The following is a 110,966-nucleotide window of genomic DNA, read 5'->3' on the forward strand; positions in this document are numbered from 1 at the left end:
AACTTGATTACCTCTTGACCTTGTCTGCAGTTTTCATCGGTTTGGCCTGTATCAGTGGGGTCACGCTCTTGGCATTGCCGGGAAGCAAGAAAGGAACCGGTCACGATTGAGTGCCTGACTCGCGTTGGCACATCAGGGTGGCACAACGCTGACGGTGATGCTCTCCAGACGGCTGACTTCCTGAAGGGCGTGGGCGATCCGAGCGAACGGATGCCAGCAGCAGAAGACATCACCCTGTGTTTGGGCAAGTTGAGTCGAGTCTCTGGCCTGGCTGGTCGAATGTGATGGCCAGGTCATCGCCAGGTAGAAAGCGGCCTTTACGGCTGCGCGGCTCGGAAGCCGGTTTCCGCTCGGGAAACTCAATAAGGAAGAATGGTGAGGCCCTCCAACATCGTGTCGAATGATTTACGCAGTTTCTTGCGGCCCGCATGCGGCCAGATGGCAGGCCTTCGCCGGCCAGGCGCCACACTGCTGGCTGCATTGATCGGGTCATGCTGGTTCGCAGACGTCCAGGCGGTAGGTGACGTCGAATTCAATGACCCACTGATATCGTCAGGGCTGGTGCTCTACTCCCCGATTCTGACCACCATGGCGACGACAGCGCCGTTCATGTGGACATCAGCGGCAATCGAAGGGCGTGATGAAAAGGTCCTCATGCAGGCGCGGGACGATGCCGCGCTGTACGTTGCCAGCGGAGGCCGAGAGCAGGGGGCCTATCTGACTGCCGCGCTGGCCTTGCTTCGAGAGCGAGGCGCGACGCAGGGCGATCAGGTGCTGGCGGAGTGGATTCTCATGGTGCCTGCACTGAATCCAGCGCCTGCTTCAACGTCGTCGCGTCCTTGAACACCTTCTGCTCCAGCAGTTGCCCATCCTCCAGCTGCAGCCATAGCACCTCGCCCTCGCCGGCCGGGTAGCGCGGCGCGATGCGGGCGTTGCGGTCGAGAAGGATGCGGTAGTTGTAGTCGCGCATCTTCGGCAGGGCGAAAAGGGTGGCGATCACGCTGGGCATGCGGCTGATGTCGGCGAGGAAGACCGCCTGGCGCTGTTGCAGGTAGCCCTTGGGCTGGCCTTCGAGCGCGGCGTTGACCAGCTTGGCGCCGTCCATGTCGCGGGCGACCAGGAGGATGTGAGTCTCGTCGTTCAGGGTGTAGGGCGCGTCGAACTGATCCAGCAGCGTCCACGGCGCCAGGCGCTCGCCAGGTTCCATGGCCAGGGCAACGCTGGACAGCAGGCACAGCAACAGCAGGGTGGCGGCTTTCATGCTTGGGCTCCGGGCCGAGGTTGGTCGTCTGTCAGAGGTCTTCGTCGGTCACCAGGCGCACCTCGCCGGCATCCATGGCGTAGGCGGCGTCGGCCAGTTCATTGCTGATCGTCTCTACCTTGAGTTCGCCGCTGACCCACAAGGGCGCGTAGATGTTCTCGAGCTGAATGCCCTTGGGATAGCGCACCAGCACCAGCTGGTTGGGCGGTGGCGGTGGTACGTGGATGCAGGCGCCGGGGTAGGGAACTAGGAAGAACAGGGTGCTGTTGCCTTTCTCGTCGCTTTCCAGCGGTACCGGATAGCCGCCCAGGCGGATGGCCTTGCCGTCGAGTGCGGCGACGGTCTTGGCCGAATACATCACGGCAGGCAGGTCCTTGTCCTGCTGGCGCAGGCCGTCCGTACCGTAGAAGGCGCTGTCGCCTTCAGGGCTGTCATGGCTGATCTCGGGCATGTCTTCGAGGGCCTGGCGGTCTTCGGCGGGCATCAGGTCGAGCCAGTCGGTTTCCGGCAGTTCGGCATGAGCCAGGCCGGACAGGAGCAGCAGGGAGAGGAGCAGGTGGCGCATGGCTGGGGTATCTCGTGGCGGCGAAGGCGGTGGAGCCGGCAGGGACCGAGTGAGTCCCCCTGGCTCCGCCAGGCGGCTACTCAGCCCTTCTTGATAGCGCCGTAGATTACCAGCAGAACGATGGCGCCGATCACCGCACCGATGAAACCGGCCGCCTGGCCGGCCTGGTAGATGCCCAGTGCCTGGCCGCCGTAGGTGGCGGCGATGGAGCCGCCGATGCCCAGCAGGATGGTCATGATCCAGCCCATGCTGTCATCGCCGGGTTTGAGAAAGCGTGCAACCAGCCCGACGATCAGGCCGATGAAGATGGTGCCGATAATGCCCATTGGCGGGTCTCCTTGAGTCAGTGTCTGTATCGGACAGCCCGGCGGGGCAATCAGTTCGCCTCATTGGGTGGCGCAACGCCATGGCGGCGGTAGATCAGTGCAATTTCGCCGTCCGCGCGCATGCGCTCCAGTTCGGCGGCAAGGCGGTCGTAGAGTGCGTGTCGGTCGCCCTGGTAGCGTGCCAGCGATGCGCCGAAGTGGTTGTCCAGCGTCTGCTGATGGGCGTAGTGCGCGTAGCTGTAGTCGCGAAAGTTCATGGCCTGGAGCTGCGTTTCCATCGGAATCGCGTCGAGCACGGCGATGGCGTCGAGGCGGTCGGCGCGGAACATGGCGACCAGTTGTGCATCGTCGCTGGCGTAGACGCGATCGAGCTGACCGTCGCTGTCGAAGGGCTCGAAGTAGGCGGTGCCGCGCTTGACCCCCACGGACAGTCGATGGAGGTCTTCGTAGCGGTTCAGCTCGCCTTCCCTGCCGGGACGCACGATGAAGCGCACGTTGAGCTGCTGGCTGCCGATGCTCGGAAGGAAATGGATGTACTCGCTGCGTGGTTCGGTCATCAGCACGCGTGGTACCAGGTCGATACGCCCCGAGCGCAGATCGTCGAGGCTGCGCAGGAAGGGCGCCAGGCGCCAGTGCACGTCCACGCCGATGCGCCCGGCCGCGGTCTCCAGCACGCTGATCAGCGGGCCGCTGGGCATGCCATCGACTGCGCGCATCTCCGGTGGGCGTTCGCGGAAGTCGACGCGCAATGCGTCCTCAGCCCCGGCACAGGTCAGGGCGAACAGCAGAGGCAGCAGGGAAAAGAGGTACTTCATGGGAGGCTCTTGAACGACCACCGTCGTTCAAGAGCTTAGCTGCGAAATGCTCGCTCAGCGCTTGGCGATCAGCGCTTCAACGTCCGCGATGCGCGCCTCCAGCGTGGCGCGATCGGCGCTGCGCAGGGTTGCGTGGCCGACCTTGCGCCCGGCCTTGAAGGCCTTGCCATAGTGGTGCAGGTGACAGTCGGCGATGGCGATGGTCTTGTCCACCGGCGGTACTTCGCCAATGAAGTTGAGCATGGCACTCTCGCCCAGCTTGGCAGTGGAGCCCAGCGGCAGGCCGGCGACGGCGCGCAGGTGGTTCTCGAACTGACTGCACTCGGCACCCTCGATGGTCCAGTGCCCGGAGTTGTGCACGCGCGGGGCAATCTCGTTGGCCTTGAGGCCGCCGTCCACCTCGAAGAATTCGAAGGCCAGCACGCCGACGTAGTCGAGCTTGTCCAGCACGCGGCCGACGTAGTCCTCGGCCAGCTTCTGCAGCGGGTGGTCGGTGCTGGCGATGGACAGGGCGAGAATGCCGCTGTCGTGGGTGTTGTGCACCAGCGGGTAGAAACGGGTCTCGCCATCACGGGCACGCACGGCGATCAGCGAAACCTCGCCGGTGAAGGGCACGAAGCCTTCGAGGATGCACGGCACACTGCCCAGTTCGGCGAAGGCGCCAGTCACGTCCTCGGGCTGGCGCAGGACTTTCTGGCCCTTGCCGTCGTAGCCCAGGGTGCGGGTCTTCATCACGGCCGGCAGGCCGATGCTGGCCACGGCGGCGTCCAGGTCGGCCTGCGACTGGATGTCGGCGAACTCCGGCGTGGGAATGCCGAGGTCCTTGAACATCGACTTTTCGAACCAGCGGTCACGGGCTACGCGCAGGGCTTCTGCGCTCGGATAGACCGGCACGAACTGCGAGAGGAAGGCCACGGTCTCGGCAGGCACACTCTCGAACTCGAAGGTGACCAGGTCGACTTCGTCGGCCAGCTGGCGCAGGTGGTCCTGGTCGCCGTAGTCGGCGCGGATGTGCTCGCCGAGTGCCTGGGCGCAGGCGTCCGGCGCCGGGTCGAGGAAGGCGAAGTTCATGCCCAGCGGAGTCCCCGCCAGCGCCATCATGCGGCCCAGCTGGCCGCCACCGATCACACCGATTTTCATAACAAAACCCCTTTTTAGCAGGTGGCGAGACCAAGCAGTTGAACGCTGCCCGCAATGCAGGAAGCGGAGTTTACGCCGGTAAATGAGCATTCCGGGCAGCGGACGGCGTGCAAAGGCGCCGTGTCACAGCCCCTGATGGAATGGGCATCAGGCCTCGCGCGGGTCCGGGTTGCTCAACACGGTCTCGGTCTGCTCCTCGCGGAACTGCTTGAGCGCCGCGTGGAACTGCGGGTGCTGGTGACCGAGGATGCTGGCTGCGAGCAACGCCGCGTTGACTGCCCCCGCCTTGCCGATGGCCAGGGTGGCGACAGGAATACCGGCCGGCATCTGCACGATCGACAGCAGCGAGTCGACGCCCGAGAGCATGGACGACTGCACCGGTACGCCGAGCACCGGCAGGTGGGTCTTGGCCGCGCACATGCCCGGCAGGTGCGCGGCGCCGCCGGCACCCGCGATGATCACCTGGATACCGCGTGCTTCGGCTTCCTCGGCGTACTGGAACAGCAGGTCCGGGGTGCGGTGGGCAGAGACCACCTTGACCTCGTGGGGAATGCCCAGCTTGTCCAGCATCTCGGCGGTGTGGCTAAGGGTGGACCAATCGGACTTGGAGCCCATGATCACGCCAACCAGTGCGCTCATCGTCGTGCCTCTTCATCTCGGGCGCCTCGCGGCGCGTCAAAGGTGTGCCCCGCAGGGCGCGTCAAAAACCAACAAGCCACGCGGGCAGGCCAGCGTGGCTTGTGAATGTTCGGTTGGCCGGGTGCTGCCGGCCGAAGGCCGCGCAGTATACCGTAAAGCCACGGCGGGCGGGCAGTTGCCATGACCGTTTGTCATGCCAGCCGTGGCGCCCCGGGGAAACCGCCTAAACCTTGCTCTGGAGCAATGCCCGTGGGCGTCAGGCGCGCACACTGGCGAGACACTCGCATGGAAGAGGAACAGCGCATGAACCAGACCATGAAAGCCGCAGTCGTCCACGCCTTCGGCGAACCGCTGCGTATCGAGGAGGTGAAGATCCCGCTGCCCGGCCCCGGGCAGATTCTGGTGAAGATCGAGGCCTCGGGTGTGTGCCACACCGACCTGCACGCCGCCGAAGGCGACTGGCCGGTAAAACCCAGCCTGCCATTCATTCCCGGCCACGAGGGGGTCGGTTACGTGGCGGCGGTGGGTAGCGGGGTGACGCGGGTCAGGGAGGGCGACCGCGTCGGGGTGCCCTGGCTGTACACCGCCTGTGGCTGCTGCGAACACTGCCTGACCGGCTGGGAAACCCTCTGCGAGAGCCAGCAGAACACCGGTTATTCGATCAACGGTGGCTATGCCGAATACGTGCTGGCCGACCCCAACTACGTCGGCATCCTGCCGAAGAATGTCGATTTCCTCGAGATCGCCCCGATCCTCTGCGCCGGTGTGACGGTGTACAAGGGCCTCAAGGAGACCAAGGCACGCCCCGGCCAGTGGGTGGCGATCTCCGGCATCGGTGGCCTCGGCCACGTCGCCGTGCAGTACGCCCGTGCCATGGGCCTGCACGTGATCGCGGTGGATGTCGACGACGCCAAGCTGGAGCTGGCGCGCAAGCTGGGCGCCAGCCTGACCATCAACGCCCGCAAGGAGAACCCGGCCGAGGTGGTGCAGCGCGACATCGGCGGCGCCCATGGCGTGCTGGTCACCGCCGTGTCCAACGCGGCGTTCGGCCAGGCCATCGGCATGGCCCGCCGGCACGGCACGGTAGCGCTGGTCGGCTTGCCACCAGGCGATTTCCCGACGCCGATCTTCGATGTGGTGCTCAAGGCCATCAGCATCACCGGTTCCATCGTCGGCACCCGAGCGGATCTGCAGGAGGCGCTGGACTTCGCGGGCGAGGGCCTGGTCAAGGCCACGGTGCACAGCGACAAGCTCGACAACATCAACGGCATCTTCGAACAGATGCGCGGTGGGCAGATCGAAGGGCGGATCGTGTTGCAGTTCTGATTGAGAACCGCTTCGGATAGGCAGATTTCCTACAGGCCGAGCGCGGACGGGCGCACAGATCATCGCCAGTGGCGTGGCTATACTGTGCGCCTGTCATTCCTACAAGGACGTATCGCCATGAAACAGTACGTTTCACTGTTTGCCCTTTCCGTGCTTTCCCTACACGTCTCGGCCGTCGAGCTGGCCAAGCACCCGCAGGTATTCGATGCCGGCCAGGGCGTAAGCCTGGCGCTGGCGCCGTCGGCTGACGGCAAGCAGGCGCTGGTTCAGGTGCGCGGCATCAACCATCCGCTCGATGAAGTGGTGTTCCTCACCGACATCCGTGAACTGGGCAACGAACAGCGCGACTACGGCATCCGCCTCGATGGCCGTGACTACAACCTGCTGAACAAGCGCCGTGCCTGGGGCGGCGAGAGCTACCAGCTCAACCTGCCGAACACCCAGGGCTTCGAACTCAGTTATGACGAGAGCAAGACCAAGTCGCTCAAGACCGGCGACCTGCTCGCGCTCTATCAGAAACAGGAGAAAGACGGCTTGCAGGCGCGCCTCGCGGCGTTCGACCGCAAGCAGCGTGTGGCCGACTACAGCGCGCGCCTGGAGGAGATGGACGGCGAAGCGAGCAAGGCCTGCGCGACCCCGCTGGGCACCAAGGTCAACTGGAGTGCGCTCTCCGACGAGCAACTGATGAGCCTCAGCGTGCCGAGCTTCTGCGGCGAGGTGGTCAGCCAGATGGCCTACCTGTGCGGCAAGGATGATCGCTACAAGGCCGAAGCCAAGACCCTCAAGGGTGTCGACTGCCGTTTCGGCGAGGGGCTGAAACTGCACGAGAAGGACGGACAGCTGCTGTTCACCACCCATCCGCAAGAAGCGAATCAGGGCGACTTCATCAACGCCATCCTGCGTAACCGCTGATCCCGATCCCTGCCTCCGGGCAGGGCATCAGCCTTCGTTGTCGAGCAGTTCGAACGCCGTCAGTCGATCGACTCCCTGGCCCATGAACAGGTTGAAGGGGCGCCCGGTTTTCACGGCCATGTGGGCGCAATCCTCTTCATAACCGTCGCCCAGCAGCGTGCGCTGCCCGAGCAGAACATGTTTGCCCATGCTGCCGATCTCGAACACCAGTTCCTTGATGGGGCTTGTCAGGTGGTCATTGTTGTCGATGATCACCTCTACCAGTCGTTCGTCCACGGCCTTTTGCAACTCCGGATCGCTGAAGTGAAGCCTGGCCGGCGTACTTACGTTTTCCGAGTCCACAGAGAGCACGCCAATGCTGCCCGGCTGGTCTTCGTCGCCCCAGTTTCGGGCGCGCTGAAAGCTCAGCGGAGGCAGTGCCTCATTCAACTTCACCTCGATGCGGCAGAACACTTCCTCCAGTGAGGAGGGGCGGTCGAGTGTTCTGAGGTTCGCTTGCTTGACCATGAACGGTCGGCCGTGGGCGGTGAACGACGTGCGCAGCGGCATCGGCAGCGCATCCTCAATGGCAGTGATCTCAAGGGTGGCCGGCCAGTGTTCTCTGGCCTGCACGATCGGAGTGAAACGCGCTGTCAGGGCTTCACGCTGCACAGCTTCCAGCGGCCCGGACTGTAGTCTGACCATGAGCGCCTGGTCATCGCCATCGACCAGGGTGTAACGCAGATGACCGGGGCGATAACCCAACTCCTGAAAGAGCCGTTGCAGACTATCGAGATAGGTGCCTTTTATGCCGGCACCTTCACGAATGGCTTCGTCGAATCGCAGTTTGACCTGGGGCTCCTGCCCGCAGGCTGCGAGGAGCAGGCAAACGGGCAGGAGTGCGGTACGGAGTGAGGTTCGCATAAGAATCATCCTTGAAAAACGGCGCGGACTGTAGCACGGCCAACCGTTGGCGGACTTTGCACGAGTTCATGACGCAGGCCTGAATCCATCCCGGTCGCAAGAAGTGCAAGGCATGTTTCTTGCGTTCCTTTGCCCGTCTGCGCACACGGAACGCATCATGCTGCACGCTCCTCTGACCACCCTGCACGTCGTTTCCCTGGTTCTGCAACGCTTCGCCGACCAGCCACAATTGCACCCGCGCTTGCTGGCCGGAAGCGGCATTGGTGCGGCCGATCTGGACAGCCCGGACGCACGCATCAAACGGGTGCAGGAACTGCAGGTGTGCGCCAATGCCCTGACCCTGCGAGCCGACATGGGCCTGGAGTTGGGGCGCAGCCTGCATGTTTCCTCCTATGGGCTGCTCGGTTACGCCGCATTGTCGGCTGCCACCTTTGGTGACGCCTGGCGCCTGCTGTTGCAGTACCCGGCGCTGCTCGGCACCTACTTCCGCCTGGAGTTGCAGGTCGAGGGTGAACTGGCCTGGGTCTGCGCCAGCGGTTATCGCGATGCCGAGGCGCTGGAAGTATTCAACGTGGAGATGTGCCTGGCTTCGCTGAAGCTGATCGGTGACGAGCTGCTCGGTCAGCCGCTCGCGCTCGAGGGTGCCGAGTTCACCCATGCACAGCCGGATTACGTGGCGCGCTATGCACTCAGTTTTCCCTGCCCGTTGCGGTTCGATGCGCAACGCAACGCCTTCGCCTTTCCCGCTGCCTTGCTGGAGCGCCGCTTGCCGCTGGCTGACAGCGTCACCCACGGTGACATGGTCGAGCGCTGCCGCCGCCTGAATGCCGAGTTCAGCAGCCGCCAGGCGTGGCTGGAGCGGGTGCGCCAGCTGCTTGCCGCGCAACTGGCCGAGCCACCGGGGCTGGAGAGCCTGGCGCAGCAGATGCACTGTTCGCCGCGCACCCTGCGTCGTCACCTCCAGGAGCTGGGTACCAGCTACCAGGGGTTGCTCGACGAGCTGCGCTTCGAACGGGCCAAGGCCCTGCTCGGCGAAGAACAGTGGCCGGTGTACCGGATAGCCGAGGTGCTCGGCTTCAGCGAGACCGCCAGCTTTCGTCATGCCTTCCAGCGCTGGAGCGGCGTGCCGCCGAGCCGTTTCCGCGCATAGCGCGCCGGGCCACAGGTTGGCTCGATTCCGTAGGAGCGGCTTCAGCCGCGAAAAGCCTCGGCACCGACGCACCCACCAAGGTGTAATTGGCCGCCGTCAGCGTCGATCGTCATGCGGGCTGTGCGCAGCGCGAGGAACGACCAGTCTCCCGGTGACAGCGAGATTTGGCCATTTCGATCCCCTTTTGGCCATTGTCAGCGTTCTCGATGCGGCGCGAGTGAGCGAACAATGCAGGCACAACAACAGGCCTGGAGCGCTTTGCATGCTCACGTACTACAGTGACGACCACCACCTGCACCACGGCAAGTGCGAGCTGATCGACGGGCAGCTGATGCCCTGCTTCGAGAAGCCGCAGCGTGCCGATCATGTCCTCGCGCGTGTCAGGGACCGCCAGCTCGGTGATGTCCATGCGCCCAGGGATTTCGGCCTGGCGCCGATCGAGCGCATCCACAGCAAGCCCTACCTCGACTTCTTCCAGGGTGCCTGGACGCGCTGGCAGGCACAGGGCGGCAAGGGTGATCTGCTGCCGTTCACCTGGCCGGCCCGCACCCTGCGCGCGATGATGCCCAGTGACCTGCATGGCCAGCTCGGCTACTACAGCTTCGACGGTGGCGCACCGATCACCGCCGGCACCTGGCAGGCCGCCTACAGCGCCGCCCAGGTGGCCCTCAGCGCCCAGGCCGAGATCGCCGCTGGCGCCCGCGCTGCATTCGCCCTGTGCCGTCCGCCAGGCCATCATGCCGCCGCCGACGTGATGGGGGGCTACTGCTACCTGAACAATGCCGCCATCGCCGCCCAGGCCTTCATCGATCAGGGGCGCAGGAAGGTGGCGATCCTCGATGTCGACTATCACCACGGCAACGGCACGCAGGACATCTTCTATCGCCGCAGCGACGTGCTGTTCACCTCGATCCATGGCGACCCCGCCGAGGAGTTCCCCTTCTTCCTCGGTTACGCCGACGAGCTGGGCGAGGGTGAGGGCGAAGGCTGCAACTTCAACTACCCGCTGGCGATGGGCAGCTCCTGGGAGGCCTGGGGCGCGGCGCTGGAGCAGGCGTGCCAGCGCATCGCCGAATACGGCGCCGAGGTGCTGGTGGTATCGCTCGGCGTGGACACCTACATGGAAGACCCGATCTCGCAGTTCAAGCTCGACAGCCCGGACTACCTGAGCATGGGCCGGCGCATCGCCGCGCTCGGCCTGCCGACGCTGTTCATCATGGAAGGCGGCTACGCGGTCGAGGCCATCGGCGTCAACGCGGTCAACGTGCTGGAAGGTTTCGAACGCGCGTAGGGTGGGCGAGGCTTTTTCGTCCACCGCCATACGCTCGGTGCACGGATAGAGCGTTGTCCGCCTTACCCAAAGACCAATAACGACACTTCAGGGGTGAGAAACGATGAAAGCCATCAAACAGATGCTCGGCGCCGCCCTGTGCGGCGCCACCTTGCTCAGCGGTGCGGTACAGGCCAAGGAGCTGCGCGTGTACAACTGGGCGGACTACATCCTGCCGTCCGTGCCCAAGGACTTCCAGGCGCAGTCGGGTATCCAGCTGACCTGGGACACCTTCGAGACCAACGAGGCGCTGGAAGCCAAGCTGCTCACCGGCAACTCCGGCTATGACCTGGTGATCCCGTCCAACCAGTTCCTCGAAACCCAGATCAAGGCCGGCGTGTTCGCCCCGCTGGACAAGTCCAAGCTGCCCAACTGGAAGAACCTCGACCCGGTGCTGCTCAAGCTGCTGGAGAAGAACGATCCGGGCAACCAGTTCGGCGTGCCCTACATGTACGGCACCGTGCTGATCGGCTACAACCCGGACAAGGTCAAGGCCGCCCTCGGTGAGGATGCACCGGTGAACAGCTGGGATCTGGTGTTCAAGCCCGAGTACATGGAGAAGCTCAAGTCCTGTGGCGTCGCCATGCTCGACTCGCCCAGCGAGATCATCCCCATCGCCCTGCACTACCTGGGCCTGGACCCGAACAGCACCAACCCGGCCGACTATGACAAGGTCACCGAGCTGCTGCTGAAGGTGCGTCCGTACGTGGCCTACTTCCATTCCGCCAAGTACATGACCGACATCGCCAACGGCGACATCTGCGTGGCCATCGGCTACTCCGGCAGCTTCTACCAGTTCGCCAACCGCGCCAAGGAGGCGGGTAACGGCGTGGTCATCAACTGGCGTCTGCCGAAGGAAGGCGCGCCGATCTGGTTCGACACCTGGGCCATTCCCAAGAGCGCGCAGAACAAGGATGAGGCGCTTGCCTTCATCAATCACCTGCTCGATCCACAGGTCATCGCCCCGATCAGCGACTTCCTCGGCTACCCCAACCCCAACGTGCCAGGCATGAAGCTGGTGAGCGAGGAAATCGCCGCCGACCAGGACCTGACACCAACCGCCGAGATGCAGAAGTCGCTGTACGTGGTGCAGCCGCTGCCGCAGAAGATCGAGCGTGTGCGCACCCGCGCCTGGACGTCGATCAAGTCGGGCAAGTGACTCGCTGAAGGCTCGCGGCTGACGCCACCCCCTGCAGAGCGCACACATTCCGTGCGCTCTGTCGTGCCGGGCGTCAGCGTGGGTGGCTGGCCTGCCCTCGCTGCACCAGCAGCACGCGCGCCATGTAGCCGACCACGAGGAGGTTGAGCACGAACACGGCGGCGCTCAGGGCGCTGCTGTGGGTCAGCATCTCGTAGACCTCGAACGGCAGGTAGATCGCCCCGCTGGCCAAGGCGAACCACTCCGTCCAGAGCAGCCCTTTCCACAGGCCATAGGCTTCGATCAGGCGGATGACGGCGTAGGCCAGTGCGCCGATGGCCAGCAGTGACAGGTCGATGTCGGGCAGCGACTTCACCGCGTGCAGGAAAATACCAGGCAGGTGACTGGCAGGATTCAGATGCGCATGGCTGACCAGCGCCTCGGCCATCTGCTGCAGGTTGCGCCCGGCCAGCTCATGCAGGCCAAGCGCGACCACGAGCGAGATGAGGCCTTTGCAGGCTTCCATCGCCGCGATGAGCCGCAGGCCGGGTCTTGTGGGTGCCATCGTCGTCTCTCGCGTGTCAGCTGTGGATAAGGGGGCGCTGCAGCAGTCTGCCAGCTTCTGCTTCAGCTATCTTTCCCTGCGCGCCAGGCCGATGTCGCCGTGGCGTTCTGCAGGCACTCAGGAGAGCCAGATGATCAAGGTCAGTGTGATGTATCCCTACAAGCCCGGCGCGCGTTTCGACCACGCCTACTACCGCGACACGCACATGCCGCTGGTGAAAGCCAGGATGGGCGATGCCTGCCTGTTCTACACCGTCGACAAGGGGGTGGCCGGTGGCTCGCCCGATGATCCGCCCGCCTACGTCGGCATGTGTCATGTCTATGCGGACTCCGTCGAAGCCTTTCAAGCCGGATTCGCGCCGCATGCGCAGGAGATTCTCGCGGACATCGCCAACTACACCGACCTGGTGCCGATCATGCAGATCAGCGAGGTCGTGGTCGGTCAGTCCTGACGTCGGCCAGGGCGCGTTGTTCGGCGTCCTCATGCACGCGCCGGCTCCCCCGTCTCCAGCTTGCGCCAGAGCAAGCGTACCGCCGCCTTGCGCACCAGGGCGCAGCGGTACAGGCGGATTTCCAGGGGGATCTGCCAGTGTTCGCCACCGCAGATGGCCAGCTCGCCACGCGCCAGCTCGGCGGTCACCGACAGGCGTGGCACCCAGGCCACGCCCATGCCCTGCAGGGCCATGCTCTTCAGGCTGTCGGCCATGGCGGTCTCGTACACGGTGGTCGAGCGCAGGGCGCGCTGGCGCAGCAGCAGGTTGACCGAGCGGCCGAGGAAGGCGCCGGCGCTGTAGGCCAGCAGCGGTACGCTCTGTCCGGCGTCGAGGTCGAACAGCGGCGCGCCGGCCTCGTTCACCGCACAGACCGGCAGCATCGAGGTAGCACCCAGGTGCAGCGAGGGAAAGATCTCCGGGTCCATCTGCAGGGCCGCGTCAGGGTCGTAGTAGGCGAGGATCAGGTCGCAGGCCCCCTCGCGCAGCGAGTGCACTGCTTCACCGACGTTGGTGGCCACCAGCCGGGTGGTCAGCGGCAGCCCTTCGCGGCGCAGGCGGGCGATCCATTCGGGGAAGAAGCCCAGGGTCAGCGAGTGCGCCGCGGCGATCGACAGCACCTCGCCGCGCTGCCCCTCCAGATTGTGCAGATGGCGCACCACCTCGCCGAGCTGTTCCACCAGGCTGCGCGCGGTGACCAGGAACAGACGGCCCGACTCGGTCAGTTCGATGGGGGTGCAGGAGCGGTCGACCAGGGTCAGTCCGAGCATGGCCTCCAGGCTGCGGATACGCCGGCTGAAGGCCGGCTGCGTGACGAAGCGCTTGGCGGCGGCCTGGGAGAAGCTGCGGGTGGCGGCCAGGACGATGAAGTCCTCCAGCCATTTGGTTTCCAGATTCATCGCGTCTCCGTTGCCGGGCGAGGTTGTGCAGGCGAAGCGTCGTCCACCCTGGGCTCATACGTTGCGAATGCAGCGAATGTCACGTCGACATTATGCCGATTGTGCATAGGGCAGCAAGCAACGGCATTGGTCGCAAGACGGCATGAGGCCATATTCTATGGGCATCGCGGCACTCGCCGTATTTACCAAGAGTCATCGCTATCATGTCCTCTGCTGCATCTGTTCGCGTCGAAAAAGACCTGCTCGGCACCCTCGAAGTCCCCGCTGATGCCTATTACGGCGTCCAGACCCTGCGTGCCGTGCAGAACTTCCGCCTGTCCGGGGTGACGCTGTCGCACTACCCGAAACTGGTGATCGGCCTGGCCATGGTCAAGCAGGCGTCGGCCGATGCCAACCGCGAGCTGGGCCACCTCAGCGCGGCCAAGCATACGGCGATCAGCACCGCCTGTGCCCGCATCATCCAGGGCGAGTTCCACGACCAGTTCGTGGTCGACATGATCCAGGGCGGTGCCGGTACCTCGACCAACATGAACGCCAACGAGGTCATCGCCAACATCGCCCTGGAAGCCATGGGCCATGAGAAGGGCCAGTACCAGCACCTGCACCCGAACAACGACGTGAACATGGCGCAGTCGACCAACGACGCCTACCCCACTGCCATCCGTCTGGGCCTGCTGCTGGGTCACGAGAGCCTGCTCAACGCCCTGGACAAGCTGATCCAGTCGCTGGCGGCCAAGGGCCTGGAGTTCGGCCATGTGCTGAAGATGGGTCGCACCCAGTTGCAGGACGCCGTGCCGATGACCCTCGGCCAGGAGTTCCATGCCTTCGCCACCACCCTGGGCGAAGACCTGCAGCACCTGAAGATGCTCGCGCCGACCCTGCTGCACGAGGTCAACCTGGGCGGCACCGCGATCGGCACCGGCATCAATGCCGACCCGAAATACCAGGCCCTGGCGGTCAAGCGCCTCGGCGTGATCAGCGGTCATCCGGTCAAGCCGGCCGCCGACCTGATCGAGGCCACCAGCGACATGGGCGCCTTCGTGCTGTTCTCCGGCATGCTCAAGCGCACTGCGGTGAAGCTGTCGAAGATCTGCAACGACCTGCGCCTGCTCTCCAGCGGCCCGCGCACCGGCATCAACGAGATCAACCTGCCGGCCCGCCAGCCGGGCAGCTCGATCATGCCGGGCAAGGTCAACCCGGTGATCCCGGAGGCGGTCAACCAGGTGGCCTTCGAAGTGATCGGCAACGACCTGGCACTGACCATGGCGGCCGAGGGTGGCCAGCTGCAGCTGAACGTCATGGAGCCGCTGATCGCCTACAAGATCTTCGACTCGATCCGCCTGCTGACCCGCGCCATGGATATGCTGCGCGAGCTGTGCATCGACGGCATCACCGCCAACGAGGCGCATTGCCGTGCACTGATGGAGAACTCCATCGGCCTGATCACGGCACTCAATCCCTACATCGGCTACGAGAACGCCACCCGCATCGCCAAGGTCGCTCTGGAGAGCGGTCGCGGTGTGCTGGAGCTGGTGCGCGAAGAGCAGTTGCTCGACGAGGCCACCCTGGCCGACATCCTGCGCCCGGAGAACATGATCGCTCCGCGCCTGGTACCGCTGCAGAGCTGATTCGACCGGCAACATCGGCGCCGCACTCATTCGAGTGCGGCGCGTTTCTTTCTGCCCCGCAGCCTGCCGGCAGGCGGTGCCGAGGTCGGGCAGACGACCCCACAACAATGACAATCCGGGTGACAACCACATGAGTCAAAGCAACACCGCTTCCCCTTCTCTCCTTGCGCGCGTGCCGCTGTGGCAGCAGATTCTCGTCGGCCTGGTACTCGGCGTCGTCGTCGGCATGCTGTACAAGCCGGGTGCACTGGCGCTGGCCCCGGTCGGCGCACTGTTCCTCAACGCGATCAAGATGCTCATCGTGCCGCTGGTGTTCATCTCGCTGGTGGCGGGCATCACCGCCATGAGCGACAGCGCCAAGCTCGGCCGCATCAGCGTCAAGACCATCGCCATCTACCTGATCACCACCGCCTTCGCGGTGAGCATCGGCCTGGCGTTCGGCACCCTGTTCAGCCCCGGCGAGGGCATGCACATGGTCGCCAGCGGCAGCGCAGAGGCCAAGCAGGCGCCGTCGCTGGTGCAGATCTTGGTGGGCCTGGTGCCGACCAACCCGGTGACCGCCTTCGCCGAAGGCAACATCCTGCAGATCATCGTTTTCGCCATCGCCCTGGGCGTGAGCATGAACCTGGTCGGCGAGAAGGCCGCACCGGCGATTCGCCTGTTCGACAGCCTGGCCGAGGTGCTCTACAAGCTCACCGATCTGGTGATGCGCTTCGCGCCCATCGGCGTGTTCGCGCTGATCGCCGGGGTGGTGGCTTCCCACGGTATCGAGGTGCTGCTGCCCCTGGCCGGTGTGATCGGTGTGATCTACCTGGCCAGCATCGCCCACATGCTGCTGGTCTACGGCAGCCTGATCGGTGTCCTGGCGCGCCTCAGCCCGTTGCGTTTCTTCCGTGGCATCGCGCCGGCGCTGGCGGTGGCCTTCAGCACCTCGAGCAGTTCCGGCACGCTGCCGGTGTCCATCGAGTGCGCGCGCAAGAACCTCGGTGTATCCCAGGGCGTGGCCGGTTTCGTGCTGCCGGTGGGCGCCACTATCAACATGGACGGCACCGCGATCTACCAGGGTGTGCTGGCGCTGTTCATCGCCCAGGCCTTCGGCATCGACCTGAGCGCCGGCCAGTACCTGATGATCATCCTCACCGCGACCCTGGCCTCGGTGGGCACCGCCGGCATCCCCGGCGCGGGCCTGATCATGCTCGGCCTGGTGCTGAGTTCCGTGGGCCTGCCGCTGGAAGGCGTGGCGCTGATCGCGGGGATCGACCGCATCCTCGACATGGCCCGCACCACGGTGAACGTCACGGGCGACCTGATGACCACCGCCCTGGTCGCGCGCAGCGAGAACGAACTGGATCGCGACGTCTACAACAGCGACAACGAGGCTTGATGTTCTTCGGCGTCAGGTTATCCACAACCTGGCGCATACGATTTCATAGGAGGCCTCACCAGCCTCACCCTTCAGGGATGGCCCAGGCCATCCCTTTTTTTGCCTGCGAACTCTGTGCGAGGCGCTCCAGCCGCGACCCAGCGCCTGAACTGCAGTTGCAGCGCAAGGCCCCAGGTCTGGGGGAGCGACCTGATTCGCGGGGCTGTGAGGATGGCCCACGCCGCCGATCGCGGATACATCCGCTGCTGCGAAACAGCGCAGCCGTGGAACGCAGCGTGCTGGCCTGGTGCTCTACACGCGCCAGGCCTGCCTGAGGCGCGCCACGGCGTCGACGATCTGCGTCTCGGGCACGGCGGCAAAGCCCAGCACCAGGCCGGCGCGCTCATCGTCGGGTTCCCGGCTGTCCTCCAGCCAATAGCCGCTCAGCCCGTTCATCTCCACCCCGGCGGCGTGCGCCGTATCCAGCAACTCGCGCTCGCGCATCAGGCTGTCTACCCGTACGCACAGGTGCAGCCCGGCGTTCACCTGCGGCAGCGGCGCACAGCCGGGCAGCCTGTGCGGCCAGGCCTGCAGCAGCGCATCGCGACGCGCCCGGGCGGCCTGGCGCATGCGCCGCACGTGCCGCTGGAAGTGCCCGGCGGCGATGAACTCGGCCATCACCGCCTGGGTGCCGACTTCGGAGTGGCGCATGTCCAGTGCCCGGCAACGGGCGAAGGGTTCCGCCAGTGCCGCAGGCAGCACCATGTAGCCCAGGCGCAGCGCGGGGAAGGCCAGCTTGCCGAAGGTGCCGATGTAGATCACCCGTTGCTGACGATCCAGGGCTGCCAGCGGCGCCAGGGGCGTGCCGCGGTAGCGGTACTCGCCGTCGTAGTCGTCCTCGATGATCCAGGCGTCCTCGCGCTTGGCCCACTCCAGCAGCTCCAGGCGCCGGGCAAGCGACAGGGTCACGCCTGTCGGGTACTGGTGCGAAGGGGTCAGGTAGACCAGGCGGCAGTCGTCGATGCGTTGCAGGGCCGCGACCTGCAGGCCGTCGTCGTCCACCGCCACGCCCTGCAGTTGCGCGCCGGCCAGGGCGAAGGCATGGCCGGCAGCGCGGTAGCCGGGGTTCTCCAGCGCGACCCGGTCACCCGCCTGTACCAGCAACTGGGCGCAGAGGCTGATGGCCTGCTGGGCGCCGCAGGTGATGACGATCTGCTGCGGGTCGCAGTCCAGGCCGCGCCCGGTGCGCAGGTAGGCGGCGATCAGCTGGCGCAGTTCCAGGTCGCCGGCCGGGTCGCCGTAGCCCAGTCGCGCCAGCGCGGGCTTGCGCCAGAAGCGTGCGTGCAGGCGTGCCCAGATGTCGAAGGGGAACAGGTCGAACGCCGGGACGCCGATGCGAAAGGCGCGTGGCGCACCGCTGGGCGGCACTGCCAGATGATGGCTCTGCAAGCGCTGCAGGACCGGGTTGCAAGGCAGCGCGCTGGCGCTCGGTGGCGGTGCCGGGCGGCGCGCCTCGAGTTCGGCGACGTAGGTGCCGTCGCCCACGCGCCCGGCCACGTAGCCTTCGGCATACAGCTGATCGAGCGCACGCGTCACGGTGTTGCGGGAAATGCCCAGCAACGTCGCCAGCTCGCGGCTGGCCGGCAGGCGCGTGCCGCCCGCCAGACGACCGTCGAGGATGCGTTCGCGCAGCGCCTGGTAGAGCTGGCGCGCCAGGCCACGGCCAGCCTGCAGCTGGATGCCGGAGAGGTCGAACGACAGCGGTGCGGAAGGCTTCATGGCGACTGATTGGCTCCATGGAAATGATCGGTAATGGATCTTACAGCAGACCAATATCCCGCCTAGCATGGCGCTATCGCATCGGAGATAGCTGCTCATGTACTGCCCCAGCGCTTTTCGCCAGGACGACCTGGCCACCCTGCACCAGCAGATTCAGGCCAGCGGCCTCGCCCTGCTCAGCAGTGCCGGCGAACAGGGGCTGCAGGCCAGCCACCTGCCGTTGCTGCTGGAGCCGCACGAAGGCGAGTTCGGCACGCTCTACGGCCACTTCGCCCGGGCCAATCCGCACTGGCGAGACCTCGCCACTGGCACCGAGGCCCTGGTGGTGTTCAGCGGCGCGGATGGCTATGTGCATCCCGGCTGGTACCCGGCCAAGGGCGAGCACGGCAAGGTGGTACCGACCTGGAACTACATCGCCGTGCATGCCTGGGGGCAGGCCGAGGTGTTCGACGACCCCGAGCGCCTGCTGCGCCTGGTCAGCCGCCTCAGCGACCGTCATGAACAGGGGCGTGCCCGGCCCTGGGCGGTGAGCGACGCGCCGCGCGCCTACATCGACGCCATGTTGCGCGCCATCGTCGGCTTCGCCCTGCCGATCCGTCGCATCGAGGGCAAGTGGAAGCTCAGCCAGAACCGTTCGGCCGGCGACCAGGCCGGCGTGCGTGCGGGCCTGGCGGAGTCGGCCCGTGCCAGTGACCGCGAGCTGGCCCAGCAGATGAATCCAACCGACTGAGACACAAGGAGTGCCCAATGCTCGACATTCGCCCTGTAACCGCCGACGACCATGCGGCCTGGCTGCCGCTCTGGCAGGCTTACCAGCGTTTCTATCAGGCTGACATAGCGGCCGAAACCAGCGCCGTGACCTGGCAGCGCTTTCTCGACCCGGCCGAACCGATGCACGCTGCGCTGGCCTGGCAGGAGGGCCAGGCGATCGGCCTGGTGCATTTCATCTACCACCGCAGTTGCTGGACCAGCGGCGACTACTGCTACTTGCAGGACCTCTATGTCGCCGAGCACATTCGCGGTGCCGGGATCGGGCGTGCGCTGATCGAGCACGTCTACCGCGAGGCACGGGCAGCCGGTGCCAGTCGCGTGCACTGGCTGACCCAGGAAACCAACTACCGGGGCCGCATGCTCTACGACCGCATTGGCGACCGCTCCGGCTTCATCCAGTACAGGAAGCTCTTCTGATGACCACCGATCTCACCCACTGGCAACCCCGTCCGCAGCCGGACCAGCGCGTGCTGCAGGGCCGCTTCGTGCGCATCGAGGCGCTGGATGTGGCGCGTCATGGCGAGGACCTCTGGTGCGCCCTGCAGGGGCCGGATCCCGCGCTGTGGGATTACCTGCCCTACGGTCCGTTCACCGAGCGCGCCAGTTTCGACGCCTGGTTGACGGGCAATGCCGAGAGTCGCGATCCGCTGTTCTATGCCGTGATCGACCAGGCCACGGGCCGCGCCCTGGGCCTGTTCAGCTACCTGCGCATCATGGCGCTCGATGGCAGCATCGAGATTGGCCACGTCGCCTTCGGCGCGCCCATGCAGCGCACGGCCGGTGCCACCGAAGCCATCTACCTGCTGGCGCGGCATGCCTTCGACGACCTGGGCTACCGCCGCCTGGAATGGAAGTGCGATGCGGCCAATGCCCGCTCGGAGCGGGCCGCCGAGCGCTTTGGCTTCACCCGCGAGGGCCTGTTCCGTCAGCACATGGTGCGCAAGGGGCGCAACCGCGACACCGCCTGGTTCTCCATCATCGACGGCGAGTGGCCGGGCTGCCGGACTGCGTTCCAGCTGTGGCTGGCGGCGGAGAACTTCGACGAGCGGGGCCAGCAGCGGCAGCGCCTGGAGGCGCTGCGTCGATAAGGCCTCATTCCATCTCGAACAGGCCGTCACGCAGTTGCGCGCCGCTCAGGCGCTGGCGCACGTCGTCGTCGATGCGTGGGTCATCCGGTGCGTAGAGCATCAACTGGCGATAGGCGTTGACCCGGTTGATCTCGTGCCCCAGATACTGCCAGACCACGCGGGTGCAGGCCGGCGTGCGCCGGTCACCGCTGGAGACGCCGGTCTTGATGCCGTTGAGGCGGATGATGCGGCTCTTGAAGCTGGGGATCAGGATGGTCTGGCTCATCTCGTTACCGGTGAGCGACTCGTAGTCCACCAGGAACAGGCGGTCCTGCAGGAACAGCGCCGTGCCCAGGTAGCGGCAGCGCACCCAGTCCTCGCTGCCGCCGCGGGTCTGCTCCTGGCGCTCCTGGCGTTCCTGGCGCTCGAACAGGTAGTTGCCGCGCTCCTCGCGCAGGTGCACCAGTGACAGCAGCACGTGGCCGGGCACCGACATGCAGTTGGAATACTCGAAGTAGTAGCCGCAGTAGCGGTCCATCGGGCTGGCCTGACGCCGCAGGGGGGCGAACAGCTCCAGCAGGGGGTCGCTGGCGCCATGGCTGGGCGCATCACCGCTGCGTGCGCCGATCAGGCGGGCGAACTGCTCGCTCGGCATGGCCAGTTCGAACGGCTCGACGCCGAAGAAATCGCAGATGCGCTTGAGGTTGTGCGCGGTGGGCCTGCTCTGGCCCGCCAGGTAGCGATTGAACTGGGCGCGGTTGATCGCCAGCTTGCGGCACACCTCGGCGATCGAGCGGTAGTGGCTGCAGAGCAGTTTCAGGTTGCTGCCGAGGGAATCGGACATATGACCGCTCCAGCTGATGCGAAAGATGCGATTCTAGCATCAACTCGCGTCAGTTCGCCGCGACCTGCGAAATTGTCCCCTGCGGCGCCTTCACCAACCATTGCGCCTCCCGCCCGGCGGGCGCATTCCCTATTCAGAACAACAAGAGAGAAAGCCTCCCATGCTCGATCTTCTCAATGACCTCATCTGGAGCAAGCTGCTGATCGTGATGCTGATCGGTCTCGGCCTGTACTTCACCGTCGCCTCACGCTTCGTTCAGTTCCGCTACTTCGGCAGCATGTTCCGCATCTTCAGCGAAGCGCTGCAGCGCCAGCCTGGCCAGCTCAGCTCGTTCCAGGCCCTGATGCTGTCGGTGGCCGGCCGCGTGGGTGCGGGCAACATCGCCGGCGTCTCGGTGGCGATCATGCTCGGTGGCCCGGGCGCCATCTTCTGGATGTGGGTCGTTGCCCTGGTCGGCATGGCCACCAGCTTCTTCGAGTGCTCCCTGGCGCAGCTGTACAAGCGCCGCGAAGCCGACGGTACCTACCGTGGCGGCCCGGCGTTCTACATCCAGCATGGCCTCGGCCAGCGCTGGCTGGGCATCGTCGTGTCGATCCTGCTGCTGGCGACCTTCGGTTTTGGTTTCAACGCGGTGCAGTCGTTCACCGTGGCCAGCTCGCTGCATGACACCTTCGGCGTACCGACGCTGGTCAGCGGCATCGCCCTGACCGTGGTGATCGGCCTGATCATCTTCGGCGGCATCAAGCGTATCGCCCAGTTCGCCGACGTGCTGGTACCGGTCATGGCGTTCTCCTACATCGCCATGGCGCTGCTGGTGATCGGCCTGAACATCTCCGAAGTGCCGGCCACCTTCGCGCTGATCTTCAAGAGCGCGTTCGGCCTGGAGCCGGCGTTTGCCGGTGGCATCGGCGCCGCCATCATCATGGGCGTCAAGCGCGGCCTGTTCTCCAACGAGGCCGGCCTGGGCAGCGCGCCCAACGTGGCCGCCGTCGCCGAGGTCAAGCACCCGGCCGCGCAGGGCATCGTGCAGTCGCTCAGCGTGTTCATCGACACCCTGATCCTGTGCAGCTGCACCGCGCTGATCATCCTGCTCTCCGGTGTCTATCAGCCGGGCATGGAAGAGGCCGGTGTGGTCCTGACCCAGACTGCCGTCGCCGCCGTGGTCGGCGAGTGGGGCCGCGTGTTCATCAGCATCGCCCTGCTGCTGTTCGTCTTCACCACCCTGATCTACAACTACTACCTCGGCGAGAACGCCCTGGGCTTCTTCAGCCAGAAGCGCGCCCCGGTAATGGTCTACCGTGTGCTGGTGGTGGTTCTGGTGCTGTGGGGTTCGGTGCAGGACCTGGGCACCGTGTTCGCCTTCGCCGACGTGACCATGGGCCTGCTGGCCATCGCCAACCTCATCGCCCTGGCGCTGCTGTTCAAGGTAGGCGTGCGCCTGATGCGCGACTACGATAGCCAGATCAAGGCTGGCGTCGAGTCCCCGGTGTTCGATGCCAAGCAGTTCGCCGATCTGGACCTCGACCCCGCTGTGTGGAGCAGCCAGCCGAGCAACGCCGCAGACCCTGCGGAAGTCGGTGACCGCGTTTTCCAGCGTTGAGTTGATCCGGAAAAAAGGGGGCGAGGCCCCCTTTTTTTGGCCTGTCATATTAGGTGGCTGCCTGTTGAGGCCGCCACCAGGACGCCTGAAGCCCCTGCGAGGGGGTTCATGCCCGTGATTTGCGAGGAGAGCCCATGGCTACCCCAGAAAGACTCCTGGTGCTGTACACCGGCGGCACCATCGGCATGCAGATGAGCGCCGACGGCCTGGCGCCGGCCTCCGGTTTCGAGGCGCGCATGCGTGACCAGCAGGCGCGCGAGGATGGCAGCGAGCTGCCGCACTGGCAGTTTCGCGAGCTGCTGCCGCTGATCGACAGCGCCAACATGAACCCTGGCCACTGGCTGGCCCTGCGCGACCTGATCGTCGAGGCCGTCGAGGCGGGTGAGCATGACGCGGTGCTGGTGCTGCATGGCACCGATACCCTGGCCTACAGCGCGGCGGCGCTGAGCTTCCTGTTGCTGGGCTTCAACGTGCCGGTGGTGCTGACCGGCGCCATGCAGCCGGCGGGTGTCGAAGGCGGCGACGCCTGGCCCAATCTGTTCGGTGCGATGCGCGCGTTGCATCGTGGGGTGAAGCCGGGGGTGCATCTGTTCTTCGACGGCCACCTGCTGCACGGTGCACGTTGCTCGAAGCTGCGCAGCGACGCCTTCGACGCCTTCCAGGTGCTGCCCCGCGAGCGTCAGGCCGAGCGGGCGGTCATCACCGCGCGCATCGACTATCGCCAGGCTCGTCGTGCGGTGAACGTCGCCGTGTTGCCGTTGCACCCCGCCGTGCAGGCCGGGCACCTGCGAGCCCTGCTGGCGAGCGGTGTCCAGGGCCTGTTGCTGGAGTGCTACGGCAGCGGCACCGGCCCTGCCGGCGATGCCGAGCTGATGGAAGTGCTGCGCGAGGCGCACGGGCGTGGCGTGGTGCTGGCGGCGATCAGCCAGTGCGCGCAGGGCCATGTGCAGTTCGGCGTGTACGCCGCCGGCAGTCGCCTGGCCGAGGTCGGCCTGGTGTCCTGTGGCGGCATGACGCGCGAGGCTGCGCTGGGCAAGCTGTTCGCCCTGCTCGGGGCCGGCCTGCTGCAGAACGAGGTCGAGCACTGGCTGGCGCGCGATCTCTGTGGTGAGATGAACGACTGATCCACCTGCCCACAGAGGAAGGACGATGAGCGTCGAGATTCGCCCCGTAGTTGCTGCCGACCACGAAGCCTGGCTGCCCCTGTGGCAGGGCTACCAGCGCTTCTACATGACCGACATACCAGCGGAAGCCAGCGCCGCCACCTGGCAGCGCTTTCTCGACCCCGCCGAGCCGATGGGCGCGGCCCTGGCCTGGCAGGGCGAGCAGGCCATCGGGCTGGTGCACTGGGTCATGCACCGCTCGACCTGGACGCTGGGCGACTACTGCTACCTGCAGGATCTGTTCGTCGCGCGTGGCCAGCGCAGCAGCGGTGTCGGCCGCCGGCTGATCCAGCATGTCTACGAGCAGGCGCGTGAAGCGGGCTGCTCGCGGGTGCACTGGCTGACGCACGAGAGCAACAGCCAGGCCAAGCTGCTCTACGAGCGCATCGGCGAACGCTCGGGCTTCGTCCAGTACCGCAAGTTGCTGTAGGTGGCCGTCATGGCCGCCTGGCGATGAAGTCGATCTCCACCCGCGCATGGCGGGCCAGGCCGGTGGTGCCGATGCAGGTACGGGCCGGGCGCCTGCCTTCGGGGAAGTAGCTGGCATACACCGCATTGAAACGCTGGTAGTCCGCGTGGAAATCGGTGAGGAAGGCGCGTGCCGAAACCACGTTCTCCAGGCCCAGGCCAAGGCCGTTCAGCACCACCAGCAGGTTGTCGAAGGTCTTGTGGGTCTGCGCCTCGATGCCCTCGGGCAGGGACGCGGACTCATCGCCCGGCTCGATGGGCAGCTGGCCGGTGACGAACACCCAGCCATCGGCTTCGCAGGCGTGGGAGAACGGCGCGACCGGTGCGGGGGCAGCGGTGAACATGTGGTACTCGGGCATCGACATGGGCACTCCTGGTCTTCTCGATGGCCGCACGACGGTGCGGCCTGTAGCGACCATAGCCCATCGGCTCAGAACACCGACCAGCCAATGCGCTGACTGAGCAGCTCCAGGGCCTTCATGCCGGCCAGCGAGTTGCCGGCGGCGTTCAACTCCGGTGACCACACGCAGACGCTGAACTGCCCCGGCACCACCGCGACTATCCCGCCACCCACGCCACTCTTGCCCGGCAGGCCGACGCGATAGGCGAAGTTGCCGGCTTCGTCGTACAGCCCGCTGGTGGCCATGATGGCGTTGATCTGCTTGCTCTGGCGCGGCGACAGCACCTGCTCGCCGCTGTGCTGGCAGAACCCCTGGTTGGCCAGGAAGCCGAAGGCCCGCGCCAGGTCGACGCAGCTCATGCGCAAGGCGCAGCAACTGAAGTAGCTGCGCAGCACCGCCTCCACCTCGTTGTGGAAATTGCCGAACGACTGCATCAGGTAGGCCGCCGCCGCGTTGCGTGCGCGGTGCTGGTACTCCGACTCGGCGACATGGTTGTCCACCGTCACCTCCGGGTTGTCCGACAGGCGCCGGACGAAGTCGCGCATCGACAGCGCCGGTGCTGCGTAGCGCGACTGGTTGATGTCGCAGATCACCAGGGCGCCGGCGTTGATGAAGGGGTTGCGCGGCCTGCCGCGTTCGAACTCGAGCTGTACCAGCGAGTTGAATGGCTGCCCCGAGGGTTCGTGGCCGAGGCGCTGCCAGATGTCTTCGCCGCTGTGGCCGATGGCCTGCACCAGGCTGAAGACCTTGGAGATGCTCTGGATGGAAAACGGCGTGCGCGCATCGCCGGCGACATGCAGCTGGCCATCGTTGCCGTACACGGCGATGCCCAGTTGATCGGGGACGATACTGGCCAGGGCGGGGATGTAGTCGGCGACCTTGCCCTGGCCGATCAGCGGGCGGACTTCATCGAGAATTTCGTTCAACAGCGCTTGCATGGGTAGAGCCTGTTCAAAGTCTCGCGAGCTGGAGTCATGCAAGGTGCAACGACCAGCGGGATGCACAGCCCAGGGCTGGCCCGAAGGGTGAGCGCCAGCGAATCAAGCAGGCGAGGACCGGTAGGAGTCGCGCTCGACTTTTCGAGCGGTGAATGAGCATTCCGAGCTTGTCCTTCGAGCAGCATGGCCGACGCGCAGCTGACTTTGGGCTGGCTCGCGGCGGCGCCGGGTTGCCCCGGCATGTCAATCCTAGACGCCGGCGGACGAGGTGGAATCACAGACGACGGCTTGCTCTGGCAGGCGCGGGCCCCTAGTCTCGGTCTCCCCTTTCGCTGGCGCAGTACGATGTCCACCGTTCTCAATGTCCTGTTGCCGATCTTCGGCCTGATCCTGATCGGCTACATCTGCCGACGTACCAACCGCCTGGGACCGACCGCCGCCTCTGAGATGAACCGCTTCGTGGTCTGGCTCGGCCTGCCGGCATTGCTGTTCAGCCTCACGGCCAAGGCCGACTGGGCGCATATCTGGCAGCCGGGTTTCCTGCTCGCGTTCACCGGCGGCATGCTGGCGGTGTTCCTGATCACCCTGGCGTATCGCTGGAAAGCCACGGGCAGCCTGGTCGACGCCAGTATCGATGGCCTCAGCGCCGGCTACGCCAACACCGGCTACATCGGCATTCCGCTGTGCGTGCTGGTGCTCGGCGACGACGGCATGGCGCCGGCGTTGATCGCCTCGCTGATGGTGGTCTGCGTGCTGTTCGGCCTGGCGGTGGTGTGCATCGAGGTGGGGTTGCAGAGCAAGAAGGGGCTGGCCGGGGCGATCCTCCAGGTGTTCGCCGCGCTGCTGAAGAACCCGCTGGTGGTGGCGCCGCTGCTCGGCGCCGCCTGGGCCCTGGGCGGCGCTCAGCTGCCCGCGGCGCTGGACGAATTCCTGCGCCTGCTGGGGGCCGCCACCGTGCCTTGCGCCCTGGTCTCGCTGGGCCTGTTCCTGGCGCAGCGGCAAAGCGGCTCGGGCGCCGGGGCCTGGCCTCTGGTAGGCCTCAAGCTGGTGTTGCAGCCGCTGGTGACCTGGTTCATCGCCTTCGTCCTGCTCGACCTGCCACCCTTCTGGGCACACGCTGCGCTGCTGCTCAGCGCGCTGCCAACCGGCACCGGCCCCTTCATGCTGGCCGAGTACTACGACCGCGAGGCCGGGCTGGTGTCGCGGGCGATCCTGTTCTCGACCCTGGGCTCGCTGCTCACCCTGTCGCTGATCCTGCTGCTGATCACGCCGTGAGCTGCAGCTCCACCCCCAGCTGTTGCGACAGGCAGGGCCAGCGCTGCCAGGCCGACGCGGTATTCGGCGCCGCCAGGCGCTCGCGGTAGGCCTGCACGGACGGCTGGTCGAAGCTGCTGTCGTCGAGCATGCCGGCCAGGGCATGGTGCACCGCTTCGTCCAGCTGGTTGGCGAACGGCTCGCCGATCAACTGGTGGGCGATCAGGTTGGCGCGGGTGGTATCCAGCGGGATCAACGGCTGCCCGAGGTGGGCGATGTAGCGGTCGTTGACCTCTTCCACCAGGCGATGCGCCAGGTAGGCCTCGTCGAGCAGGCCTTCGAGCCCTTCGTGCCCCGCCACCAGCGTCGGCGGCTGCAGGAAGAACTGCTCGGCGATCTTCAGCACCGGTTTCACCGCCGCCTCGATCCCGGCTTCGCGGGCCACGTCGGCGGCCGCGTCGAGGACGTCCGGCACCTCTTCGATATAGGCGATGACGAAAGCGCTCAGCGCCCCCGATGCATTGTCTTCGGGCAGGCGGATGGAGGGATGCAGGCGTTCCAGCTGCGTCTGGAGGAAGCGGGCGAGGGTCTGCTCGCCGGCTTCCTGCTGGCGGGCCTGTGCGATCAGTTGGCGAAGGGAGGCGGTGTTCATGACTGCTCCTACGAATTCAGGACATGGACGTGAACCTTAGCCGGCGTAATTCGCGGGCTAAGACGCGATTGTCATAACTTTTTCATACTTATGCGAGTCCGCTATATCTACCTGTATCAGAAACGCTACAACCCGCGCCGGGCGCGCTCTTCAGCATCGGCGTCGGGAGGGCATGGAGGGCCTTTCCGGCACATTGCGGGCTGAAAGTCGCCGTCTATACTCGATTTCGAAAGGCAGTACCTGATGGAACCGGACGGGCTCAGGCACGGAAAGGTTTTGACAGCAGTTGCCAGCAGTCAGGCGGGGCAGCCCAGGCAGTGAGCCAGGCGCGATCTCGTCGATGGCAGTCGATCCCTTAGCCGCAGGCTCAGCCGGCGGGATAACAAGAACAATCAAGGGGAACCCGCAATGATGCGACATCCACGAGTCTGGATGGGCCTCCTGCTGTGGCTGGCATTGGGCTCGGCGCACGCCCAGTGGACGGTCAACATGGCGCCCGGTGTCACCGAGGTCAGCCGTTCCGTCTTCGACCTGCACATGACCATCTTCTGGATCTGTGTGGTGATCGGCATCCTGGTGTTCGGTGCCATGTTCTGGTCGATGATCCTGCACCGCCGCTCCACCGGCCAGGAGCCCGCGCACTTCCATGAAAGTACCACCGTCGAGATTCTCTGGACCGTGGTGCCACTGTTCATCCTGGTGGCGATGGCGATTCCCGCGACCAAGACGCTGATCGACATCTACGACTCGTCCGAGTCCGAGCTGGACATCCAGATCACCGGCTACCAGTGGAAGTGGCACTACAAGTACCTGGGCCAGGATGTCGAGTTCTTCAGCAACCTGGCCACGCCGCGCACGCAGATCACCAACCGCGAAGACAAGGGCGAACACTACCTGCTGGAGGTGGACGAGCCGCTGGTGGTGCCGGTGGGCACCAAGGTGCGCTTCCTCATCACCGCGGCCGACGTGATCCATTCCTGGTGGGTGCCGGCACTGGCGGTGAAGAAGGATGCCATTCCCGGCTTCATCAACGAATCCTGGACCCGCATCGAGGAGCCCGGCATCTACCGTGGCCAGTGCACCGAGCTGTGCGGCAAGGATCACGGCTTCATGCCCGTGGTGGTCGAGGCCAAGTCCAAGGAGGACTTCGCCGCCTGGCTGGCCGAGCGCAAGCAGGCGGCCGCTGCCGAGCGCGAGCTGACCAGCAAGGAGTGGACCATGGAAGAGCTGATGGCGCGTGGCGAGAAGGCCTACAACACCACCTGCGCCGCCTGCCACCAGCCCACCGGTGAAGGCCTGCCGCCGATGTTCCCGGCACTCAAGGGTTCGCCCGTCGCCACCGGGCCGGCCGAAGGCCATATCGACATCGTCTTCCATGGCAGACCTGGGACTTCCATGGCGGCGTTCGGCAAGCAGCTGTCGCCGGTCGACCTGGCCGCCATCATCACCTACGAGCGCAATGCCTGGGGCAACAATGTCGGTGACATGGTCACGCCCAAGGACATCCTCGATTTCTCCAAGGCGCAGGAGTAAGGACATGAGTGCAGTGATCGACCACGGTCATACTGACCACCACCATGGCCCGGCCAAGGGCCTGATGCGCTGGGTGCTGACCACCAACCACAAGGACATCGGCACGATGTACCTGTGGTTCAGCTTCTGCGCCTTCCTGCTCGGCGGCTCGATGGCCATGGTCATCCGTGCCGAGCTGTTCCAGCCGGGCCTGCAGATCGTGCAGCCGGAGTTCTTCAACCAGATGACCACCATGCACGGCCTGATCATGGTCTTCGGCGCGGTGATGCCGGCCTTCGTCGGCCTGGCCAACTGGATGATCCCGCTGATGATCGGCGCGCCGGACATGGCCCTGCCGCGCATGAACAACTTCAGCTTCTGGTTGCTGCCGGCGGCCTTCGGTCTGCTGGTCAGCACCCTGTTCATGGAGGGCGGCGGGCCCAACTTCGGCTGGACCTTCTACGCGCCGCTGTCGACCACCTATGCGCCGGAGAGCACCACCTTCTTCATCTTCGCCATCCACCTGATGGGCATCAGCTCGATCATGGGCGCGATCAACGTGATCGCCACCATCCTCAACCTGCGTGCGCCCGGCATGACGCTGATGAAGATGCCGCTGTTCGTCTGGACCTGGCTGATCACCGCCTTCCTGCTCATCGCGGTGATGCCGGTGCTGGCCGGCGTGGTGACCATGATGCTGATGGACATCCACTTCGGCACCAGCTTCTTCAACGCCGCCGGCGGTGGTGACCCGGTGCTGTTCCAGCATGTGTTCTGGTTCTTCGGCCACCCCGAGGTGTACATCATGATCCTGCCCGCGTTCGGTGCGGTCAGCTCGATCATCCCGGCGTTCGCGCGCAAGCCGCTGTTCGGCTACACCTCGATGGTCTACGCCACGGCGGCCATCGCCTTCCTCTCGTTCATCGTCTGGGCGCACCACATGTTCACCGTCGGCATCCCGCTGACCGGCGAGCTGTTCTTCATGTACGCCACCATGCTGATCGCCGTGCCCACCGGGGTGAAGGTGTTCAACTGGGCCAGCACCATGTGGCAGGGCTCGATGACCTTCGAGACGCCGATGCTGTTCTCGGTGGCCTTCGTCATCCTGTTCACCATCGGCGGTTTCTCCGGGCTGATGCTGGCCATCGCCCCGTCGGACTTCCAGTACCACGACACCTACTTCGTGGTGGCCCACTTCCACTACGTGCTGGTGCCCGGTGCGATCTTCGGCATCTTCGCCTCGGCCTACTTCTGGCTGCCGAAATGGACCGGCCACATGTACGACGAGACCCTGGGCAAGCTGCACTTCTGGATGAGCTTCGTCGGCATGAACCTGGCCTTCTTCCCGATGCATTTCGTCGGCCTGGCCGGCATGCCGCGGCGCATCCCCGACTACAACCTGATGTTCGCCAACTTCAACATGGTCTCCAGCATCGGCGCCTTCCTGTTCGGGGCGACCCAGCTGCTGTTCCTGTTCATCGTCATCAAGTGCATCCGCGGCGGCAAGCCGGCTCCGGCCAAGCCCTGGGATGGCGCTGAAGGGCTGGAGTGGACGGTGCCCTCGCCGGCGCCTTACCACACCTTCAGCACGCCGCCGGAAGTGAAGTAGGAGGTCCGCCGTGAGCGAGGTCATCGCGACGCGTCGCCTGGTCGCCCGCCTGCTGGTCGTGGTGGTGGTGATGTTCTGTTTCGGCGTCTTCGTCCTGCCGCCGTTCTACGACGCCATGTGCCGTGTGTTCGGGATCAACGGCAAGACCGCCGGCCCCTATCAGGGCGAGCAGGTGATCGATGAGGTGCGTCAGGTGCGCGTGCAGTTCCTCGCCACCAACTCGGCCGAGATGGTCTGGGAGTTCGCGCCCAAGGCCGACGAGCTGCTGGTTCATCCGGGGGAAACCCGCGACATGCTGTTCGTCGCCTACAACCCCAGCGACCACCCGATGACCGCGCAAGCGATTCCCAGCATCTCGCCTTCGAAGGCGGCGGCCTTCTTCCACAAGACCGAGTGTTTCTGCTTCAGCCAGCAGGTGTTGCAGCCCGGCGAACGCATCGAGATGCCGGTGCGCTTCATCGTCGACCGCGACCTGCCACAGGACGTGAAACACCTGACCCTGAGCTACACCCTGTTCGATATCACCGAACGCAAACCGCCAGTGGTACAGGCGACCCTTGCTCGGGCGACTCCATAAGGAGAACAACAATGTCGAGTCACGAAAACTATTACGTACCGGCGCAAAGCAAGTGGCCCATCGTCGCCAGTATCGGGTTGCTGGTGAGTTTCTTCGGCGTGGGGACCTGGTTCAACGACCTGTCGGCGGGGCGGGAGAGTTCCAACGGCCCGCTGATCTTCTTCGTCGGCGGGCTGATCCTGGCCTGGATGCTGTTCGGCTGGTTCGGCAACGTCATCAAGGAAAGTCGCAGTGGCCTGTACAGCGCGCAGATGGACCGCTCGTTCCGCTGGGGCATGAGCTGGTTCATCTTCTCCGAGGTGATGTTCTTCGCCGCCTTCTTCGGCGCGCTGTTCTACATCCGCACCTTTGCCGTGCCCTGGCTGGGCGGTGAAGGCGACAAGGGTGTGTCGAACATGCTCTGGGAGGGCTTCGAGTACAACTGGCCCCTGCTGCAGAACCCCGACTCCAAGCTGTTCCCGCCGCCCACCGGGGTCATCGATCCGTGGCACCTGCCGCTGGTCAACACCATCCTGCTGGTGTCTTCCAGCTTCACCGTCACCTTCGCCCACCATGCCCTGAAGAAGAATCACCGGGGGGCGCTCAAGGCCTGGCTGGCGGCCACCATCGTGCTGGGCCTGAGCTTTCTGTTCTTCCAGGTCGAGGAGTACATCGAAGCCTACACCGAGCTGGGCCTGACGCTGGGCTCGGGCATCTACGGGGCGACCTTCTTCATGCTCACGGGTTTCCACGGCGCCCACGTGACGCTCGGCACCCTGATCCTGACCGTCATGCTGGTGCGCATCCTGCGCGGGCATTTCGATGCCGACAAGCACTTCGGTTTCGAGGCCGCCGCCTGGTACTGGCACTTCGTCGACGTGGTCTGGCTGGGCCTGTTCATCTTCGTCTACGTGCTGTGAGGCAGCGGCGAGCCACACGCTTCACGCTGCAAGAAACGCGCTGCGGATCGTCGCAGGCGTTGCGCTACCAGCTGACGTGGGACACCAGTTGCCCTGAATAGAAGCCCCAGGCGATCAGGGCGACGGTGATGGCGGTCAGGCCGACGCGCAGGGCCAGGGCGCCGAGGACACGGGAACCATGGCCTTCGTCCTTGACCAGGAAGAACAGGCCGCTGAACAGGCTGGTGAGCGTGGCCAGCAGCAAGAGGATGATCGCGGCCTTGAGCATGCGGGACTCCGGGGGAATCGACTGATGCAGTGCAGTATAGCCAGCCACTCCAAGCCCAACGGCAGGTTGCGATGAGCGCCTTCCGTCCCGGCTGGCTGCCCAGCCTGCTGGTCGCCCTGCTCCTGCCGGGGTTGTTGTGGCTGGGCTTCTGGCAGCTGCAGCGCGGTGACGAGAAGCGCCAGCTGCTGGCCAGTTTCGAGGCACGGCGCCAGGCCGAGCCGATCAGCCTCGACCAGCTCGAGCCACTGCGCGACCCCGCCTATCGGCGCGTGCAGCTGCATGGCTACTTCGACAGCGAGCACAGCCTGCTGCTGGACAACCGGATTCGTGACGGCCATGCCGGCGTGGAACTGCTGCAACCCTTCTACGACCAGCCCAGCGGGCTCTGGGTGTTGCTCAACCGTGGCTGGCTGCCCTGGCCGGACCGGCGCACGCCGCCCCGGTTCGCCAGCCCCGATGGCGTCATGCAGCTCACGGCCTGGGTCTACGTGGCACCTGCGGGCGGCTTGCACCTGCAGTCCGGCGCCACGGAGGGCTGGCCCCGGCTGATCACCCAGGTCGAGGCCTCCGACCTGTGGCAGCGCCTGGGGCGCGGTGGCCTGCCATTCGAGGTGCGCCTGGAACCCGGGCCCGCCAGCTATCGCGTCGACTGGCCGATCGTCTCCATGAGCCCCAGCAAGCATGTGGGCTATGCCGTGCAGTGGTTCGCCCTGGCTGCGGCACTGCTCGGCCTGTTCATCTATCTCGGAATACACAACGCACGGGAGATTCGCCATGAACCCAGCCATCGCCATGCCTGAGGCTCCGCGCAAGGGGCGTGGCCGCCTGCAGCTGTTGCTGATTCTGGCCATCGTCATCGGCCCGATGCTGCTCGCCAGCGCCATGTACAAATGGCGCTTCTGGGTGCCGGAGACACGCAGCTACCACGGCGTGCTGATCGGCGATGGCCGCACCCTGGCCGATCTCGGCGTGCAGGGCGAGGTGCAGCCGGTGTGGCAGATCCTGGTCACGGCGCCTGGGGCGTGCGACGCCGACTGCCAGCAGCTGGTCTACCTGGCGCGGCAGATCCAGATCGGCCTCAACCGCGAGACGGGCCGGGCCAGTCATGCGCTGGCCCTGGCCGAGGCGCTGCCCGCCGACTACCAGGCCAAGCTCGAGCGCGAGTACCCGCGCCTGGGGCGCTACCCGCTGGATCCGCAGGCCTACGACAAGGCCAGCGGGACGGCATCCGGCGCCCAGCTGTGGCTGGTCGACCCGCACGGCAACCTGGTGCTGCGCTACCCCGCCGGTAGCGACGGCAAGGCCATCCTCGATGACCTGCGCTACCTGCTGAAGATTTCCCTGATCGGTTGAGGCTCCGCCCGGCCTTCGCCGGCAGAGCGTCAAGTCCAGTGCCCAAGGAGTAGACATGCACAAGCCAGGTTATCGTCTAGCGCTGTTCGCGACCCTCCTGACCGTGGTGGTGGTCCTGCTCGGGGCCTACACCCGGCTCACCCACGCCGGCCTGGGCTGCCCGGACTGGCCGGGCTGCTACGGGTTTCTCGGCGTGCCGATGAGCGAGCACAAGCAGGCCATCGCCGAGGCGCGCTTCCCGGCGGCGCCGGTGGAAGTGGCCAAGGGCTGGTACGAGATGATCCATCGCTACTTCGCCGGTTCCCTGGGCCTGGTGATACTGGCCATCGCCACCCAGGCTATCCGCCGCCGCGCCGATGCCACGCAACCGCTCAAGCTGCCACTGGCCATCCTGGCCCTGGTGATCCTGCAGGGGGCGTTCGGCATGTGGACGGTCACCCTGCAACTCTGGCCGCAGGTGGTCACGGCGCATCTGCTGGGCGGCTTCGCCACCCTGAGTCTGCTGAGCCTGCTGACGTTGCGCCTGTCCGGGCGTTTCGCACCGCTGCAGTTGCCGGCTGGCCTGCGCGCGCTGGCTGCGGCCTGCCTGCTGCTGGTGATCGGGCAGATCGTCCTCGGCGGCTGGGTCAGTTCCAACTACGCGGCGGTCGCCTGCGTCGACCTGCCCACCTGCCACGGCGAGTGGTGGCCGGCGATGGACTTCGGCAAGGGTTTTCACCTCACCCAGCACATCGGCCCCAACTACCTGGGTGGCCAGCTCGACAGTGACGCGCGCACCGCCATTCACATGAGCCATCGCATCGGCGCCCTGCTGGTCACGCTGGCGCTGCTGTTGCTGGCCTGGCGCCTGCGGGCGGCCGGTTTGCCGCGCCTGGCCGGGCTGCTGCTGGTCGCGCTGGCGCTGCAGATCAGCCTGGGGTTGAGCAACGTGATCTTCCACCTGCCGCTGCTGGTGGCGGTGGCGCACAACGCCGGCGGCGCGGCCCTGCTGCTGACGATGGTGCTGATCAACTATCGCCTGCGTGGCAGCGCTGTCGAGCGTGCCAGGGCGGGCGAACCTGCCGTGCAGCGGGTGATGGCCAGCAAGCTGGCGCCGGCACTCGGCAAATGACAAGAAGAGGAGAATGACCATGGCTACCGTGCTCACTGCTCACGCCGCCTCCGCAAGCTGGCGTGACTACCTCGAGCTGACCAAGCCTCGGGTGGTGCTGCTGATGCTGATCACTTCCCTGGTCGGCATGTTCCTCGCCACCCGCGCCGGAGTGCCGTGGACCGTGCTGCTGTTCGGCAACCTGGGCATCGGCCTGTGCGCCGGGGCGGCGGCGGCGGTCAACCATGTGGTGGATCGGCGCATCGACTCGATCATGGCGCGCACGCACAAGCGACCGGTGACCTCGGGGCGCGTCTCGCCCGTGGCCGCGCTGGCATTCGCCCTGGCGCTGGCCATCGCCGGCATGAGCCTGCTGCTGCTGTTCACCAACGAGCTGGCCGCCTGGCTGACCCTGGCCTCCCTGCTTGGCTACGCGGTGATCTATACCGGGTTCCTCAAGCGCGCCACGCCGCAGAACATCGTCATCGGCGGCCTGGCGGGCGCCGCGCCGCCGCTGCTCGGCTGGGTGGCGGTGACCGGGCACCTGAGCGCCGAACCACTGCTGCTGGTGCTGATCATCTTCGCCTGGACGCCGCCGCACTTCTGGGCCCTGGCCATCCATCGCAAGGCCGAGTACGCCAAGGCCGACATTCCCATGCTGCCGGTGACCCACGGCGAGCATTACACCAAGGTGCACATCCTCCTCTACACCCTGGCGATGTTCGCCGTGACCCTGCTGCCCTATGCCATCCACATGAGCGGGGTGCTCTATCTCGGTTGTGCGCTGTTGCTCGGCGGGCGCTTCCTGCACTGGGCCTGGGTGCTGTACCGTGACAGCAAACCGCACGCGGCGATCAACACCTTCAAGTACAGTATCTGGTACCTGTTCCTGTTGTTCATCGCCTTGCTGGCGGATCACTACCTGCTGCTGAACGTCTAGCGAGCCGTGGCGGCGCAGCTGGCTTTCACGACGTGCTAAGGGCTTTCATGACTCGTACTCACATAACCGTCTTCGTTCTTGTCGCCATCGTGGCCCTGGTGCTGGGCCTGACCGTCAACAAGGTGCTCAGCAGCAAGGGCCAGGGTGATCCGGCGGCGCTGCTCGATGCCGGCATCGTCCTGTTGCCACAGCCTCGCAGCCTGCCGGCGCTGACCCTGACCAACCAGGACGGCAAGGCCGTGGCGGTCGATCAGCTCAAGGGCGACTGGACCCTGCTGTTCTTCGGCTACACCTTCTGCCCGGATATCTGCCCGGCCACCCTCGCCCAGCTGCGCCAGCTGCAGGGCCAGCTGCCGGAAGAAACCCGTGCGCGGCTGAACGTGGTGATGGTCAGCGTCGACCCGCACCGTGATACGCCGGAGCAACTGAGCAAGTACCTGGGTTACTTCGATGCAGGTTTCAAAGGGCTGACCGGTGAGGAGGCGACGCTGCAGAAGTTCGCCAATTCGGTGAGCATCCCCTACATCCCGGCCGACACCAGCAAGGAAAACTACACCGTCGATCACAGCGGTAACCTGGTGATCGTCGGCCCGGATGGCACCCAGCGCGGCTTCATCCGCGCGCCGATCAACAACGCCAAGCTGGCCGAGCAACTGCCGGGACTGGTTTCCGGCAGCTGACGGCAAACCCCTGCGTAGGGTGGATGACGCTCTTCTCATCCACCGCAGCGCCTGCCCTGGTGGACCGGTGAAGCTTGGTCCACCCTACGGTGTTGGCGGTCCCCCGCTCTGCAAGTCGGTCGCTGGCGGCAAGTTTCTGCGTAGGGTGGATGACGCTCTTCTCATCCACCGCAGCGCCCGCCACGGTGGACCGGTGAAGCGTGGTCCACCCTACGGGTGTTGGCGGCTCACCCGCTCTGCAAACCGGTCGCTGGCGGCAAGTTCCTGCGTAGGGTGGATGACGCTCTTCTCATCCACCGCAGCGCCTGCGACGGTGGACCGGTGAAGCGTGGTCCACCCTACGGTGTTGGCGGCTCACCCGCTCTGCAAACCGGTCGCTGGCGGCAAGTTCCTGCGTAGGGTGGATGACGCTCTTCTCATCCACCGCAGCGCCTGTCACGGTGGATCAGTAAAGCGTGGTCCACCCTACGGTGTTGGCGGCTCACCCGCTCTGCAAACCGGTCGCTGGCGGCAAGTTCCTGCGTAGGGTGGATGACGCTCTTCTCATCCACCGCAGCGCCTGTCACGGTGGATCAGTAAAGCGTGGTCCACCCTACGGTGTTGGCGGCTCACCCGCTCTGCAAACCGGTCGCTGGCGGCAAGTTCCTGCGTAGGGTGGATGACGCTCTTCTCATCCACCGCAGCGCCTGTCACGGTGGATCAGTAAAGCGTGGTCCACCCTACGGTGTTGGCGGCTCGCCCGCTCTGCAAACCGGTCGCTGGCGGCAAGTTTCTGCGTAGGGTGGATGACGCTCTTTCCATCCACCGCAGCGTACGCCACGGTGGACCGGTAAAGCGTGGCCCACCCTACAGTGCGAACGGCAGAGGCAGGTCTACCTGTTGGCGTTGCGCCAGGCGACGCTGGAACTCGCCGGGGTCATGAATCAGCACTTCCTGCCCGGCGAACGACTCGGCGGCGATCAGGCGTGACAGCCAGAAGCGCACGCAGGCCACGCGCAGCATGGCGGGCCACAGCTCGGCCTCTGCCGCCGTGAACGGCCGCAGCGCGGCATAGGCGCCGAGCAGTGCGCGGGCACGGGCGCCGTCGAGGCTGCCATCTTCGTGCGAGCACCAATCGTTCAGGGTGATGGCCAGGTCGTAGAGCATCGGCCCCGAGCAGGCGTTGTAGAAGTCGATCACGCCCGCCAGGTGATTGCCGTCGAACAGCACGTTGTCGCGGAACAGATCGGCATGCAGGTTGGCGCGTGGCAGGGCGAGGATGCGCGGCTTCAGCTCGGCGATCTCCTGCAGCGCATCACGCAGCAGAGGCAGCGCCTGCTCGTCGAGCTTCAGGGCCTGGCTCGGGCCTTCGGCGAGCATCCAGTCCAGCCCGCGATCACTGCGTCGTTCGACGGGAGTGGCCCGCGTCGCCAGGTGAATGTTCGCCAGCAGGCGGCCGACTTCCTGGCAGTGGTGGGCATTGGCCTCGCGCACGTGCTTGCCGGACAGCCTCGGCTGCAGCAGTGCCGGCTTTTCGGCCAGGCTGCGCAGGGCCAGGCCATCCTGGGTACGCAGGGCGTAGGGCACCGGCAGGCCGGCATCGTGCAGGACGTCGAGCAGTTCGATGAAGAACGGCAGGTCGGCCACCGGGCCGCGCTCGACCAGGGTCAGAACGTATTCGCCCTGCTCCAGGCTGACGAAGAAGTTGCTGTTTTCGCTGCCCGCCGCAATACCCTGGAAATCACGCAAGCGCCCGAGCCCGTAGGGCGCCAGGAAGACTTCGAGCTCATGACGCTCCAGGGGGGTGAATACCGACATATCAGACCTTTATTGCCTTACCAGCTGAAGATTTCCCATGACGGGATGAGCATGTCCGGATCGTCCGAACGAATGAAATTGCCGTCGCTGCCATCGGCGCGCACGAGAAAATAGGGTTTGCCATTCTTCGGAATGACCTTGATGGCATAGAGGAAGCCATTGACCCGGTATTCCTGGATGGTGCGGTCGCCGTCCTGGCGGATGGTTACGTCGGGGTCAGCGGAAACCGGGTCCTCGGCGTGAGCGGCGAGCGGAAGACAGGCCAGCAGGCTGACCAGCAACAGGCGATTCAATGTACCCATGATAACCTTGCTCCTTGATATTCACCGATGCAGCCATTCTACCGCTGCACCCGCCGAAAAGGTTGATCCCGCGCATGAGCCAAGCTCCCCTCGTTCTGGTCGACGGTTCCTCGTACCTGTACCGCGCTTTCCACGCCCTGCCCCCGCTGACCACGTCCAAGGGCATGCCCACCGGGGCGGTCAAGGGCGTGTTGAACATGCTCAAGAGCCTGCGCAAGCAATACCCGAACAGTCCGTTCGCCGTGGTCTTCGACGCCAAGGGCGGCACCTTCCGCGATGAGCTGTTCGCCGAGTACAAGGCCAACCGCCCGTCGATGCCGGACGAGCTGCGTGTCCAGGTCGAGCCGCTGCATGCCAGCGTGCGTGCCCTGGGCCTGCCGCTGCTGTGCGTCGAAGGCGTGGAAGCCGACGACGTGATCGGCACCCTGGCCCGGCAGGCAGCCGGTGAACAGCGCGACGTGGTGATCTCTACCGGCGACAAGGACATGGCGCAACTGGTCTGCCCGCACGTTACGCTGGTCAACACCATGACCGGAAGCGTCTATGACGAAGGTGGCGTAAAGGAGAAATTCGGTGTCGGTCCCGAGCTGATCATCGATTACCTGGCCCTGATGGGCGACAAGGTGGACAACATTCCCGGCGTACCCGGGGTCGGCGAGAAAACCGCGCTCGGCCTGCTGGTCGGCATCGGTGGTGGTCTCGACGTGCTCTACGCCAATCTCGACAAGGTGCCGGCGCTGCCGATTCGCGGCGCCAAGGGTCTGCCGGCCAAGCTCGAGGAACACCGCGAGATGGCCTACCTCTCCTATCAGCTGGCGACCATCAAGACCGACGTACCGCTGAACATCGCCATCGATGACCTGCATCCGGGCGAGCCGGATCAGGCGGCGCTGGTCGAGCTGTATGGCGAACTGGAATTCAAGAACTGGCTGGACGACCTGCTGCGCCAGAACAAGGGCCTGGCGGCGAAGGCCGCTGCGCCTGCCGGTGATCTGTTCGCCGAGCCGGTCGCTGGCGCTGCCGAGGCGCTTGCCGAGCCCGCGCCGGCGAGCAGCGGGGATTACCAGCTGGTGCTGGAGCAGGCGCAGTTCGATGCCTGGCTGAAGAAGCTGGAGCAGGCCGAGCTGATCGCCTTCGACAGCGAGACCACCAGCGTCGATGCCCAGCAGGCGCAACTGGTCGGCCTGTCCTTCGCGGTCAAGGCCGGCGAGGCCGCCTACGTGCCGCTGGCCCACAGCTACATGGGCGTGCCGCAGCAGCTCGACCGCGATGCCGTGCTCAAGGCGCTGCAGCCGATCCTCGAAGACCCGGCCAAGGCCAAGGTCGGCCAGCATGCCAAGTACGACATCAATGTGCTGGCCAATGCCAGTACGCCGATCGCGGTGCAGGGCGTGGCGTTCGACACCATGCTCGAATCCTACGTGCTGGATTCCACCGCCACCCGTCACGACATGGACAGCCTGGCGCTGAAGTACCTGAACCACAGCACCATCCGCTTCGAGGACATCGCCGGCAAGGGGGCCAAGCAACTGACCTTCGACCAGATTCCGCTGGAGCAGGCCGGGCCCTACGCCGCCGAGGACGCCGATGTGACCCTGCGTCTGCACCAGGAACTCTGGGGCCGCCTCGAGGCCGTGCCGTCACTGGCCAGGGTACTGCGCGAGATCGAGATCCCGCTGGTGCCGGTGCTGGCGCGTATCGAGCGCAACGGTGCGCTGGTCGATGCCCGGCTGCTCGGTCAGCAGAGCGTCGAACTGGGCGAGAAGCTGGTGGAACTGGAGCGCAAGGCCTTCGAGATCGCCGGCGAGGAGTTCAACCTGGCTTCGCCCAAGCAGCTTGGTGTGATCCTCTACGAGAAGCTCGGTTACCCGGTGATCAGCAAGACCGCCAAGGGCCAGCCGTCCACCGCCGAGGCGGTGCTCGCCGAGCTGGCCGAGCAGGACTTCGAACTGCCCAAGGTGCTGATGCAGTACCGCTCCCTGAGCAAGCTCAAGAGCACCTACACCGACCGGTTGCCGGAGCAGATCAACCCGCGTACCGGGCGCATCCATACCAGCTACCACCAGGCGGTGGCGGCGACCGGGCGCCTGTCCTCGAGTGACCCGAACCTGCAGAACATCCCGATCCGTACCGCCGAAGGGCGGCGGATCCGCCAGGCGTTCGTCGCCCCCAAGGGCTACCGCACGATGGCGGCGGACTACTCGCAGATCGAGTTGCGCATCATGGCCCACCTGGCCAAGGACGAAGGCCTGCTGGAGGCCTTCCGCAATGACCTGGACGTGCACAAGGCCACCGCGGCCGAGGTGTTCGGCGTGGCGCTGGACGAGGTCAGCAGCGATCAGCGGCGCAAGGCCAAGGCCATCAACTTCGGTCTTATCTATGGCATGAGTGCCTTCGGCCTGGCCAAGCAGATCGACGTCGAGCGCAAGGAGGCCCAGGCCTACATCGACCGTTACTTCGCCCGTTATCCCGGCGTGCTCAGCTACATGGAGCGCACCCGTGCGCAGGCGGCCGAGCAGGGCTACGTGGAGACCGTGTTCGGCCGGCGTCTGTACCTGCCGGAGATCCACGCGCAGAACCAGGCCATGCGCAAGGGGGCCGAGCGGGCGGCGATCAACGCGCCCATGCAGGGCACGGCGGCGGACATCATCAAGCGCGCGATGATCAAGGTGGACGGCTGGTTGCAGGACAGCGGCGTGGATGCGCGGATCATCATGCAGGTCCACGACGAACTGGTGCTGGAGGTGCGCGAGGACCTGGTCGACGAGGTCGGTGCCAAGCTTCAGAGCCTGATGGGGGACGCCGCCGACCTGGATGTGCCGTTGCTGGTCGAAGTGGGTGTCGGTGCCAACTGGGATGAAGCGCATTGATACCCGGTGCCGCGGCGCAAAGCCGCGGCCGCTCTAGCTTATGGGTTTCAGGGCATCAAACGACGCTTTCTTATTGCAAATGGTTTTTAAAAAAGCGATGAACTTTCCGCCAGACAGCCAGGTCAGAGTTCGTGAATGGCCGTTAAGCCCTTCAATGCTCCTTTGTTGTGTTAAGTGTTGGCAGACATCTGGACCCCGCCCTAGCGGTTCAGACCTTGAACCCCGAACTTCTCCCTCCCCATACGAAGCTCGGGGTTTTTTTTGTCTGAAAAAAAGCGGCCGCCAGCGGCATTCTGCTGAGCCTCTCCCATCTATGGGAGACGACTGCGTGGATGCAGGAGGATGCCAAAGCCGGGGTTCCCGAAGGGCGGGAGAGGCTTCTTTGAGGCATCCCAACTCAAAACGGGCGTTGAGCGATCTTCTTCAGGTGCCCCTAGCCACAGGCTGACTCAGGCCTCAGTGCCTTCCTCATCTTCCTCCGGCAGCAGGTCCAGCCAGGCGGCCAGCACCATCTGCGCCTCCTCCACCCCCATGCGCTTGGGCGCCGAGAACAGCTGGATGCTGATGCCTTCGCCCCACTCCTTGCGGATCTCCTGACGAACCTTTAGCAGTGCGTTCTTCGCCGCACCGAAGGCCAGCTTGTCGGCCTTGGTCAGCAGGATGTGCAGCGGCATGCCGCTGGCCACCGACCAGTCCAGCATCATGCGGTCGAACTCGGTCAGCGGGTGGCGGATATCCATCATCAGGACCAGGCCGCACAGGCTCTCGCGGCTGCCCAGATAGGCTTCGAGGTGTTTCTGCCAATGCTGCTTGAGCGGGATCGGCACCTTGGCGTAGCCGTATCCGGGCAGGTCCACCAGGCGACGCTCCTCGTCCAGGCTGAAGAAGTTGAGCAGCTGGGTGCGCCCGGGGGTCTTCGAGGTGCGCGCCAGGCTGGCATGCGTGAGGGTGTTCAAGGCGCTCGACTTGCCCGCATTGGAGCGGCCGGCGAAGGCGACTTCCAGACCGCTGTCCTCGGGGCACTGATCGACCTTGGCGGCACTGATGAGGAAGCTGGCCTGCTGGCACAGACCGATGATGGGATTCTTCGGGAGCATGGGGGTATCCGGTGGTTGCCGCGAGGCGATTGAGGCGCTCGAGGGCTTGCGACATTTCCGCGCACCTACCGCACGCCAGGTGGCGCGGCAAGCGGCGTCGTTTCCGTTTCAGCGTTGCCAGTATATAATGCCGCAGATTTTGTGTGCGCTTTGTCCCACCCGCAGGAACCCGATTGCTGGGAGCGATTACATCTCTGCTCGATAGAAAGCAGAACGCTCTCTACCCTGATGAGGTTGATCTGATGAAGAAAATGCTGCTTGCAGCTGCCGTGTTGATGCTGTCTTTCAACGGCTATGCTGCTCAGGATCCGCAAGCTGTGTATGACCGTGCCTGTGGTGTTTGCCACAACGGCCAGATTCCCACGGCGCCCAAGAAGGGCGACAAGGCCGCATGGGAGCCGCGTCTGGCCAAGGGGACGGATGCACTGGTGCAGAGCGTCACCAATGGTTTGAATGCCATGCCGCCGCGCGGCCTGTGCATGGACTGCACGGCCGAGGATTACCAGGCGGTCATCAAATTGATGAGCGAATGAGTAAACCCGACCGATAACCCTTTTCTCTCTTAGCCGTAGTTGGATTAGCTGATGAACAAAGTACTCGTGAGTCTGCTGTTGACCCTGGGCCTCACTGGCGTGGCGCAGGCTGCTGGCGATGCCGAAGCCGGTCAGGGCAAAGTCGCTGTCTGTGGCGCCTGCCATGGCGCTGATGGCAACAGCCCTGCTCCAAACTTCCCCAAGCTGGCTGGTCAGGGCGAGCGTTACTTGCTCAAGCAGCTGCACGACATCAAGTCCGGCAACCGCCAGGTGGTCGAGATGACCGGCATGCTGGACAACCTCAGCGACCAGGATCTGGAAGATATCGCTGCCTACTTCTCCAGCCAGAAGATGAGCGTCGGTGCTGCCGATCCCAAGCTGGTCCAGCGTGGTGAAGCGCTGTTCCGTGGCGGCAAGCTGGAAGAAGGCATGCCGGCCTGCACCGGTTGCCACTCGCCGAACGGCGCTGGCCTGGCCGCTGCTGCCTTCCCGCACCTGGGTGGCCAGCACGCGCAGTACGTTGCCAAGCAGCTGACCGACTTCCGCGAAGGCAACCGCACCAACGACGGCGACTCGATGATCATGCGTTCCATCGCCGCCAAGCTGAGCAACAAGGACATCGAAGCGGTTTCCAGCTTCATCCAGGGTCTGCACTGACAGACCGCCGTTGCACTTGGTAAGACAAAGGGTGGCTGCGGCCGCCCTTTTTATTGGGCGCGGTGGCTACAATGGGCGGAACCGGCCCGGTGCCAGCGAGTCATAGTCTCGAATCGCCACCAGGGCGACGCTTTCCAGCCAAGGAGTACCCCCATGCGTAACCTGATTTTCGGCGCCGCTCTGGCGATCAGCAGTCTTTTCGGCCTCAGCGCCCACGCCGAGCCGGTTGCCGGCCAGCAATACGTCGAGCTGAAAAGCCCGGTGCCGATCTCCAAACCGGGCAAGGTCGAGGTCGTCGAGCTGTTCTGGTATGGCTGCCCGCACTGCTATCAGTTCGAGTCGACCCTCAATCCCTGGGTCGAGGAGCTGCCGGAAGATGTCAACTTCGTCCGCGTCCCGGCGCTGTTCGGTGGCATCTGGAACGTGCACGGCCAGGCCTTCCTCACTCTGGAAAGCATGAAGGTCGAGGGCAAGGTGCATGACGCGGTGTTCAACGCCATCCACCAGGAGAAGAAGAAGCTGGCTTCCGCCGAAGAGTTCGCCGACTTCGTCGCCACTCAGGGCGTGGACCGCGACACCTTCCTCAGCACCTTCAACTCCTTCGCCGTCAAAGGTCAGATGGAAAAGGCCAAGAAGCTGGCCATGGCTTACCAGGTCACTGGCGTACCGGTGATGATCGTCGGCGGCAAGTACCGCTTCGACCTCGGCTCCTCCGGCGGCCCGCGTGAGGCCCTCGGTGTAGCCGACTACCTGATCGCCAAGGAACGCGCCGCGCTGTAAGCGGCCGCAGGCGCAAGACATGCTGCGCCGCTGGCGACAGACACGTACGGTTGGCCTGTGCGATCCACAGGTCAACCCGCAGTGTTCGCCACAGGGCGACTGGCCAGCCGACGGCCTGTTGCGCCTGCTCAGTTTCAACGTCCAGGTCGGCATCAATACCCAGCGTTACCATCATTACCTCACCCGTGGCTGGCAGCACCTGTTGCCTCACGCGGGGCGCGCCGGCAACCTGCAGCGCATCGGTGATCTGCTCGCCGATTTCGATCTGGTGGCCTTGCAGGAAGTCGACGGCGGCAGCCTGCGTTCCGGCTACGTCAATCAGGTCGAGTACCTGGCCCAGCAAGGCGCCTTCCCCTATTGGTACCAACAGCTCAATCGCAATCTCGGCCGCCTCGCCCAGCACAGCAACGGGGTGCTCAGTCGTCTGCGGCCGACGCTGCTGGAGGATCATCCGCTGCCGGGGCCGCCGGGTAGGGGCGCCATCTTCCTGCGCCTGGGCGAGGGTGAGCAGGCGCTCGGCGTGGTCATGATGCACCTGGCGCTGGGCGCGCGAACCCGCGTCCGGCAGCTGGCCTATATCCGCGAACGGGTCAGCGAGTTCCGCCACCTGGTGCTGATGGGGGACATGAACACCCATGCCGTCGACCTGCTGGAAAACTCCCCCTTGCGCGACCTCGGGCTGGTCGCGCCGCAGGCGCAGGCGACCTTCCCCAGCTGGCGCCCGCAGCGTTGCCTCGACCATATCCTGCTCAGCCCCGAACTGGAGCTGGGTCGCGTCGATGTCCTCAGCCAGCCGATTTCCGATCACCTGCCCGTGGCCGTGGAAATCCGCCTGCCGCAGGCCCAGAATACGGGGCAACTGCCTATGCTGAAGACGCCATCTGCCGAGTGAGCCGTATGAGCGAAGACGCGCAACGCTGGAAAGACAAATACCTGAGTAGCCTGGAGCGCCACGAAAAGCTCGAGCGCCGCTGGGAGTTGCGCCTGGATCTGCTGCGCCGGGGGCTGGTGCGCAGCAGTCTGGCTGCCGAGGGCGCCGACAAGGCGGTCGATCAGTGCATGCAGGAGATGCGCGATATCCTGCGGCGCGATGACATGGACGCGGCACTGGGTGGCCTGATCCCACGTCTGGAAAAGGCCGTGCTGGAATCCGAGCAGCGCCGTCAGAAGCGCGCTGCGGAGGCGGCCACTGCGCTGGCGCGCCTGGTCACGCAGTTACAGGACCTGGAGCCGCCCCGCGAGGTGCGCAAGGCGCTCAAGGCGCTGGGCAAACAGCTGGACGAGGCGGCCAGCCATCAGTACCTGCTGCCGGCCCTGCTCAGCCAGTTGAGCAATCTGCAGGCGCAGGCGCTGGCCGTGCAGCAGGCACCTGCGCAGGACCAACCCGGTTTGCTGCAGCGCCTGTTCGGCTCGCGCAACGAGAGTGCCAGCGACGCGCCCGTGACACCGGCGCCCGCACCCGCCGCCGATGTGCCGCCAGCGGCAGAGCCCGCCGCGCCGACGCTGCCTGTCGACGAGCCCTTGCCGGCCGCGCCTGCGCCTGCGTCAATTCCTGCACCTGCACCTGCACCTGCACCTGCACCTGCACCTGCACCTGCACCTGCACCTGCACCTGTCGCCGAGGCCGCTGCCGGTGCGGCGCCGGTGCGTCAGGAGGCCGCCGAGGTGCCGGCGGTACTCGACAGCCTGCCGGTACCGCCTGGCCTGGTCCCGCTGGATGACGAGGGTGATGGCCCGTTCTCCCTGCCCAGCAGCGAGCCGGGCTACAGCGCCGTGGCGCCGCATATCGCCAACAGCCTGCGCAACCTGCTCGACGAGCTGGACCTGCCGGCCAGCCACCTGCCGCAGGGCGAAGCCTTGCGCGAGCGCCTGGAGGGCAATCTCAACTGGTACGAGCTGGTGCCGGTACTGGACGACCTGGCGGTGCTGCTGCTGGCGATCAACAACGGCGGCCAGCGCGAGTTCGCCGGCTACCTGAAGCAGCTCAACGAGCGCCTGGCGGCCTTCATTCAGACCCTGAGCGAGGCGCACGAGGGCTACGGCGCTTCGGCGCAGAGCGCGCGCAACTTCAACCAGCAGTTGCAGGATCAGGTCACCGACCTGCAGAACAGCGTGCAGGAAGCGGTCGACCTGGACGCGCTCAAGCAGGCGCTGGAACAGCGCCTGGAAGGTCTGCTGCAGAGCGTCAGCAACCATCAGCGCCAGCGCGACAGCGCCGAGGACGATGTCGCCGAGCGCTTGCAGGGCCTGGTCAAGCGTGTCGCGGAAATGGAGAGCGAGGCGCAGCAGTTCCGTGCGCACATCGAGGAACAGCGGCAGAAGTCTCTGCTCGATCCCCTGACCGGCTTGCCCAACCGCGCCGCCTGGAGCGAGCGTCTCGAGCTGGAAGTCGCCCGTCGCCAGCGCTATGGCGGCCAGTTGCTGATGGCAGTACTGGACATCGATCACTTCAAGCGGATCAACGATGGCTACGGCCATCTGGCCGGGGATCGGGTGCTGAAGATCATCGCCGGTGAGTTGAACAGGCGCTTGCGCAAGACCGACTTCATCGCGCGCTTCGGCGGCGAGGAGTTCGTCCTGCTGGTACCGGCGACGCCGCTGGAGGGTGGCTTGCAGCTGCTCGAAACCCTGCGCAGCGCGGTCGAGGCCTGCCCGTTCCACTTCAAGGGCGAGCCGGTGACCATCACCCTCTCCGCCGGCATCGCCGAGTTCCGCGATGGTGAATCGGCCGAGACCACTTTCGAGCGCGCCGACCAGGCGCTGTATCGTGCCAAGGGTGCTGGCCGCAACCGGGTCGAGCAGGCCGCCTGATCAGTGAAGAGGCGGCGCTGCCTCGCGCGTGCGTCCCGCTAGGACGGTAGCTTCTCCTCGCTCCTGCCTGTCGCCGGGGTTGCCTCGGCGGTCCGTGGCCGAGGCGCGTGAGCCGCGTCCTCCTGCAACGGCACCTCGATGCCCTGTGCGTCGTACAGCTTGCCGCCGATGAAGTGATCGCCCTCGTGCAGGGCGGCGATGTCCTGGTAGCGCAGGCTGCGCTCGGTGCCGGCGACGAACACCGACTGCTGATCGGAGTTGCCGGCGGTGAAGTGGTTGAACAGCAGGTTGAGCAGGATGGCCATGACCGCAGCCGAGCTGATGCCCGAGTGGAAGATGGTTTCGAACCAGGCCGGGAAGTGGTGGTAGAAGCTCGGCATGGCGATGGGAATCATGCCGAAGCCGATCGAGGTCGCGACGATCACCAGGTTCATGTTGTTGCGATAGTCGACCTTGGCCAGGGTGCGGATGCCGCTGGCGGCGACCGTGCCGAACAGCACCAGGCCCGCACCGCCGAGCACCGAGGTGGGCACGGCGGCGATCACCCGACCAATGACCGGCAGCAGGCCGAGGGTGACCAGGATCAGGCCGCCGGTGGCCACCACGTAGCGGCTCTTCACGCCTGTCACGGCGACCAGCCCGACGTTCTGCGCGAAGGCGCTCTGGGTGAAGGAGCCGAACAGCGGCGCGACGACGCTGGCGATCATGTCTGCGCGCAGCCCGTTGCCGAGGCGCTTGGAGTCGACCCGGGTGTCGATGATGTCGCCCACCGCGAGGATGTCTGCCGAGGTCTCCACCAGGATCACCATCACCACGATCAGCATCGAGATGATCGCCGCCACCTTGAACACCGGTACGCCGAAATGCAGCGGCGTCGGGAAGGCCAGCAACGGGCCCGCGCCGACGCGGGAGAAGTCCGCCATGCCGAATGCCAGGGCCGCCAGGGTGCCGATCACCATGGCCAGGAGGATCGACAGGCGCGAGATGCTGGCGCTGCCGACCTTGCTCAGCAGCAGTACGGTGGCCAGGGTGAAGGCGGCCAGGCCGATGTTGGCCATGCTGCCGAAGTCCGCGGCCTGGCTGTTGCCGCCCATGGCCCAGCGGGCCGCGACCGGCATCAGGGTCAGGCCGATGGTGGTGATGACGATGCCTGTCACCAGCGGCGGGAAGAACCTGGTGATCTTGGAGAAGACCGGCGTGATCAGCAGGCCGATCAGCGCGGCGCCGATCACGGCACCGAACACCACCGGTAAACCGCCTTCGCCGCCGTTGGCACCGACTATGGCGACGATGGTGGCGACGCTGGCGAACGACACGCCCTGCACCAGCGGCAGCTGGCAGCCGAAGAACGGCAGGCCGAGCGTCTGCAGGAGCGTGGCGGCGCCGCCGACGAAGAGCGAGGCGGCGATCAGCAGCCCGATGTCGGCCGGCGTCAGGCCGGCCGCCTGGCCGACGATCAGGGGCACGGCGACGATGCCGCCGTACATGGTCAGTACGTGTTGCAGGCCGTAGAGCAGGTTGGAGCCAAGACCGAGGTTCTCGTCCTCGGGGCGCTGGGCGGGGGAGGTCATGGGAAACTACTCGCTGTTGTTCTTGTTGGGTCAATGTATACATTTTATGGGTTAAAAATCTAACTATTTGTATACATTTCTACGAGTGGTCTTTGTCAGGACGCCTCCCCTCGATCCGGTCACGAAGTTGCTTCGCTCCGGCCTGGCGCCCGCAGGCGGACCGTTACGTCCGCTCGCACCCGCCTGGCGCAACCCCTAGACTATGCGCACTAGCCACTGGAGGCGCCTATGGACATCTTCAGCATCGCCGTGCTGATCTTTCTGGTCACCGACCCCTTCGGCAACATCGCCATCTACATCGCTGCGCTGAAGAACGTCGAGCCTCGTCGGCGTCTGTGGGTGGCCGCGCGCGAGCTGCTGTTCGCCCTGGGACTGTTGCTGTTGTTCCTCACCTTTGGTGACAAATTCCTCACCGGACTCGGCCTGTCGCGTGAGGCAACCGCCATCGCCGGCGGTATCATCCTGTTCGTCATCGCCATGCGCCTGATCTTCCCCAGCCCGCAGGGGCTGCTCGGCGATGTACCGGATGGCGAGCCGATGCTGGTGCCGCTGGCGACGCCGGCCGTGGCCGGGCCCTCGGCCCTGGCGGTGCTGATGACCCTGCGCAACACCCATGTCGGGCCGATCTGGGAGCTGTATCTGGCCTTGATCCTGGCCTGGGCGGCGACGGCGTTCATTCTCCTGCAGGCTTCGTTCCTGCAGCGTTTTCTTGGTAATCGCGGGTTGATGGCGGTGGAACGGCTGATGGGCATGCTGCTGATCATGCTCAGCGTCGACATGCTGCTGGACAACCTGCAGAGTGTATTCGGTCACGCATGAAGTCTTTCTGCCTCGCTTTAATCGCTGTTCTGCTCGCGGGCTGCACGGGCGGCCTGCGCATCGATGACAGCCACACGGCCACTGGCCAGAACAGCCGCGTGCAGTACGTGGTGCTGCACTACACCTCCGCCGATCTGCAGCGCTCGCTCGATCTGCTGACGCACACCGAGGTCAGCAGTCACTACCTGATCGGCGATGCCCCGGCGACCGTCTACCGCCTGGTGGACGAGGACCGCCGCGCCTGGCATGCGGGGGTCAGCGAATGGCAGGGGCGCACCTGGCTGAACAGCACGACGATCGGCATCGAACTGGTCAACCAGGGTTATTACCAGACCGCTGCCGGGCGCTACTGGCAGCCCTTCTCGGCGCAGCAGATCGACAAGCTGATCGTGCTGCTCAAGGACATCGTCAAGCGTCACCAGTTGCCGCTGGGCTCGATCATCGCGCACAGCGATGTGGCGCCTCAGCGCAAGGTCGATCCGGGCCCGCTGTTCCCCTGGAAGCGCCTGGCCGACGAGGGGCTGGTGCCCTGGCCGGACGAGGCTGCGGTGGCGCGTCAGCAGGCGCTGTTCGCCCTCAGCCTGCCCAGCGTGGAGTGGTTCCAGGAGCAGCTGGCGCGCAACGGCTACACGGTGCCTCGGCAGGGTGAGCTGGACGAGGCGACGCGCAATGTCATCGCCGCCTTCCAGATGAAGTACCGCCCGGCCAACTACGATGGCCAGCCCGATGCCGAGACCGCCGCACGCTTGCTGGTGCTGAACCAGCAGAACGCCGCCCGCCGGGAGTGATCAGACCGGCGTCGTGCCGATCAGGCGCGAGTCGGCCAGCGCGGCACTGCGATGCACCGTCGCGGCCTGGTACTCGGGATCGGCGAGCATGGCGAGAAAGGCGCTGGAGGATGGATAGCGCACCAGCAGGACCTGGTCCCAGTGCTCGTCGTTTGGCGCGATGACGGCGACATGGGCCGTGCCCAGCCACTGCACTTCGCCACCGACGCCGCGCACCTTGGCCAGCGCCGTACGGCTGTAGCGCGCGTAGGCCTCGCGCCCGCTGCAGGGCGTCTCGTCACTGCCCGAGGGGTAGTTCGCCTGGGGGCTGAAACGCAGCAGGTTGAGCATCACGATCGGCGTATCGGCCGGCATCGCTTCGGCGAATGCGCGCATCTGTTCGCGGCTGGGGTTGAGGCTGGGCATGGCGACTCCCTCGGTGGCTGATCGAGTCAGCCTGGAGGTGAGTCGTGCCGGCAGGCAAGCGCTATCGATGAGGATGATGACCGACGATGCATGGCGGCGCCTGCCGTCGTCGTGGCCTCAGGCCTCGAGCAACTCGCTCAGGCGGCTGGCCAGCAGCGCGAAGTCGTAGGGCTTGACGATGCTGGCCGTGGCGGCCCCGGCATCGCGGCTGCGCACTTCCTCCAGCAGTTCCCGCTCTGCATAGCCGCTGGCGAACAACACTGGCAGGGTCGGCCGCATCTGGCGGGCGTTCTGCACCAGTTCGCGGCCGTCCATGCCGGGCAGGCCGATGTCGCTCATCAGCAGGTCGACGGCCTGGTCGCCGCGCAGCAGTTCCAGTGCGCTGGGGGCGTCGCGCAGGGCGTGCACGCGATAGCCGAACTCTTCGAGAACCTCCACGGTCAGGTGGCGAACGACGTCATCGTCCTCGACCAGCAGAATGGTCTTCTCGGCAGCGGAATCGGTCGCGGTCATGGGGCTCTCTGTTTGGGCGCGCAGAAGACGCAAATGTTTGGCAAACTTCCGGGTCTGCACATGGTCAGTTTGCCACAGGCCACCTCCCACTTATAAGCAGCAGCGAGACAATCATCGAATGGACGCCCCAATGTCGAATGAGTCCGCCATGGACGAGGCTGGTTTTCGCCGAATCCTCAATCGCAATGTCGGGCTGCCCCTCGGTCTGGGGCTGGTAGGCGCACTGTTCTTCGCCGTGCTGATTGGCTACCTGCTCAACGTGATGCGCTGGGTCGAGCATTCCGACCAGGTGCTCAACCGGGCCAGCGAGGTGTACAAGCTGACGCTGGACATGGAGACCGGGATGCGCGGTTTCCTGCTCAGTGCTGACGAGAACTACCTGGCGCCCTACGAACTCGCACGCGGCAAGTTCGGCCCGCTGACCGAGCAACTCGCCGAGATCGTCGTCGACAATCCGTCGCAGATACAGCGCATCGAGCGTCTGCGCGCCTTGCAGGAACAATGGGACACCTATGCCGAGGAGGTGATCGTCAGCCGTCGCGACGGTGGCGACTTCCTCGGTGACGTCGGCAGTGGGCGCGGCAAGAACCTCATGGATGGCATGCGCCGCGAGCTGGACACCTTCATCAGCGGCGAGCGTGAGCTGCGCCAGCAGCGCAACGCCGAGGTCAGCACGGGCACGCTGTGGGGCGCCGGCACCTACCTGGTGATCAGCATCCTGTTCAGCGCGCTGCTCGCGCTGTTCGGCCGCCGCGAACTGATGAACCTCTCGAGCACCTATGCACAGGCCATGGCCAGGCAGGCGGACTTCGCGGTGAAGCAGGGCGACCAGGCCTGGCTGGGCGCCGGCCAGACCCAGCTGGCGGAACGCCTGCTCGGCCAGCCGCGGGTGCAGGAGCTGGCCGACCGCTCGCTGGAGTTCCTCGCCGAGTACCTCGACTGCGTGGTCGCGGCGCTCTATCTGCGCGATGCCCAGAGCGGCGACCTGCAACGCGTGGCCGGTTACGGCTTCAGTGAGGACGCCAGCTTCAAGGAACAGTTCTACCGGGGCGAGGGTCTGGTCGGGCGGGCCGCCCAGGGGCGTCGCCCGGTCTACCTGGACAGTCTGCCGGGCGACTACATCAAGGTCGCCTCCAGCCTCGGCGAGGGCCTGCCCGTCAGCGTTGCCCTGGTGCCGCTGCAGTCCGAGGACCGTATCAACGGTGTGGTCGAGCTGGCCTTCATGCGCCAGCTGGATGCGCGTGAGCGCGAGTTCCTCGGGGCCATCGCCAGCAACGTCGGCACCGCGCTGGAGGCGGCGCGCTATCGCCAGCGCCTGCAGGAAGTCCTGGGCCAGACCCAGCAGCTCAACGAGGAGCTGCAGACCCAGCAGGAAGAGCTGCGCGCCGCCAACGAAGAGCTCGAGCAGCAGGCCAACGTGCTCAAGGAGTCCCAGGCGCACCTGGAAACCCAGCAGGCCGAGCTGGAACAGACCAACGAGAAGCTGGCCGAGCAGACCCAGGTGCTCGCCGACCAGCGCGACGAGCTGGATCAGCGCAACACTACCCTGGGCCGTATCCAGGCGCAGCTGGAGGAGCGTGCCGAGGAGCTGCAGCGGGCCAGCCGCTACAAGTCCGAGTTCCTCGCCAACATGAGCCATGAGCTGCGCACGCCGTTGAACAGCTCGCTGATCCTGGCCAAGCTGCTGGCGGAGAACCCGGCGGGCAACCTCAACGAGGAGCAGGTCAAGTTCGCCGAGTCGATCTACTCCGCCGGCAACGACCTGCTCAACCTGATCAATGACATTCTCGACATCGCCAAGGTCGAGGCCGGCAAGCTCGAGGTTCGTCCCGAGCGCACGCAGCTGGCCGGCATGCTCGAGGGCCTGCGCGACGTGTTCGGGCCGCTGGCCCGTGAACGCGGCCTCGGCTTCGAGATCCTCCTGCAGGGCGACCTGCCGGACGTGCTGTTCACCGACCGCCAGCGCGCCGAGCAGATCCTGCGCAACCTGCTGTCCAACGCCTTCAAGTTCACCGAGCGTGGCGGTGTCACGCTGAGCGTGGCGCGGCAGGACGGCCAGACGCTGGCGTTCGCCGTGCGTGACACCGGCATCGGCATTGCCGCGGACCAGCAGGAGGTGATCTTCGATGCCTTCCGCCAGGCCGACGGCACCACCAACCGGCGCTATGGCGGCACCGGCCTGGGGCTGTCCATTTCGCGCGATCTGGCGGGCCTGCTCGGCGGCAGCATCGCGGTGGCCAGCGTGCCAGGCGAGGGCAGCACCTTCACCCTGGTACTGCCCGAACAGTTGCTGGAAAGCGCCGGCCCGCTGCCGTCGAGCGCGCTCGCGCCGGCGCCCGTGCCCGTGGCGCCGGCGCCTGTTGCACTGCCCGCTGCCTCCACTGGCGTCGTCGCACCACGCCCGCCGGCGCCGTTCGCGGATGACCGCGAGCAACTCGGCGAGCGCGGTGGCCGCCGCGTGCTGGTGGTGGAGGACGAGGTGCGCTTCGCGCGCATTCTCTTCGACCTGGCGCATGAGCTGGGCTACGCCTGCCTGGTGGCGACCTGCGCCGACGAGGGCCTGGAGCTGGCCCAGCAGTTCCGCCCCGATGCCATCCTGCTCGACATGCGCCTGCCCGACGGCTCCGGCCTGGGCGTGCTGCAACGCCTGAAGGACGACGCGCAGACCCGCCACATCCCCGTGCATGTGGTGTCGGTGGATGACCACAGCGAAGCGGCCCTGCACCTGGGCGCCGTCGGCTATGCGCTCAAACCGACCAGTCGCGATCAGCTCAAGGACGTGTTCGGCAAGCTCGAAGCCAAGCTCAACCAGCAGGTCAAGCGCGTGCTGCTGGTGGAGGACGATCCCCTGCAGCGCGACAGCGTCGCCCGCCTGATCGGCGACGAAGACATCGAGATCACCGCCGTGGCGCTGGCCGGCGAGGCGCTGGACAAGCTGCGCGACACGGTCTTCGACTGCATGATCATCGACCTCAAGCTGCCCGACATGCAGGGCAACGAACTGCTGCGGCGCATGGCCGAGGAAGACATCTGCTCCTTCCCGCCGGTGATCGTCTACACCGGGCGCAACCTGACCCGCGACGAGGAAGCCGAGCTGCTCAAGTACTCGCGCTCGATCATCATCAAGGGCGCGCGCTCGCCGGAGCGCCTGCTCGATGAGGTCACCCTGTTCCTGCACAAGGTCGAGGCCGAGCTGTCCAGCGAGCACCAGAAGATGCTCAAGACCGCACGCAGCCGCGACAAGCTGTTCGAGGGGCGGCGCCTGCTGCTGGTCGACGATGACGTGCGCAACATCTTCGCCCTCTCCAGCGCCCTGGAGCAGAAGGGCGCAACGGTGGTGGTCGCGCGCAACGGCATCGAGGCGCTGGCCAAGCTGCGTGAGCACGACGACGTCGACCTGGTGCTGATGGACGTGATGATGCCGGAGATGGACGGCTACGAGGCCACCCGGCAGATCCGCCAGCAGGCGCGCTGGAACAACCTGCCGATCATCGCGGTGACGGCCAAGGCGATGAAGGATGATCAGGAGCGCTGCCGTGAGGCGGGTGCCAACGACTACCTGGCCAAGCCCATCGACCTGGACCGCCTGTTCTCCCTGATCCGCGTGTGGATGCCCAAGCTGGAGCGTCTCTGATGCCTGACGAGATCGAGCTGCGCCTGCTGATCGAGGCGATCTACCTGCGTTACAGCTACGACTTTCGCGACTACTCCAAGGCGTCGCTGAAGCGCCGCGTGCGTCAGGCCCAGGCCCAGCTGGAGTGCCCGACCATCTCCGCGCTGCAGGAGCGCATCCTGCACGAGCCGCAGGCGTTCATGCAGTTGCTGCAGTACCTCACCATCCCGGTCAGCGAGATGTTCCGTGACCCCGGGTATTTCCTCGCACTGCGCGAACAGGTGGTGCCGCTGTTGCACACCTACCCGTCGCTGAAGATCTGGGTGGCCGGCTGCAGTACCGGAGAGGAGGTGTATTCCCTGGCCATCCTGTTGCACGAGGAAGAGCTGCTGGAGCGCACCATGATCTACGCCACGGACATCAACCCGCATTCGCTGGAGAAGGCCGAGCAGGGCATCTTCGCGCTCGACAACCTGCGTACCTACACCCAGAACTACCAGCTGTCCGGTGGCAAGCGGGCCTTCTCCGATTACTACTCGGCGGCCTATGACCGGGTGCTGTTCGACAAGTTTCTGCGCAGCAACGTGACCTTCGCCGACCACAGCCTGGCCACCGACAGCGTGTTCGCCGAGACCCACCTGGTGTCGTGCCGCAACGTGCTGATCTACTTCAACCGCGACCTGCAGGACCGCGCCCTCGGCCTGTTCCATGAGTCGCTGTGCCACCGTGGTTTCCTCGGCCTGGGCAGCAAGGAAAGCCTGGACTTCTCCGCCTACGCCCAGCAGTTCGAGGCGGTCTCGCGCCCCGAGCGGATCTTCCGCAAGCGATGAGCAGCCAACGGATCAACCTGCGCGGGCAACTGCGTGCGCCGCTGCAGGCCCTGCTCATCGGTGCCTCGGCCGGCGGCGTGGAGGCGCTGTTGCAGCTGCTCGAGGACCTGCCGGCCGATTACCGGCTGCCGGTGGTCTGCCTGCTGCATGTGCCGGACCGCAACGACAGTCTGCTCGCCGAACTGCTCGCGCGGCGCCTGCAACTGCCGGTCAAGGAGGCCGAGGACAAGGAATACCTGTGTGGCGGCAGGGTCTATGTGGCGCCTGCCGGGTATCACCTGTCCATCGAGGGAGATCGCAGTTTCTCCCTGAGTCGCGAGGAGCCGCGGCATTTCTCCCGGCCGTCGATCGACATCCTCTTCGAGTCTGCCGCCGATGCCTACGGCGAATACCTGGCCGCTGCGCTGCTCACCGGCGCCAATGAAGACGGTGCGCTCGGCCTGCTGGCCGTCCAGCGAGCCGGTGGCCTGGCTCTGGTGCAGGACCCCGCCGACGCCCAGGTGCCCACCATGCCGGAAGCAGCGCTGGCGCTGTTGCAACCGGACTTCCTTCTCCCCATCGCCGCCATGCGCGTACTGCTGAATGAACTGGATGCCCCGCCATGCTAAGGAAGATTGAAGCCAAGGTGCTGATCGTCGACGACCTGCCGGAGAACCTGCTGGCCCTGCGCTCGCTGATCCAGAGCGAGGACCGCACGGTGTTCGAAGCCAACAGTGCCGACGATGCGCTGTCGCTGCTGCTCGAGCACGAGTTCGCCCTGGCCATTCTCGACGTGAAGATGCCGGGCATGAACGGTTTCGAACTGGCCGAACTGATGCGCGGCACGGAGAGGACCAAGCACATCCCGATCATCTTCGTCAGCGCCGTTGGCCGGGACATGGACTACGCCTTCCGTGGCTACGAGAGCGGTGCGGTGGACTTCCTGCACAAGCCGCTGTCGCCCTTCGAGGTGCGCAGCAAGGTGGCGATGTTCGTCGAGCTGTACCGCCACCGCAAGGCGCTGAGCATGCAACTGGAAGTGGTCGAGGCGGCGCGCCGCGAGCAGGAGGCCCTGCTCACCGAACTGCGCGAAACCCAGGCCGAGCTGCAGAAGGCGGTGCAGATGCGCGACGTGTTCATGTCCATCGCCTCCCATGAGCTGCGCACTCCGCTCAACGGCCTGATCCTCGATGTGCAACTGCGCCGGTTGCGCCTGGAGCAGGGCCGGGAGGACGCATTCACACCGGAAAAACTGCAGGAGATGATCACGCGTGACGAACGGCAGATTCGCAGCCTGAGCCGCCTGATCGACGACATGCTGGATGTCTCGCGCATTCGCACCGGCAAGCTCTCGGTGCGTCCGCAGCCGGGCGATCTCGGCGTGCTGGCCGCAAACGTGGTGGAAAGCCTGGCCGCGCAGTTCAGCGCCACCGGCTGCCAGGTCGACCTGAGGGTGGACGGCCCGGCCCCGGTGCTGATGGACGAGTTCCGCATCGAGCAGGTGCTGGCCAACCTGCTGACCAATGCGCTGCGCTACGGCGGTGGCAAGCCGGTGTCCGTGCGGGTGAGCGCCGAGGGCGATGCCGTGCGCGCCGAGGTCCGTGATCAGGGCATGGGCATCTCCGAAGCGGATCAGCGTCGCGTGTTCGAACAGTTCGAGCGGGTCGGCGACAGCGCTGTCGCGCAGGGCCTGGGGCTTGGCCTGTTCATCAGCGAACAGATCGTCCAGGCGCACGGCGGCCGTATCGAGCTGAGCAGTCGCCTTGGCGAGGGCTCCTGTTTCAGCGTCGTGCTGCCGCGTCGCGGCTGATCGTGCATTTTGCACGTGTCGTACTTCGTGCATCTTGCAAAGTGCATGGGGGTGGCGCTTTGAGATTGCATTAAGTTATTGATTTATAAGGATATTTTTATTCGTTTGGTGTTGGCATGAGCGCTGCAAATTCAGTCATGTAAGTCCTCGACTGATCTGCTAATGGAGAAGCGTCATGTACATCGTCCGAATGAGCCTGTTCTGCATCACTGCATTGCTGGTCAACGGGGCTTACGCCACGGACTTCACGGGTTCGGCAGGGGCCATGGCGCGTACCGCCGAACTGACGGTGCCCAGTGCGCAGGCCTGGACCTCTGGCTCCGCCGTGCGCTCGGAGGCGCCTGGCAGCCTGCGCCAGCCCGCTGCCCGCAGCACCGAGGATGACGGCCAGTGGCTGCGCACCGCCAGCGACGGCAAGACCGCTACCGCCAACCGTGAGCCGCGCCCTGCCAGCAGCCCGCGCTGGGTATTTTGAGCGACAGGAGTCCCGCCATGTCCAGAAGCGCTTTCCTGTTGTTGATCATGACGCTGCTCAGCCTCGCCGTGCTGTGGCTGAGCCCAGGCCTGGAGGGCAGCCTTGCGCTGCTGCTCAAGGGCGCCTGCGCGCTGTTCGCCCTGGCCTTCCTGGTGGCCTTGATGCTCGGGCGTCGTATCAAGTTCGACCCGGTGCTGCGCTGACCCGTTCGTTCATCACCTGACGCCAGCGAAGACGCCACACGCAGTCTTGCGGCATTTCAGCCCTCTCCCCCAACCCCTCTCCCATGAATGGGAGAGGGGAGCCAAAGCTGTTCGCACGCAGTGCGGCGTTTTCGTCACACCGGCAGGCTGAAGTAGAACAGCGCCCCTTCGCCGGGGCTCGAGTCGACCTTGAGCTGACCGCCGTGCAGCTGGACGATTTCCCGCGCCAGTGCCAAGCCCAGGCCGACGCCGCCCTTGCGCCTGCCGACCTGAACGAACGGCTCGAAGATACGGCTCTGCTGGCCGAAGGGAATGCCTTCGCCTGCGTCCTGCACGCTGACGATCACCTGTTCGCCGCTGCGCCGTGCCTGCAGCCGCACGGTGCCGCCGGGATTGCTGTAGCGCAGGGCGTTGCTGAGCAGGTTGTCGAGCAGGCGCGACACCTGTTCGGCGTCGACATTGATCGCGGGCAGTGCCTCGTGGATCTCACTGACCAGGGCGACCTCACGCTCCTGGGCTTCGTCTGCGCAGCGCTGCAGGGCGTCCTGGATCAGGCCGGCGGGGTCCTGCGGGGTGCGCTGCAGGGTCTGCACACCGTTCTGGTAGCGCGAGAAGTTGAGCAGGTCGTCGATCAGCTGTACCAGGCGGTGCATCTCTTCGTCGACGGTGCGCATCAGGTCCTGCTCGCGGCCTCCTGCGGGCAGCTGCAGGCGTTCGCGCAGCAGGCTGAAGGCCATGTGCATGCCGGTTATGGGCGTACGCAGCTCGTGGGAGGCGCGCAGGATGAACTCGCTGCGCACGCGCTCGAAGGCGCGCTGCTTGGTGACGTCGCGCAACACCATCACCGCCCCGACACTGCCGCCCTCGCTGACCTGCACCGGCGTCAGTGCCCAGGCCAGCAGGCGCGTCTCGCCGTCGCGCTCGATCTGCAGGTCGGCGGGCGGCTCGCTGAGCAGTTCGCCAGCGAGCACCTGGTGCAATGCCTCTTCCACGGCGTGACCGGGCAGCAGCGGGCCGATGCTCTGCCCCAGCAGGTCGGTGTGCCAGGACAGCTGGCGCAACGCGACCGGGTTGGCGTGCTCGATACGGCCGTGTGCGTCGAGAATCACCAGGCCGTCGTCGATGCTGTCGAGTACTGCCTTCAGACGCCCCTGGCTGCTGAGCAGCTGGTTGAGGTTGCTCGAGTGATACTCGCGCAGGGCCTCGATCATCAGGCCGAAACGGCGGCTCAGCAGGGCCAGCTCGGCCACTGGCGACACGGGCAGGACGACGTCGTACTGGCCACGCCCGATCTGGTCGGCCGCTCGGGCCAGCAGGTCGATGGGCGCGCCGAAGCGGCGGGCGATGCCATGGGCGGTGAGCACGCCGATGATCAGTACTGCCACGCCGATCAGGGCGAGCAGGGCGGCGATCAGCTGTGAGCGCTCGGCGGCCTGCTGCTCGGCCTCGCTGACCCGCTCGATCACCTGGTTCTGCAGGTCCAGCAGGTGCTGGCGCAGGTTCTGGAAGGCTTCGCTGAAGGGATCGTAGTTGGCCAGGGCATGGGGCGACTGACCGGCGGGTGTGCCGGCGCTGGCGGCCTGTACCATCTGCTGGTGCAGCACGGCCGCCTGCTCGAGGCCACGGCTGTAGCGCTTGCCCAGGTTGGCGGCGATACCTCGGTCGAGGGTGGCCACGAAGGCCTGGCGGCTGCTGGCAAGCTGTTCCGGCTTGGGCGTGTCGCCGATCAGGATCAGCAGCTCCTCGCCCAGGTGCTGGCGCAGCTTCTGGCCGATCTCCACGGCGCTGAAGCCCCGCTGGATCAGCTCGCTCTGGCTGCTGGCCATCTGCGTGACGCTGAACAGCCCCAGGAGCAGGCCGAGCAGGGCGACGGTGATCAGCGCGGAGATGCTGAGGAACAGCCGGGTGCGAAGCTTCATCGGCAGCTGCATGGTGATCCCAGGGGTCAGAGGTTGTATTGCTTGCGTTTGCGGTAGAGGGTCGAGGTATCGATGCCCAGCGTCTTCGCCGCCGTATCCAGGGTGTTGCTGCTGGCCAGCACGGCGGCGATGTGGGCCTTCTCCAGCTCCTCCAGGCTCATCGGCGCGCCGACGCGCACGGTGCTGGTCGGCGCTTCCGTACTGCCACCGAGGCCGAGGTGGGCGACCTCCACGGTTTCCTGCTGGCAGATGATGCTGGCCCGTTCGACGACGTTGCGCAGCTCTCGGATGTTGCCCGGCCAGTGGTAGGCCTGCAGCGCCGCAACCGCCTCGTCGCTGAAGGCGCAGGCCGGCCGGCCATAGTCGCTGACGAAGCGGGCGAGGAAGCGCTCGGCCAGCGACATCACGTCCTCGTGGCGTTCGCGCAACGCGGGCAGCTTGAGGGTGATGACGTTGAGGCGGTAGAGCAGGTCCTCGCGGAAGCGTCCTTCGCGGACCATCTCGTCGAGATCGAGGTTGGTGGCGGCGACGATGCGCACGTCGGCGCGGCGGGTCACCGGGTCGCCCACGCGCTCGTATTCCTTGTCCTGGATGAAGCGCAGCAGCTTGGGCTGCAGGGTCAGCGGGAAATCACCGATCTCGTCGAGGAACAGGGTACCGCCATCGGCCTGGCTGACGCGGCCCTGGGTACTCTCGCTGGCGCCGGTGAAGGAGCCGCGCGCGTGGCCGAACAGTTCGCTCTCCATCAGCTCGGCGGTCAGCGACGGGCAGTTGATGGTCACGCTGGTGCGCTTGGCGCGGCGGCTCCAGCCATGAATGGCGCGGGCCAGTTCGCCCTTGCCGGTGCCGGACTCTCCCAGGATGAGAATGTTGGCGTCGGTGCCCGCGACCTGGCGCGCGGTCTCCAGGATCGCCATCATCGCCGGGCTGTGCGAATCGAGGCCGTCCTTGGCCTTGCGCACCTCGCCCTCCAGGGCCTCCAGGCGTGCGGCCAGGGTACGCACCTCCAGCTGCTTGGCTGCCGCCAGGCGCAGTTGGTCCGGGGTGCAGGGCTTGACCAGGTAATCGGCGGCGCCGGCCTGGATGGCATCGACGGCGGTGTCCACTGCCGAGTGCGCGGTGACGATCACCACGCGCATCCAGGGCGCCTGGATACGCATCTGCGCCAGCAGCTCCAGGCCATTGTCCTCGCCCAGGCGCAGGTCGAGGAAGCACAGGTCGAACACCTGACGCTGCAGCAGTGCTTCGGCCTGTGCCGTGCTGCTGGCGCCGGCGACGTCGTACCCCTCGTCCTCCAGGCAGTAGCGGAAGGTGCGCAGGATTGCGGCTTCGTCGTCCACCAGCAGGATGCGTCCACTGGTCTGCTCTGAAACTGCCATGTATGTGCTCCGTCTGACGAGTCGATGCAGCTTAGTCAGGTAAAAACCGTGCAAGTTGCACGGCCTGACCGCGCCGATGCTGCACCCTGCATGCAGGCAGGATGCCTTTATTGTTTTTAACTATTTGTTTTATAACGAATTTAATTGATTGTATCGGCTGGCACGGGGCTTGCGATATTCCTCTTGTCCTTTCATGAGCAGGAGTGAATCCATGCCCCCGTTCAAACCCTTGCTGCTGGCCACGAGCGCTGCGCTGATGCTGAGCCTGACGCCGCTGGCCAGTCAGGCAGCTGACGGTCAGCTGGCCGCGCAACTGGCAGCCGCGCGTCAGGAAGGCTCCATCTGGACCGCCTTCGCGCTCAACCGTCATCTCAATCCGTTCAAGCTCGACATCGAGGTGGAGGCTGGCGAGGCCACGCTGACCGGCAAGGTCGAGAACGCCGTGCAGAAGGACCTGGCCGAGCAGGTGGCCCTGAGCATAGAGGGCATCGACGCGGTGGACAATCGCATCGAGGTCGCGGGCGAGGCCGCCAGCGGCAACCCGCCGGGTCTGGTGCAGCGTCTGGAAGACGCCAGCCTGGCCGCCACCGTGAAGTCCAAGTTGCTGTGGAACAGCAACACCCGTGGCCTGGACATCCAGGTCAAGAGCGAGACCGGTGCCATCACCCTCAGCGGCCGTGCACAGACCCCGGCGGCCAAGGAACTGGCCGGCCAGCTGGCCGCCAACACCGACGGCGTGCGCGAGGTGTTCAACCACCTCAGCATCAGCACCGCCGACAGCACCAGCAGTGAAGTGCAGACCGCAGTGGATGAGGCGCGCGAGGACATCAGCGACAGCTGGATCACCAGCAAGGTCAAGGCCAGCTTCCTCTATAGCCGCAACCTCGATGCGCTGAACATCTCGGTGAACACCGACGATGGCCTGGTGAGCCTGCGCGGCAGCGTGCTGAGCAGCGCCGAGAAGCGCCTGGCAGTCGAGATCGCCCGCAACATCCGTGGTGTGCGTGGCGTGGATGCCGACGCCCTGCGCATCACCGGCTGAAGCTTTTTTCATCCTGACCGCAGGCGCGGTCAGCCATCCGCAAGTCCCATCGCCAAGGAGTCATTCCATGAGCAGCAAGACCGCACAACTCAACGAACTGATCGAGATCACCCGTGACGGCAAGCGCTTCTACGAGCACGCCCACGAGGAGGTCAAGGACATCCGCCTGCAGGCGCTGTTCCGTGACATGGTCCGCGCCAAGACCGAAGTGATCGACGCGCTGAGCGTCAAGGTCGCGGCCAACCAGAGCGAGCCGGCAGCCGGCGGCACCATGCTGGGCAAGCTGCGCCAGGTGTACGCCGATACCCGCGCCACCTTGGCCAAGGACGAAGAGGCCACCTACGTCGCCCAGCTGGAAGAGGCCGAGGACCGCATCCTGCACGCCTTCGAGGACGCCCTGGAGGACTCGGACAACGACGTCCGTGCGCTGCTGGCCGTGGAGATGCCCAAGGTGCGTGCCTGCCATGACCGCATGCGTGCGCTGAAGCAGAACATGCAGTAACGCCCAGCGTCAGCCCCGAGCCCCCGCACGCCTTGCGTGCGGGGGCTTTTCATTGGCTGTCCGGCAGCGGGCGAGCGCTGCTCATCCGCAGGTTGCGTCCTCGCGGCAGGCCCCTTTGCATCGTTGCAATGAAAAGTCATCAGCGTTCATTTAACTGTCACATTCGTTTCATAGAGTGTTCACGTGGCCTGCAGATACTTGGGCCCGTTCCATCCAACACTATCCTGCTAGGAGCAAGGCATGAAACTGAAGCGTTTGATGGCGGCCCTGACTTTCGCCGCCGCCGGCGTAAGCGCCGTATCTGCTGTAGCCGCCGTCGACCCGGCTCTGCCGACCTATGAGAAGACTTCCGGTGTATCGGGCAACCTGTCCAGCGTCGGTTCCGACTCGCTGGCCAACCTGATGACCCTGTGGGCAGAAGAGTTCAAGAAGAACTACCCCAACGTCAACATCCAGATTCAGGCCGCCGGTTCCTCCACCGCGCCGCCCGCGCTGACCGAAGGCACCGCCAACATGGGCCCGATGAGCCGTCCGATGAAGGATAGCGAGCTGCAGGCCTTCGAAGAGAAGTACGGCTACAAGCCGACCGCCGTTCCGGTCGCCATCGATGCCCTGGCGGTATTCGTGCACAAGGACAACCCGATCAAGGCCCTGACCATGCATCAGGTCGACGCGATCTTCTCCAGCACCCGTCTGTGCGGCGAAGACAAGGACCTGAAAACCTGGGGTGACGTCGGTCTGACCGGCGAGTGGGCGAGCAAGCCGATTCAGCTGTTCGGTCGTAACTCGGTATCCGGCACCTACGGTTACTTCAAGGAAGAAGCCCTGTGCAAAGGTGACTTCCGCGCCAACGTCAACGAGCAGCCGGGTTCGGCTTCCGTGGTGCAGTCGATCTCCAGCACCCTGAACGCCATCGGTTACTCGGGCATCGGCTACAAGACCTCCAGCGTTCGCGCTGTTCCGCTGGTCGACAAGAACGGCCAGGTAGAAGAAGCCAACGAAACCAACGCGCTGTCCGGCAAGTACCCGCTGGCTCGTTTCTTCTACGTCTACCTGAACAAGGCGCCGAACCAGCCGCTGAGCCCGCTGGACGCCGAGTTCGTCAAGCTGGTGCTGTCCAAGCAGGGTCAGGAAGTGGTGGTCAAGGATGGTTACATCCCGCTGCCGTCCAAAGTGGTCGAGAAGACCATGAAGGAACTGGGCCTGTAATTTCAGTGCCTGACGCCGCCGACCCGCTGATCTTCGGCTGATGGTCGGAAGAGCCCGCCACTCGATTCGAGTGGTGGGCTTCGTCATGTCAGGTGACTGTAACCTTTCTGTCATACAAGCTCGCTAGATTGACAAGCCTGGACAGCCCTATGCGCTGCACTTGAGCCCGCGCAGAGACTTCTCGCATGAATGACTTGGCAAACGAATCCGTGAATCGCTCTCAGAATCCGCTGGGGATCGACTTCAATACCCCCGCCCTGCAACGCAAGCGTCGCCTGCGTGCCCTCAAGGACCGCATGGCGCGCTGGTACGTCTCCGTCGGTGGCCTGGCGGTGCTGGGTGCGATCACCCTGATCTTCTTCTACCTGGCGCACGTGGTACTGCCCATGTTCCAGGGCGCCGAACTGGATGCGCGCAAGGTTCAGCAGCCGGCCTGGCTGGCCGACGCCCCGGCGCCGCTGATGCTGGCCGTCGAGGAGCAGAACCAGGTGGCCATGCGCCTGGACGCCAGCGGTGCGGTGCAGTTCTTCGAGCTGAAGAACGGCGCAGCGCTGCAGCGCGTGCAACTGCCGCTGCCGGAAGGCGTCAGCGTCGCCTCGGTCGCGCAGGACCAGCCGGGCAGCCGCCGCGTGGCGCTGGGCCTGAGCAATGGCCAGGCGCTGGTCATCCAGCACAACTACAAGATCACCTACCCGGACAACGTGCGCACCATCGCGCCGCGCATCGACTATCCGTACGGCGAGACGCCGATCGAGGTCGATCCGCAGGGCCGCCCGCTCGAGCACGTGGCGCTGAACCTCAACAGCGGTACGCTGATGCTGGCAGGCTCTACCGGTAGCGAGCTGCACCTGATCAGCCTCGGTCGCGAGGAAAACCTGTTCACTGGCGAAGTGAGCGTCAGCGAAGAGCGCATCGCCCTGCCGCAGATCGGTGAGCCGATCAGCCAACTGATCCTCGATCCCCGCCAGCTGTGGCTGTACGTCCTCAATGGCGACTCCAACGCCGACGTCTTCGACCTGCGCAAGCGCAGCCTGAATGGCCGCTACCAGCTGCTCAAGGACGCCTCCAACCGTGTCACCAGCGCCACCAGCCTGCTGGGCGGCATCTCCATCATGATCGGCGACGCCAAGGGCGGCATCCAGCAGTGGTTCATGGTGCGTGACAAGGACGGCAAATCCACCTTCCAGTCGATCCGCAGCTTCCAGCTGGGCAGCAGCGCGGTCACCCAGATTCTTCCCGAAGAGCGTCGCAAGGGCTTCATGGCGCTCGACGAGAGCGGCCTGCTCGGTATCTTCCACAGCACCGCGCACCGTACCCTGCTCAAGGAACAGGTCGCCGACGGCAAGGCCGCCGCCGCCCTGTCGCCGCGCGCCACCCGCGTGCTGGTCGAGTCCGACGGCAAGCTGCAGCGCTTCGTGGTCGACAACCCGCACCCGGAAATTTCCTGGAGCTCGCTGTGGGGCAAGGTCTGGTACGAGAGCTACCCGGAGCCTGACTACGTCTGGCAGTCGACTTCCGCCAACACCGACTTCGAAGCCAAGCTGAGCCTCTCGCCGCTGGCCTTCGGCACGCTCAAGGCAGCCTTCTACGCCATGCTGCTGGCGGCACCGCTGGCGGTCGCCGCGGCGATCTACACCGCCTATTTCATGGCGCCGCGCATGCGCACCAAGGTCAAGCCGGTGATCGAGCTGATGGAGGCGCTGCCGACGGTGATCCTCGGCTTCTTCGCCGGCCTGTTCCTCGCACCGTTCCTGGAGAATCACTTGCCCGGCATATTCAGCCTGCTGTTGCTGACGCCGCTGGGCATCCTGCTGTTCGGCTTCATCTGGAGCAAGCTGCCGGAAGCGGTGCGTCATCGCGTTCCCGATGGCTGGGAAGCCGCGCTGCTGATCCCCGTGGTGATCGCCGTGGGCTGGTTCTCCATCGCGATCAGCGGTCACCTGGAAAACTGGCTGTTCGGCGGCAACATGCGCCTGTGGCTGTCCAATGACCTGGGCATTCCCTTCGACCAGCGCAACGCCCTGGTGGTCGGCCTGGCGATGGGCTTCGCGGTGATCCCGAACATCTACTCGATCGCCGAAGACGCCGTGTTCAGCGTGCCCAAGAGCCTGACCTTCGGCTCGCTGGCGCTGGGCGCGACGCCCTGGCAGACCCTGACCCGCGTGGTCATCCTGACCGCCAGCCCCGGTATCTTCTCGGCGCTGATGATCGGCATGGGCCGCGCCGTGGGGGAAACCATGATCGTGCTGATGGCCACCGGCAACACGCCGATCATGGACGTCAACATCTTCGAGGGTATGCGCACCCTGGCGGCCAACGTCGCGGTCGAGATGCCCGAGTCGGAGGTTGGCGGCACCCATTACCGCGTGCTGTTCCTGGCGGCACTGGTGCTGCTGATGTTCACCTTCGTGATGAACACCCTGGCCGAACTGATTCGTCAGCGTCTGCGTACCAAGTATTCGTCGCTGTAAAGAATGGCCTGCGCAGCAGGCCAACTGATGACCCTCGCCCATTGATGGGAGAGGGTGCCCGAAGGGCGGGAGAGGGCCGTGCGAACAACGCCGCGACCCGCTCCCCCGGCCCCTGTCCCGCCAGCGGGAGAGGGGAGGTAAAGAATGATTTCATTCAAGGTGTGATGCCGTGAAACAGAACAACCTGAAATCCTGGTACAAGAGCGGCGCCCCCGGCGTGTGGATGAGCGGCGGCGCGGTCGCCATCGCCATCATCATGACCCTCGGCCTGCTGGCGGTGATCGCCACGCGCGGCCTGGGGCACTTCTGGCCGGCGGATATCATCGAGGCCGACTATCAGGTGCCTGGCCAGGAATCCCGGGTCATGCTCGGCGAAGTGGTGCAGGCCGAGGAAGTCCCGCGTGCCCGTCTCGCCGCAGCCGGCCTGCCGGTCGCCGAAGAGGGCGGCGAATTCATGACCCGTGAGCTGCTCAAGGTGGGTAACCGCGAGCTGTTCGGCGCGGACTTCACCTGGGTCGTCGGCGAATGGCTGAGCAACCTGCGCAAGCCGGCGGACATCACCGTGCTGGAGCGCCGCGAGTGGGGCAACTTCTACGGCAACCTGGTCAACGTCAAGGAAAGTGGTCAGCTGGTCGCCGAGGGCGATGCCGCCTGGGCCGAGCTGCAGCAGCGTCTGGAGCGTGTCGATGAGTTGCACGCCCAGCTGGTGCGCCTGGAGAAGAGCGACATCGGCCGCATCAACCATGGCCTGGAACGCATTCGCCTGGAAGGGCGCAAGCTGCAACTGCAGGACAAGCTGGACGCTGCCGCCCAGGCCGACATGGACGCTCGCCGCGATGCCCTGAATGCCGAGTACAAGGTGCTCGAAGAGCGCATGGTGGCGCTGACCCAGCAGATCAACCGCGACAGCGTGACCCTGACCGCCAGTGACGGCCGCCAGACCGAGATCGCCCTGGGCAAGATCGTCCGCGCCTTCCGTCCGAATGCCATGAGCAGCGTCGACAAGCTCGGCTTCTACGCCATGAAGGTGTGGGAGTTCATCAGCGACGAGCCGCGTGAGGCCAACACCGAGGGCGGCATCTTCCCGGCCATCTTCGGCACCGTGCTGATGGTCATGCTGATGGCGGTGATCGTCACCCCGTTCGGTGTGATCGCGGCGGTCTACCTGCGTGAGTATGCCCACCAGGGCCCGCTGACCCGGGTGATCCGCATCGCCGTGAACAACCTGGCCGGCGTGCCCTCGATCGTCTACGGCGTGTTCGGCCTGGGCTTCTTCGTCTACGTGCTGGGCGGTTCCATCGACCAGCTGTTCTTCCCCGAGGCGGCGCCGGCGCCGACCTTCGGTACACCGGGCCTGATGTGGGCCTCGCTGACCCTGGCGATTCTCACCCTGCCGGTGGTCATCGTCGCCACCGAGGAAGGTCTGGCGCGTATTCCGCGTGCGGTGCGCGAAGGGTCGCTGGCGCTCGGTGCGACCAAGGCCGAGACCCTGTGGAAAGTAGTGATTCCGATGGCCAGCCCGGCGATGATGACCGGCCTGATTCTCGCCGTGGCCCGTGCCGCCGGCGAGGTGGCACCGCTGATGCTGGTGGGCGTGGTCAAGCTGGCGCCGAGCCTGCCGCTCAACGCTAACTACCCTTATCTGCACCTGGACCAGAAGATCATGCACCTGGGCTTCCACATCTACGACGTCGGCTTCCAGAGCCCCAACGTAGAAGCGGCCCGCCCGCTGGTCTATGCAACCGCGTTGCTGCTGGTGATCGTCATCGCCCTGCTCAACCTGACCGCGGTCTATATCCGTAACCACCTGCGCGAGAAGTACAAGGCGCTGGATCATTAAATTCGAGCCGCAAGCCCCGAGCCGCAAGCTTCAACGAGAAGCGCGGCGACCGGCTTGCAGCTTGTAGCGTGCAGCTTGCAGCTGCGAACGGAGTGAGCCCATATGCAACACGAAGCCCATACCCACGGTATCGACCTGGCCGCCCTCGGCCGCGACAAGCAGAGCCTGAGCCTGGCCGACGAGACCACGGCCATCGAAGTGCCGGGCCTGAACCTGTTCTACGGTCAGAAGCAGGCGCTGTTCGACGTCAGGATGGACATCCCCAAGCAGCGCGTGACCGCCTTCATCGGCCCGAGCGGCTGCGGCAAGTCGACCCTGCTGCGCACCTTCAACCGCATGAACGACCTGGTCGATGGTTGCCGCGTCGATGGCGAGATCAACATCGACGGCCGCAACATCTACCGCAAGGGCGAGGATGTCGCCGAGCTGCGTCGCCGCGTCGGCATGGTGTTCCAGAAGCCCAACCCCTTCCCCAAGAGCATCTACGAGAACGTGGTGTATGGCCTGCGCATCCAGGGCATCAACAGCAAGCGCGTGCTCGACGAAGCGGTGGAATGGGCGCTGAAGAGCGCGGCACTGTGGGACGAGGTCAAGGATCGTCTGCACGATTCGGCACTGGGCCTGTCCGGCGGTCAGCAGCAGCGTCTGGTGATCGCCCGCACCGTGGCGGTACAGCCGGAAGTGCTGCTGCTCGACGAGCCCTGCTCGGCACTCGACCCGATCTCCACGCTGAAGGTCGAAGAGCTGATCTACGAACTCAAGAGCAAGTACACCATCGTCATCGTCACCCACAACATGCAGCAGGCGGCGCGCGTCTCCGACTACACCGCGTTCATGTACATGGGCAAGCTGATCGAGTTCGGTGATACCGACACGCTGTTCACCAACCCGGCCAAGAAGCAGACCGAAGACTACATCACCGGTCGTTACGGTTGAGGACAGCGGCACGCTACAAGCCGCAAGCTGCCGGTCAGCTTGCGGTAACCAGACACTTCACCGATCGGCTTGCAGCTTGAAGCTTTCGCGGAGCGAACTTGATGAACAAAGACAACATTACCCAGCACATCTCCCAGCAGTTCAACGCCGAGCTGGAAGAAGTGCGCAGCCACCTGCTGGCCATGGGCGGCCTGGTGGAGAAGCAGGTCAACGATGCCGTCACCGCCCTGATCGAGGCCGACTCCGGTCTGGCTCAGCAGGTGCGCGAGATCGATGACCAGATCAACCAGATGGAGCGCAACATCGACGAGGAATGCGTGCGCATCCTCGCCCGTCGTCAGCCGGCGGCCTCCGACCTGCGCCTGATCATCAGCATCTCCAAGTCGGTGATCGACCTCGAGCGCATCGGCGACGAGTCGACCAAGATCGCCAAGCGTGCCATCCAGCTGTGCGAGGAAGGCGAGGCGCCGCGTGGTTACGTCGAGGTTCGCCACATCGGCGATCAGGTGCGCAGGATGGTCCAGGAGGCGCTGGACGCCTTCGCCCGTTTCGACGCCGACCTGGCCCTGTCCGTGGCGCAGTACGACAAGACCGTCGACCGCGAGTACAAGACGGCGCTGCGCGAGCTGGTCACCTACATGATGGAAGACCCGCGTTCGATCACCCGCGTGCTCAGCGTGATCTGGGCGCTGCGCTCGCTGGAGCGCATCGGCGATCATGCACGCAACATCGCCGAACTGGTGATCTACCTCGTGCGTGGTACCGATGTGCGGCATATCGGCCTGACCCGCATGCGCGAGGAAGTCGAAGGCAAATCCGCGGACTGATGCCTGCGTCGAGCCAGCGGCCCGGGACGTCCCGGGCCGTTGCGTTTGCGCGATTTGTCGTTTACCCGACGTTTCCGTTGGCCTTAGGCCACTGGCCATGACTATGCTTATTGCCATTCGTACAGGAGAGGCCGATGAGCAAAGTCAGTGTGCTGGTGGTGGACGACGCGACCTTTATCCGTGATCTGGTCAAGAAAGGGCTGCGTGATCACTTCCCCGGCGTACAGATCGAGGAAGCGGTCAACGGGCGCAAGGCCCAGCAGCTGTTGGGCCGGCAGGCGGTCGACCTGATCCTCTGCGATTGGGAAATGCCAGAGATGTCCGGCCTGGAGCTGCTGACCTGGTGCCGTGAGCAGGACGACCTGAAAACCACGCCGTTCATCATGGTCACCAGCCGTGGCGACAAGGAGAACGTGGTGCAGGCCATCCAGGCCGGTGTTTCCGACTATATCGGCAAGCCGTTCTCCAACGAGCAACTGGTCACCAAGGTGAAGAAGGCCCTGAGCCGCGCCGGCAAGCTGCAGGCGCTCACCGCCAGCGCTGCGCCCAAGATGCTGAGCGGCGGTGGCTTCGCCAACGATTCGCTGGCCGCACTCACCGGTGGCAAGGCCGAGGTGGTCAAGCCCAGTGCGCCGACACCGGCCGCGCCAGCCCCGGCGGCGGCTTTCGCCAAACCGGCCCCCGCGGCTGCGAGCAAGGCGCCGGCCGGGCGTGGCCAGGGCCAGTTGCGCCTGCCGTCCGGCAGCATGGCCTGCGTGATCAAGGCGCTGAGCCTGAAGGAGGCGCTGCTGGTGGTGCGGCGTGCCGATGTCCTGCCGCAGGTACTGGAAAGCGCGGTGCTCGATCTGGAACAGGGTGAGGCAGCGGAAACCGCCCGCCTCAACGGCTACCTGCATGCCGTGGCGGCGTTCGAGCCCAAGCCCGACAGCGAATGGCTGCAGCTGACCTTCCGTTTCGTCGACCGCGACCCGCAGAAGCTCGACTACCTGTCGCGGCTGATCGCACGCGGTACCGCGCAGAAGCATTTTTCCCCGGGCGCCTGATTCGCGCGGTGATCCACATGGCACCGGAGCGACCGGCGGCGGTGAGCCGGTTCACAGCCTGACGGTTGCTTCCTCGCGCATGCCCTCCAGCGCTGCTAGTCTTTTCAATCCGGATAGCAAAAAGCCATAAGATCCGAATCGTTATGCTAGGGCGTTTGATCATTTTCTGCAGTCTGCTGGTTCTCTGTGGCCAGGCTGCTGCTCTGACCGTTTACAAGTACGTCGACGCGAACGGCGTGGTGACCTACAGCGATCAGGCGGCGCCTGGTGCCCAGGTGTTCGTGTTCAACGACCGCATGGTCGAGCGCCTGGACAACCAGGTGAAGCTGGAGACCAAGAAGCACGAAGCCGGCGAGACGCTGCTGATTCGCAACGACCTGTATGCGCCGGTGGAGATCGAGCTCAGGCTGGAGCAGGTGAAGAACGCCATCGGCGCACCGAGCAAGCCGATTCGCTGGGTGCTGCCGCCGCGCAGCAAGATCCGTCTCGCCACCCTGACGCCGCAGGATGCCGGCAAGCCGCTGCGCTACAAGCCGAAGCTGCGCTACGCCCTCGGCGACCCGCGTCTGCAACCGAGCATCCATCGTTATCCACTGCCCTGGCGAGGGGGGCCGTTCCGTCAGACCCAGGGCGCCAACGGCACCTACAGCCACTTCACGGCCAAGGGGCGCTACGCGGTGGATATCGCCATGCCCGAGGGCACGCCCATCGTCGCAGCCCGTGGTGGGGTGGTGGTGAAGACCGAGAACCAGCAGAGCGGGCGCGGCAACAACCCTGCCGGCAACTTCGTGCGCATCCTGCATGACGACGGCACCATGGGGGTCTACCTGCACCTGATGCGTGGCTCGGTCAGCGTGCGCGAGGGGCAGCGGGTGGAGACCGGCAGCCTGCTGGCGCGCTCCGGCAATACCGGCAACAGCACCGGCCCGCACCTGCACTTCGTGGTCCAGCGCAACGTCGGCCTGGCCGTCGAATCCATTCCGTTCAACTTCCGCCAGCCGGTCAACAGCCTGCCCAATTTCGCCGTTGGCGGCGAGTAAGCGGCAGGTTCAGGCGGGCGGTCGCGGCTGAGGCCCCTCCCACGCATCAACGCAATCTTCTCTCGCTCCTCAGTCCCGGTTTCGTCGGCGCATTCATCCGCGATTGTCCCGCTCGCGGCTGGAGTGCCTCCCTCTGCGCTGTCCTGCGCGTCCCTGCGCCTGGCTGGCTTGTCCGGCCTCAGTGCACTGCATTCACCGCGTTTTCCTTAAGTCGGGCCGCTGCCGCGTCGCCTGTGTAGGGGGCATGTCCGCCTGTTGCGCAGGCGAGCGGAAGCCGGCCTTCCGCCTGTCGCTCGCTGCCTCGCGAGCGGAAAGGATCTTTCACCTGGCGGTTGGCTCAAGTCCTTGAATATCAACGACTTGGCTGGTTGGCACCGCTATTGCTATCTCTCAGGAAAACGGGTGTCCGACTATGGCTATCGATTCAGATTACGTACAGAGCATGGCGACCCAACTGGCCCAATACGAGATTCAGGGGCAGTTGGCCAAGGCCAACCGCAACCAGGAAGCCTACAAGGCGCAGCTCAATGCCCTGAGCTCCCTGGACACTGCGCTGAAGAGCTTCAAGAGCGCTGCCAGCGGCCTGAAGCTCGCCGGCAGCAGCATGCTGGTCAACAGCGCCAGCTACAGCCAGGAGGGCTATGCCACTGCCACGGTTGGCAGCAAGGCGGTCGCGGGCAGCTATGACTTCTTCGTCCAGCAGCTGGCCAGCAAGAGCCAGCTTGCCCTGCAGGGCCTGCAGGACGGCGACCTGGGCAGCGGCAGCCTGAGCATCGGCCAGGGCAGCGACACGTTCAGCGTCGACCTGAGTGCGGTGACGACGCTCGACGAACTGGCCGCTGCGATCAACGGCGCGGCTGACAACAGCGGGGTCAAGGCCACGCTGGTGCGCAGCAATGGTCAGGTCAACCTGGTGCTGACCAGCGAGACGACCGGTGCCGACCAGGCCATCAGCCTGACCGCCAGCGGCAACACGGCATTCGAGAATGCCGTGGCCGCGCGTCAGGAGCTGTCCGTGGCCAAGGACGCCATCGTCCGCCTTGGCGGCGAGGCCGGCATCGAGCTGACCAGTAGCAGCAACACCTTCGCCAACATCATCGACGGCGTCAGCCTGACGTTCAGCAAGGCTCACCAGACGGGCGACACCCCGCTGACCATCGAGATCGCCCAGGACCAGAGCGCCACCAAGGAGAAGGCGCAGACGTTCGTCAGTGCCTTCAATGCTCTGATGAGCAGCTTCGACTCGCTGACCGCCAGCGGCGGCGAGAGTGGCAGCCGTGGGCCCCTGGCCGGCGACGCCAGCGTGCGCGCCATCGAAGGCATGCTCAACCAGCTGGTGCGCACGTCCTTCGGCGGGGTGAGCCTGACCGAGTTCGGCATCGTCGCCGACCGCGGCGGCAAGCTGACCATCGACAGTGCGCGTTTCGAGAAGGCCGTGGCGGCCAACCCGGAAGGCTTCGAGAAGCTGTTCACCGACAAGGGCAACCTGCTCGACACCCTGGACAAGAACCTGGCGGTCTACACCAGCAGCGCCGGCGGCCTGCTGACCAATCGCAAGGACACCCTCAACACCCAGCTGCGTCGTGTCGATCAGCAGTTCGACAACATCCAGAAGCAGTACGACTCCTACTACGCCCGCTATCTCCGTCAGTACACCGGTCTGATGCAGACCATGGCGGCGATGGAACAGACCTACGGAATGTTCTGATGAGTGCCTACAACCTCAACGAAAGTTACGACAGCTACCGCACTGTGGACCTCGAGGCCCGCGCTGCCGCCGCCTCGCCCTACGAGCTGGTGCTGGTGCTGTTCGACGGCTTGCTCGACGAGCTGGCCCGTGCCCGTGGCCATATCGAGGCCAAGCGTTACCAGCAGAAGGGCCAGTCCCTGGAGAAGTGCCTGAACATCCTCGGCGGCCTCAACAGCGCGCTCGATTACGAGAACGGCGGCGAGCTGGTGCAGGGCCTGGCGCGGCTCTACGACTACTGCATCTACCGGCTCTCCGACGTCAGCGTCAGCCTGTCGCTGGAAGGGCTGGACGAGGTGGTGGGGCTGCTCGGTGTGCTGCGTGAAGGCTGGGAAGGCGTGAATGCAGCGCGCAAGTGAACTGCGCGCCCTGCAGCAGCTGCATGGCCAGTTGGCCGAGGCGCTGGAGCAGGGCGACTGGGCGCGCATCGGCGAGGTCGATGCGCTGATCCGCGCCTGCCTGCAACTGCTGGCCGGGTTGCCGTCGCTCAGTGACGAGACGCGTGCGGCCAAGCAGCGACTGCAACAGCTGCACGGCCAGGCGCGAGTCGCCTGCGCCGAGGAATGCGAGCGCGTGCGGCGCCTGCTGCTGACGCATCTGGAATACGCCGAAGGGCGTAGCGCCTACCTGCGCGTCGATCTGTATCAAGAGGGGAGATAGAAGGTGCTGCAACTGATCAACGCGAATGCGCGAGTCGACCTCGGCGGCGCCACAGCGGAGCCTTCGCTGAACGGCTTTGCCCAGGCGCAGAGTGCGTCCGGCGAACAGCCGACCTTCGATCTGCAGATGGAGCTGCATGCCTTCGCCGCAAGCGAAAGCGTGGCGCCGCCAGCCAGTGCGCCGGCGCCGATCACGCTCGGTCTCGGCGAGGCCGATGCCGAGCAGTGGCTGGCCAGCGTGCTGGGACAGCAGGCGGTCCGGGTGGAGGCGCGCGAGACGGCGGAGACTGCGCAGCACGCCCCGGCGCGCCCGGACGAACAGGAGCAGGACCCGCAGCTGGCCGCCTTGCCGGTCGATCCCGCGCGGGTGCCGCGTGAACCCTTGCCGAGCGAGCCCGAGCGCGCTGCGGCCCCGGTCACGGCCAGGCCGGTGCCTGCCGCCGTGCCTGCCCAGGCCATGACTGCGCCGATGCCGCCAATGGCGCTGGACGCTGCGCTGCAGAATGCCGCGTCACTCGCCACCAACGACAGCCTCGAGGCCAGCCTTGTCGAGCGTCTGTCCGGCACCGGCAGCGCCGACGACAAGGCGACCGCGACGGCCACTGCGCCAGCTTCCCTGCCCGCGAACCTGGCACCGACCACGGAGCGCCACCTCAAGCTGCATGCACCGCAGGCGCAGTGGGGCGAGCAGATGCTCGGCAGCCTGCGCGAGCATGTCGATCTGCAGATCAACCAGCGCATCCAGAACGCCACCATTCGCCTCGACCCACCGGAGCTGGGCAGCCTGGAAATCTTCCTCAGTCACGAATCCGGCCGGCTCAGCGTGCAGCTTTCCGCGGCCAACGCCGATGTCGCCCGCCTGCTGCAGCAGACCAGCGAGCGCCTGCGCCAGGAACTGGTCGGGCAGCACTTCGTGCAGGTCGACGTGCAGGTCTCCACCGATGCCCAGGGCGGGCGTCAGCAAGGCCAGCCGCGCCAGGCCTGGCTGGCCGAGGAGCCGGTGCAGGCGGCGAGCGGCACCACGGCCGACAGCGGCCCGCGCAACCCGGACTCGACCAGCGACGTGCTGGTCACCGTTTAACCCTTCGCACCTGAATCGAGAACCCCATGACAATGCCGCGCATCATCCTCCTGCTGCTCATCTTCAACACGCTGGTGGTGGTCGGCGGGACCGTCTTCAACTACGCCACGCTGCGCTCGCTGCAGTCCGGGCAGCCGCTGCCGGGGCTTTCCAGCGCGGGCGCCGGCGAGGAGGAGCAGACCAGCGAATATCGCTTCTTCCCCATCGAGAAAGTCATCGTCAGCCTGCAGGGCGAGAACCGCGAGCACTACTTCGTGCTCGACCTGGTGCTGCAGGCCGACCTCGAGACCGACCCGAAGAAGCTCGAGCAGATCGACCCCATGGTGCGCAACTCGGTGGTCGCCCACCTGTCGGCGATGACCTTCGAGAGCCTGCGCGCCATGCCCATCCCCGAATTGCAGGGCAAGCTGGAAAGCGCGCTGTTCGATGACTTCGCCAGCAAGAAGCTGGCGATGCCGTTCGCCAACGTGCTGGTCAGCAAGCTGATCGTCCAGTAGAGAGCAGGGCCTGCCCATGAACGCCAACTGCGCCATCGACTACCGCTACGCCGCCGACCAGGGTGGTGCCGCGCTGTTCGCCCCCGGGGCCGAGCAGAAATGGCTGATGCAGTACCTGCCGCTGGTCAAGCGCATCGTCAGCCAGCTGGCGTTGCAGGCCAATCAGGTACTCGATCGCGAGGACATGGAGCAGATCGGCCTGATGGGGCTGCTCGAATGCCTGCGCCGCTACGGCACGCCGGACGAGCAGTTCGGCCGCTTCGCCGCGCTGCGCGTGCGTGGTGCGATCCTCGACGAGCTGCGTCGCCAGGACTGGCGGCCGCGCCAGGTACGTCAGCAGACCCACAAGATCCGCGATGCCATTCGCCAGCTGGCGCGCCAGCTGGGCCGTGTGCCGCAGGAGGAGGAGATCCTCCGGGCCACCGGGATCAGCGCCAAGGACTACCAGGAATTCCTCCAGGCCGACGCCTGCGAGGCCATCGAGAGCCTCGACGAGCTGCTGCAGAACGGCCACGAAGGGTTCACCTGTGGCAGCAGTGCGGTCGAGGACAGGGTGCTCAAGGAGCGCCTGCTGACCCAGGCGCTGAGCCAGCTCAGCGAGCGCGAGCGGCTGGTGCTGACCCTTTACTACCAACATGAGCTGAGCCTCAAGGAAATCGCCCTGGTGCTGGAGCTGAGCGACGCGCGCGTCTGCCAGCTGAGCAAGCAGGCGATCGCCAAGGCCAGCCGCTACCTGAACGAGAGAGGCTAGGGTGCAGAAGTTACTAGGTGCATTGATCATCGTCGGCTGCGTGCTGGGCGGGTACGTCATGGCCCACGGCGAGCTGGCCATGCTCTGGCAGCCGGCCGAGGTGGTGATCATCGTCGGCGCCGGTCTCGGCGCACTGGTGGTGGGCAACCCCAAGGAAGTGCTGGTGGAGATGTGCCACCAGATCAAAGGCGTGTTCGTCTACAAGCGGCGCGGCGAGGAGTTCCAGCGGCAACTGCTGATGCTGCTGTACGAGCTGCTGGAGATGGTCGAGGTCGGTGGTCTCAAGGTGCTCGACGCGCACATCGAGGAGCCCGAGCAGAGCGAGCTGTTCGCCAAGTACCCGCTGATCCGTCAGGAGAAGAACCTGATGGCCTTCATCGCCGACAACTTCCGCCTGATGGCCATGGGCAAGATCAGCGCGCACGAGCTGGAAGGCTTCCTCGAACAGGAGCTGGAGGCCATGGAGCACATCCTGCTGCAGCCGTCGCGTTCGCTGCACAAGATCGGCGAGGCGATGCCGGGCTTCGGCATCCTTGCGGCGATCATGGGGATCATCATCACCATGGGCAACATCGGCGGTTCGGTGGCCGAGATCGGCGCCCACGTCGCTGCCGCGCTGGTCGGTACCTTCCTCGGCATCTTCATGTGCTACTGCGTGATGGAGCCGCTGTCCAACGCCATGAGCCAGCGCATCAAGACCGAGCTGTCGGCACTCGAGTGCGTGCGCACCACGCTGGTCGCCCATGTCGCCGGCAAGCCCACGCTGCTGGCCGTGGACGCCGGGCGCAAGCTGATCGAGCAGGACGTCAAGCCGGCCTTCAAGCAGCTGGAGACCTGGGTCAACCGCTACGAGGATGAAAGGGACGCGGCATGAAGAAGCGTGGCGGCGAAGAACACGAGATCATCATCAAGCGGCGTGGCAAGAAAGGCGGCCACGACGAGCACGGTGGTGCCTGGAAGGTCGCCTTCGCCGACTTCACCATGGCCATGATGGCGCTGTTCATGGTGCTGTGGATCATCCAGCCGCAGACCCAGGACCAGAGCCGGGCCAATGCGGACATGCTGAACAACCCGCTGGTCGATGGCGGCGCCGGCATCTTCGACGGCACCAGTACCACGCCGCTGGACCTCGACGGTATCCCGGTGCAGGTCAGCCCGCGCCAGGACCGCCTCAATCAGGCGCGTACGCCCCAGGACGACCCGGGGGCCGAGCAGGGTGATGGCCAGCCTGGCGCGGCGCGCAGGCCGCACTACGCCGAGCCGCTGCAGATGCAGGAGCTGGCGCAACTGATGGAGGCGCTGGCGCTGCAACTGGATGCCGAGGCCAACATCGAGGTGCAGGTGGTGCCCCAGGGCCTGCGCATTCTGATCAAGGACGATGCGCAGCGCTTCATGTTCGCCCGTGGCAGCGCGCGCCTGGACCCGCATTTCGAGACCCTGCTCAAGCGCCTGGCCGGCATCCTGGCCAAGGTCGACAACCACCTGATCGTCAGCGGCCACACCGATGCCACGCCCTACCGGGGCATCGTCGGCGGCTACAACAACTGGAACCTGTCGGGTGATCGCGCCCTGCGCGCGCGCAACGTGCTGGTCGAGGCCGGCCTGCCGACCCGCGCGGTGCTGCAGGTGACGGCGCAGGCCGATGGCATGCCGCTGCTGCCCGATGACCCGGAGAACGGTGCCAACCGGCGCATCGAGCTGCTGTTGCTGACCAGCCAGGCCGAGGGCCTCTACCGCGAGCTGTTCGGCGACACGCAGGTGCGTGTGGAATACCGCGCCGAGGGCGCGCGGCTGAGCACGCCGGAGTCGTGAGGGCGGCGCTACAGGTGGCGCGCCGGGCAGTAGAACTGGCGGGTTTCCAGGGCGTAGAGGCAGCCGTCGAGGCGGGTCAGGCGGATGGTCGAGCCCTTGTGCCGACCGTAGAGCAGGTTGAACACCAGCTCGTCGTCGACCTCGCTGGCCAGGCCGGTGACCTGGCCATCCTCGACGCGCAGGCGGTAGTTGCCGAGGAAGCCGTAGTCGACCGTCCCCGAGGTCTCCAGGATGCTGTCGCCCTGGCGGGTCATGGCGTAGAAACGCCCGTTGTTGACCTGCAGGCTGTGGCTGATGTCGAGCACCTTGCCGTTGCTCAGCTGGACCTGGCCGCTGGACTGGTAGCGGCCGTCGAGCTCCGCGCTGGAGCTGAAGCTGAGCCACAGCGCGAGCATGCCCAGGAGCATCGCCAGGGCGGTGGCGAACATGCTCAGCAGCCACACGCCGCTGATGCCGAGTTGCCTGCAGCGGCTCATGGCAGGCATCTGCTCAGTTGGGCATCGGCCACCTGACCCAGCTGGCTTTCATGCAGCATCAGTGAGCGTGCGCCGCCCCCCGGTTGCAGGCAGAGCAGCTCGTAGAAGCCACCACTCAGGCGCAGCACCAGCTTGGACGGCGCGCTGGCCAGTGCCGTGAGGCGGCTGGTCAGGCCATGGGTGTGCAGGATGAGTTGCTGCAGGCGCTGCGGGTTCTGGTCGATGTAACGCACGTTGAGGGGCCCCTGGGTCATCTCGCTGCTGTACAGGTCGTCTGGCTGGCTGATCCGGTACAGCGTCAGGAACAGGGCGATGCCGATGATGCTGAACAGGCTGAGCAGGATCAGCCAGGAGGCGCGCTGACGACTGTGGCGCCGCAGGAAGGCGGGTGGTGCGGCTGGCACGTCGGGCGCCGCGCCGGACGGGTCGGCGGCATCGCTGGCTGACGGCACGACCAGGTGATTGGGGTTGAGCAGGTAGCCGCGGCGCGGCAGGGTCTGGATGATCTCGCGGCTTTTCTCGTCGCCCAGCACCTGGCGCAGGGTATAGATCTGCTGGTTCAGGCTGCCCTGGCCCACTACCCGGTCGGCCCAGGCGTGGTTCATCAGCTCCTCGCGCGAGACGACCTCGCCCGGCTTCTGCAGCAGGCGCTCGAGCAGGCGGCTACCGGAGTAGCCGAGGTCGATCTTCTCTTCGATACCGCTCTTGGCCAGCGTCAGCTGATACAGCGCCGGATAGAAGTGCGCGTAGCAGTCACTGCGCCCGGTCCTGATGACCTGGCAGGCGATGGTGCTTCCCGGCTCGGTGGGCGGCGTGTCGGGGCTGGAGTTCATGCGGTCCTTAGAGCGAGCGACATTTCCGGCTGGAAACGTCCGGGCGACGGATGGTCAGCATTCTGGCGTCAGGGAAATGCAGTGGCAAGTCTTGTGCCAGTCACGAGCTGACCGAGCGGCCTCGCACAGGCCATGCTCAGTTCTATGCTAGCTGCTTCGTGGACGAAGTCGATGCAGTCGGCAGGTGTCGTGACGGTCATTTCAGCATCCCGTCGTTCGATGACGGTTGCACGCTGGCGATGCGCGTTGCCGGGGCTCAGGCCGTAACGAGAAACGCCCCGTGAGTACGGGGCGTTGGAGGGGGTGGCGCCATCCGTTGCGCCTGGATGACGCGGGATCAGCCCAGCAGGGACATGACCATGCCCGGCATCTGGCCGGCTTGCTTGAGCATGGAGATGCCCGACTGCAGGAGCATGGAGTTCTTGCTCATGCTGGCGCTTTCCTTGGCGAAGTCGGCATCCATGATGCGACCCTTGGCCATGTCGGTGTTGTCCTTCATGTTGCCGAGGTTGTTGGCGGTGTGGTTCAGGCGGTTGATGTTGGCGCCGAACTGGGCACGCAGCGCACCGATCTCGTCCAGAGCGGTCTCGGCCAGGGTGATCGCGCCGTTGGCGCCGGCCTGGGTCTCGAGCTTCTGGTCGGCGGCCGGAGCAGCGGCGAACTGGGTGTTCAGCGCGCCCAGGGCGGCGGTCAGGGTGCCGACGTCGGCGCTGACGTCCAGGGCCAGGGTTTCGGTGGCGCTGGCGCCGATCTGGAAGCTCATGCCGCCAGCGGTGCCGAACTTGCCGCCGGTACCGGCGATGTCGAACAGGGCCTCACCCGCGTACTTGGTGTTGGTCATGATGTTGGCCAGCTCTTTGCCCAGTTCGTTGAACTCGGCCGAGAGGGCCAGACGGTCGTCTGCGCTGTTGGTGTCGTTCGCCGCCTGGGTGGAGAGGTCTTTCATGCGCTGCACGATGTCGGTCATTTCGCTGAAGGCGCCTTCGGCGGTCTGCAGCAGCGAAACGGCGTCGCTGGTGTTGCGGATGGCCACGTCCATACCACGCGATTGAGCGTTCAGACGGGTAGCGATCTGCAGGCCGGCGGCGTCGTCGGCAGCGGAGTTGATGCGGAAACCGGTGCCCAGACGCTGCTGGTTGGTGCCCAGGGCGTTGTTGGTCTTGGACAGGTTGGTCTGAGTGATCAGCGAGGAGTAGTTGGTATGAATCGACAGAGCCATGATGAGATTCCTTCAGTTGAGTGAAGCTGGCTGTGATTGCCTGCTGTAAGTGAAGGGCGACCGGCTTTTGACGCTGCTTAAATGGCGTTTATGATTTTTCTGCGGGACGGCCGGCGAAGGCTCTGGTGCGGGCTTCAGGCCAGGGGGCTGCTGGGGCGTGAGGCGGCTGTAACGCGCTTGCGGGGCCTGCTGGCGGCGCCTGGCAGGGTGAAATGAAAACGGCGACCCGAGGGTCGCCGTTCGTTGAAATGACACGTGATCAGCCGATCTCGATCATCTCGAAGTCCATCTTGCCGACGCCGCAGTCAGGGCACAGCCAGTCTTCCGGCACGTCTTCCCAGCGGGTGCCGGGCGCGATGCCGTCGTCCGGCCAGCCCTGGCTCTCGTCGTAAATCAGTCCACAGACCACGCATTGCCACTTCTTCATATCGACCTCGGGTGAATCTCACGGTTTTGCGCGAGGCACGCTACCGCAATTGAACGGACGCGCCAAGCGGACAGGCGGTAATCGCCGCCTGCCAGAGGCCAACCAAAGTCGGGTCGTGCCTGGCACGACCCGCGCATGGACTAGCGGCTTGCCAGCAGCGGATCGCTGATACCCATGACGTACATGGTGACCAGCGCGATGCAGCCCGCAGCAGCGAGGTAGTAGAGCGTCGGCAGGATGGTCTTGCGCAGGGTGATGCCTTCGCGTCCCAGCAGGCCGACCGTCGCCGAGGCCGCCACCACGTTGTGGATGGCGATCATGTTGCCCGCCGCAGCGCCCACCGATTGCAGCGCCACCATCATCGCCCCGGACACGCCCAGCAGCTCGGCAGCGTTGAACTGGAACTGCGACAGCATCAGGTTGGACACGGTGTTGGAGCCAGCGATGAACGCGCCCAGGGCACCCACGGCCGGGGCGAAGAACGGATAGACGCCGCCCACGCTATCGGCCACCAGACGCGCCATGGCCACTGGCATGGAGACCAGGTCGGCGCCATTGACCCCGGAGTTGATCAGGATACGCACCATGGGGATGGTGAAGATCAGCACGAAGCCGGCACCGAGCAGGGTCTTGCTCGACTCGCCGACGGCCGCCTTCAGCTCGGAGAAGCGCATGCGGTGCAGGAAGAAGGTGACCAGCACCACCATGCACAGGATGCCCCCCGGCAGGTACAGCGGCTCGATGGTGCCGGACACGCCGGTCTCACCGAGAATGTCCTTCCAGCCGAAGCTCAGGCTCATCAGCGCGGCCTTGAGTTCGGGGAAGATCCGCGACAGCACCAGGAACACCGCGAGCAGCAGGTACGGCGCCCAGGCCATGGGCACGGAGATCGGCGCCTTGCCGGCCACCTCGTCGAGTTTCATCTCGATCTTGCCCATCCACTCGGCCGGCCAGTCCTTGGCGTCGGCGAAGTCCCAGGTCTCCTTCGGCAGGAGGAAGCCGGCACGGGCTGCCGGTACCACGATGGACAGGCCAACCAGGGCGCCGATCATCGACGGGAATTCCGGGCCGAGGAACACGCCGGCCGCCATGTACGGCAGGGAGAAGCACAGCGCGGTGAAGACGGCGAACGGCGCGATGGCCAGGCCTTCCTTCCAGCTGCGGTTCTTGCCGAAGAAGCGGGTCATGATCATCACCATGATCAGCGGCATCAGCAGGCCGATCACGCCGTGGGTGATGGCCACCCGCGAATAGATCAGGTGGAAGAAGGTCTCCCAGGTGCTGCCGGTGGCCGCCAGCTGTTCGGTGATGCCGGTCCTGTCCAGGCCGGCGCCGACGCCCACCAGGATCGGCGTGCCCACCGCGCCGAAGGACACCGGCGTGGATTGCACCATCATGCCCAGCACCACGGCTGCCAGCGCCGGGAAGCCGAGGGCGACCAGCAGCGGTGCAGCGACGGCGGCCGGGGTGCCGAAGCCGGAGGCCCCTTCGATGAAGCAGCCGAACAGCCAGGCGACGATCAGCGCCTGTACGCGCCGGTCTGGGCTGATGTTGGAGAAGCCACGGCGAATCGCCGCGATACCGCCGGAGTGCTTGAGCGTGTTCAGCAGCAGGATCGCGCCGAAGATGATCCACAGGATCGAGGCGGTGAGGATCAGCCCCTGCAGGCTGGAGGCGATGACCCGGTTGAGGGACATGTCCCAGGCCAGCAGGCCGATCAGGGCGGTCAGGACGAACACCAGCGGCATCGCGTACTTGGCTGGCCAGCGGAAGCCGATCAGCAGCACACCCGCCAGCACCAGCGGCACGAAGGCCAGGATGGACAGCAGCGTTTGACTCATGTGTTGGTTCCTTCTTTTTCTTGTGAACCACGGTTTTCCGGAGATATCCGGCGCCACGCATCTGGAGTGGCCGGGCGCCACGGCACCGACCATTCCGCGAGCAGCGACGCTGGGGATCACCCGCCGTCGCGCTCATGCTCGAAAGCCCCGACGGTCGGAAACCGTCAGGGCCTGTTGCAGCGCCGTGGCGTTCATCCACGGCGCTCAATCATTTTTCAGGAGGGGCTGGGCGGCATCCCGCTGCAGCCGCGTATAGCCCCTCCCACGCTCAGACCTCCTCTTTGAAGCGCAGACGCCAGGCGTGCAGCAGCGGTTCGGTGTAGCCGCTCGGCTGCTCGCGGCCCTTGAACACCAGGTCGCAGGCGGCGCGGAAGGCATGGGACTGCTCGAAACCGGGGGCCATCGGGCGATAGGCGGCGTCGCCGGCGTTCTGCCCGTCGACCACCTGCGCCATGCGTTGCAGCGTCTCGCGCACCTGGGCTTCGCCGACCACGCCGTGATGCAGCCAGTTGGCGATGTGCTGGGCGGAGATCCGCAGCGTGGCGCGGTCTTCCATCAGGCCGACGTTGTGGATATCCGGCACCTTGGAGCAGCCGACGCCTTGCTCGACCCAGCGCACCACGTAGCCGAGGATGCCCTGGCAGTTGTTGTCCAGTTCCTGCTGGATGTCGCTGGCGCTCCACGGGCGCTCGGCGCTGACCGGCACGCTGAGCAGGTCGCCCAGCAGGCTGTCGCGCTGGCTGGCCAGGTCGATCAGCTCCAGCTCGGTCTGCACGGCTTGCACGTCCACCTGGTGGTAGTGCAGCGCGTGCAGCACGGCGGCGGTCGGCGAGGGCACCCAGGCGGTATTGGCACCGGCCTTGGGATGGCCGATCTTCTGTTCGAGCATGGCCGCCATCAGGTCCGGCATGGCCCACATGCCCTTGCCGATCTGCGCCTTGCCGCGCAGGCCGCAGGCCAGGCCGACCAGCACGTTGTTGCGCTCATAGGCCTGGATCCAGGCACTGGACTTCATGTCGCCCTTGCGCAGCATGGCGCCGGCTTCCATGGCCGTGTGCATCTCGTCGCCGGTGCGGTCGAGGAAGCCGGTGTTGATGAAGGCCACGCGGCTGCTGGCGGCCTCGATACAGGCCTTGAGGTTGACGCTGGTGCGGCGCTCCTCGTCCATGATGCCCATCTTCAGGGTGGCCGCGGGCATGCCCAGCAGCTGCTCGACACGGCCGAACAGCTCGTTGGCGAAGGCCACTTCCAGCGGGCCGTGCATCTTCGGCTTGACGATGTAGACGCTGCCAGTGCGCGAGTTGCCGCGACGCTTGAGGTCATGCAGGGCGATCAGGCTGGTCACCACGGCATCGAGGATGCCTTCCGGAATCTCCTGGCCGTCGCCGTCGAGAATCGCCGGGTTGCTCATCAGGTGCCCGACGTTGCGCACGAACAGCAGCGAGCGGCCGTGCAGGGTCAGTTCACCGCCGGCGGCGGCGCTGTAGGTGCGGTCCGGGTTGAGACGGCGGGTGATGCGCTTGCCGCCTTTCTCCAGTTCCTCGGCCAGGTCACCCTTCATCAGGCCCAGCCAGTTGCGGTAGACCACCACCTTGTCGGCGGCGTCGACGGCGGCGACCGAGTCTTCGCAGTCCATGATGGTCGACAGTGCCGCTTCCATCAGCACGTCCTTGACGCCAGCGGCGTCGGTGCGGCCGATGGCGCTGCTGGCGTCGATCTGGATCTCGAAGTGCAGGCCGTTGTTCTTCAGCAGCACGGCGCTCGGCGTGGCGGCCTCGCCCTGGTGGCCGAGGAATTTCTCCGGCTGCGCCAGGGAAGTCTGCTCGCCGCTGCCCAGGGTCACCTGCAGCTGGCCGGCGACCACGGCATAGGCACTGGCGTCGGCGTGCGAGCCCTTGGCCAGCGGCGCGGCCTGGTCGAGGAAGGCACGGGCGAAGGCGATCACCTTGGCGCCGCGTACCTCGTTGTAACCCGGCCCCTTGCTGGCGCCGCCGTCCTCGCTGATCGCGTCGGTGCCGTACAGGGCGTCGTACAGCGAACCCCAGCGGGCGTTGGCGGCGTTCAGCGCGTAGCGGGCGTTCATCACCGGCACCACCAGCTGCGGGCCGGCCTGGCTGGTGATCTCGCTGTCGACGTTGGCGGTGCTGGCCTTGACGGTCTGCGGCTGCGGCAGCAGGTAACCGATGGACTCGAGGAAGGCGCGGTAGGCGGCCATGTCGCGAACCGGGCCGGGGTTGGCGCGATGCCAGGTGTCCAGCTCGGTCTGCAGGCGGTCACGCTCGGCTAGCAGCGCACGGTTGCGCGGTGCCAGGTCGTGTACCAGGGCGTCGAAGCCGCTCCAGAAGGCCGCGGCTTCGATACCGCTGCCGGGCAGCACTTCGTTTTCGATGAACTGCTTGAGCTCGGCGGCTACCTGCAGGCGCTGACATTGCACGCGTTCGGTCATTTTCCTGTTCTCCTGTCTGTCTGCATTCCTCTTTCATCGAAAGAGGAGAGAGGGGCACACCCTCTTCCGGCACTGCGTGCCACTTTCCCCCCGGGGGGGAAGGTCATCCGTTGGCGGCTACGCCGCATGTTCAAAGGGCTGCGATGCCCGCCTTGGCCACCTGCGCGTCCTGTTCGGCCTTGACCCCGGACACGCCCACGGCGCCGACCACCTGGCCCTCGACCACGACCGGTACGCCACCTTCCAGCGAGGTGATCAGCGGGGCGCTGATGAAGGCGGTGCGGCCGCCGTTGACCATGTCCTCGTAACCCTTGGTCTCGCGACGGCCGATGGCAGCGCTGCGGGCCTTCTCGGTGGCGATGTAGGCGCCGATCGGCGCGCAGCCGTCGAGGCGCTCCATGGCGAGCGGGTGGCCGCCGTCATCGACCACGGCGATAGCGACTGCCCAGCCCTGTTGCTGCGCTTCGCTGCGGGCGGCGGCGATGATCTGGCTGACTTCGGTCTGGCTGAGTACGGCTTTGTGTTGCATGACGGACCTCGTGTTCGTGGTTTCGTAGCCCGGATGCAATCCGGGTTCAGGGTGTTGGTTCTCCCGGATTTCATCCGGGCTACGTTTGCTGTGATGGTCAGCCCATCGCTTCTTCGACGATCTCGATCCAGTGCCGCACCGGCGTGCGTCCGGCGCCGTCCAGGTGGGTCTGGCAACCGATGTTGGCGGTGACGATGGCGTCCGGCTTGCCGCTCTCCAGGGCATTGAGCTTGTTGTCGCGCAGCTGGCGCGACAGCTCCGGCTGGGTCAGCGAATAGGTGCCGGCCGAGCCGCAGCACAGGTGCCCGTCGGGCACCGCGGTGAGGCCGAAGCCCAGGCGGCCGAGCACCGCCTCCACTGCGCCGCCGAGCTTCTGCGCATGCTGCAGGGTGCAGGGGCAATGGAAGGCCAGGCGCTGTTCGGCGCGGACCTGCAACTGCTCCAGGGCTTCGCCCTGCAGCACCTCGACCAGGTCCTTGGCCAGGGCGCTGACCCGCGCCGCCTTGGCCGCGTAGGCCGGGTCGCCGGCGAGCAGGTGGCCGTAGTCCTTGACGAAGGCGCCGCAGCCGCTGGCGGTCTGCACGATGGCTTCGGCGCCGGCCTCGATCGTCGGCCACCAGGCATCGATGTTCTGCCGGGCGCGGTTAAGGCCCGCTTCCTGGGCATTGAGGTGGTAGTCGACGGCGCCGCAGCAGCCGGCCTCGCGGATCGGCGTGACGCTGATGCCGAGACGGTCCAGCACGCGTGCGGTGGCGGCATTGGTATTGGGCGACAGCCCCGGCTGCACGCAGCCTTCGAGCATCAGCACGCGGCGCGTGTGGCGCTCGCTCGGGCGCGGCTTGGCCGGGCGCACTTCACGCGGCAGCTTGGCCTTGAGCGCCGCCGGCAGCAGCGGGCGCAGGGCCAGGCCGGTCTGGGTCAGGGCCTTGAACAGCGCCGGGCGGGGCACCACGGTGCGCAGGCCCTGGCGCAGCAGCTGCTGGTTGAGCGGGCGCGGCACCTGCTGCTCGGCGACTTCGCGACCGATGTCGAGCAGGTTGTGGTACTGCACGCCGGATGGGCAGGTGGTTTCGCAGTTGCGGCAGGTCAGGCAGCGGTCCAGGTGCTCCTGGGTCTTGGCGGTGACTTCGCCGCCTTCGAGCATCTGCTTGATCAGGTAGATACGTCCGCGCGGGCCGTCCAGCTCGTCGCCGAGCAGCTGGTAGGTCGGGCAGGTGGCATTGCAGAAGCCGCAGTGCACGCAGGAACGCAGGATGCGCTCGGCCTCTTCGGCGCGCGGCAGACGCTTGGCTTGTTCACTCAGGTTTGTCTGCACGTCTTATACCTCGGCGTACATGCGGCCAGGGTTGAAGATGCCCTGGGGGTCGAGCTGGTTCTTGAGCTGGCGCTGGTAGCGCAGCAGCGGGGCCGCCAGCGGCTGGAAGGGCTGCTCCTGACCGGCGACGAAGCAGGTGGCATGGCCGCCGGCCTGGGCCAGCGTGCGCTGGATCAGCTCGCCGCTGGCATCGGACTTGAGCCAGCGCTGTGCGCCGCCCCAGTCGATCAGCTGCTGGCCGGGCAGGTCGAGCAGGCCGCTGTTGGTCGGCAGCGACAGGCGCCACAGCGCACCCGTACCGGCGAAGAACGGCAGGCGCTGTTCGCGCAGGTCCAGCCAGTAGGCACTGTCGATCTCGTCGCCACCCAGGCGCTGGCGTGCGGCCTGGACCGAACCCTCACCGCCTTCCAGGCGCAGGTGCAGGGCCTGGCCGTCGTGGCTGGCGGCACTGATCGGCAGCGGCTGCTGGCCCCACTCGGCGAGCTTGTTCAGCGCGTGCCGGGCGTCCACCTCGAGGCGCAGGCTGAGTACCTGACGCGGCTTGGGCAGTACCTTGAGCGACACTTCGGCGAGCAGGCCGAGGCAGCCGAAGCTGCCGGCCAGCAGGCGCGACAGGTCGTAGCCGGCGACGTTCTTCATCACCTCGCCACCGAAACGCAGCAGCTTGCCCTGACCGGTGATCACGCGGGTGCCCAGCACCTGGTCGCGCACCGAGCCGGCCCAGGGCCGGCGCGGGCCGGACAGGCCGCTGGCGACCATGCCGCCGAGGGTGGCGCCGTTGCCCAGGTGCGGCGGTTCGCACGGCAGCATCTGCTGGTTGGCGTCCAGCGCCGCCTCGATCTCGCTCAAGGGGGTGCCGGCACGGGCGGTCAGCACCAGCTCGGTCGGGTCGTAGCTGACGATGCCCCGGTGGGTGCGGGTGTCGAGCACCTCGCCGGTGGTAGCCCGGCCCAGATGGGCCTTGCTGCCGCTGCCCTGGATGCGCAGCGGCGTGGCACTGTTGAGTGCGTGGTTGACCTGTTCCAGCAACGCGGCGCTGGCATCGAAATCATGCGACATCAGAAGCGCTCCAGTTCCGGGAAGGGCAGTTGGCCGTGGTGCACGTGCATGGAGCCGAACTCGGCGCAGCGGTGCAGGGTAGGGATGTTCTTGCCCGGATTGAGCAGGCCTGCCGGGTCGAACGCGGCCTTCACGGCGTGGAACAGGGTGATCTCGTCGCTGTTGAACTGCGCGCACATCTGGTTGATCTTCTCGCGCCCGACGCCGTGTTCGCCGGTGATGTTGCCGCCGACCTTGACGCACAGTTCGAGGATCTTGCCGCCGACGGCCTCGGCCCGTTCCAGCTCGCCGGGCACGTTGGCATCGAAGAGGATCAGCGGGTGCATGTTGCCGTCGCCGGCATGGAACACGTTGGCCACGCGCAGGCCGTACTCCTCGGAGAGTTCGGCGATGCCGCGCAGGACCCCGGGCAGTTCGCGGCGCGGGATGGTGCCGTCCATGCAGTAGTAGTCCGGCGAGATGCGCCCGACCGCCGGGAAGGCGTTCTTGCGTCCGGCCCAGAACTTCACGCGCTCGGCTTCGTCGCGGGCCAGGCGTACTTCGGTGGCGCCGGCCTTCTGCAGCATCTCGCCGACGCGCTCGCAGTCGTCGGCCACGTCGGCCTCGACGCCGTCGAGCTCGCACAGCAGGATGGCTTCGGCGTCTACCGGGTAGCCGGCGTGGATGAAATCTTCCGCAGCGCGGATGGCCAGGTTGTCCATCATCTCCAGGCCGCCGGGGATGATGCCGGCGGCGATGATGTCGCCCACGGCGCGGCCGGCCTTTTCCACCGAGTCGAAGGCCGCCAGCAGCACCTTGGCCACCTGCGGTTTCGGCAGCAGCTTGACGGTCACCTCGGTGACGATGCCGAGCATGCCCTCGGAGCCGGTGAACAGTGCCAGCAGGTCGAAGCCGGGCGCGTCCAGGGCATCGCTGCCGAGGATCATGAACTCGCCTTCGACGGTGAGGATTTCCACCTTGAGCAGGTTGTGCACGGTCAGGCCGTATTTCAGGCAGTGCACGCCACCGGCGTTCTCGGCGACGTTGCCACCGATGGAGCAGGCGATCTGCGAGGAGGGGTCCGGGGCGTAGTAGAGGTCGAACGGCGCCGCCGCCTGCGAGATCGCCAGGTTGCGTACGCCCGGTTGCACACGGGCGAAGCGACCTTCGCGGTTGATCTCGAGAATCTGGTTGAAGCGCGCCATCACCAGCAGGATGCCCTGCTCCAGTGGCAGGGCGCCGCCGGACAGGCCGGTGCCGGCACCACGGGCGACCACCGGGACGTTGCGGGCGTAGCACAGCTGCAGCAACTGCTGCACCTGCTCGATGCGCTCGGGCAACACCACCAGCATGGGGGTGGTGCGATAGGCGGACAGGCCATCGCACTCGTAAGGCTTGAGGTCCTCGCGGGTATGGAGGATGTCGAGGTCGGGCAGACGCTGCTGCAATTCCGCCAGCAGGGCGGCCTTGTCGACCTTGGGCAGCGCGCCGTCGACGCGCTCGTCGTACAGAATGCTCATGGCAGGCTCAATCGGGAACGTTGTTTTTATGGGCGGTCATGCTGCGACCATGGGCCGCATATTCAGCTTGCGTTCGCTTGCCAGTCCACCGTCTTTCATGCTGGTCGGACCAGTTTCTTTCTCCAGGCTTTCACACCAACATGGCTAAAGCGCTTATTCTCTAGCGCCATGCTGGCCGATCCGGGGTGGATCGGACTGCGCTGTAAAACTGGTACGACCAGTTGTGATGAGGACGAAATGGACGCGAATCTGAACGCTGCACGACGGCAGGTGAGTGACGTGGTGGCCGAGCGCATCGAGCGCCTGATCGTCGATGGCGTGCTCAAGGTGGGGCAGCCGCTGCCGTCGGAGCGGCGCCTGTGCGAGAAACTGGGCATCTCCCGCTCGGCGCTGCGCGAGGGGCTCAAGGTGTTGCGCGGGCGCGGCATCATCGAGACCGCCCAGGGGCGAGATTCGCGTGTGGCCAAGCTCAGTGGCGAGCGCGATGCCAGCCCGCTGATGCACCTGTTCAATTCGCAGCCGCGCACGCTCTACGACCTGCTTGAGGTGCGCGGCCTGCTCGAAGGGGAGTCGGCGCGGCTGGCGGCGCTGCGTGGCACCGAGGCGGACTTCGTCCTGCTGACCCGGCGCTACGAGGAGATGCTCGCCGCGCATACCCAGGAAAACCCGGTCGACCCGCGCGAGCATGCGCGTCTCGACCATGCCTTCCACCTGGCGATCTGCGAGGCCTCGCACAACCCGGTGCTGGTGCACACCCTGCAATCGCTCACCGACCTGATGCTCAGCACCGTGTTCGCCTCGGTGAACAACCTGTATCACCGGCCGGCGCAGAAGCGGCAGATCGACCGGCAGCACGCACGTCTCTACCACGCGGTGCTCGAGCGCCTGCCGGAGCAGGCCCAGCGTGCCGCACGCGACCATATCAACAGCATCCGCGACAACCTGCGCGACATCGAGCAGGAGGAGCAGCGCCTGGTGCGCGCGACCATGCGCCTGGAAGGCTGGACATGAGCTGCGAGCCGCCTGCTTCAAGCGGCAAGTAGAAGCCAGCGCCTGGTCGCGGTTGCCGTTGGGAGGCGTTGCGCCGCAGCAGGCATTTCAGCACGGCACGCCAGGCGGCTGATCCACCCCGCAGCCGTTCGCGAGCTGCTTTCGACTTGTCGCCTGGGGCTTGTCGCCGCGCTACCTGAAGGTGCTGGTGACCACGCCTTCTTCCACCACCTGGGCCTCGATCACCTTCTGGCTGCCGAGGTTGCGCACGCGGATCACCTCGCCCTCGCGGCCGTTGGCCAGGGCCTCGCCGGTGGCCGAGGCGGAGATGCCGTCCTGGCTGGCGACGATGCTCACCTGCTGGCCACGACGCACCAGCAGCGGCGCGCTGAGCAGGTTCGGTGCGATCAGCTGGCCGGCGCGGATGCGCCGCTTGGCGCCCTGGCCGACGACCTCGTCGACGTCGTCGTAGAAACCGCGCGACGCCTTGCCGATGTTCACTTCCTGCAACTGCAGGTGATCGCGGGTGATGGTCTGGCCGCGCTCGATCACCCGTGCCGCATGCACGGTCGGCAGGAACACGCTGGCCTGAACCAGGGCAGTGAGCGTCCAGCCGGGGGTATCCGCGCAGCTCAGTTGCAGACGCTGGCGTGACAGCGGTGAAGGGTCGTCGCTGCTGGCGCTCAGTTGCAACGCCTGGGTGCAGGCCGGCAAGCGTTCGGCATTGCCCAGCAGGCTGATGTCGAGGCTGTGGCGTTGCCCGTGCCAGGCCTGGCGCCTGGCCTCCTCGGCGAGCCGCTGCTGCATGTGCGCGGCGATCGCCTGATCGATCTGGACGGCCGCCTCATCCGCAGCGGCCATGGTCGCGAGTGGCCCCAGCGCGAGGAGGAAAAGCAGCGACGCGCAGGCGGAAAAAGCCTTTCCGCTTTTCCTCTCGGCGCCGCGCCGATGCGGAAAGAGGGCGACGCCAAGGCGCCCGATCGATCTTGAAAAGTCCTGATAAATCAATGTGCTGCAGCTCTTCATGGGGTTGGGCACGCTTTGTGCTCAAGGCATCTCGGCACAACCTTGGGTTAAGGGTAGCGGTGAATGAGTATACGGATTGATGACGTGGTGGGGCTGCATTCGCGGGCGATCGAGCTGCGCATGCAACGCAGCGAGATTCTCGCCGCCAACCTGGCCAACGAAGACACGCCGGGCTTCCTCGCCCGTGACATCGACTTCGCCGGTGAGATGCAGCGCCTCGACCCGCAGCAGGCCTTCGCGGCCAGCAGCGCCGACCTCAAGTACCGCGTGCCGACCCAGCCGTCGCAGGACGGCAACAGCGTCGAGCTGAGTGTGGAACAGGCCGCGTTCTCCAAGAACAGCATGGACTTCCAGACCAGCCTGACCTTTCTCAGCATGAAATTCCGCGGCCTGAAGCAGGCCATCGAGGGACGCTGACCATGGCTTTCGATTCCATCTACCGCATCGCCGGCTCGTCGATGAACGCGCAGACCGTGCGCCTCAACACCGTGGCCAGCAACCTGGCCAACGCCGACTCGGCGGCGGCCAGCGCCGACGACGTGTACCAGGCGCGCAAGCCGGTGTTCGCCGCCGTCTACAACAACGACCAGATGACCCGCAGCGTGGGCATGGGCGGCGCCCATGTGCAGGTGCTCGACGTGGTCACGGCCGGGCGCGAGCCGGTGCGCCGCTACGAACCGGACAACCCGCTGGCCGATGACCAGGGCTACGTGTTCTACGCCGACATCGACCAGATCGAAGAGATGACCGACATGATGTCGGCCACCCGCAGCTTCGAGACCAGTGTCGAAGTCCTCAACCGCCTGAAGAGCATGCAGCAGGGCCTGCTCAAGCTCGGAGAATCCTGATGGCCGTGGTCAGCAACGACAAGCAGAACAGCACCGCCTATGGCATCGACGAGGCGGTGAAGCAGGCGGTCAACGTCAGCGACGCGGCGCAGCTGGAGAACAACTTCCTCACCCTGATGGTCGCGCAGATCCAGAACCAGGACCCGACCAAGCCGGTGGACAGCACCGAGTTCCTCAACCAGTTCGCCGCCATGAGCCAGGTCAAGAGCCTGGAAAACATGGCCTCGCTGAGCAAGAGCAACCTGGTCCTGCTGGACAACCTGCAGACCCTCACCGCCGCGGGCCTGGTCGGCCAGGAAGTGAAGGTGGCGACCGAGCAGCTGGAGCTGGGCGAGGACGCCATCAACGGCGAGATCAACCTGGAGCATGCCGCCGGCAAGCTGACCCTGACGCTGACCGACAGCAACGGCGTGAAGAAGGACATCGACCTCGGCTCCCAGGCGCCGGGTCGCGTGCCCTTCGCGCTGGACCCGCAGGCACTCGGCCTGGCACCGGGGCGCTACCAGGTCGAGGTCAACAGCGACAGTGGCGAGTACCCCAAGGTCGAGGTGGCCGGGCGTGTCACCCAGGTGCGCGTCAGCGCCGAAGGCCCGGTACTGGACGTCATTGGCGTCGGCTCCGTGCCCTTCTACAACATCACCGAATTCGGCCAGACGCAGACCGCCGGTCTGCTCTGATCCCTCTCATCCGCTTCCTTCAAGGGTCCTGTCGCCATGAGTTTCAACATCGCCATGACCGGCCTCAGCGCCGTCAACGAACAGCTCAACACCATCAGCCACAACATCGCCAACGCCGGCACCACCGGCTTCAAATCGTCGCGCACCGAGTTCGGCAGCATCTACGCCGACAGCCAGGCGATGGGCGTGGAAGTGCTGGCCACCACGCAGAGCATCAGCCAGGGCGGTTCCCTGGTGACCACCGGGCGCAGCCTGGACCTGGCCATCTCCGGCGGCGGCTTCTTCGTCACCCGCGATACCAATGGCGACCTGAGCTATACCCGCGCCGGCGTGTTCGGCGCCGACAAGAACAACTTCATCGTCAATGCCGCCGGGCAGACTCTGCAGGGCTACCCGGTGGATGCCGCCGGCAACCTGCTGGTCGGGGCCATGGGCGACCTGCAACTGCAGAACGCCAACCTGCCGGCTCGCGCCACCGACACCCTGGCGTTCGTCATGAACCTGGACTCCAACGAGGCGGTCCCGGCCACCGCGCCCTTCGACGTGGCGGACGTGAACACCTACAACTCCACCTACACCACCAAGGTGTTCGACTCCCAGGGCAAGGAACACACCCTGACCCAGTATTTCGTCAAGACCGCCGCCAATGACTGGGAGGCCTACTACTACGCCGATGGCGCCGCCGTCGGTGGCCCGCAGGCGCTGAACTTCGGCACCAACGGCACGCTCGCCGCACCGGCCGGCCCGGTCAACGTCGGCTTCCCGCTACCGGGCGTCGACCCCATGGCCATCGCCATCGACTACAGCAACTCCAGCCAGTACGGCTCCGACTTCGTCGTCACCACCAACCGCGCCAGCGGTTATGCGGCGGGCGAGCAGACCGGCCTGTCGGTGGAGAAGGACGGCATGGTCTACGCCAACTACAGCAACGGCCAGCGCATGCTGCAGGGCCAGGTGGCGCTGGCCACCTTCGCCAACACCGGCGGCCTGAAGAACATCAGCGGCACCGCCTGGGTGGAGACCGCCGAGTCCGGCGCCGCGCTGATCGGCGTGCCGGGTGTCGGCCCCTTCGGCGAACTGGCCGCCGGTTCCCTGGAGAACTCCAACGTCGACCTGACCCAGCAGCTGGTGGGCCTGATGGAGGGCCAGCGCAACTACCAGGCCAACACCAAGGTGCTGACCACCAACAAGGAACTCACCCAAGTGCTGTTCGGCGCGATCTGAGGCTGACCCATGGACCGTCTCGGCTACACCGCAATGACCGCCGCCAGCCGCACCATGAGCTCGCTCACGGTGCGCGCCAACAACCTGGCCAACGTCAACACCCCTGGCTTCCGCGCCGACCTCGAACAGGCCCAGGCCGTTGCCGTGGAAGGCTACGGCTATGACAGCCGGCACCTGGCGCGGGTCAAGAACAACGGCGTCAACCTGGCGCCCGGCGAGCTGATGGCCACCGGTCGTGACCTCGACGTGGCGATCCAGGGTCGCGGCCTGTTCGCCGTCGAAGGCGACGGCGGTGCCGAGCGCTACACCCGCAACGGCGCGCTGCAGGTCGATGCCGAGCTGCGCCTGACCCTGAACGGGCGTGCCGTGCTGGGCGAGGGCGGCCCCATCGTGCTGCCCGAGTACGACAGCCTGCACATCGGTCGCGACGGCACGGTGTCGGTGATCCCGCGAGGTGATTTCGTCACCGCCGAGGTCGACCGCATCCGCGTGGTCGATGTCGACGCCGCCGACCTGAGCAAGGACGCCAGCGGCCTGCTGCTGCGCAACGACGGCCAGCCGGCCGAGGCCATGGAGGCGCCGGTGCTGGCTGCCGGGTACCTGGAGGCGAGCAACGTCGGCGCCATCGACCAGCTGGTGGCGACCATGAGCCTCAACCGCCTGTTCGAGACCCAGGTGAAGATGATGAAGGCCGCCGAGGACCTCTCCGAGGCCGGCAACCGGATGATCCGCGGCAGCTGATGAGGCTGCCTCCCCTCTCCCTTGAGCGGCAGAGGTCGGCAACGACACAGGTAGCCCGGATGCGATCCGGGAGTACGTCCCCGGAGCGCATCCGGGCTACAGAGGAGACACGACATGAGTTCCGCACTTTGGGTCAGCAAGACCGGCCTGGCCGCCCAGGACAAGGCCATGAGCGCCGTGGCCAACAACCTGGCCAACGTCAACACCAACGGTTTCAAGAGCGACCGCGTGGTGTTCGAGGACCTGTTCTACGCCATCGAACTGCAGCCGGGTGCGCAGGCCGATGAGGTCAACACCGTACCCTCCGGCATCCAGCTCGGCAGCGGCGTGCGCGTGGCTGGCACGCAGAAGGTGTTCACCGAGGGCAGCATCCAGACCACCGGCCAGCCCATGGACCTGGCGATCATCGGCGCGGGCTTCTTCCAGGTGGAAGCGCCCAACGGCGACATCTACTACACCGAGAACGGCCAGATGCAGCTCAATGCCGAAGGCATGATCGTCAACTCCCAGGGCCTGCCGCTGACGCCGAACATCGAGGTGCCAGCCGGCAGCAGCCGCTTCACCGTGGGCAGCGACGGCATCGTCACCGCCGTGCTGGCCGGCGACACCCTGCCGTCCGAGCTGGGCCAGATCACCCTGGTCAACTTCACCAATCCGGGCGGCCTGGAAGCCCTTGGCGGCAACCTCTACCGCGAGACCGTGGCCAGCGGCGAGCCGGTGGAAGGCGTGCCGGGCGAGGAAGGCCTGGGCAACCTCAAGCAGGGCGTGCTGGAAGGCTCCAACGTGCAGGTGGTCGAGGCCATGGTCAACATGATCTCCATCCAGCGCGCCTACGAGGCCAACGCCAAGGTGCTCGACGCCGCCTCCGGCATGCAGCAGTTCCTCAACCAGACTGTGTGATCGCCATGATGCGCTTGCTTTCGCTGGTTCTGCTGTCGCTGCTCGGCGGCTGCGCCAGCTTCAACGAGATGCTCCCCGACGAAGACTCCAGCCAGTACCAGCCACTGGCGATGGACTACAGCCAGCCGCCGACCACCAGCGGCGGGCTGTTTCGCAGCGGCTACAGCGGCTCGCTGACCGGCGACAAGCGCGCGGTGCGGGTCGGCGACATTCTCACCGTGGTGCTCGACGAGTCCACCCAGTCGAGCAAGAGCGCCGGCACCAGCTTCGGCAAGAACTCCAGCGCGGCCATCGGCGTACCCACCGTGCTCGGCAAGACCTACGACCGCCTGGAAAGCTCCGCCGAGGCCAAGCGCGACTTCGAGGGCTCGGCCAAGAGCTCGCAGCAGAACACCCTGCGCGGCTCCATCGCGGTGACGGTGCATCAGGTGCTGCCCAACGGCACCCTGCTGATCAAGGGCGAGAAGGCCCTGCGCCTGAACCAGGGCGACGAGTACATCCGTCTGGTCGGCCTGGTGCGCACCGACGACATCAACCGCGCCAATCAGGTGTCGTCGCAGAACGTGGCCAACGCCCGCATCTCCTACGCCGGCCGTGGCGTGCTCAACGACAGCAACTCGGCCGGCTGGCTGACGCGCTTCTTCACCCACCCGCTGTTCCCCCTCTGAGGCCCGGTCATGCTCTATCGCATCTGCGTCGCCCTGCTCCTGACCTGGCCGCTGTCGACCCGCGCCGTACCGCTGATGGACCTGGTGGACATCGAGGGTATCCGGGGCAACCAACTGATCGGCTACGGCCTGGTGGTCGGCCTCGACGGCACCGGTGACAAGAACCAGGTCAAGTTCACCAGCCAGTCGGTGACCAACATGATCAAGCAGTTCGGCATCAACCTGCCGCCGAACGTCGACCCGAAGCTGAAGAACGTCGCCGCCGTCACCGTCACGGCGGAGATACCGCCGTCCTACAGTCCGGGGCAGAGCGTCGACGTCACCGTCGCCTCGCTGGGCGACGCCAAGAGCCTGCGTGGCGGCCAGTTGCTGATGACCCCGCTGCATGGCGTCGACGGCGAGATCTACGCCCTGGCCCAGGGCGCCATCGTCGTCGGCGGCCTCAACGCCACCGGACAGAGCGGTTCCAGCGTGGCGATCAACTCGGCCAACAGCGGCCGGGTGCCCAATGGCGCGACGGTCGAACGCCTCATTCCCAGCGATTTCAGCACCCGTGAAGAGGTCATGCTGAACCTGCGCCAGCCCAGCTTCCAGACCGCCGCCAAGGTGGTCGAGGCGGTCAACGGGCGCTTCGGCAGCGGCACCGCCAGTGCGCTGGACTCCACCAAGATCTCCATTCGCGCGCCAGTCACCAGCACCCAGCGCATCGGCTTCATGGCCATGCTCGAAGGCCTGGAGGTCGAGGAGGGGCGCGAGCGGCCGAAGGTGGTGTTCAACAGTCGTACCGGCACCGTGGTGGTGGGCCAGGGCGTGCGGGTCAAGGCGGCGGCGGTGGCCCACGGCACCCTCACCGTGACCATCAGCGAGAACCCTCAGGTTAGCCAGCCGAATGCCTTCTCCGGCGGTCAGACCGCCGTGGTGCCGCGCTCCGACGTGGCCGTCAGCCAGGACAAGAATGCCATGTTCAAGTGGCCGGAAGGCGCCAGCCTGGACAGCATCATCAACACCGTGAACAGCCTCGGCGCCACCCCGGACGACGTCATGAGCATCCTCCAGGCGCTGGAGCAGGCCGGTGCCCTCAATGCCGAACTGATCGTGATCTGAACCATGAGCATCGTTTCCCTCGCGCAACACATGAACAGCCACCGCGGCAGCGCCGATGGCATCGGCACGGCCCGCGAACAGCAGCTGCAGGCGGCGGCCGAGCAGTTCGAGGCGCTGTTCCTGCAGCAGATCCTCAAGCAGATGCGCAAGGCCAGCGACGTGCTGGCCGAAGGCAATCCGATGCGCAGTCGCGAGATGGACACCATGCGCGACTTCTACGACGAGGTGCTGGCCGAGACTCTGGCCGGCCGCAAGCAGACCGGCATCGCCGACATGCTGGTCAAGCAGCTCTCGGGTAACGGCAGCGCGCCAGACCTGCAGGGCGCCGCGCTGGCCGCACGCTCCGCCGAACTGCCGGCGCGCACCGGCAGCAGCCTGCTGGAGCCGCTGCGGGCAACCTGGCAGCGCGGCGTCGATAACCTCGGCAAGGTCTGGGACAAGGGCTCGGCGGGTTTCGTCGCCCTGGTCGAGCGGGTCATCCAGCAGGAGTCCGCCGGGCGCGTCGACGCCGTGTCGCCGAAGGGCGCGCGCGGCCTGATGCAGCTGATGCCGGAGACCGCGCGCGAGGTGGCCGCCGAACTCGGCCTGCCGTTCAGCGAAGCACGCCTGACCAGTGACGCCGACTACAATAGACGCCTCGGCAGTGCCTACCTGGACAAGATGCTGCAACGCTACGATGGCCATCAGGCGCTGGCGCTGGCGGCCTACAACGCCGGGCCGGGGCGGGTCGACGAATGGCTCAAGGTCAACGGCGATCCGCGCAGCGGCGAGATCAGTACCGGCGCCTGGATCGAGCGCATTCCCTATCAGGAAACCCGCGACTACACGCGCAGGATCCTCGGCGACCTGGCCAGCCGCGAGGCGCCGCTGCAGGAGGCCGCGCAGCAGACCTCGCTCAGCCCCCAGACCCGCCAGCAGCTGGCCAGTGCCCTGAGCGCCGACAGCGGCCTGCTGCTGGGCGCCGTCGCCGGCAAGCAGGTGCTGGCGCGCGATGAATTTAAGTCCGCCGCCGATTCCGTCGCCCTGTCTTCGGTAACAGCCCAACGCGCTGCCGACGACGCCCGTGCGCCGCGTCTGGCGGCCTTCGCTCAGCCGATGCGCTTCGAGCGTCAGGAGTCCTAAGCCATGAGCATCCTCAACCAGATCGCCTACAGTGGCGTGCGTGCCAGCCAGGTGGCCCTGGCCAGCACCGGGCAGAACATCGCCAACGTCAACACGCCGGGCTTCAGCCGCCTGCAGACCGTCACCGGTTCGCTGGCCGGGCAGGGTGGCCTGAGCGTCGGTGGCGGTGTCGAGGTGATCAGCATCCGCCGCATGACCAACGACTTTCACAACCAGCAACTGTGGCGCGCGACCACCGAAGAGAACTTCTACGGCGCATCGCAACAGTACCTGACCGCGCTGGAGACACTGATGTCCGGCACGGGGTCGAGCATCAGCGCCGGCCTCGACCAGTTCTTCGCCGCGCTCAGCGAAGCCAGTGCCACGCCCGGCTCCATCGCCCTGCGCCAGCAGATCATCAGCGAGGCCAGCAACCTGTCCCAGCGCTTCAACGGCCTGAGCAGCAACATCGACGCCCAGGTCAAGGCGCTGCAGGAACAACGCACGGCCATGGCCACCGAGATCAACGGCCTCACCGAGAACATCGCCCTGCTCAACAAGAAGATCGTCGAGACCGAGTCGGTCAAGGGTGACAGCACGGCGCTGCGCGACCACCGCGAGAGCCTGGTGGGGCAGCTCAGCCAGTTCGCCAAGCTGCGCATCCACGAGGTGCCGGACGGCTCGCTCAGCGTTGCCCTGGCCAACGGTCAGCCGCTGGTGGCCGGGCCGACCGCCGGCCAGCTCGCCGTGGCGATGACCGCGACCGGCGAGCAGGAGGTCAGCCTGGCCTTCGCCGGTACCAGCTTCCCGCTGCGCCAGGATGGTTTCGGCGGCGCGTTCGGCGGTCTCCATGACGTCGAGTACGACAGCCTGCGGCCGAACCTCGACGCCCTGCACGACATGGCCAGCCAGCTGGCGCAGATGGTCAACGATGTGCTCGCCACCGGCTTCGATCTCGATGGCAATCCGGGCCAGCCGCTGTTCGTCTACGACCCGGCCAGCACCACCGCGCTGCTGCGCATCGAGCCGCTGACGGCCGAGCAACTGGCGTTTTCCTCGACGGCGGGGGAGACGGGCAACAACGAGGTACTGCTCGACCTGCTCGGCCTGAAGAACCAGACCATCACGCTGAACGGCAGCCAGGTCACCCTCAACGACGCCTATGCCGGCCTGCTTGGCCAGGTCGCCAGCGACAGCCGGCAGAACCAGGCCGACCTCAAGTCCGCCACCGCCGTGACCCAGCAGGCCCAGGCCCAGCGCGACAGTGTCAGCGCGGTGAGCCTGGATGAGGAGGCGGTCAACCTGATGACCTATCAGCAGGCCTACCAGGCCAACATGAAGGTGATCAGCACGGCCAACCAGTTGTTCGACGACATGCTTTCCGCGTTCTGACGCGCTTTCTGGAGAGACCCGCTGATGATGCGCATCACCAACTCGCAGATCACCTCGATGATGCACAACTCGATGAACGTCAGTTCCGCCGAGTTGGGCAAGTTGATGCAGCAGATGGCCACCGGCAAGCGCATCCTGCTGCCGTCCGACGACCCCATCGCCAGCGTGCGGGTGCTGCGCGTGGAGCGTGAAGAGGCGAGCCTGGAGCAGTTTCGCAAGAACATCGCCAACGTGTCCGGCAGCCTGTCGACCCAGGAGGCCAACCTCAAGTCCACCTCCGACGCCATGCTCAACGTGCGCGACCTGCTGCTGTGGGCCGCCAACGGCTCCAACACCAGCGAAGACCTGGCGGCCATGGCCGGCGAGCTGTCGATCATCGAGGACACCATCGTCAGCTTCGCCAACGTGCGTGACGAGGAGGGCCGCTACCTGTTCTCCGGCACCCTCAGCGACACCCAGGCGCTGACCTTCGATGCCGCGACCCAGACCTACAGCCTCACCGGCAACGACAAGCACCGCCAGGCAGCCGTGGCCAACGGCGTGCTGGTCGACGAGAACGTCACCGCTGCCAGCGTGTACGGCACGGGCGTGGGCATGCTCAACGAGCTGCGCGGCCTGATCAACACCCTGCAGGACCCGGCGCTGGATGCCACCGACCCGGCCGTGCGCCAGCAGATCGTCGATACCATGGCGGCACTGGACGATGCGCATGGCCGGGTACTGGGTTCGATCACCGACCTGGGTGGCCGGCAGAATGCCCTGACCCTGCTGGCCGACAGCAACGAGGACGTCTCGCTGGTCAACCAGAAGATCGAGGGCGAGCTGTCGCAGCTCGACTATGCCGGCGCCACCATCGACCTGAACAACTACCAGCTGGCGCTGGGCGCGACCCAGAAGACCTACCTGAAGATCAACGAAATGTCGTTGTTCAGCCTGCTGTAAGGAGCCGCGCCGGTGATCAAGGTCGATAAGCAGCTCCCGGTCGTCACGGCGCTCGATCCACAGGCGCGTCGCCCGGTGCAGGGCGAACAGACCGCGCTGCGCACGCGCAAGGCGGCGCCGGCTGCCGAGCCTGCGGCCACGCCGCGTGGCAAGAGCACCAGCTTCAACCTGCAGCTCAACCAGCAGCTCACCTCGATGCAGGCGGCCGACAGCTACCTGGGCGAGCTGGCCGGGCGCCTCGGCCAGCTCAAGCTCAGCCTCAGCCGCGAGATCGGCAATGCCCAGGCGGGAGAGCGCGAAGCCCTCAAACGCGAACTGGAGCAGGTGCGCACGTTGCTGGCCGAGCGCGGCCAGCGCTCCGGCGAGGCGCTGGATGCCAGCTTCAAGCTGCGCCTCAACGAGCCGGTACGCAGCCGCTTCACCCTGCAGGGGCTGGACTCCGTCGCGGCGGTGCAACAGGCCGGCCGGGAAACCCTGCTGTTCAGCGCCGGACGCAAGCTGGCCGAACCCCTGGCCGTGGTGCTCGACGAGGGCCTGAGCGAGCAGCAGATCCTGCGCCGTTTCAATGTCGGCCTCGGCCCGGCGGGCATTCGTGCCGAGCTCGACAGCGGTGGCGCACTGCGCTTCAGCGCGCGGGAAAGCGAATGGCAGCAGCTCAAGGGCGAGCTGCGCGTGCAGGGCGAGGGCAAGCTCGCGGCCAAGACCGCGACGGCCTTGCCCAGTCACGATGAGCAACTGCTGCGCCTGCCCGACGCCGCGCGCCTGGACGGTACCCGCGAGCTGCGCCGGGCGCTGGACGAAGTGGTCGAGGCGCTGGACAGGATCGGCTCGCTGCGCGAACAGCTCAGTCATCGCCAGGAGGAAATCCGCGAATTCCTGGCGCGTCACGCCGAGCAGAACGAGCGCGAGTGGGCGCGCGATTTCGCCGGTGAGGTGTTCAACCTGATGAGCCGCAGCCCCAGCAGCTACGCGGCCGTGACCCAGACCGTGGTGGCGCAGGCCAACATCAGCCGCTCCAGCGTGGTCAGCCTGCTCTCCTGAGATTCCTCGGCCGTCAGTCGTCCTCCCCCCGTTTTCTGGCGACTGGCGGCTTTTTTACGACCTGCCGTCGCGCCTGTCCGGGCGGCGGCGGAGTTTTTTGTCCGATCGGCCAGAATTCCTGCCGAAAAATGCGACCGTCGGTCCGCTTCATGACTGGTCGCACAGAATGATGGCGTTTTACCAGCTATGATCGGCGCCTTTTTTTCGGCATCCGGGTCACGCGCCCGGCATCCCTGCCCCCTCGCATTCCAATAAAAACCCCGCATTCAAGGGTTCAACCCGTTACCGCAGGCAGTCGCCCGCGGTGCATTGCCTTGTTCTCGAATTGGAGTACCGACGTGTTGAAGAAGTACCTGACATTCATCCTGCTGGCCTGCACCACGCTGGTCAGCATGCCCAGCCTGGCGCAGCTCACCGATTCCGAGGCCATGAACATGGCCGGCCTGCAGCGTTCGCTCGGCCAGCGCATGGCCAAGGACTACCTGATGCTCGGCGCCGATGTGCGCGTGGACACCGCGCAGCGCCAGCTGCAGGAAACCATCCAGCGTTTCGAAGCCAGCCACAGGGCCCTCTCGGAATACGCGCCCAACGCCGAGATCAAGGCCGCCCTGGCCCAGGTCGGTGCGACCTGGTCGACCTATCGCCAGCAAGTCGAGGCCACGCCGGACCAGGCCCAGGCCGTGCAGGTGCTGGCGGCCAGCGAGCAGCTGCTGCAGCAGACCCAGACCGTGACCGATCTGATGGCCAAGCACGTCGGCGCGATGGGCGCGACGGTCAACCGCAGCGGCTGGGCGCGGGTGCAGACCCAGCGCATCGCCATGCTCTACATGGCCAAGTCCTGGCGTGTGCAGATGCCGGACCTCGATGCCAAGCTGGACAAGTCCGTGAGCGACTTCGAGACCATCCTCAAGGAGCTGGAAGCCGCCGGCACGCCCAATGAAGAGATCGCCGCCGCCCAGCGTCGCGCCCGTGCCCACTGGGGTTTCACCCTCAAGGGCATCGATCTGCACGCCTCGCAGGACTTCGTGCCGACCGTGATCACCGTCAGCACCGACTCGCTGTTCCGCCAGCTCAACGAGCTGACCCGCCTGTACGCGGGCCTGAAAGCCAGCGAGTCCTGATCGCCTTTCGCCAGTCTGTCACCTGGGCCGCCTGCTTTTGCGTTATAACCAAGCGCAGACGCGGCGGAGGTGGCAGGCATGAGCGAGACAACTGATCAGGCGGTGTACAAGACCCTGCTGGAGTCCACCCAGGCGATTCCCTGGAAGATCGACTGGAAGACCATGACGTTCGCCTATATCGGCCCGCAGATCGAGAGTCTGCTCGGCTGGGCGCAGGCCAGTTGGGTCAGCGCCGAGGACTGGGCCACGCGCATGCACCCGGAAGACCGCGAGAAGGTGGTCGAGCTGTGCATCTCGCAGTCGCAGAACGGTGTCGACCACGAGGCCGACTACCGGGCGCTGACCGCCGCTGGCGACTACGTGTGGATCCGCGACGTGGTGCATGTGGTGCGTGACGACAATGGCGAGGTGGAGTCGCTGATCGGCTTCATGTTCGACATCAGCGAACGCAAGAAGACCGAGGAGCAGCTGCTGACCCTGCAGAAGCAGCTGGAGGAGTACTCCTACAAGGACGGCCTGACGGGCGTGGCCAACCGGCGCATGTTCGACACGGTGCTGGCTTCGGAGTGGGCCAATGCCCAGCGCACCCGCCAGCCGCTGTCGCTGATCCTCCTCGATATCGATCACTTCAAGCAGTACAACGATCATTACGGTCACATTCAGGGTGACGACTGCCTGAAGCACGTCGGTCAGGCCCTGAGCCGTGCGGCCAGCCGGCCCCGGGACTTCGTCGGACGCTTCGGCGGCGAGGAGTTCGTGCTGGTCCTGCCGGAGACCGATGAGGCCGCGGCCCGGCACATCGCCGAGCGCTGCCGCCAGCAGGTGCGCCAGCAGCGCATCCCCCATGAACGCTCCAGCGTGTCGCCCATGCTCACCATCAGCCTGGGGGTGAGCACCATCGTGCCGGGCGCGCAGGACCGGGCGCTGGACTTCCTCAATGCGGTGGACAAGCTGCTCTACCAGGCCAAGCAACGCGGGCGCGACCGCCTGGAGATGGCCCGGACGGCATCCCGCTCCGAGCTGGACGACGCAGCCGATGCCCGCGCTTGAGCAATCGTTAACCTGAGCGTAACGATTGCTCCGCCTGCTTGATTGATGACCACCAGGTCGCGCTCCTAATGTGCCTCCACGACAGCGGAACTCGTGGAGTCTTCAATGACAACAATAATATCCCCACCGCCGCAGTGGTCGCGTCGTCGCGCGGAGAAAGCGCGGCGCCTCGATCAGGTGCGTGACCTCGCCGATGGCGTGGTACTGCCCAGTGACAGAATCGTCACGGCCCTCGAGGCGCTGATCGCCCCCGGCGATCGCGTGGTGCTCGAAGGCAACAACCAGAAGCAGGCGGATTTCCTCTCGCGCTCGCTGGCCAAGGTCGACCCGGCCCGCCTGCATGACCTGCACATGATCATGCCCAGCGTCAGCCGTGCCGAGCACCTCGACCTGTTCGAACAGGGCATCGCGCGCAAGCTCGACTTCTCCTTCGCCGGGCCGCAGAGCCTGCGCATCGGCCAGTTGCTCGAAGACGGGCAGATGGAAGTCGGCGCCATCCACACCTACATCGAGCTGTATTCGCGCCTGCTGGTGGACCTGATCCCCAATGTCGCGCTGGTCGCCGGCTTCCAGGCCGACCGCCACGGCAACATCTACACCGGGCCGAGCACCGAGGACACCCCGGCGCTGGTCGAGCCCACCGCCTTCAGCGACGGCATCGTCATCTTCCAGGTCAACGAGATAGTCGACGAGCTGCCACGGGTGGACATCCCGGCGTCCTGGGTCGACTTCGTGGTGGTGGCGGACAAGCCGTTCTACATCGAGCCGCTGTTCACCCGCGACCCGCGCCACATCAAGCCGGTGCACGTGCTGATGGCGATGATGGCGATTCGCGGCATCTACGAGAAACACAACGTGCAGTCGCTCAACCACGGCATCGGCTTCAACACCGCCGCCATCGAGCTGATCCTGCCCACCTACGGCGAATCCCTCGGCCTGAAGGGCAAGATCTGCCGCAACTGGACGCTCAATCCGCACCCGACGCTGATCCCGGCCATCGAGACCGGCTGGGTGCAGAGCGTGCACTGCTTCGGCACCGAACTGGGCATGGAGGACTACATTGCCCAGCGCCCGGACGTGTTCTTCACCGGCCGCGACGGTTCGATGCGCTCCAACCGCATGATGTGCCAGCTGGCCGGGCAGTACGCGGTGGACCTGTTCATCGGCGCCACCCTGCAGGTCGACGGTGATGGCCATTCCTCCACCGTGACCCGCGGCCGCCTGGCCGGTTTCGGTGGCGCGCCGAACATGGGGCATGACCCGCGCGGCCGTCGCCATGCCACCCCGGCCTGGCTCGACATGACCACGCCGGAGACCCTGCTCGAGCGTGGCAAGAAGCTGGTGGTGCAGATGGTCGAGACCTACCAGGAGGGCGGCAAGCCCACCTTCGTCGAACGCCTGGATGCCGTCGACGTGGCGAAGAAGGCCGGCATGCCGCTGGCACCGGTGATGATCTACGGCGACGACGTCACCCACCTGCTCACCGAGGAAGGCATCGCCTACCTGTACAAGGCGCGCTCGCTGGAAGAACGCCAGGCGATGATCGCCGCCGTGGCCGGGGTCACCGCCATCGGCCTGCGCCATGACCCGAAGGACACCGAGCGCATGCGCCGTGAAGGGCTGATCGCCCTGCCCGAAGACCTCGGCATCCGCCGTACCGATGCCAGCCGTGAACTGCTCGCGGCCAAGAGCATCGCCGAACTGGTCGACTGGTCCGGCGGCCTGTACAACCCGCCCGCCAAGTTCAGGAGCTGGTGATGAATGCACTTACGGCATTGCAGCCGCAGTTGTCACTGTCCCTGGCGGACTGGCTGGCCGACCTGGCCGTGGACGCGCTGATCGACGAGGCCGACCTGTCGCCCAAACCGGGGCTGGTCGACCGTCGCGGCAGCGGCGCGCACACCGACCTGCACCTGGGCCTGATGCACGCGTCGGCGCTGGCCCTGTGGCCGAGCTTCAAGGCCATGGCCGAGGCGGCGCAGCAGCGTGGCGAGGTCGACCAGCAACTGCGTGACGAGGTGGGCCGCCTCGGCCGTGATGGCGAGGCGGAGATGCTGCGCGTCACCGACGGGGTCAACACCCATCGCGGGGCGATCTGGGCCCTGGGCCTGCTCAGCGCCGCCGCGGCGCTGGACACCGACGCCCTGGCACCGGCGCAGGTGGCGCTGCGCGCGGCGCGCCTGGCGCTGTTCAACGACCGCGCCGCGCCGGTAGCCGCTGACAGCCATGGCGCCCAGGTGTGCCGCCTGTATGGCGTGCACGGTGCCCGCGAAGAGGCGCAGCTGGGCTTTCCGGCGGTCGTGCAGCAGGCGTTGCCGCAACTGGCGCGCAGCCGGGCGGCTGGCGTCGGGGAGCAGAACGCTCGCCTCGACGCGCTGCTGGCGATCATGACCCAACTGGCCGACACCTGCGTGCTGTACCGCGCCGGCATGGCCGGGCTGACCTGCATGCAGAGCGGCGCCCGCGCGGTACTCGCCGCCGGTGGCTGCGCCAGCCTCGATGGCCGGCGCCTGTTGCGCGAACTGGAGCGCGACATGCTGCGCCTGCGCGCCTCGCCTGGCGGCGCTGCCGATCTGCTCGCCGCCACCCTGTTCCTCGACCGCCTGCAGCATGGCCTGCCGGCGCAGCTTGGGAGTCTGTGAAATGGAAACCCTGTCTTTTCAATTCCCCGCCGGGCAGCCGGCCCAGGGCCGTGCGCTGGTCGGCTGTGTCGGCTCCGGTGACCTGGAAGTGCTGCTCGAACCCGGCCAGGCCGGCACCCTGGCCATCGAAGTGGTGACCTCGGTGAACGGTAGTGCGCCGCGCTGGCAGCAGTTGTTCGAACGCATGTTCCGCGAGCAGCAGTTGCCGGCACTGAACATCGCCATCCACGATTTCGGCGCGACCCCCGGCGTGGTGCGCCTGCGCCTGGAACAAGGTCTGGAGGAGCTGAGCCATGGCTGAACAGGACATCCAGCGCCTGCTGGCGCAGCGCAGCTTCACCGAACTCGGCGCACGTCAGCGTGCCCGCGCCCTGCTCGACGACGGCAGCTTTCGCGAGCTGCTCGATCCCTTCGCCCGGCTGATGTCGCCCTGGCTGCCGCAGCAGGGCATCGTGCCGCAGGCCGACGACGGCGTGGTGGTGGCCAAGGGTCTGCTCGACGGTGCGCCTGCCGTGGTGATCGCCATCGAAGGTGCCTTCCAGGGAGGCAGCCTGGGTGAAGTGGGCGGGGCGAAGATCGCCGGCGCCCTGGAACTGGCCGCCGAGGACAACCGGGCAGGCACGCCGACGCGCGCCGTGCTGCTGCTGGAGACCGGCGGCGTGCGCCTGCAGGAGGCCAACCTGGGGCTGGCGGCGATTGCCGAGATCCAGGCCGCCATCGTCGAGCTGCGTCAGTACCAGCCGGTGATCGGCCTGGTCGCCGGCCCGGTCGGCTGCTTCGGTGGCATGTCCATCGCCGCCGGGCTGTGCAGCTACCTGCTGGTGACCCGCGAGGCACGCCTGGGGCTCAACGGCCCGCAGGTGATCGAGCAGGAGGCCGGGCTGGACGAGTACGACTCACGCGACCGCCCGTTCATCTGGAGCCTGACCGGCGGCGAGCAGCGCCATGCCAGTGGCCTGGTCGACGGCTATGTGAGCGATGACGTCGAGGCCATCCGCAGCGAACTGCATGGGCTGTTCGCCAAGGGCAAGCCCGAGCTGGAGCGCAGTCGGCGCCACGCCTGGTTCCTGCAGCGACTGCGCGCCGTCGACACTTCGATCCAGGCCGATGCCGCTGCCGTACGCAGCGCCTATCAGGGAGCATGAACATGAGCACAGTCCAAGAACAACGTGGCCTGCACTGGTTCCGGGCGTTGAGTGGCAATGCCCGGCCGCTGGCCGGTTTGCCCGCTTCGCTGCTGGTGGCCGATGGCGAACTGGCCGGCCAGGCGGTGCGTTATCTGGCGGTGGTCGCCGATGCCGACAATGCCTTCCCCCGCGCCCGCAACGGCGAGGTCGGCCTGCTCGAAGGCTGGGGCCTGGCGCAGGCGGTGGACGAGGCCATCGAGGCGGATCGCGACAACCCGCACAAGCGTGCGCTGATCGCCATCGTCGACGTGCCGAGCCAGGCCTACGGCCGCCGCGAGGAGGCCTACGGCATTCATCAGGCGCTGGCCGGTGCGGTGGATGCCTATGCCCGTGCGCGCCTGGCCGGGCATGCGGTTGTTGGCCTGCTGGTGGGCAAGGCGATGTCCGGTGCCTTCCTCGCCCATGGCTACCAGGCCAACCGCCTGATCGCCCTGCGCGACGCCGGGGTGATGGTGCATGCCATGGGCAAGGCCGCCGCTGCGCGCATCACCCTGCGCAGTGTCGACGAGCTGGAGGCGCTGGCCGCCAGCGTGCCGCCGATGGCCTATGACCTGGACAGCTACGCCTCGCTCGGCCTGCTCGCGCAGGTGCTCGACGTGGAGCAGGTGGCGCAGCCGACAGCGACCGACCTGGCCCATGTGCGTGAGGCGCTGAGCCAGGCGCTGGTGGCTATCGCCGGCAGCCCGCGAGACCTGCGCAATCGCCTGGGCGCGGCCAATCGTGCCGCCTCCACGCAGGTGCGCGAGGCCTTGCGCGCGCAGTGGTGAGGCTCAGGGCGGGTGAACCCCGCCGCTCCTGAATGAGACGAAACGGCGGGTTGCCCCCGCCCTGCGGAGAACCAGCGATGCACCCGACACCCCGTCCACATGATTTGCTCTGGGGCCTGCGCCCCGAGCACCTGCCGCAGGAGGCGCCGGTCTGGGCTCGCGCCGCCCTGGGCGGGCATGTGCCGGTGGTGGTGCGTCGCGCTCCCGCCGAACCCGGCTGGGTGGCGGTCGGTATCCGTGGCGCCGCGCGTGAACAGCGCTATGCAAGCTGGATGCGCCTGAGCGATATCAGCCGGCTGGTCAACCCCCAGTCCGTGGCCAGGGCAGGGCGCTGGCGTGCGCATGCTCAGCGGCACTGGCCGGCGTTACGTGCCCTCGAATATGTCGCGCCGCACCTGGATGGCTTCGGCCTGGCCTGGGGCGTGACCGGCAGTCTGGGTTTCGAATTGGCCAGCGGCATCCGTGCGGCGCACCCGCAGAGCGATCTCGACCTGACGCTGCTGGCGCCGCACGCCCTCGACCGCGCCTCGGCCCGCAGGCTGTGTGCCGTGCTGGACGCCGCGCCAGGCCGCATCGACCTGCAACTGGAAACCCCGCACGGCGCCGTGGCGCTGCGCGAATGGGCCGGTGACGCGGCGCGCGTACTGCTGAAAACGCAACGCGGCCCGCAGCTGGTCGACGATCCCTGGCTCCTGCAGCAGGTGGCGGCATGAGCACGCTCTGGGCCTTTCCCGGCCAGGGCGCGCAGCAGCCCGGCATGCTCCAGGCCTTGCCGGATGCCGCGGTCGTCCACGATTGCCTGGAACAGGCCAGCGCCACCTTGGGCGAGGATGTGCGCCTGCTGGATTCGGCCGAGGCGCTGCAGGGCACCCGCGCCGTGCAGCTGTGCCTGCTGATCGCCGGTGTCGCTGCCTCGCGCCTGCTTATCGAACGCGGCCATCGTCCTGAGTATGTCGCCGGGCTGTCCATCGGTGCCTA

General features: G+C 66.0%; 112 protein-coding genes (1 of these 112 running past the window's edge). 78 read left to right on the forward strand and 34 right to left on the reverse strand.

Annotation, left to right across the window (positions count from 1 at the left end):
• The first annotated feature begins 375 nt into the window (after positions 1 to 375).
• Positions 376 to 843: a DUF2388 domain-containing protein gene (locus EPK82_RS25055; protein ID WP_244230020.1), complete on the forward strand. Its 468-nt coding sequence runs from the start codon at positions 376 to 378 to the stop codon at positions 841 to 843.
• Here EPK82_RS25055 and EPK82_RS17820 read toward each other — a convergent pair.
• From EPK82_RS17820 to purE, 6 genes are all read right to left on the reverse strand, one after another.
• Positions 791 to 1,261, reverse strand: coding sequence for an FAD/FMN-containing dehydrogenase (locus EPK82_RS17820; protein WP_134677542.1), 471 nt, complete (start codon positions 1,259 to 1,261; stop codon positions 791 to 793). The two genes, EPK82_RS25055 and EPK82_RS17820, sit on opposite strands and share 53 nt — an antisense overlap.
• Before the next feature lie 31 nt (positions 1,262 to 1,292).
• Complete coding sequence (locus EPK82_RS17825) at positions 1,293 to 1,826, reverse strand: DUF3299 domain-containing protein (protein WP_134677543.1); 534 nt, start codon at positions 1,824 to 1,826, stop codon at positions 1,293 to 1,295.
• Between the two features lie 80 nt (positions 1,827 to 1,906).
• Positions 1,907 to 2,152: a GlsB/YeaQ/YmgE family stress response membrane protein gene (locus EPK82_RS17830; protein ID WP_047590125.1), complete on the reverse strand. Its 246-nt coding sequence runs from the start codon at positions 2,150 to 2,152 to the stop codon at positions 1,907 to 1,909.
• 50 nt (positions 2,153 to 2,202) lie between these two features.
• The gene (locus EPK82_RS17835; protein WP_134677544.1) at positions 2,203 to 2,967 is read right to left on the reverse strand and encodes a substrate-binding periplasmic protein; all 765 of its coding nucleotides are present in this window, start codon (positions 2,965 to 2,967) and stop codon (positions 2,203 to 2,205) included.
• A gap of 54 nt (positions 2,968 to 3,021) precedes the next feature.
• On the reverse strand, positions 3,022 to 4,107 hold the full coding sequence (locus EPK82_RS17840) for a 5-(carboxyamino)imidazole ribonucleotide synthase (RefSeq protein ID WP_037054039.1): 1,086 nt from the start codon (positions 4,105 to 4,107) through the stop codon (positions 3,022 to 3,024).
• 147 nt (positions 4,108 to 4,254) lie between these two features.
• On the reverse strand, positions 4,255 to 4,746 hold the full coding sequence (gene purE / locus EPK82_RS17845; protein ID WP_037054038.1) for a 5-(carboxyamino)imidazole ribonucleotide mutase: 492 nt from the start codon (positions 4,744 to 4,746) through the stop codon (positions 4,255 to 4,257).
• A 303-nt stretch (positions 4,747 to 5,049) separates the two neighbouring features.
• On the opposite strand from purE, the gene adhP reads away from it, so the two are divergent.
• Both adhP and EPK82_RS17855 read left to right on the forward strand, forming a co-directional pair.
• Complete coding sequence (gene adhP, locus EPK82_RS17850; protein WP_037054062.1) at positions 5,050 to 6,072, forward strand: alcohol dehydrogenase AdhP; 1,023 nt, start codon at positions 5,050 to 5,052, stop codon at positions 6,070 to 6,072.
• Between the two features lie 117 nt (positions 6,073 to 6,189).
• Positions 6,190 to 6,984, forward strand: coding sequence for a hypothetical protein (locus EPK82_RS17855; protein ID WP_037054036.1), 795 nt, complete (start codon positions 6,190 to 6,192; stop codon positions 6,982 to 6,984).
• 27 nt (positions 6,985 to 7,011) lie between these two features.
• Here the strand turns inward: EPK82_RS17855 and EPK82_RS17860 are convergent, their stop codons facing one another.
• On the reverse strand, positions 7,012 to 7,887 hold the full coding sequence (locus EPK82_RS17860) for a hypothetical protein (RefSeq protein WP_134677545.1): 876 nt from the start codon (positions 7,885 to 7,887) through the stop codon (positions 7,012 to 7,014).
• A gap of 157 nt (positions 7,888 to 8,044) precedes the next feature.
• Here EPK82_RS17860 and EPK82_RS17865 point away from each other — a divergent pair, with 157 nt between their 5' ends.
• From EPK82_RS17865 to EPK82_RS17875, 3 genes are all read left to right on the forward strand, one after another.
• A complete protein-coding gene (locus tag EPK82_RS17865; protein WP_134677546.1) occupies positions 8,045 to 9,037 on the forward strand; it encodes an AraC family transcriptional regulator in 993 nt (330 codons plus the stop codon).
• A gap of 262 nt (positions 9,038 to 9,299) precedes the next feature.
• Positions 9,300 to 10,328 carry a histone deacetylase family protein gene (locus tag EPK82_RS17870; protein ID WP_134677547.1) on the forward strand — a complete coding sequence of 343 codons (1,029 nt, stop codon included), beginning with the start codon at positions 9,300 to 9,302 and terminating at the stop codon, positions 10,326 to 10,328.
• A 103-nt stretch (positions 10,329 to 10,431) separates the two neighbouring features.
• Complete coding sequence (locus EPK82_RS17875) at positions 10,432 to 11,526, forward strand: polyamine ABC transporter substrate-binding protein (protein ID WP_037054030.1); 1,095 nt, start codon at positions 10,432 to 10,434, stop codon at positions 11,524 to 11,526.
• A 73-nt stretch (positions 11,527 to 11,599) separates the two neighbouring features.
• Here EPK82_RS17875 and EPK82_RS17880 read toward each other — a convergent pair whose 3' ends face one another.
• Positions 11,600 to 12,070, reverse strand: a complete 471-nt coding sequence (locus tag EPK82_RS17880; protein ID WP_134677548.1) for a DUF2127 domain-containing protein — start codon at positions 12,068 to 12,070, stop codon at positions 11,600 to 11,602.
• A gap of 130 nt (positions 12,071 to 12,200) precedes the next feature.
• On the opposite strand from EPK82_RS17880, the gene EPK82_RS17885 reads away from it, so the two are divergent.
• Complete coding sequence (locus tag EPK82_RS17885; protein WP_047584351.1) at positions 12,201 to 12,521, forward strand: EthD family reductase; 321 nt, start codon at positions 12,201 to 12,203, stop codon at positions 12,519 to 12,521.
• Between the two features lie 29 nt (positions 12,522 to 12,550).
• Here the strand turns inward: EPK82_RS17885 and EPK82_RS17890 are convergent, their stop codons facing one another.
• Entirely contained in the window at positions 12,551 to 13,459 is a 909-nt protein-coding gene (locus EPK82_RS17890; protein WP_037054022.1) for a LysR substrate-binding domain-containing protein, read from the reverse strand.
• Positions 13,460 to 13,662: 203 nt separating this feature from the next.
• Here EPK82_RS17890 and EPK82_RS17895 point away from each other — a divergent pair, with 203 nt between their 5' ends.
• Together EPK82_RS17895 and EPK82_RS17900 are read left to right on the forward strand one after the other, a co-directional pair.
• Positions 13,663 to 15,087, forward strand: a complete 1,425-nt coding sequence (locus tag EPK82_RS17895) for an aspartate ammonia-lyase (protein WP_037054020.1) — start codon at positions 13,663 to 13,665, stop codon at positions 15,085 to 15,087.
• A 130-nt stretch (positions 15,088 to 15,217) separates the two neighbouring features.
• Entirely contained in the window at positions 15,218 to 16,471 is a 1,254-nt protein-coding gene (locus EPK82_RS17900) for a dicarboxylate/amino acid:cation symporter (protein WP_134677549.1), read from the forward strand.
• A 291-nt stretch (positions 16,472 to 16,762) separates the two neighbouring features.
• Here the strand turns inward: EPK82_RS17900 and pdxR are convergent, their stop codons facing one another.
• Complete coding sequence (gene pdxR / locus EPK82_RS17905) at positions 16,763 to 18,229, reverse strand: MocR-like pyridoxine biosynthesis transcription factor PdxR (protein WP_134677550.1); 1,467 nt, start codon at positions 18,227 to 18,229, stop codon at positions 16,763 to 16,765.
• Between the two features lie 97 nt (positions 18,230 to 18,326).
• Here pdxR and EPK82_RS17910 point away from each other — a divergent pair, with 97 nt between their 5' ends.
• From EPK82_RS17910 to EPK82_RS17920, 3 genes are read left to right on the forward strand one after another with little or no spacing between them, the layout of a single operon-like run.
• Complete coding sequence (locus tag EPK82_RS17910; RefSeq protein WP_134677551.1) at positions 18,327 to 18,959, forward strand: FMN-binding negative transcriptional regulator; 633 nt, start codon at positions 18,327 to 18,329, stop codon at positions 18,957 to 18,959.
• 17 nt (positions 18,960 to 18,976) lie between these two features.
• Positions 18,977 to 19,417 carry a GNAT family N-acetyltransferase gene (locus EPK82_RS17915; protein ID WP_134677552.1) on the forward strand — a complete coding sequence of 147 codons (441 nt, stop codon included), beginning with the start codon at positions 18,977 to 18,979 and terminating at the stop codon, positions 19,415 to 19,417.
• Positions 19,417 to 20,088 carry a GNAT family N-acetyltransferase gene (locus tag EPK82_RS17920; protein WP_134677553.1) on the forward strand — a complete coding sequence of 224 codons (672 nt, stop codon included), beginning with the start codon at positions 19,417 to 19,419 and terminating at the stop codon, positions 20,086 to 20,088. Before EPK82_RS17915 ends, EPK82_RS17920 begins: the two co-directional genes overlap by 1 nt.
• A gap of 4 nt (positions 20,089 to 20,092) precedes the next feature.
• Here the strand turns inward: EPK82_RS17920 and EPK82_RS17925 are convergent, their stop codons facing one another.
• A complete protein-coding gene (locus EPK82_RS17925) occupies positions 20,093 to 20,911 on the reverse strand; it encodes a helix-turn-helix domain-containing protein (protein ID WP_037054009.1) in 819 nt (272 codons plus the stop codon).
• A 160-nt stretch (positions 20,912 to 21,071) separates the two neighbouring features.
• Here EPK82_RS17925 and EPK82_RS17930 point away from each other — a divergent pair, with 160 nt between their 5' ends.
• From EPK82_RS17930 to EPK82_RS17940, 3 genes are all read left to right on the forward strand, one after another.
• Entirely contained in the window at positions 21,072 to 22,511 is a 1,440-nt protein-coding gene (locus EPK82_RS17930; protein ID WP_037054005.1) for an alanine/glycine:cation symporter family protein, read from the forward strand.
• A gap of 134 nt (positions 22,512 to 22,645) precedes the next feature.
• A complete protein-coding gene (locus EPK82_RS17935) occupies positions 22,646 to 23,635 on the forward strand; it encodes an asparaginase (protein WP_134677554.1) in 990 nt (329 codons plus the stop codon).
• Positions 23,636 to 23,660: 25 nt separating this feature from the next.
• Positions 23,661 to 24,104 carry a GNAT family N-acetyltransferase gene (locus tag EPK82_RS17940; protein ID WP_037054000.1) on the forward strand — a complete coding sequence of 148 codons (444 nt, stop codon included), beginning with the start codon at positions 23,661 to 23,663 and terminating at the stop codon, positions 24,102 to 24,104.
• Between the two features lie 7 nt (positions 24,105 to 24,111).
• On the opposite strand, the gene EPK82_RS17945 is transcribed toward EPK82_RS17940, so the two are convergent.
• Both EPK82_RS17945 and glsB read right to left on the reverse strand, forming a co-directional pair.
• Complete coding sequence (locus tag EPK82_RS17945) at positions 24,112 to 24,507, reverse strand: RidA family protein (protein ID WP_134677555.1); 396 nt, start codon at positions 24,505 to 24,507, stop codon at positions 24,112 to 24,114.
• A 65-nt stretch (positions 24,508 to 24,572) separates the two neighbouring features.
• Positions 24,573 to 25,481: a glutaminase B gene (gene glsB, locus EPK82_RS17950; protein WP_037053994.1), complete on the reverse strand. Its 909-nt coding sequence runs from the start codon at positions 25,479 to 25,481 to the stop codon at positions 24,573 to 24,575.
• A 345-nt stretch (positions 25,482 to 25,826) separates the two neighbouring features.
• Here glsB and EPK82_RS17955 point away from each other — a divergent pair, with 345 nt between their 5' ends.
• The gene (locus tag EPK82_RS17955; RefSeq protein ID WP_037053991.1) at positions 25,827 to 26,756 is read left to right on the forward strand and encodes an AEC family transporter; all 930 of its coding nucleotides are present in this window, start codon (positions 25,827 to 25,829) and stop codon (positions 26,754 to 26,756) included.
• Here EPK82_RS17955 and EPK82_RS17960 read toward each other — a convergent pair.
• Positions 26,746 to 27,387 (reverse strand): hypothetical protein, encoded by a 642-nt coding sequence (locus EPK82_RS17960; RefSeq protein ID WP_134677556.1) that lies wholly within the window; start codon positions 27,385 to 27,387, stop codon positions 26,746 to 26,748. The two genes, EPK82_RS17955 and EPK82_RS17960, sit on opposite strands and share 11 nt — an antisense overlap.
• A gap of 408 nt (positions 27,388 to 27,795) precedes the next feature.
• Here EPK82_RS17960 and coxB point away from each other — a divergent pair, with 408 nt between their 5' ends.
• From coxB to EPK82_RS17980, 4 genes are read left to right on the forward strand one after another with little or no spacing between them, the layout of a single operon-like run.
• Positions 27,796 to 28,920, forward strand: coding sequence for a cytochrome c oxidase subunit II (coxB, locus tag EPK82_RS17965; RefSeq protein ID WP_134677557.1), 1,125 nt, complete (start codon positions 27,796 to 27,798; stop codon positions 28,918 to 28,920).
• A gap of 4 nt (positions 28,921 to 28,924) precedes the next feature.
• Complete coding sequence (ctaD, locus tag EPK82_RS17970) at positions 28,925 to 30,508, forward strand: cytochrome c oxidase subunit I (RefSeq protein ID WP_047592770.1); 1,584 nt, start codon at positions 28,925 to 28,927, stop codon at positions 30,506 to 30,508.
• A gap of 10 nt (positions 30,509 to 30,518) precedes the next feature.
• The gene (locus EPK82_RS17975; RefSeq protein WP_047592768.1) at positions 30,519 to 31,085 is read left to right on the forward strand and encodes a cytochrome c oxidase assembly protein; all 567 of its coding nucleotides are present in this window, start codon (positions 30,519 to 30,521) and stop codon (positions 31,083 to 31,085) included.
• 11 nt (positions 31,086 to 31,096) lie between these two features.
• Complete coding sequence (locus EPK82_RS17980) at positions 31,097 to 31,984, forward strand: cytochrome c oxidase subunit 3 (protein WP_134677558.1); 888 nt, start codon at positions 31,097 to 31,099, stop codon at positions 31,982 to 31,984.
• Positions 31,985 to 32,048: 64 nt separating this feature from the next.
• On the opposite strand, the gene EPK82_RS17985 is transcribed toward EPK82_RS17980, so the two are convergent.
• Positions 32,049 to 32,252 carry a twin transmembrane helix small protein gene (locus EPK82_RS17985; protein WP_134677559.1) on the reverse strand — a complete coding sequence of 68 codons (204 nt, stop codon included), beginning with the start codon at positions 32,250 to 32,252 and terminating at the stop codon, positions 32,049 to 32,051.
• A 71-nt stretch (positions 32,253 to 32,323) separates the two neighbouring features.
• Here EPK82_RS17985 and EPK82_RS17990 point away from each other — a divergent pair, with 71 nt between their 5' ends.
• From EPK82_RS17990 to EPK82_RS18010, 5 genes are read left to right on the forward strand one after another with little or no spacing between them, the layout of a single operon-like run.
• Entirely contained in the window at positions 32,324 to 33,052 is a 729-nt protein-coding gene (locus EPK82_RS17990) for an SURF1 family protein (protein WP_134677560.1), read from the forward strand.
• Positions 33,027 to 33,605, forward strand: a complete 579-nt coding sequence (locus tag EPK82_RS17995; protein ID WP_134677561.1) for a hypothetical protein — start codon at positions 33,027 to 33,029, stop codon at positions 33,603 to 33,605. Before EPK82_RS17990 ends, EPK82_RS17995 begins: the two co-directional genes overlap by 26 nt.
• Positions 33,606 to 33,660: 55 nt before the next feature.
• Positions 33,661 to 34,716, forward strand: coding sequence for a COX15/CtaA family protein (locus tag EPK82_RS18000; RefSeq protein WP_134677562.1), 1,056 nt, complete (start codon positions 33,661 to 33,663; stop codon positions 34,714 to 34,716).
• Positions 34,717 to 34,735: 19 nt separating this feature from the next.
• Complete coding sequence (gene cyoE / locus EPK82_RS18005; RefSeq protein WP_037054061.1) at positions 34,736 to 35,635, forward strand: heme o synthase; 900 nt, start codon at positions 34,736 to 34,738, stop codon at positions 35,633 to 35,635.
• 47 nt (positions 35,636 to 35,682) lie between these two features.
• Complete coding sequence (locus EPK82_RS18010; protein WP_037053965.1) at positions 35,683 to 36,315, forward strand: SCO family protein; 633 nt, start codon at positions 35,683 to 35,685, stop codon at positions 36,313 to 36,315.
• An 846-nt stretch (positions 36,316 to 37,161) separates the two neighbouring features.
• On the opposite strand, the gene EPK82_RS18015 is transcribed toward EPK82_RS18010, so the two are convergent.
• On the reverse strand, positions 37,162 to 38,112 hold the full coding sequence (locus EPK82_RS18015; protein WP_037053963.1) for a homoserine kinase: 951 nt from the start codon (positions 38,110 to 38,112) through the stop codon (positions 37,162 to 37,164).
• Positions 38,113 to 38,129: 17 nt separating this feature from the next.
• Positions 38,130 to 38,414, reverse strand: a complete 285-nt coding sequence (locus tag EPK82_RS18020; RefSeq protein WP_037053961.1) for a DUF2782 domain-containing protein — start codon at positions 38,412 to 38,414, stop codon at positions 38,130 to 38,132.
• Between the two features lie 74 nt (positions 38,415 to 38,488).
• Here EPK82_RS18020 and polA point away from each other — a divergent pair, with 74 nt between their 5' ends.
• The gene (polA, locus tag EPK82_RS18025; RefSeq protein ID WP_134677563.1) at positions 38,489 to 41,284 is read left to right on the forward strand and encodes a DNA polymerase I; all 2,796 of its coding nucleotides are present in this window, start codon (positions 38,489 to 38,491) and stop codon (positions 41,282 to 41,284) included.
• A gap of 449 nt (positions 41,285 to 41,733) precedes the next feature.
• On the opposite strand, the gene yihA is transcribed toward polA, so the two are convergent.
• A complete protein-coding gene (yihA, locus tag EPK82_RS18030) occupies positions 41,734 to 42,381 on the reverse strand; it encodes a ribosome biogenesis GTP-binding protein YihA/YsxC (protein ID WP_047584511.1) in 648 nt (215 codons plus the stop codon).
• Between the two features lie 242 nt (positions 42,382 to 42,623).
• Between yihA and EPK82_RS18035 the strand changes: the two genes are divergently transcribed.
• From EPK82_RS18035 to EPK82_RS18055, 5 genes are all read left to right on the forward strand, one after another.
• Positions 42,624 to 42,914 carry a c-type cytochrome gene (locus EPK82_RS18035; RefSeq protein WP_037053953.1) on the forward strand — a complete coding sequence of 97 codons (291 nt, stop codon included), beginning with the start codon at positions 42,624 to 42,626 and terminating at the stop codon, positions 42,912 to 42,914.
• 51 nt (positions 42,915 to 42,965) lie between these two features.
• Complete coding sequence (locus tag EPK82_RS18040; protein WP_037053950.1) at positions 42,966 to 43,571, forward strand: c-type cytochrome; 606 nt, start codon at positions 42,966 to 42,968, stop codon at positions 43,569 to 43,571.
• Between the two features lie 153 nt (positions 43,572 to 43,724).
• Positions 43,725 to 44,351, forward strand: coding sequence for a thiol:disulfide interchange protein DsbA/DsbL (locus EPK82_RS18045; protein WP_134677564.1), 627 nt, complete (start codon positions 43,725 to 43,727; stop codon positions 44,349 to 44,351).
• A 19-nt stretch (positions 44,352 to 44,370) separates the two neighbouring features.
• Positions 44,371 to 45,243 (forward strand): endonuclease/exonuclease/phosphatase family protein, encoded by an 873-nt coding sequence (locus EPK82_RS18050; protein WP_134677565.1) that lies wholly within the window; start codon positions 44,371 to 44,373, stop codon positions 45,241 to 45,243.
• 5 nt (positions 45,244 to 45,248) lie between these two features.
• Positions 45,249 to 47,162, forward strand: coding sequence for a GGDEF domain-containing protein (locus tag EPK82_RS18055; protein ID WP_134677566.1), 1,914 nt, complete (start codon positions 45,249 to 45,251; stop codon positions 47,160 to 47,162).
• Between the two features lie 38 nt (positions 47,163 to 47,200).
• Here the strand turns inward: EPK82_RS18055 and EPK82_RS18060 are convergent, their stop codons facing one another.
• The gene (locus tag EPK82_RS18060) at positions 47,201 to 48,733 is read right to left on the reverse strand and encodes a nucleobase:cation symporter-2 family protein (protein WP_134677567.1); all 1,533 of its coding nucleotides are present in this window, start codon (positions 48,731 to 48,733) and stop codon (positions 47,201 to 47,203) included.
• Positions 48,734 to 48,961: 228 nt separating this feature from the next.
• On the opposite strand from EPK82_RS18060, the gene EPK82_RS18065 reads away from it, so the two are divergent.
• Positions 48,962 to 49,552 (forward strand): MarC family protein, encoded by a 591-nt coding sequence (locus EPK82_RS18065; RefSeq protein WP_037053937.1) that lies wholly within the window; start codon positions 48,962 to 48,964, stop codon positions 49,550 to 49,552.
• Positions 49,549 to 50,340, forward strand: coding sequence for an N-acetylmuramoyl-L-alanine amidase (locus tag EPK82_RS18070; RefSeq protein WP_134677568.1), 792 nt, complete (start codon positions 49,549 to 49,551; stop codon positions 50,338 to 50,340). The genes EPK82_RS18065 and EPK82_RS18070 overlap by 4 nt, the downstream gene beginning before the upstream one ends.
• Here EPK82_RS18070 and EPK82_RS18075 read toward each other — a convergent pair whose 3' ends face one another.
• Positions 50,341 to 50,745 carry a DUF1330 domain-containing protein gene (locus EPK82_RS18075; RefSeq protein WP_134677569.1) on the reverse strand — a complete coding sequence of 135 codons (405 nt, stop codon included), beginning with the start codon at positions 50,743 to 50,745 and terminating at the stop codon, positions 50,341 to 50,343.
• A 117-nt stretch (positions 50,746 to 50,862) separates the two neighbouring features.
• Positions 50,863 to 51,258, reverse strand: a complete 396-nt coding sequence (locus EPK82_RS18080) for a response regulator (protein ID WP_134677570.1) — start codon at positions 51,256 to 51,258, stop codon at positions 50,863 to 50,865.
• A gap of 130 nt (positions 51,259 to 51,388) precedes the next feature.
• On the opposite strand from EPK82_RS18080, the gene EPK82_RS18085 reads away from it, so the two are divergent.
• From EPK82_RS18085 to EPK82_RS18110, 6 genes are all read left to right on the forward strand, one after another.
• Entirely contained in the window at positions 51,389 to 54,892 is a 3,504-nt protein-coding gene (locus EPK82_RS18085; protein WP_134677571.1) for a response regulator, read from the forward strand.
• Complete coding sequence (locus tag EPK82_RS18090) at positions 54,892 to 55,701, forward strand: CheR family methyltransferase (RefSeq protein ID WP_037053926.1); 810 nt, start codon at positions 54,892 to 54,894, stop codon at positions 55,699 to 55,701. Before EPK82_RS18085 ends, EPK82_RS18090 begins: the two co-directional genes overlap by 1 nt.
• Positions 55,698 to 56,309, forward strand: a complete 612-nt coding sequence (locus EPK82_RS18095; protein ID WP_134677572.1) for a chemotaxis protein CheB — start codon at positions 55,698 to 55,700, stop codon at positions 56,307 to 56,309. The genes EPK82_RS18090 and EPK82_RS18095 overlap by 4 nt, the downstream gene beginning before the upstream one ends.
• Positions 56,303 to 57,490 (forward strand): hybrid sensor histidine kinase/response regulator, encoded by a 1,188-nt coding sequence (locus tag EPK82_RS18100; protein ID WP_134677573.1) that lies wholly within the window; start codon positions 56,303 to 56,305, stop codon positions 57,488 to 57,490. The genes EPK82_RS18095 and EPK82_RS18100 overlap by 7 nt, the downstream gene beginning before the upstream one ends.
• A gap of 175 nt (positions 57,491 to 57,665) precedes the next feature.
• Positions 57,666 to 57,965 (forward strand): hypothetical protein, encoded by a 300-nt coding sequence (locus tag EPK82_RS18105; RefSeq protein ID WP_037053920.1) that lies wholly within the window; start codon positions 57,666 to 57,668, stop codon positions 57,963 to 57,965.
• Positions 57,966 to 57,982: 17 nt separating this feature from the next.
• A complete protein-coding gene (locus EPK82_RS18110) occupies positions 57,983 to 58,168 on the forward strand; it encodes a PA3371 family protein (protein WP_037053918.1) in 186 nt (61 codons plus the stop codon).
• 134 nt (positions 58,169 to 58,302) lie between these two features.
• Here EPK82_RS18110 and EPK82_RS18115 read toward each other — a convergent pair whose 3' ends face one another.
• Together EPK82_RS18115 and algB are read right to left on the reverse strand one after the other, a co-directional pair.
• On the reverse strand, positions 58,303 to 60,099 hold the full coding sequence (locus EPK82_RS18115) for an ATP-binding protein (protein WP_134677574.1): 1,797 nt from the start codon (positions 60,097 to 60,099) through the stop codon (positions 58,303 to 58,305).
• Positions 60,100 to 60,113: 14 nt separating this feature from the next.
• Positions 60,114 to 61,466: a sigma-54-dependent response regulator transcription factor AlgB gene (gene algB, locus EPK82_RS18120; protein WP_134677575.1), complete on the reverse strand. Its 1,353-nt coding sequence runs from the start codon at positions 61,464 to 61,466 to the stop codon at positions 60,114 to 60,116.
• Between the two features lie 211 nt (positions 61,467 to 61,677).
• Here algB and EPK82_RS18125 point away from each other — a divergent pair, with 211 nt between their 5' ends.
• The 17 genes from EPK82_RS18125 to EPK82_RS18205 all read left to right on the forward strand — a co-directional run bounded on the left by EPK82_RS18125 (position 61,678) and on the right by EPK82_RS18205 (position 78,923).
• Positions 61,678 to 62,508, forward strand: coding sequence for a BON domain-containing protein (locus EPK82_RS18125; protein ID WP_134677576.1), 831 nt, complete (start codon positions 61,678 to 61,680; stop codon positions 62,506 to 62,508).
• Between the two features lie 67 nt (positions 62,509 to 62,575).
• Positions 62,576 to 63,010, forward strand: coding sequence for a PA2169 family four-helix-bundle protein (locus tag EPK82_RS18130; RefSeq protein WP_037053909.1), 435 nt, complete (start codon positions 62,576 to 62,578; stop codon positions 63,008 to 63,010).
• Positions 63,011 to 63,250: 240 nt separating this feature from the next.
• Positions 63,251 to 64,219 (forward strand): PstS family phosphate ABC transporter substrate-binding protein, encoded by a 969-nt coding sequence (locus EPK82_RS18135; protein WP_037053906.1) that lies wholly within the window; start codon positions 63,251 to 63,253, stop codon positions 64,217 to 64,219.
• A gap of 185 nt (positions 64,220 to 64,404) precedes the next feature.
• The gene (locus EPK82_RS18140) at positions 64,405 to 66,690 is read left to right on the forward strand and encodes an ABC transporter permease subunit (RefSeq protein ID WP_134677577.1); all 2,286 of its coding nucleotides are present in this window, start codon (positions 64,405 to 64,407) and stop codon (positions 66,688 to 66,690) included.
• Between the two features lie 169 nt (positions 66,691 to 66,859).
• Positions 66,860 to 68,530 (forward strand): phosphate ABC transporter permease PstA, encoded by a 1,671-nt coding sequence (gene pstA / locus EPK82_RS18145; RefSeq protein WP_037053900.1) that lies wholly within the window; start codon positions 66,860 to 66,862, stop codon positions 68,528 to 68,530.
• 102 nt (positions 68,531 to 68,632) lie between these two features.
• Positions 68,633 to 69,466 carry a phosphate ABC transporter ATP-binding protein PstB gene (pstB, locus tag EPK82_RS18150; protein ID WP_037053897.1) on the forward strand — a complete coding sequence of 278 codons (834 nt, stop codon included), beginning with the start codon at positions 68,633 to 68,635 and terminating at the stop codon, positions 69,464 to 69,466.
• Positions 69,467 to 69,567: 101 nt separating this feature from the next.
• On the forward strand, positions 69,568 to 70,293 hold the full coding sequence (gene phoU / locus EPK82_RS18155; protein WP_394346205.1) for a phosphate signaling complex protein PhoU: 726 nt from the start codon (positions 69,568 to 69,570) through the stop codon (positions 70,291 to 70,293).
• A 134-nt stretch (positions 70,294 to 70,427) separates the two neighbouring features.
• Positions 70,428 to 71,336 carry a response regulator gene (locus tag EPK82_RS18160; RefSeq protein ID WP_037053891.1) on the forward strand — a complete coding sequence of 303 codons (909 nt, stop codon included), beginning with the start codon at positions 70,428 to 70,430 and terminating at the stop codon, positions 71,334 to 71,336.
• Positions 71,337 to 71,479: 143 nt separating this feature from the next.
• Positions 71,480 to 72,376 carry a peptidoglycan DD-metalloendopeptidase family protein gene (locus tag EPK82_RS18165; RefSeq protein ID WP_037053889.1) on the forward strand — a complete coding sequence of 299 codons (897 nt, stop codon included), beginning with the start codon at positions 71,480 to 71,482 and terminating at the stop codon, positions 72,374 to 72,376.
• 412 nt (positions 72,377 to 72,788) lie between these two features.
• Complete coding sequence (fliD, locus tag EPK82_RS18170; RefSeq protein WP_134677578.1) at positions 72,789 to 74,084, forward strand: flagellar filament capping protein FliD; 1,296 nt, start codon at positions 72,789 to 72,791, stop codon at positions 74,082 to 74,084.
• Positions 74,084 to 74,482: a flagellar export chaperone FliS gene (gene fliS / locus EPK82_RS18175; RefSeq protein WP_011920495.1), complete on the forward strand. Its 399-nt coding sequence runs from the start codon at positions 74,084 to 74,086 to the stop codon at positions 74,480 to 74,482. The genes fliD and fliS overlap by 1 nt, the downstream gene beginning before the upstream one ends.
• A complete protein-coding gene (locus EPK82_RS18180) occupies positions 74,466 to 74,783 on the forward strand; it encodes a hypothetical protein (RefSeq protein ID WP_047586045.1) in 318 nt (105 codons plus the stop codon). The genes fliS and EPK82_RS18180 overlap by 17 nt, the downstream gene beginning before the upstream one ends.
• Before the next feature lie 3 nt (positions 74,784 to 74,786).
• Complete coding sequence (locus EPK82_RS18185) at positions 74,787 to 75,863, forward strand: flagellar hook-length control protein FliK (protein ID WP_134677579.1); 1,077 nt, start codon at positions 74,787 to 74,789, stop codon at positions 75,861 to 75,863.
• Between the two features lie 26 nt (positions 75,864 to 75,889).
• Entirely contained in the window at positions 75,890 to 76,360 is a 471-nt protein-coding gene (locus EPK82_RS18190; RefSeq protein WP_037053875.1) for a flagellar basal body-associated FliL family protein, read from the forward strand.
• Positions 76,361 to 76,376: 16 nt separating this feature from the next.
• On the forward strand, positions 76,377 to 77,111 hold the full coding sequence (locus EPK82_RS18195) for a FliA/WhiG family RNA polymerase sigma factor (RefSeq protein WP_037053872.1): 735 nt from the start codon (positions 76,377 to 76,379) through the stop codon (positions 77,109 to 77,111).
• A 1-nt stretch (position 77,112) separates the two neighbouring features.
• Positions 77,113 to 77,985 carry a flagellar motor stator protein MotA gene (motA, locus tag EPK82_RS18200; RefSeq protein WP_037053869.1) on the forward strand — a complete coding sequence of 291 codons (873 nt, stop codon included), beginning with the start codon at positions 77,113 to 77,115 and terminating at the stop codon, positions 77,983 to 77,985.
• Positions 77,982 to 78,923 carry a flagellar motor protein MotB gene (locus tag EPK82_RS18205; protein WP_134677580.1) on the forward strand — a complete coding sequence of 314 codons (942 nt, stop codon included), beginning with the start codon at positions 77,982 to 77,984 and terminating at the stop codon, positions 78,921 to 78,923. Before motA ends, EPK82_RS18205 begins: the two co-directional genes overlap by 4 nt.
• Before the next feature lie 8 nt (positions 78,924 to 78,931).
• Here EPK82_RS18205 and EPK82_RS18210 read toward each other — a convergent pair whose 3' ends face one another.
• From EPK82_RS18210 to glcD, 10 genes are all read right to left on the reverse strand, one after another.
• A complete protein-coding gene (locus EPK82_RS18210; RefSeq protein ID WP_037053864.1) occupies positions 78,932 to 79,399 on the reverse strand; it encodes a hypothetical protein in 468 nt (155 codons plus the stop codon).
• Positions 79,396 to 80,232, reverse strand: coding sequence for a winged helix-turn-helix domain-containing protein (locus EPK82_RS18215; protein WP_134677581.1), 837 nt, complete (start codon positions 80,230 to 80,232; stop codon positions 79,396 to 79,398). Before EPK82_RS18215 ends, EPK82_RS18210 begins: the two co-directional genes overlap by 4 nt.
• Positions 80,233 to 80,569: 337 nt before the next feature.
• A complete protein-coding gene (gene lafA / locus EPK82_RS18220; protein WP_037053859.1) occupies positions 80,570 to 81,451 on the reverse strand; it encodes a lateral flagellin LafA in 882 nt (293 codons plus the stop codon).
• Positions 81,452 to 81,710: 259 nt separating this feature from the next.
• Positions 81,711 to 81,878, reverse strand: coding sequence for a rubredoxin (locus tag EPK82_RS18225; protein WP_003242223.1), 168 nt, complete (start codon positions 81,876 to 81,878; stop codon positions 81,711 to 81,713).
• Between the two features lie 140 nt (positions 81,879 to 82,018).
• Entirely contained in the window at positions 82,019 to 83,719 is a 1,701-nt protein-coding gene (locus EPK82_RS18230) for an L-lactate permease (RefSeq protein ID WP_037053858.1), read from the reverse strand.
• A gap of 268 nt (positions 83,720 to 83,987) precedes the next feature.
• The gene (locus tag EPK82_RS18235; RefSeq protein ID WP_047590501.1) at positions 83,988 to 86,165 is read right to left on the reverse strand and encodes a malate synthase G; all 2,178 of its coding nucleotides are present in this window, start codon (positions 86,163 to 86,165) and stop codon (positions 83,988 to 83,990) included.
• Between the two features lie 130 nt (positions 86,166 to 86,295).
• A complete protein-coding gene (locus EPK82_RS18240) occupies positions 86,296 to 86,694 on the reverse strand; it encodes a heme-binding protein (RefSeq protein ID WP_037057107.1) in 399 nt (132 codons plus the stop codon).
• Positions 86,695 to 86,791: 97 nt separating this feature from the next.
• On the reverse strand, positions 86,792 to 88,009 hold the full coding sequence (gene glcF / locus EPK82_RS18245) for a glycolate oxidase subunit GlcF (protein ID WP_037057106.1): 1,218 nt from the start codon (positions 88,007 to 88,009) through the stop codon (positions 86,792 to 86,794).
• Between the two features lie 3 nt (positions 88,010 to 88,012).
• A complete protein-coding gene (gene glcE, locus EPK82_RS18250; RefSeq protein ID WP_134677582.1) occupies positions 88,013 to 89,068 on the reverse strand; it encodes a glycolate oxidase subunit GlcE in 1,056 nt (351 codons plus the stop codon).
• On the reverse strand, positions 89,068 to 90,567 hold the full coding sequence (gene glcD / locus EPK82_RS18255) for a glycolate oxidase subunit GlcD (RefSeq protein WP_134677583.1): 1,500 nt from the start codon (positions 90,565 to 90,567) through the stop codon (positions 89,068 to 89,070). Before glcD ends, glcE begins: the two co-directional genes overlap by 1 nt.
• Before the next feature lie 237 nt (positions 90,568 to 90,804).
• Between glcD and glcC the strand changes: the two genes are divergently transcribed.
• Positions 90,805 to 91,578 (forward strand): transcriptional regulator GlcC, encoded by a 774-nt coding sequence (gene glcC, locus EPK82_RS18260; protein ID WP_037057102.1) that lies wholly within the window; start codon positions 90,805 to 90,807, stop codon positions 91,576 to 91,578.
• 171 nt (positions 91,579 to 91,749) lie between these two features.
• Here the strand turns inward: glcC and flgA are convergent, their stop codons facing one another.
• A complete protein-coding gene (gene flgA, locus EPK82_RS18265; RefSeq protein ID WP_244230022.1) occupies positions 91,750 to 92,418 on the reverse strand; it encodes a flagellar basal body P-ring formation chaperone FlgA in 669 nt (222 codons plus the stop codon).
• A gap of 228 nt (positions 92,419 to 92,646) precedes the next feature.
• Here flgA and flgB point away from each other — a divergent pair, with 228 nt between their 5' ends.
• From flgB to mdcH, 21 genes are all read left to right on the forward strand, one after another.
• On the forward strand, positions 92,647 to 93,000 hold the full coding sequence (gene flgB, locus EPK82_RS18270; protein WP_037057100.1) for a flagellar basal body rod protein FlgB: 354 nt from the start codon (positions 92,647 to 92,649) through the stop codon (positions 92,998 to 93,000).
• Positions 93,001 to 93,002: 2 nt separating this feature from the next.
• Positions 93,003 to 93,431 (forward strand): flagellar basal body rod protein FlgC, encoded by a 429-nt coding sequence (gene flgC / locus EPK82_RS18275; RefSeq protein ID WP_037057098.1) that lies wholly within the window; start codon positions 93,003 to 93,005, stop codon positions 93,429 to 93,431.
• Positions 93,431 to 94,108: a flagellar hook assembly protein FlgD gene (gene flgD / locus EPK82_RS18280; protein ID WP_047588786.1), complete on the forward strand. Its 678-nt coding sequence runs from the start codon at positions 93,431 to 93,433 to the stop codon at positions 94,106 to 94,108. Before flgC ends, flgD begins: the two co-directional genes overlap by 1 nt.
• Before the next feature lie 36 nt (positions 94,109 to 94,144).
• Positions 94,145 to 95,332: a flagellar hook protein FlgE gene (gene flgE / locus EPK82_RS18285; protein WP_134677584.1), complete on the forward strand. Its 1,188-nt coding sequence runs from the start codon at positions 94,145 to 94,147 to the stop codon at positions 95,330 to 95,332.
• Between the two features lie 9 nt (positions 95,333 to 95,341).
• Complete coding sequence (locus EPK82_RS18290; RefSeq protein ID WP_134677585.1) at positions 95,342 to 96,073, forward strand: flagellar basal body rod protein FlgF; 732 nt, start codon at positions 95,342 to 95,344, stop codon at positions 96,071 to 96,073.
• Between the two features lie 114 nt (positions 96,074 to 96,187).
• On the forward strand, positions 96,188 to 96,973 hold the full coding sequence (gene flgG / locus EPK82_RS18295; protein ID WP_134677586.1) for a flagellar basal-body rod protein FlgG: 786 nt from the start codon (positions 96,188 to 96,190) through the stop codon (positions 96,971 to 96,973).
• A 5-nt stretch (positions 96,974 to 96,978) separates the two neighbouring features.
• The gene (gene flgH, locus EPK82_RS18300; protein ID WP_134677587.1) at positions 96,979 to 97,641 is read left to right on the forward strand and encodes a flagellar basal body L-ring protein FlgH; all 663 of its coding nucleotides are present in this window, start codon (positions 96,979 to 96,981) and stop codon (positions 97,639 to 97,641) included.
• Positions 97,642 to 97,650: 9 nt separating this feature from the next.
• Complete coding sequence (locus EPK82_RS18305) at positions 97,651 to 98,745, forward strand: flagellar basal body P-ring protein FlgI (RefSeq protein WP_037057087.1); 1,095 nt, start codon at positions 97,651 to 97,653, stop codon at positions 98,743 to 98,745.
• Positions 98,746 to 98,748: 3 nt separating this feature from the next.
• Positions 98,749 to 99,867, forward strand: a complete 1,119-nt coding sequence (locus EPK82_RS18310) for a lytic transglycosylase domain-containing protein (RefSeq protein WP_134677588.1) — start codon at positions 98,749 to 98,751, stop codon at positions 99,865 to 99,867.
• Positions 99,868 to 99,870: 3 nt separating this feature from the next.
• A complete protein-coding gene (gene flgK, locus EPK82_RS18315; protein WP_134677589.1) occupies positions 99,871 to 101,238 on the forward strand; it encodes a flagellar hook-associated protein FlgK in 1,368 nt (455 codons plus the stop codon).
• A 27-nt stretch (positions 101,239 to 101,265) separates the two neighbouring features.
• Entirely contained in the window at positions 101,266 to 102,180 is a 915-nt protein-coding gene (gene flgL, locus EPK82_RS18320) for a flagellar hook-associated protein FlgL (RefSeq protein WP_167494376.1), read from the forward strand.
• Positions 102,181 to 102,195: 15 nt separating this feature from the next.
• A complete protein-coding gene (locus EPK82_RS18325) occupies positions 102,196 to 103,221 on the forward strand; it encodes a hypothetical protein (RefSeq protein WP_167494377.1) in 1,026 nt (341 codons plus the stop codon).
• 338 nt (positions 103,222 to 103,559) lie between these two features.
• The gene (locus EPK82_RS18330; protein ID WP_134677592.1) at positions 103,560 to 104,342 is read left to right on the forward strand and encodes a type IV pili methyl-accepting chemotaxis transducer N-terminal domain-containing protein; all 783 of its coding nucleotides are present in this window, start codon (positions 103,560 to 103,562) and stop codon (positions 104,340 to 104,342) included.
• A 78-nt stretch (positions 104,343 to 104,420) separates the two neighbouring features.
• Entirely contained in the window at positions 104,421 to 105,392 is a 972-nt protein-coding gene (locus tag EPK82_RS18335; RefSeq protein WP_037056818.1) for a GGDEF domain-containing protein, read from the forward strand.
• Between the two features lie 105 nt (positions 105,393 to 105,497).
• On the forward strand, positions 105,498 to 107,150 hold the full coding sequence (mdcA, locus tag EPK82_RS18340; protein ID WP_134677593.1) for a malonate decarboxylase subunit alpha: 1,653 nt from the start codon (positions 105,498 to 105,500) through the stop codon (positions 107,148 to 107,150).
• Positions 107,150 to 108,034 (forward strand): triphosphoribosyl-dephospho-CoA synthase, encoded by an 885-nt coding sequence (locus EPK82_RS18345; RefSeq protein ID WP_134677594.1) that lies wholly within the window; start codon positions 107,150 to 107,152, stop codon positions 108,032 to 108,034. Before mdcA ends, EPK82_RS18345 begins: the two co-directional genes overlap by 1 nt.
• Position 108,035: 1 nt before the next feature.
• Positions 108,036 to 108,335, forward strand: coding sequence for a malonate decarboxylase subunit delta (locus tag EPK82_RS18350; RefSeq protein ID WP_037056823.1), 300 nt, complete (start codon positions 108,036 to 108,038; stop codon positions 108,333 to 108,335).
• Positions 108,328 to 109,179 (forward strand): biotin-independent malonate decarboxylase subunit beta, encoded by an 852-nt coding sequence (locus EPK82_RS18355; protein ID WP_037056826.1) that lies wholly within the window; start codon positions 108,328 to 108,330, stop codon positions 109,177 to 109,179. The genes EPK82_RS18350 and EPK82_RS18355 overlap by 8 nt, the downstream gene beginning before the upstream one ends.
• Positions 109,180 to 109,181: 2 nt before the next feature.
• Positions 109,182 to 109,988: a biotin-independent malonate decarboxylase subunit gamma gene (mdcE, locus tag EPK82_RS18360; protein WP_134677595.1), complete on the forward strand. Its 807-nt coding sequence runs from the start codon at positions 109,182 to 109,184 to the stop codon at positions 109,986 to 109,988.
• A gap of 77 nt (positions 109,989 to 110,065) precedes the next feature.
• Positions 110,066 to 110,701, forward strand: coding sequence for a malonate decarboxylase holo-ACP synthase (locus tag EPK82_RS18365; RefSeq protein ID WP_134677596.1), 636 nt, complete (start codon positions 110,066 to 110,068; stop codon positions 110,699 to 110,701).
• A protein-coding gene (gene mdcH, locus EPK82_RS18370) for a malonate decarboxylase subunit epsilon (protein ID WP_134677597.1) crosses the window boundary here: on the forward strand, positions 110,698 to 110,966 show its beginning. The gene runs 658 nt beyond the window's last position; 269 of the gene's 927 nt are visible here — the first part of the coding sequence; the start codon lies at positions 110,698 to 110,700; the stop codon falls past the right edge of the window. The genes EPK82_RS18365 and mdcH overlap by 4 nt, the downstream gene beginning before the upstream one ends.

The organism is Ectopseudomonas khazarica, assembly GCF_004521985.1.
Taxonomy (GTDB): domain Bacteria; phylum Pseudomonadota; class Gammaproteobacteria; order Pseudomonadales; family Pseudomonadaceae; genus Aquipseudomonas; species Aquipseudomonas khazarica.

Bases quoted from the DNA above. Each gene is read 5' to 3' on its own strand.
- polA (WP_134677563.1), top strand. From the start codon at position 38,489: ATGAGCCAAGCTCCCCTCGTTCTGGTCGACGGTTCCTCGTACCTGTAC.
- EPK82_RS18095 (WP_134677572.1), top strand. From the start codon at position 55,698: ATGAGCAGCCAACGGATCAACCTGCGCGGGCAACTGCGTGCGCCGCTG.
- EPK82_RS17820 (WP_134677542.1), bottom strand. From the start codon at position 1,261: ATGAAAGCCGCCACCCTGCTGTTGCTGTGCCTGCTGTCCAGCGTTGCC.
- EPK82_RS18035 (WP_037053953.1), top strand. From the start codon at position 42,624: ATGAAGAAAATGCTGCTTGCAGCTGCCGTGTTGATGCTGTCTTTCAAC.
- fliD (WP_134677578.1), top strand. From the start codon at position 72,789: ATGGCTATCGATTCAGATTACGTACAGAGCATGGCGACCCAACTGGCC.
- EPK82_RS18020 (WP_037053961.1), bottom strand. From the start codon at position 38,414: ATGGGTACATTGAATCGCCTGTTGCTGGTCAGCCTGCTGGCCTGTCTT.
- EPK82_RS18210 (WP_037053864.1), bottom strand. From the start codon at position 79,399: ATGAGCCGCTGCAGGCAACTCGGCATCAGCGGCGTGTGGCTGCTGAGC.
- coxB (WP_134677557.1), top strand. From the start codon at position 27,796: ATGATGCGACATCCACGAGTCTGGATGGGCCTCCTGCTGTGGCTGGCA.
- EPK82_RS18085 (WP_134677571.1), top strand. From the start codon at position 51,389: ATGTCGAATGAGTCCGCCATGGACGAGGCTGGTTTTCGCCGAATCCTC.
- EPK82_RS18350 (WP_037056823.1), top strand. From the start codon at position 108,036: ATGGAAACCCTGTCTTTTCAATTCCCCGCCGGGCAGCCGGCCCAGGGC.
- EPK82_RS18240 (WP_037057107.1), bottom strand. From the start codon at position 86,694: ATGCAACACAAAGCCGTACTCAGCCAGACCGAAGTCAGCCAGATCATC.
- flgC (WP_037057098.1), top strand. From the start codon at position 93,003: ATGGCTTTCGATTCCATCTACCGCATCGCCGGCTCGTCGATGAACGCG.
- EPK82_RS18060 (WP_134677567.1), bottom strand. From the start codon at position 48,733: ATGACCTCCCCCGCCCAGCGCCCCGAGGACGAGAACCTCGGTCTTGGC.
- flgD (WP_047588786.1), top strand. From the start codon at position 93,431: ATGGCCGTGGTCAGCAACGACAAGCAGAACAGCACCGCCTATGGCATC.
- EPK82_RS18365 (WP_134677596.1), top strand. From the start codon at position 110,066: ATGCACCCGACACCCCGTCCACATGATTTGCTCTGGGGCCTGCGCCCC.
- mdcA (WP_134677593.1), top strand. From the start codon at position 105,498: ATGACAACAATAATATCCCCACCGCCGCAGTGGTCGCGTCGTCGCGCG.
- glcC (WP_037057102.1), top strand. From the start codon at position 90,805: ATGGACGCGAATCTGAACGCTGCACGACGGCAGGTGAGTGACGTGGTG.
- EPK82_RS17930 (WP_037054005.1), top strand. From the start codon at position 21,072: ATGCTCGATCTTCTCAATGACCTCATCTGGAGCAAGCTGCTGATCGTG.
- EPK82_RS17830 (WP_047590125.1), bottom strand. From the start codon at position 2,152: ATGGGCATTATCGGCACCATCTTCATCGGCCTGATCGTCGGGCTGGTT.
- flgH (WP_134677587.1), top strand. From the start codon at position 96,979: ATGATGCGCTTGCTTTCGCTGGTTCTGCTGTCGCTGCTCGGCGGCTGC.
- EPK82_RS18135 (WP_037053906.1), top strand. From the start codon at position 63,251: ATGAAACTGAAGCGTTTGATGGCGGCCCTGACTTTCGCCGCCGCCGGC.
- flgE (WP_134677584.1), top strand. From the start codon at position 94,145: ATGAGTTTCAACATCGCCATGACCGGCCTCAGCGCCGTCAACGAACAG.
- EPK82_RS17870 (WP_134677547.1), top strand. From the start codon at position 9,300: ATGCTCACGTACTACAGTGACGACCACCACCTGCACCACGGCAAGTGC.
- flgK (WP_134677589.1), top strand. From the start codon at position 99,871: ATGAGCATCCTCAACCAGATCGCCTACAGTGGCGTGCGTGCCAGCCAG.
- EPK82_RS18140 (WP_134677577.1), top strand. From the start codon at position 64,405: ATGAATGACTTGGCAAACGAATCCGTGAATCGCTCTCAGAATCCGCTG.
- EPK82_RS17855 (WP_037054036.1), top strand. From the start codon at position 6,190: ATGAAACAGTACGTTTCACTGTTTGCCCTTTCCGTGCTTTCCCTACAC.
- EPK82_RS17885 (WP_047584351.1), top strand. From the start codon at position 12,201: ATGATCAAGGTCAGTGTGATGTATCCCTACAAGCCCGGCGCGCGTTTC.
- EPK82_RS17900 (WP_134677549.1), top strand. From the start codon at position 15,218: ATGAGTCAAAGCAACACCGCTTCCCCTTCTCTCCTTGCGCGCGTGCCG.
- EPK82_RS18190 (WP_037053875.1), top strand. From the start codon at position 75,890: ATGACAATGCCGCGCATCATCCTCCTGCTGCTCATCTTCAACACGCTG.
- EPK82_RS17915 (WP_134677552.1), top strand. From the start codon at position 18,977: ATGCTCGACATTCGCCCTGTAACCGCCGACGACCATGCGGCCTGGCTG.
- EPK82_RS17955 (WP_037053991.1), top strand. From the start codon at position 25,827: ATGTCCACCGTTCTCAATGTCCTGTTGCCGATCTTCGGCCTGATCCTG.
- EPK82_RS18305 (WP_037057087.1), top strand. From the start codon at position 97,651: ATGCTCTATCGCATCTGCGTCGCCCTGCTCCTGACCTGGCCGCTGTCG.
- flgG (WP_134677586.1), top strand. From the start codon at position 96,188: ATGAGTTCCGCACTTTGGGTCAGCAAGACCGGCCTGGCCGCCCAGGAC.
- EPK82_RS17935 (WP_134677554.1), top strand. From the start codon at position 22,646: ATGGCTACCCCAGAAAGACTCCTGGTGCTGTACACCGGCGGCACCATC.
- EPK82_RS18055 (WP_134677566.1), top strand. From the start codon at position 45,249: ATGAGCGAAGACGCGCAACGCTGGAAAGACAAATACCTGAGTAGCCTG.
- EPK82_RS18010 (WP_037053965.1), top strand. From the start codon at position 35,683: ATGACTCGTACTCACATAACCGTCTTCGTTCTTGTCGCCATCGTGGCC.
- EPK82_RS18105 (WP_037053920.1), top strand. From the start codon at position 57,666: ATGTACATCGTCCGAATGAGCCTGTTCTGCATCACTGCATTGCTGGTC.
- EPK82_RS17880 (WP_134677548.1), bottom strand. From the start codon at position 12,070: ATGGCACCCACAAGACCCGGCCTGCGGCTCATCGCGGCGATGGAAGCC.
- lafA (WP_037053859.1), bottom strand. From the start codon at position 81,451: ATGGCTCTGTCGATTCATACCAACTACTCCTCGCTGATCACTCAGACC.
- glcE (WP_134677582.1), bottom strand. From the start codon at position 89,068: ATGTCGCATGATTTCGATGCCAGCGCCGCGTTGCTGGAACAGGTCAAC.
- EPK82_RS18355 (WP_037056826.1), top strand. From the start codon at position 108,328: ATGGCTGAACAGGACATCCAGCGCCTGCTGGCGCAGCGCAGCTTCACC.
- flgB (WP_037057100.1), top strand. From the start codon at position 92,647: ATGAGTATACGGATTGATGACGTGGTGGGGCTGCATTCGCGGGCGATC.
- EPK82_RS18040 (WP_037053950.1), top strand. From the start codon at position 42,966: ATGAACAAAGTACTCGTGAGTCTGCTGTTGACCCTGGGCCTCACTGGC.
- EPK82_RS17825 (WP_134677543.1), bottom strand. From the start codon at position 1,826: ATGCGCCACCTGCTCCTCTCCCTGCTGCTCCTGTCCGGCCTGGCTCAT.
- EPK82_RS17995 (WP_134677561.1), top strand. From the start codon at position 33,027: ATGAACCCAGCCATCGCCATGCCTGAGGCTCCGCGCAAGGGGCGTGGC.
- algB (WP_134677575.1), bottom strand. From the start codon at position 61,466: ATGGCAGTTTCAGAGCAGACCAGTGGACGCATCCTGCTGGTGGACGAC.
- EPK82_RS18090 (WP_037053926.1), top strand. From the start codon at position 54,892: ATGCCTGACGAGATCGAGCTGCGCCTGCTGATCGAGGCGATCTACCTG.
- EPK82_RS17865 (WP_134677546.1), top strand. From the start codon at position 8,045: ATGCTGCACGCTCCTCTGACCACCCTGCACGTCGTTTCCCTGGTTCTG.
- mdcE (WP_134677595.1), top strand. From the start codon at position 109,182: ATGAGCACAGTCCAAGAACAACGTGGCCTGCACTGGTTCCGGGCGTTG.
- EPK82_RS18290 (WP_134677585.1), top strand. From the start codon at position 95,342: ATGGACCGTCTCGGCTACACCGCAATGACCGCCGCCAGCCGCACCATG.
- EPK82_RS18075 (WP_134677569.1), bottom strand. From the start codon at position 50,745: ATGCCCAGCCTCAACCCCAGCCGCGAACAGATGCGCGCATTCGCCGAA.
- EPK82_RS18310 (WP_134677588.1), top strand. From the start codon at position 98,749: ATGAGCATCGTTTCCCTCGCGCAACACATGAACAGCCACCGCGGCAGC.
- yihA (WP_047584511.1), bottom strand. From the start codon at position 42,381: ATGCTCCCGAAGAATCCCATCATCGGTCTGTGCCAGCAGGCCAGCTTC.
- EPK82_RS18110 (WP_037053918.1), top strand. From the start codon at position 57,983: ATGTCCAGAAGCGCTTTCCTGTTGTTGATCATGACGCTGCTCAGCCTC.
- EPK82_RS18225 (WP_003242223.1), bottom strand. From the start codon at position 81,878: ATGAAGAAGTGGCAATGCGTGGTCTGTGGACTGATTTACGACGAGAGC.
- EPK82_RS17940 (WP_037054000.1), top strand. From the start codon at position 23,661: ATGAGCGTCGAGATTCGCCCCGTAGTTGCTGCCGACCACGAAGCCTGG.
- phoU (WP_394346205.1), top strand. From the start codon at position 69,568: ATGAACAAAGACAACATTACCCAGCACATCTCCCAGCAGTTCAACGCC.
- EPK82_RS18050 (WP_134677565.1), top strand. From the start codon at position 44,371: ATGCTGCGCCGCTGGCGACAGACACGTACGGTTGGCCTGTGCGATCCA.
- EPK82_RS17895 (WP_037054020.1), top strand. From the start codon at position 13,663: ATGTCCTCTGCTGCATCTGTTCGCGTCGAAAAAGACCTGCTCGGCACC.
- EPK82_RS18160 (WP_037053891.1), top strand. From the start codon at position 70,428: ATGAGCAAAGTCAGTGTGCTGGTGGTGGACGACGCGACCTTTATCCGT.
- EPK82_RS18130 (WP_037053909.1), top strand. From the start codon at position 62,576: ATGAGCAGCAAGACCGCACAACTCAACGAACTGATCGAGATCACCCGT.
- EPK82_RS18015 (WP_037053963.1), bottom strand. From the start codon at position 38,112: ATGTCGGTATTCACCCCCCTGGAGCGTCATGAGCTCGAAGTCTTCCTG.
- EPK82_RS18180 (WP_047586045.1), top strand. From the start codon at position 74,466: ATGCAGCGCGCAAGTGAACTGCGCGCCCTGCAGCAGCTGCATGGCCAG.
- cyoE (WP_037054061.1), top strand. From the start codon at position 34,736: ATGGCTACCGTGCTCACTGCTCACGCCGCCTCCGCAAGCTGGCGTGAC.
- EPK82_RS17980 (WP_134677558.1), top strand. From the start codon at position 31,097: ATGTCGAGTCACGAAAACTATTACGTACCGGCGCAAAGCAAGTGGCCC.
- EPK82_RS18230 (WP_037053858.1), bottom strand. From the start codon at position 83,719: ATGAGTCAAACGCTGCTGTCCATCCTGGCCTTCGTGCCGCTGGTGCTG.
- flgA (WP_244230022.1), bottom strand. From the start codon at position 92,418: ATGGCCGCTGCGGATGAGGCGGCCGTCCAGATCGATCAGGCGATCGCC.
- EPK82_RS17990 (WP_134677560.1), top strand. From the start codon at position 32,324: ATGAGCGCCTTCCGTCCCGGCTGGCTGCCCAGCCTGCTGGTCGCCCTG.
- adhP (WP_037054062.1), top strand. From the start codon at position 5,050: ATGAACCAGACCATGAAAGCCGCAGTCGTCCACGCCTTCGGCGAACCG.
- pdxR (WP_134677550.1), bottom strand. From the start codon at position 18,229: ATGAAGCCTTCCGCACCGCTGTCGTTCGACCTCTCCGGCATCCAGCTG.
- EPK82_RS17910 (WP_134677551.1), top strand. From the start codon at position 18,327: ATGTACTGCCCCAGCGCTTTTCGCCAGGACGACCTGGCCACCCTGCAC.
- EPK82_RS17860 (WP_134677545.1), bottom strand. From the start codon at position 7,887: ATGCGAACCTCACTCCGTACCGCACTCCTGCCCGTTTGCCTGCTCCTC.
- EPK82_RS17985 (WP_134677559.1), bottom strand. From the start codon at position 32,252: ATGCTCAAGGCCGCGATCATCCTCTTGCTGCTGGCCACGCTCACCAGC.
- EPK82_RS17890 (WP_037054022.1), bottom strand. From the start codon at position 13,459: ATGAATCTGGAAACCAAATGGCTGGAGGACTTCATCGTCCTGGCCGCC.
- EPK82_RS17960 (WP_134677556.1), bottom strand. From the start codon at position 27,387: ATGAACACCGCCTCCCTTCGCCAACTGATCGCACAGGCCCGCCAGCAG.
- purE (WP_037054038.1), bottom strand. From the start codon at position 4,746: ATGAGCGCACTGGTTGGCGTGATCATGGGCTCCAAGTCCGATTGGTCC.
- EPK82_RS18115 (WP_134677574.1), bottom strand. From the start codon at position 60,099: ATGCAGCTGCCGATGAAGCTTCGCACCCGGCTGTTCCTCAGCATCTCC.
- EPK82_RS18235 (WP_047590501.1), bottom strand. From the start codon at position 86,165: ATGACCGAACGCGTGCAATGTCAGCGCCTGCAGGTAGCCGCCGAGCTC.
- fliS (WP_011920495.1), top strand. From the start codon at position 74,084: ATGAGTGCCTACAACCTCAACGAAAGTTACGACAGCTACCGCACTGTG.
- EPK82_RS17945 (WP_134677555.1), bottom strand. From the start codon at position 24,507: ATGTCGATGCCCGAGTACCACATGTTCACCGCTGCCCCCGCACCGGTC.
- EPK82_RS18345 (WP_134677594.1), top strand. From the start codon at position 107,150: ATGAATGCACTTACGGCATTGCAGCCGCAGTTGTCACTGTCCCTGGCG.
- EPK82_RS18205 (WP_134677580.1), top strand. From the start codon at position 77,982: ATGAAGAAGCGTGGCGGCGAAGAACACGAGATCATCATCAAGCGGCGT.
- EPK82_RS18000 (WP_134677562.1), top strand. From the start codon at position 33,661: ATGCACAAGCCAGGTTATCGTCTAGCGCTGTTCGCGACCCTCCTGACC.
- glcD (WP_134677583.1), bottom strand. From the start codon at position 90,567: ATGAGCATTCTGTACGACGAGCGCGTCGACGGCGCGCTGCCCAAGGTC.
- EPK82_RS18195 (WP_037053872.1), top strand. From the start codon at position 76,377: ATGAACGCCAACTGCGCCATCGACTACCGCTACGCCGCCGACCAGGGT.
- EPK82_RS18125 (WP_134677576.1), top strand. From the start codon at position 61,678: ATGCCCCCGTTCAAACCCTTGCTGCTGGCCACGAGCGCTGCGCTGATG.
- EPK82_RS17925 (WP_037054009.1), bottom strand. From the start codon at position 20,911: ATGTCCGATTCCCTCGGCAGCAACCTGAAACTGCTCTGCAGCCACTAC.
- ctaD (WP_047592770.1), top strand. From the start codon at position 28,925: ATGAGTGCAGTGATCGACCACGGTCATACTGACCACCACCATGGCCCG.
- EPK82_RS17840 (WP_037054039.1), bottom strand. From the start codon at position 4,107: ATGAAAATCGGTGTGATCGGTGGCGGCCAGCTGGGCCGCATGATGGCG.
- EPK82_RS18080 (WP_134677570.1), bottom strand. From the start codon at position 51,258: ATGACCGCGACCGATTCCGCTGCCGAGAAGACCATTCTGCTGGTCGAG.
- EPK82_RS18100 (WP_134677573.1), top strand. From the start codon at position 56,303: ATGCTAAGGAAGATTGAAGCCAAGGTGCTGATCGTCGACGACCTGCCG.
- EPK82_RS18045 (WP_134677564.1), top strand. From the start codon at position 43,725: ATGCGTAACCTGATTTTCGGCGCCGCTCTGGCGATCAGCAGTCTTTTC.
- flgL (WP_167494376.1), top strand. From the start codon at position 101,266: ATGCGCATCACCAACTCGCAGATCACCTCGATGATGCACAACTCGATG.
- pstB (WP_037053897.1), top strand. From the start codon at position 68,633: ATGCAACACGAAGCCCATACCCACGGTATCGACCTGGCCGCCCTCGGC.
- EPK82_RS18335 (WP_037056818.1), top strand. From the start codon at position 104,421: ATGAGCGAGACAACTGATCAGGCGGTGTACAAGACCCTGCTGGAGTCC.
- EPK82_RS18215 (WP_134677581.1), bottom strand. From the start codon at position 80,232: ATGAACTCCAGCCCCGACACGCCGCCCACCGAGCCGGGAAGCACCATC.
- EPK82_RS18065 (WP_037053937.1), top strand. From the start codon at position 48,962: ATGGACATCTTCAGCATCGCCGTGCTGATCTTTCTGGTCACCGACCCC.
- EPK82_RS18165 (WP_037053889.1), top strand. From the start codon at position 71,480: ATGCTAGGGCGTTTGATCATTTTCTGCAGTCTGCTGGTTCTCTGTGGC.
- EPK82_RS17920 (WP_134677553.1), top strand. From the start codon at position 19,417: ATGACCACCGATCTCACCCACTGGCAACCCCGTCCGCAGCCGGACCAG.
- EPK82_RS17875 (WP_037054030.1), top strand. From the start codon at position 10,432: ATGAAAGCCATCAAACAGATGCTCGGCGCCGCCCTGTGCGGCGCCACC.
- glsB (WP_037053994.1), bottom strand. From the start codon at position 25,481: ATGCAAGCGCTGTTGAACGAAATTCTCGATGAAGTCCGCCCGCTGATC.
- EPK82_RS18070 (WP_134677568.1), top strand. From the start codon at position 49,549: ATGAAGTCTTTCTGCCTCGCTTTAATCGCTGTTCTGCTCGCGGGCTGC.
- EPK82_RS17835 (WP_134677544.1), bottom strand. From the start codon at position 2,967: ATGAAGTACCTCTTTTCCCTGCTGCCTCTGCTGTTCGCCCTGACCTGT.